96 protein-coding genes (1 of these 96 cut by a window edge) are annotated in these 96,924 nt (G+C 72.7%); 59 read left to right on the plus strand and 37 right to left on the minus strand.

What is annotated here, in order from left to right; translation table 11 throughout:
- From FJ658_RS11265 to FJ658_RS11290, 6 genes are all read left to right on the plus strand, one after another.
- On the plus strand, positions 1 to 1,153 hold the 3' end of the coding sequence (locus tag FJ658_RS11265; RefSeq protein WP_141145483.1) for an FtsK/SpoIIIE domain-containing protein. 1,565 nt of this gene lie to the left of the window's left edge; the window shows 1,153 of its 2,718 coding nt (coding positions 1,566–2,718); its start codon lies beyond the left edge, outside the window; the stop codon is at positions 1,151 to 1,153.
- A gap of 219 nt (positions 1,154 to 1,372) precedes the next feature.
- Positions 1,373 to 2,581 carry a PotD/PotF family extracellular solute-binding protein gene (locus tag FJ658_RS11270; RefSeq protein WP_141145484.1) on the plus strand — a complete coding sequence of 403 codons (1,209 nt, stop codon included), beginning with the start codon at positions 1,373 to 1,375 and terminating at the stop codon, positions 2,579 to 2,581.
- A 1-nt stretch (position 2,582) separates the two neighbouring features.
- The gene (locus tag FJ658_RS11275) at positions 2,583 to 3,764 is read left to right on the plus strand and encodes an ABC transporter ATP-binding protein (protein WP_141145485.1); all 1,182 of its coding nucleotides are present in this window, start codon (positions 2,583 to 2,585) and stop codon (positions 3,762 to 3,764) included.
- A 1-nt stretch (position 3,765) separates the two neighbouring features.
- The gene (locus FJ658_RS11280) at positions 3,766 to 4,686 is read left to right on the plus strand and encodes an ABC transporter permease (protein ID WP_255447689.1); all 921 of its coding nucleotides are present in this window, start codon (positions 3,766 to 3,768) and stop codon (positions 4,684 to 4,686) included.
- Positions 4,683 to 5,483 carry an ABC transporter permease gene (locus FJ658_RS11285; RefSeq protein WP_141145487.1) on the plus strand — a complete coding sequence of 267 codons (801 nt, stop codon included), beginning with the start codon at positions 4,683 to 4,685 and terminating at the stop codon, positions 5,481 to 5,483. Before FJ658_RS11280 ends, FJ658_RS11285 begins: the two co-directional genes overlap by 4 nt.
- A 67-nt stretch (positions 5,484 to 5,550) precedes the next feature.
- On the plus strand, positions 5,551 to 6,021 hold the full coding sequence (locus FJ658_RS11290; protein ID WP_141145488.1) for a DUF6194 family protein: 471 nt from the start codon (positions 5,551 to 5,553) through the stop codon (positions 6,019 to 6,021).
- Between the two features lie 34 nt (positions 6,022 to 6,055).
- Here FJ658_RS11290 and FJ658_RS11295 read toward each other — a convergent pair whose 3' ends face one another.
- The gene (locus FJ658_RS11295; protein ID WP_141145489.1) at positions 6,056 to 7,015 is read right to left on the minus strand and encodes an asparaginase; all 960 of its coding nucleotides are present in this window, start codon (positions 7,013 to 7,015) and stop codon (positions 6,056 to 6,058) included.
- 147 nt (positions 7,016 to 7,162) lie between these two features.
- Here FJ658_RS11295 and FJ658_RS11300 point away from each other — a divergent pair, with 147 nt between their 5' ends.
- Complete coding sequence (locus FJ658_RS11300) at positions 7,163 to 7,645, plus strand: OsmC family protein (protein ID WP_141145490.1); 483 nt, start codon at positions 7,163 to 7,165, stop codon at positions 7,643 to 7,645.
- A gap of 123 nt (positions 7,646 to 7,768) precedes the next feature.
- Positions 7,769 to 8,134 carry a helix-turn-helix domain-containing protein gene (locus tag FJ658_RS11305; RefSeq protein WP_141145491.1) on the plus strand — a complete coding sequence of 122 codons (366 nt, stop codon included), beginning with the start codon at positions 7,769 to 7,771 and terminating at the stop codon, positions 8,132 to 8,134.
- A 34-nt stretch (positions 8,135 to 8,168) separates the two neighbouring features.
- On the opposite strand, the gene FJ658_RS11310 is transcribed toward FJ658_RS11305, so the two are convergent.
- Positions 8,169 to 9,494: an aminotransferase class III-fold pyridoxal phosphate-dependent enzyme gene (locus FJ658_RS11310; protein WP_141145492.1), complete on the minus strand. Its 1,326-nt coding sequence runs from the start codon at positions 9,492 to 9,494 to the stop codon at positions 8,169 to 8,171.
- A gap of 148 nt (positions 9,495 to 9,642) precedes the next feature.
- Between FJ658_RS11310 and FJ658_RS11315 the strand changes: the two genes are divergently transcribed.
- The 11 genes from FJ658_RS11315 (at position 9,643) to FJ658_RS11365 (ending at position 22,220) form a co-directional block, all read left to right on the plus strand.
- Positions 9,643 to 10,635: an FKBP-type peptidyl-prolyl cis-trans isomerase gene (locus tag FJ658_RS11315; protein WP_141145493.1), complete on the plus strand. Its 993-nt coding sequence runs from the start codon at positions 9,643 to 9,645 to the stop codon at positions 10,633 to 10,635.
- Between the two features lie 4 nt (positions 10,636 to 10,639).
- Positions 10,640 to 11,722 carry a 1-deoxy-D-xylulose-5-phosphate reductoisomerase gene (gene dxr, locus FJ658_RS11320; RefSeq protein ID WP_141145494.1) on the plus strand — a complete coding sequence of 361 codons (1,083 nt, stop codon included), beginning with the start codon at positions 10,640 to 10,642 and terminating at the stop codon, positions 11,720 to 11,722.
- A gap of 57 nt (positions 11,723 to 11,779) precedes the next feature.
- Entirely contained in the window at positions 11,780 to 13,231 is a 1,452-nt protein-coding gene (locus tag FJ658_RS11325; protein ID WP_141145495.1) for an RIP metalloprotease, read from the plus strand.
- A 57-nt stretch (positions 13,232 to 13,288) separates the two neighbouring features.
- Positions 13,289 to 14,443, plus strand: coding sequence for a flavodoxin-dependent (E)-4-hydroxy-3-methylbut-2-enyl-diphosphate synthase (gene ispG / locus FJ658_RS11330; protein WP_181408431.1), 1,155 nt, complete (start codon positions 13,289 to 13,291; stop codon positions 14,441 to 14,443).
- A gap of 444 nt (positions 14,444 to 14,887) precedes the next feature.
- A complete protein-coding gene (locus tag FJ658_RS11335) occupies positions 14,888 to 15,853 on the plus strand; it encodes an AAA family ATPase (RefSeq protein WP_370454802.1) in 966 nt (321 codons plus the stop codon).
- Positions 15,854 to 15,860: 7 nt separating this feature from the next.
- Positions 15,861 to 16,748 (plus strand): DUF58 domain-containing protein, encoded by an 888-nt coding sequence (locus FJ658_RS11340; RefSeq protein ID WP_141145496.1) that lies wholly within the window; start codon positions 15,861 to 15,863, stop codon positions 16,746 to 16,748.
- A gap of 41 nt (positions 16,749 to 16,789) precedes the next feature.
- Positions 16,790 to 17,269, plus strand: coding sequence for a hypothetical protein (locus FJ658_RS11345; RefSeq protein ID WP_141145497.1), 480 nt, complete (start codon positions 16,790 to 16,792; stop codon positions 17,267 to 17,269).
- On the plus strand, positions 17,260 to 18,276 hold the full coding sequence (locus FJ658_RS11350; protein WP_141145498.1) for a VWA domain-containing protein: 1,017 nt from the start codon (positions 17,260 to 17,262) through the stop codon (positions 18,274 to 18,276). Before FJ658_RS11345 ends, FJ658_RS11350 begins: the two co-directional genes overlap by 10 nt.
- Entirely contained in the window at positions 18,273 to 19,349 is a 1,077-nt protein-coding gene (locus tag FJ658_RS11355; protein ID WP_141145499.1) for a VWA domain-containing protein, read from the plus strand. Before FJ658_RS11350 ends, FJ658_RS11355 begins: the two co-directional genes overlap by 4 nt.
- Positions 19,346 to 20,377: a PT domain-containing protein gene (locus FJ658_RS11360; protein WP_141145500.1), complete on the plus strand. Its 1,032-nt coding sequence runs from the start codon at positions 19,346 to 19,348 to the stop codon at positions 20,375 to 20,377. Before FJ658_RS11355 ends, FJ658_RS11360 begins: the two co-directional genes overlap by 4 nt.
- 79 nt (positions 20,378 to 20,456) lie before the next feature.
- A complete protein-coding gene (locus FJ658_RS11365) occupies positions 20,457 to 22,220 on the plus strand; it encodes a proline--tRNA ligase (protein WP_141145501.1) in 1,764 nt (587 codons plus the stop codon).
- Positions 22,221 to 22,306: 86 nt separating this feature from the next.
- On the opposite strand, the gene FJ658_RS11370 is transcribed toward FJ658_RS11365, so the two are convergent.
- Positions 22,307 to 24,862 (minus strand): metallophosphoesterase, encoded by a 2,556-nt coding sequence (locus FJ658_RS11370; protein WP_141145502.1) that lies wholly within the window; start codon positions 24,860 to 24,862, stop codon positions 22,307 to 22,309.
- A gap of 202 nt (positions 24,863 to 25,064) precedes the next feature.
- Here FJ658_RS11370 and nusA point away from each other — a divergent pair, with 202 nt between their 5' ends.
- The gene (gene nusA, locus FJ658_RS11375) at positions 25,065 to 26,045 is read left to right on the plus strand and encodes a transcription termination factor NusA (RefSeq protein WP_141145503.1); all 981 of its coding nucleotides are present in this window, start codon (positions 25,065 to 25,067) and stop codon (positions 26,043 to 26,045) included.
- 28 nt (positions 26,046 to 26,073) lie between these two features.
- Here the strand turns inward: nusA and FJ658_RS11380 are convergent, their stop codons facing one another.
- Together FJ658_RS11380 and pnuC are read right to left on the minus strand one after the other, a co-directional pair.
- Positions 26,074 to 27,219 carry an AAA family ATPase gene (locus FJ658_RS11380; protein WP_141145504.1) on the minus strand — a complete coding sequence of 382 codons (1,146 nt, stop codon included), beginning with the start codon at positions 27,217 to 27,219 and terminating at the stop codon, positions 26,074 to 26,076.
- Positions 27,216 to 27,893, minus strand: a complete 678-nt coding sequence (gene pnuC / locus FJ658_RS11385) for a nicotinamide riboside transporter PnuC (protein WP_141145505.1) — start codon at positions 27,891 to 27,893, stop codon at positions 27,216 to 27,218. Before pnuC ends, FJ658_RS11380 begins: the two co-directional genes overlap by 4 nt.
- 39 nt (positions 27,894 to 27,932) lie before the next feature.
- Here pnuC and FJ658_RS11390 point away from each other — a divergent pair, with 39 nt between their 5' ends.
- The 4 genes from FJ658_RS11390 to FJ658_RS11405 all read left to right on the plus strand — a co-directional run bounded on the left by FJ658_RS11390 (position 27,933) and on the right by FJ658_RS11405 (position 32,261).
- Positions 27,933 to 28,232 carry a YlxR family protein gene (locus FJ658_RS11390; protein ID WP_141145506.1) on the plus strand — a complete coding sequence of 100 codons (300 nt, stop codon included), beginning with the start codon at positions 27,933 to 27,935 and terminating at the stop codon, positions 28,230 to 28,232.
- A 90-nt stretch (positions 28,233 to 28,322) separates the two neighbouring features.
- A complete protein-coding gene (gene infB / locus FJ658_RS11395) occupies positions 28,323 to 31,073 on the plus strand; it encodes a translation initiation factor IF-2 (RefSeq protein WP_141145507.1) in 2,751 nt (916 codons plus the stop codon).
- A 115-nt stretch (positions 31,074 to 31,188) separates the two neighbouring features.
- Positions 31,189 to 31,629, plus strand: coding sequence for a 30S ribosome-binding factor RbfA (gene rbfA, locus FJ658_RS11400; RefSeq protein ID WP_141145508.1), 441 nt, complete (start codon positions 31,189 to 31,191; stop codon positions 31,627 to 31,629).
- 65 nt (positions 31,630 to 31,694) lie between these two features.
- A complete protein-coding gene (locus FJ658_RS11405; RefSeq protein ID WP_141145509.1) occupies positions 31,695 to 32,261 on the plus strand; it encodes a dihydrofolate reductase family protein in 567 nt (188 codons plus the stop codon).
- A gap of 10 nt (positions 32,262 to 32,271) precedes the next feature.
- Here FJ658_RS11405 and FJ658_RS11410 read toward each other — a convergent pair whose 3' ends face one another.
- Together FJ658_RS11410 and FJ658_RS11415 are read right to left on the minus strand one after the other, a co-directional pair.
- The gene (locus FJ658_RS11410; RefSeq protein ID WP_141145510.1) at positions 32,272 to 33,174 is read right to left on the minus strand and encodes an Fpg/Nei family DNA glycosylase; all 903 of its coding nucleotides are present in this window, start codon (positions 33,172 to 33,174) and stop codon (positions 32,272 to 32,274) included.
- A gap of 74 nt (positions 33,175 to 33,248) precedes the next feature.
- Positions 33,249 to 34,124: an A/G-specific adenine glycosylase gene (locus FJ658_RS11415; protein ID WP_141145511.1), complete on the minus strand. Its 876-nt coding sequence runs from the start codon at positions 34,122 to 34,124 to the stop codon at positions 33,249 to 33,251.
- A gap of 48 nt (positions 34,125 to 34,172) precedes the next feature.
- On the opposite strand from FJ658_RS11415, the gene FJ658_RS11420 reads away from it, so the two are divergent.
- The gene (locus FJ658_RS11420) at positions 34,173 to 34,859 is read left to right on the plus strand and encodes a uridine kinase (RefSeq protein WP_141145512.1); all 687 of its coding nucleotides are present in this window, start codon (positions 34,173 to 34,175) and stop codon (positions 34,857 to 34,859) included.
- Between the two features lie 43 nt (positions 34,860 to 34,902).
- Here FJ658_RS11420 and FJ658_RS11425 read toward each other — a convergent pair whose 3' ends face one another.
- On the minus strand, positions 34,903 to 35,901 hold the full coding sequence (locus FJ658_RS11425; RefSeq protein WP_141145513.1) for a ketopantoate reductase family protein: 999 nt from the start codon (positions 35,899 to 35,901) through the stop codon (positions 34,903 to 34,905).
- A gap of 55 nt (positions 35,902 to 35,956) precedes the next feature.
- Between FJ658_RS11425 and truB the strand changes: the two genes are divergently transcribed.
- From truB to FJ658_RS11450, 5 genes are read left to right on the plus strand one after another with little or no spacing between them, the layout of a single operon-like run.
- A complete protein-coding gene (gene truB / locus FJ658_RS11430; RefSeq protein ID WP_141145514.1) occupies positions 35,957 to 36,907 on the plus strand; it encodes a tRNA pseudouridine(55) synthase TruB in 951 nt (316 codons plus the stop codon).
- Positions 36,904 to 37,272 (plus strand): hypothetical protein, encoded by a 369-nt coding sequence (locus tag FJ658_RS11435; protein WP_141145515.1) that lies wholly within the window; start codon positions 36,904 to 36,906, stop codon positions 37,270 to 37,272. The genes truB and FJ658_RS11435 overlap by 4 nt, the downstream gene beginning before the upstream one ends.
- 39 nt (positions 37,273 to 37,311) lie before the next feature.
- On the plus strand, positions 37,312 to 37,767 hold the full coding sequence (locus FJ658_RS11440; protein ID WP_141145516.1) for a hypothetical protein: 456 nt from the start codon (positions 37,312 to 37,314) through the stop codon (positions 37,765 to 37,767).
- A complete protein-coding gene (locus FJ658_RS11445) occupies positions 37,764 to 38,717 on the plus strand; it encodes a bifunctional riboflavin kinase/FAD synthetase (RefSeq protein ID WP_141145517.1) in 954 nt (317 codons plus the stop codon). The genes FJ658_RS11440 and FJ658_RS11445 overlap by 4 nt, the downstream gene beginning before the upstream one ends.
- Entirely contained in the window at positions 38,714 to 39,946 is a 1,233-nt protein-coding gene (locus FJ658_RS11450; RefSeq protein WP_141145518.1) for an MFS transporter, read from the plus strand. The genes FJ658_RS11445 and FJ658_RS11450 overlap by 4 nt, the downstream gene beginning before the upstream one ends.
- A gap of 16 nt (positions 39,947 to 39,962) precedes the next feature.
- Here FJ658_RS11450 and FJ658_RS11455 read toward each other — a convergent pair whose 3' ends face one another.
- Both FJ658_RS11455 and FJ658_RS16870 read right to left on the minus strand, forming a co-directional pair.
- On the minus strand, positions 39,963 to 40,895 hold the full coding sequence (locus tag FJ658_RS11455) for an ROK family protein (protein WP_255447692.1): 933 nt from the start codon (positions 40,893 to 40,895) through the stop codon (positions 39,963 to 39,965).
- The gene (locus FJ658_RS16870; RefSeq protein WP_255447693.1) at positions 40,892 to 41,266 is read right to left on the minus strand and encodes a DUF4407 domain-containing protein; all 375 of its coding nucleotides are present in this window, start codon (positions 41,264 to 41,266) and stop codon (positions 40,892 to 40,894) included. Before FJ658_RS16870 ends, FJ658_RS11455 begins: the two co-directional genes overlap by 4 nt.
- 63 nt (positions 41,267 to 41,329) lie before the next feature.
- Between FJ658_RS16870 and FJ658_RS11460 the strand changes: the two genes are divergently transcribed.
- Entirely contained in the window at positions 41,330 to 41,767 is a 438-nt protein-coding gene (locus tag FJ658_RS11460; RefSeq protein WP_141145520.1) for a hypothetical protein, read from the plus strand.
- Positions 41,768 to 41,776: 9 nt separating this feature from the next.
- On the opposite strand, the gene FJ658_RS11465 is transcribed toward FJ658_RS11460, so the two are convergent.
- Positions 41,777 to 42,109, minus strand: a complete 333-nt coding sequence (locus tag FJ658_RS11465) for a TfoX/Sxy family protein (RefSeq protein ID WP_141145521.1) — start codon at positions 42,107 to 42,109, stop codon at positions 41,777 to 41,779.
- A 166-nt stretch (positions 42,110 to 42,275) separates the two neighbouring features.
- Here FJ658_RS11465 and FJ658_RS11470 point away from each other — a divergent pair, with 166 nt between their 5' ends.
- The gene (locus FJ658_RS11470; protein ID WP_141145522.1) at positions 42,276 to 43,799 is read left to right on the plus strand and encodes an SDR family oxidoreductase; all 1,524 of its coding nucleotides are present in this window, start codon (positions 42,276 to 42,278) and stop codon (positions 43,797 to 43,799) included.
- On the opposite strand, the gene FJ658_RS11475 is transcribed toward FJ658_RS11470, so the two are convergent.
- Positions 43,800 to 45,131, minus strand: coding sequence for a M20/M25/M40 family metallo-hydrolase (locus FJ658_RS11475; protein ID WP_141145523.1), 1,332 nt, complete (start codon positions 45,129 to 45,131; stop codon positions 43,800 to 43,802).
- Positions 45,132 to 45,180: 49 nt separating this feature from the next.
- Here FJ658_RS11475 and FJ658_RS11480 point away from each other — a divergent pair, with 49 nt between their 5' ends.
- Both FJ658_RS11480 and FJ658_RS11485 read left to right on the plus strand, forming a co-directional pair.
- Positions 45,181 to 45,570: a DUF6804 family protein gene (locus FJ658_RS11480; protein ID WP_141145524.1), complete on the plus strand. Its 390-nt coding sequence runs from the start codon at positions 45,181 to 45,183 to the stop codon at positions 45,568 to 45,570.
- A gap of 279 nt (positions 45,571 to 45,849) precedes the next feature.
- Positions 45,850 to 47,991 (plus strand): DEAD/DEAH box helicase, encoded by a 2,142-nt coding sequence (locus tag FJ658_RS11485; protein WP_141145525.1) that lies wholly within the window; start codon positions 45,850 to 45,852, stop codon positions 47,989 to 47,991.
- Between the two features lie 328 nt (positions 47,992 to 48,319).
- Here FJ658_RS11485 and FJ658_RS11490 read toward each other — a convergent pair whose 3' ends face one another.
- The 3 genes from FJ658_RS11490 to FJ658_RS11500 are packed head-to-tail and all read right to left on the minus strand — an operon-like array spanning position 48,320 to position 50,229.
- A complete protein-coding gene (locus FJ658_RS11490) occupies positions 48,320 to 49,198 on the minus strand; it encodes an aminodeoxychorismate lyase (protein ID WP_141145526.1) in 879 nt (292 codons plus the stop codon).
- Positions 49,199 to 49,233: 35 nt separating this feature from the next.
- Positions 49,234 to 49,557, minus strand: a complete 324-nt coding sequence (locus tag FJ658_RS11495; protein ID WP_141145527.1) for a tryptophan synthase subunit alpha — start codon at positions 49,555 to 49,557, stop codon at positions 49,234 to 49,236.
- Positions 49,558 to 49,566: 9 nt separating this feature from the next.
- Entirely contained in the window at positions 49,567 to 50,229 is a 663-nt protein-coding gene (locus FJ658_RS11500; RefSeq protein ID WP_255447695.1) for a LysR family transcriptional regulator substrate-binding protein, read from the minus strand.
- Between the two features lie 83 nt (positions 50,230 to 50,312).
- Between FJ658_RS11500 and FJ658_RS11505 the strand changes: the two genes are divergently transcribed.
- From FJ658_RS11505 to FJ658_RS11520, 4 genes are all read left to right on the plus strand, one after another.
- On the plus strand, positions 50,313 to 50,672 hold the full coding sequence (locus FJ658_RS11505; RefSeq protein WP_141145868.1) for a DUF5997 family protein: 360 nt from the start codon (positions 50,313 to 50,315) through the stop codon (positions 50,670 to 50,672).
- Between the two features lie 99 nt (positions 50,673 to 50,771).
- Entirely contained in the window at positions 50,772 to 51,176 is a 405-nt protein-coding gene (locus tag FJ658_RS11510; RefSeq protein ID WP_141145528.1) for a helix-turn-helix transcriptional regulator, read from the plus strand.
- Complete coding sequence (locus FJ658_RS11515) at positions 51,173 to 51,679, plus strand: SRPBCC family protein (protein WP_141145529.1); 507 nt, start codon at positions 51,173 to 51,175, stop codon at positions 51,677 to 51,679. The genes FJ658_RS11510 and FJ658_RS11515 overlap by 4 nt, the downstream gene beginning before the upstream one ends.
- On the plus strand, positions 51,676 to 52,164 hold the full coding sequence (locus FJ658_RS11520; RefSeq protein WP_141145530.1) for an SRPBCC family protein: 489 nt from the start codon (positions 51,676 to 51,678) through the stop codon (positions 52,162 to 52,164). Before FJ658_RS11515 ends, FJ658_RS11520 begins: the two co-directional genes overlap by 4 nt.
- 30 nt (positions 52,165 to 52,194) lie before the next feature.
- Here the strand turns inward: FJ658_RS11520 and FJ658_RS11525 are convergent, their stop codons facing one another.
- Positions 52,195 to 53,235 carry a DUF429 domain-containing protein gene (locus tag FJ658_RS11525; protein WP_141145531.1) on the minus strand — a complete coding sequence of 347 codons (1,041 nt, stop codon included), beginning with the start codon at positions 53,233 to 53,235 and terminating at the stop codon, positions 52,195 to 52,197.
- A gap of 69 nt (positions 53,236 to 53,304) precedes the next feature.
- On the opposite strand from FJ658_RS11525, the gene FJ658_RS11530 reads away from it, so the two are divergent.
- Positions 53,305 to 54,645, plus strand: a complete 1,341-nt coding sequence (locus tag FJ658_RS11530) for a GNAT family N-acetyltransferase (RefSeq protein WP_141145532.1) — start codon at positions 53,305 to 53,307, stop codon at positions 54,643 to 54,645.
- 48 nt (positions 54,646 to 54,693) lie between these two features.
- Here the strand turns inward: FJ658_RS11530 and FJ658_RS11535 are convergent, their stop codons facing one another.
- Positions 54,694 to 55,914 (minus strand): DUF2510 domain-containing protein, encoded by a 1,221-nt coding sequence (locus FJ658_RS11535; protein ID WP_141145533.1) that lies wholly within the window; start codon positions 55,912 to 55,914, stop codon positions 54,694 to 54,696.
- A gap of 171 nt (positions 55,915 to 56,085) precedes the next feature.
- Between FJ658_RS11535 and FJ658_RS11540 the strand changes: the two genes are divergently transcribed.
- A complete protein-coding gene (locus FJ658_RS11540; protein ID WP_141145534.1) occupies positions 56,086 to 56,874 on the plus strand; it encodes a DarT ssDNA thymidine ADP-ribosyltransferase family protein in 789 nt (262 codons plus the stop codon).
- Between the two features lie 20 nt (positions 56,875 to 56,894).
- Here the strand turns inward: FJ658_RS11540 and FJ658_RS11545 are convergent, their stop codons facing one another.
- Positions 56,895 to 57,638, minus strand: coding sequence for a DUF2510 domain-containing protein (locus FJ658_RS11545; protein WP_181408432.1), 744 nt, complete (start codon positions 57,636 to 57,638; stop codon positions 56,895 to 56,897).
- A gap of 179 nt (positions 57,639 to 57,817) precedes the next feature.
- Here FJ658_RS11545 and FJ658_RS11550 point away from each other — a divergent pair, with 179 nt between their 5' ends.
- Together FJ658_RS11550 and FJ658_RS11555 are read left to right on the plus strand one after the other, a co-directional pair.
- Positions 57,818 to 58,237 (plus strand): hypothetical protein, encoded by a 420-nt coding sequence (locus tag FJ658_RS11550; protein WP_141145536.1) that lies wholly within the window; start codon positions 57,818 to 57,820, stop codon positions 58,235 to 58,237.
- Positions 58,238 to 58,327: 90 nt separating this feature from the next.
- Entirely contained in the window at positions 58,328 to 59,230 is a 903-nt protein-coding gene (locus FJ658_RS11555) for a DnaJ domain-containing protein (protein ID WP_141145537.1), read from the plus strand.
- A gap of 34 nt (positions 59,231 to 59,264) precedes the next feature.
- Here the strand turns inward: FJ658_RS11555 and FJ658_RS11560 are convergent, their stop codons facing one another.
- Together FJ658_RS11560 and FJ658_RS11565 are read right to left on the minus strand one after the other, a co-directional pair.
- The gene (locus FJ658_RS11560; protein ID WP_141145538.1) at positions 59,265 to 59,639 is read right to left on the minus strand and encodes a YbjQ family protein; all 375 of its coding nucleotides are present in this window, start codon (positions 59,637 to 59,639) and stop codon (positions 59,265 to 59,267) included.
- 32 nt (positions 59,640 to 59,671) lie between these two features.
- Positions 59,672 to 61,798: a S9 family peptidase gene (locus FJ658_RS11565; protein WP_141145539.1), complete on the minus strand. Its 2,127-nt coding sequence runs from the start codon at positions 61,796 to 61,798 to the stop codon at positions 59,672 to 59,674.
- A 98-nt stretch (positions 61,799 to 61,896) separates the two neighbouring features.
- Here FJ658_RS11565 and FJ658_RS11570 point away from each other — a divergent pair, with 98 nt between their 5' ends.
- Entirely contained in the window at positions 61,897 to 63,195 is a 1,299-nt protein-coding gene (locus tag FJ658_RS11570; RefSeq protein ID WP_141145540.1) for a hypothetical protein, read from the plus strand.
- Here FJ658_RS11570 and FJ658_RS11575 read toward each other — a convergent pair.
- The 10 genes from FJ658_RS11575 to FJ658_RS16660 form a co-directional block, all read right to left on the minus strand.
- On the minus strand, positions 63,122 to 63,718 hold the full coding sequence (locus FJ658_RS11575) for a hypothetical protein (protein WP_141145541.1): 597 nt from the start codon (positions 63,716 to 63,718) through the stop codon (positions 63,122 to 63,124). The genes FJ658_RS11570 and FJ658_RS11575 overlap by 74 nt on opposite strands.
- A complete protein-coding gene (locus FJ658_RS11580) occupies positions 63,715 to 64,314 on the minus strand; it encodes a DUF4352 domain-containing protein (RefSeq protein WP_141145542.1) in 600 nt (199 codons plus the stop codon). Before FJ658_RS11580 ends, FJ658_RS11575 begins: the two co-directional genes overlap by 4 nt.
- Entirely contained in the window at positions 64,311 to 64,898 is a 588-nt protein-coding gene (locus FJ658_RS11585) for a hypothetical protein (protein ID WP_141145543.1), read from the minus strand. The genes FJ658_RS11580 and FJ658_RS11585 overlap by 4 nt, the downstream gene beginning before the upstream one ends.
- 96 nt (positions 64,899 to 64,994) lie before the next feature.
- Positions 64,995 to 66,281 carry a hypothetical protein gene (locus FJ658_RS11590; RefSeq protein ID WP_141145544.1) on the minus strand — a complete coding sequence of 429 codons (1,287 nt, stop codon included), beginning with the start codon at positions 66,279 to 66,281 and terminating at the stop codon, positions 64,995 to 64,997.
- 72 nt (positions 66,282 to 66,353) lie between these two features.
- Entirely contained in the window at positions 66,354 to 67,661 is a 1,308-nt protein-coding gene (locus FJ658_RS11595) for a phosphotransferase (protein WP_141145545.1), read from the minus strand.
- Between the two features lie 272 nt (positions 67,662 to 67,933).
- Entirely contained in the window at positions 67,934 to 68,608 is a 675-nt protein-coding gene (locus tag FJ658_RS11600; RefSeq protein ID WP_141145546.1) for a histidine phosphatase family protein, read from the minus strand.
- A 107-nt stretch (positions 68,609 to 68,715) separates the two neighbouring features.
- The gene (locus FJ658_RS11605) at positions 68,716 to 68,994 is read right to left on the minus strand and encodes an acylphosphatase (protein WP_141145547.1); all 279 of its coding nucleotides are present in this window, start codon (positions 68,992 to 68,994) and stop codon (positions 68,716 to 68,718) included.
- 28 nt (positions 68,995 to 69,022) lie between these two features.
- Complete coding sequence (locus tag FJ658_RS11610) at positions 69,023 to 70,576, minus strand: DUF2510 domain-containing protein (RefSeq protein ID WP_141145548.1); 1,554 nt, start codon at positions 70,574 to 70,576, stop codon at positions 69,023 to 69,025.
- A 226-nt stretch (positions 70,577 to 70,802) separates the two neighbouring features.
- Entirely contained in the window at positions 70,803 to 70,952 is a 150-nt protein-coding gene (locus FJ658_RS11615) for a DUF2510 domain-containing protein (protein ID WP_141145549.1), read from the minus strand.
- Positions 70,953 to 70,957: 5 nt separating this feature from the next.
- Complete coding sequence (locus tag FJ658_RS16660; protein ID WP_219995769.1) at positions 70,958 to 72,085, minus strand: DUF2510 domain-containing protein; 1,128 nt, start codon at positions 72,083 to 72,085, stop codon at positions 70,958 to 70,960.
- A 153-nt stretch (positions 72,086 to 72,238) separates the two neighbouring features.
- Here FJ658_RS16660 and FJ658_RS11625 point away from each other — a divergent pair, with 153 nt between their 5' ends.
- A complete protein-coding gene (locus FJ658_RS11625) occupies positions 72,239 to 74,878 on the plus strand; it encodes an RNA helicase (RefSeq protein WP_141145550.1) in 2,640 nt (879 codons plus the stop codon).
- A gap of 27 nt (positions 74,879 to 74,905) precedes the next feature.
- Here FJ658_RS11625 and FJ658_RS11630 read toward each other — a convergent pair whose 3' ends face one another.
- Positions 74,906 to 75,328: a hypothetical protein gene (locus FJ658_RS11630; protein ID WP_141145551.1), complete on the minus strand. Its 423-nt coding sequence runs from the start codon at positions 75,326 to 75,328 to the stop codon at positions 74,906 to 74,908.
- Positions 75,329 to 75,523: 195 nt separating this feature from the next.
- Here FJ658_RS11630 and FJ658_RS11635 point away from each other — a divergent pair, with 195 nt between their 5' ends.
- From FJ658_RS11635 to FJ658_RS11645, 3 genes are all read left to right on the plus strand, one after another.
- A complete protein-coding gene (locus FJ658_RS11635) occupies positions 75,524 to 76,672 on the plus strand; it encodes an inorganic phosphate transporter (protein WP_141145552.1) in 1,149 nt (382 codons plus the stop codon).
- Complete coding sequence (locus FJ658_RS11640; RefSeq protein WP_141145553.1) at positions 76,669 to 76,875, plus strand: hypothetical protein; 207 nt, start codon at positions 76,669 to 76,671, stop codon at positions 76,873 to 76,875. Before FJ658_RS11635 ends, FJ658_RS11640 begins: the two co-directional genes overlap by 4 nt.
- A 61-nt stretch (positions 76,876 to 76,936) precedes the next feature.
- Entirely contained in the window at positions 76,937 to 78,526 is a 1,590-nt protein-coding gene (locus tag FJ658_RS11645; protein WP_141145554.1) for an aspartate ammonia-lyase, read from the plus strand.
- Between the two features lie 41 nt (positions 78,527 to 78,567).
- On the opposite strand, the gene FJ658_RS11650 is transcribed toward FJ658_RS11645, so the two are convergent.
- Positions 78,568 to 81,036, minus strand: coding sequence for an ATP-dependent DNA ligase (locus tag FJ658_RS11650; RefSeq protein ID WP_141145555.1), 2,469 nt, complete (start codon positions 81,034 to 81,036; stop codon positions 78,568 to 78,570).
- Positions 81,037 to 81,094: 58 nt separating this feature from the next.
- Between FJ658_RS11650 and FJ658_RS11655 the strand changes: the two genes are divergently transcribed.
- A complete protein-coding gene (locus tag FJ658_RS11655) occupies positions 81,095 to 82,003 on the plus strand; it encodes a Ku protein (protein ID WP_141145556.1) in 909 nt (302 codons plus the stop codon).
- A 27-nt stretch (positions 82,004 to 82,030) separates the two neighbouring features.
- On the opposite strand, the gene FJ658_RS11660 is transcribed toward FJ658_RS11655, so the two are convergent.
- A complete protein-coding gene (locus FJ658_RS11660) occupies positions 82,031 to 82,297 on the minus strand; it encodes a Rho termination factor N-terminal domain-containing protein (RefSeq protein WP_141145557.1) in 267 nt (88 codons plus the stop codon).
- Positions 82,298 to 82,486: 189 nt separating this feature from the next.
- Here FJ658_RS11660 and FJ658_RS11665 point away from each other — a divergent pair, with 189 nt between their 5' ends.
- Complete coding sequence (locus tag FJ658_RS11665; protein WP_141145558.1) at positions 82,487 to 82,816, plus strand: ATP-dependent DNA ligase; 330 nt, start codon at positions 82,487 to 82,489, stop codon at positions 82,814 to 82,816.
- Here the strand turns inward: FJ658_RS11665 and FJ658_RS11670 are convergent.
- Entirely contained in the window at positions 82,782 to 83,795 is a 1,014-nt protein-coding gene (locus FJ658_RS11670; protein WP_141145559.1) for a YihY/virulence factor BrkB family protein, read from the minus strand. The genes FJ658_RS11665 and FJ658_RS11670 overlap by 35 nt on opposite strands.
- A gap of 103 nt (positions 83,796 to 83,898) precedes the next feature.
- On the opposite strand from FJ658_RS11670, the gene FJ658_RS11675 reads away from it, so the two are divergent.
- The 5 genes from FJ658_RS11675 to FJ658_RS11695 all read left to right on the plus strand — a co-directional run bounded on the left by FJ658_RS11675 (position 83,899) and on the right by FJ658_RS11695 (position 89,751).
- On the plus strand, positions 83,899 to 85,293 hold the full coding sequence (locus tag FJ658_RS11675; RefSeq protein ID WP_370454794.1) for an FAD-binding oxidoreductase: 1,395 nt from the start codon (positions 83,899 to 83,901) through the stop codon (positions 85,291 to 85,293).
- A 135-nt stretch (positions 85,294 to 85,428) separates the two neighbouring features.
- Positions 85,429 to 86,019: a hypothetical protein gene (locus FJ658_RS11680; RefSeq protein WP_141145560.1), complete on the plus strand. Its 591-nt coding sequence runs from the start codon at positions 85,429 to 85,431 to the stop codon at positions 86,017 to 86,019.
- Between the two features lie 50 nt (positions 86,020 to 86,069).
- Entirely contained in the window at positions 86,070 to 86,612 is a 543-nt protein-coding gene (locus FJ658_RS11685) for a hypothetical protein (protein WP_141145561.1), read from the plus strand.
- Positions 86,613 to 86,710: 98 nt separating this feature from the next.
- Positions 86,711 to 87,991 carry an MFS transporter gene (locus FJ658_RS11690; RefSeq protein WP_141145562.1) on the plus strand — a complete coding sequence of 427 codons (1,281 nt, stop codon included), beginning with the start codon at positions 86,711 to 86,713 and terminating at the stop codon, positions 87,989 to 87,991.
- Between the two features lie 77 nt (positions 87,992 to 88,068).
- Positions 88,069 to 89,751 carry a PrsW family intramembrane metalloprotease gene (locus FJ658_RS11695; RefSeq protein ID WP_181408433.1) on the plus strand — a complete coding sequence of 561 codons (1,683 nt, stop codon included), beginning with the start codon at positions 88,069 to 88,071 and terminating at the stop codon, positions 89,749 to 89,751.
- Positions 89,752 to 89,811: 60 nt separating this feature from the next.
- On the opposite strand, the gene FJ658_RS11700 is transcribed toward FJ658_RS11695, so the two are convergent.
- Entirely contained in the window at positions 89,812 to 90,855 is a 1,044-nt protein-coding gene (locus FJ658_RS11700) for a hypothetical protein (protein WP_141145563.1), read from the minus strand.
- Between the two features lie 148 nt (positions 90,856 to 91,003).
- Positions 91,004 to 92,188 (minus strand): MarP family serine protease, encoded by a 1,185-nt coding sequence (locus FJ658_RS11705; protein ID WP_181408434.1) that lies wholly within the window; start codon positions 92,186 to 92,188, stop codon positions 91,004 to 91,006.
- Positions 92,189 to 92,342: 154 nt separating this feature from the next.
- Here FJ658_RS11705 and FJ658_RS11710 point away from each other — a divergent pair, with 154 nt between their 5' ends.
- From FJ658_RS11710 to FJ658_RS11725, 4 genes are all read left to right on the plus strand, one after another.
- The gene (locus tag FJ658_RS11710) at positions 92,343 to 93,173 is read left to right on the plus strand and encodes a nuclease-related domain-containing protein (RefSeq protein ID WP_181408435.1); all 831 of its coding nucleotides are present in this window, start codon (positions 92,343 to 92,345) and stop codon (positions 93,171 to 93,173) included.
- A 133-nt stretch (positions 93,174 to 93,306) separates the two neighbouring features.
- The gene (gene rpsO, locus FJ658_RS11715; RefSeq protein ID WP_141145566.1) at positions 93,307 to 93,576 is read left to right on the plus strand and encodes a 30S ribosomal protein S15; all 270 of its coding nucleotides are present in this window, start codon (positions 93,307 to 93,309) and stop codon (positions 93,574 to 93,576) included.
- A 103-nt stretch (positions 93,577 to 93,679) separates the two neighbouring features.
- The gene (locus FJ658_RS11720; protein ID WP_141145567.1) at positions 93,680 to 94,630 is read left to right on the plus strand and encodes an NADP-dependent oxidoreductase; all 951 of its coding nucleotides are present in this window, start codon (positions 93,680 to 93,682) and stop codon (positions 94,628 to 94,630) included.
- A gap of 91 nt (positions 94,631 to 94,721) precedes the next feature.
- Positions 94,722 to 95,168, plus strand: a complete 447-nt coding sequence (locus FJ658_RS11725) for a hypothetical protein (protein WP_141145568.1) — start codon at positions 94,722 to 94,724, stop codon at positions 95,166 to 95,168.
- A gap of 25 nt (positions 95,169 to 95,193) precedes the next feature.
- Here FJ658_RS11725 and trxA read toward each other — a convergent pair whose 3' ends face one another.
- Positions 95,194 to 95,577: a thioredoxin gene (gene trxA, locus FJ658_RS11730; RefSeq protein WP_141145569.1), complete on the minus strand. Its 384-nt coding sequence runs from the start codon at positions 95,575 to 95,577 to the stop codon at positions 95,194 to 95,196.
- A gap of 135 nt (positions 95,578 to 95,712) precedes the next feature.
- Between trxA and FJ658_RS11735 the strand changes: the two genes are divergently transcribed.
- Positions 95,713 to 96,924: sensor histidine kinase (locus FJ658_RS11735; RefSeq protein ID WP_141145871.1), on the plus strand; the 1,212-nt coding region annotated here is incomplete at its 3' end.

Below are 96,924 nucleotides of genomic sequence, written 5' to 3' on the forward strand. Positions count from 1 at the left end.
GGCGGTCGTGGGCGACGACAGCGCCGCGACGCTGCCGGTCGATGCGCGCGGGCGTGCCGTGCTCGCCTGCGACGGGGCGACGCGACCGGTTCAGATCGCGCTCGCCGGGCCCGCCGACGTGCGACGCGTCGCCGAGCGGTGGCGGTCGGGTCGCCGGGCGGCGCCGTTCTGGACGCCGGGCCTGCCGGCGCGGGTCGGGTATGACGAGCTGCCACCGGCAGGGGCGCAGGAGCTGCGGTTCGGGCTCGTCGACCTCCCGCACGAGCAGCGGATCGGTGCGGCCGTCTACCGGCCTGCCGTCGACGGGCACCTGCTCGTGGTCGGCGGCCGCGGGGCGGGGACGAGCACCGCGCTCGCGGCGATCGCCGCCGATGCGCGCCAGGCCGTGCAGGTCCCCGACGACCCCGCCGGCGCGTGGTCGGTGCTCACCGCCGTGATCGCCGGGCTCGAGGATCGGCCGGTCGAGCAGCTGATCGTGCTCGTCGACGATGTCGATCGGCTGCTGGAGGCGGCCGGCGACGACCATCGCGCCGACCTGGTGGTGCTGCTCGCCCGCGTCGCCCGCGAGATCGCTCGGGACGGCGGAGCGCTCGTGCTCGGAGCAGCCCGCCCCCTCACCGGTGCGGCGACGCTGACCGCGCAGCTCGATGCCCGCCTGCTCCTGGCCATGCCGACGCGCGAAGACCATGTCATGGCGGGCGGGGAGAGCCGGGACTGGAGCCGCGACCGGCGGGCGGGCTCGGCGGTCTGGCACGGCCACGAGGTCCAGATCGCAGTCGCCGAGCCGACCGCGGCGCCGGCCGTCGTCTGCCCCTCCCTCGACCTCGGCGGCGACGTCGTGTCGATCGCCAGCGCCCGACCCGCGGCGATCGCCGCCGCGCTGCTGCGACGCGGCGTCGCCGTGCACGCCGTCGATCGAGCCGAGGAGGCGCGGCCGGGCTCGGTCGTGCTCGGCGATCCCGACGACTGGCTCGCGGAGTTCGGCGCGATCGAGCGCGCCCGTCGCGGCCGCCTGCTGGTGCACGCGCTCGCGGCCGCTGATCTGCGGGCGCTCACCCGGATCCGCCGAGCGCTCCCGCCCCTCGATCCGCGCGCGGAGGAGGCGTGGCTGGTGGAAGCCCGCGAGGTGAGCCGCGTGCGCGTGCCGTGGTGATCCGGCCGTCGCGGCACGGTGTCGGCGGAGCGAGCACCGCACGGCGCCGCCCACCGTGATCACGACGGAATGCACCCGCTTTTGGGGGTGACGGCGCGCGAACTCGTGAAATCTCTGTTACGAAACGGAGCGATCCGCGGTTTCGCTCTGGTCGACATCCGCCCGTTATGCCACTATCGACCAACGGCCGCCGGGCCGTGTCACGACGAGGAGATCTCCATGACCCGACCCCTTCCCGCCGACCCGGTCATCCGCGAGCTGGTGCAGCAGGCACGCCGCCACCAGCTCAGCCGTCGCCAGGTTCTCGCCGGGGCAGGGATCGGCGCGAGCGCCCTCGCGCTGGCCGCCTGCTCGGCGCCCGCCGCCGATCTCAAGCCCGCCACGGACGACTCGGCGAGCGACAAGTCGCTCGTCTGGGCGAACTGGCCCGACTACATCGACGTCGACGACGCGAAGAAGCACCCGACGCTCGAGAAGTTCACGCAGCAGACCGGCATCAAGGTCGACTACCGCGAAGACGTCGACGACAACAACACCTACTACGCCAAGGTGCGCGACCAGCTCATCAAGGGCGCCGACATCGGCGCCGACACGGTCTGCCTCACCGAGTGGATGGTCGCCCGCCTCGTCAAGGGCGGCTACGTCCAGGAGCTCGACAAGAAGAACATCCCGAACGCGAAGAACCTCGTCTCGACGCTCGCCGACCCCGACTTCGACCCCGGTCGCGCGCACTCGCTGCCGTGGCAGGGCGGCTTCGCCGGCATCGCGTGGAACACCGAGCAGGTCGGCGAGCTCAAGTCGGTCTCCGACCTCTGGAGCTCCGAGCTGGCCGGCCGCGTCGGCGTGCTCTCCGAGATGCGCGACACGATCGGCCTCATCCTGCTCGAGCAGGGCGTCGACATCAGCGGCGAGAAGTGGGGCGCCGACGAGTTCGGCAAGGCCATGGACGAGTTCAGCAAGCAGCTGAAGAACAAGCAGATCCGCAACGTCAAGGGCAACTCGTACACCGAGGACCTCGCGAACGGCGACACGCTCGCCGCGATCTGCTGGTCGGGCGACATCACGCTGCTCAACGGCGAGGTCGGCTACGAGAAGTTCAAGTTCGTGATCCCCGAGTCAGGCGGCACGATCTGGAACGACACCTTCGTGGTGCCGGTGGGGTCCACCAAGAAGACCAACGCCGAGACGCTCATGAACTACTACTACGAGCCCGAGGTCGCGGCCGAGGTCGCCGCCTACGTGAACTACGTCACGCCGGTCGCCGGCGCCGCCGAGGCGGCCGCCGCGATCGACCCGGCCCTCGCCGAGAACCAGCTCATCTTCCCGAACGACGAGACGCTCAAGACCGTGCACCCGTTCCGCACCCTGTCGGCCGAAGAGGACCAGGCCTTCACGCAGGAGTTCCAGCGGGCCCTGCTCGGCGCCTGAGATGTCGGCCTTCGACGACGCCGGCGCCGACCTCGAGCTGCGCCAGATCACCAAGACCTTCCCCGGCTTCACCGCGATCGAGCAGCTCGATCTGACGATCCCGGCCGGCTCGTTCTTCGCGCTGCTCGGTCCGTCCGGCTGCGGCAAGACCACGACGCTGCGCCTGGTCGCCGGGCTCGAGGAGCCGACGACCGGTCGGGTGCTGATCGGCGGCCGCGACGTGACGGCGACCAAACCGCACGAGCGTCCGGTCAACACCGTCTTCCAGAGCTACGCCCTGTTCCCGCACATGACCGTGCAGGGCAACGTCGAGTTCGGGCTGCGGCGCCGGGGCGTGAAGGATGCCGGGGCCCGCGCCCTCGAGGCGCTCAAGCTCGTGCAGCTCGATCACCTCGCCGCCCGTCGGCCGTCGCAGCTCTCGGGCGGTCAGCAGCAGCGTGTCGCGCTGGCGCGCGCCATCGTCAACCGTCCGGCGCTGCTGCTGCTCGACGAGCCGCTCGGCGCCCTCGACCTCAAGCTGCGTCGCGAGATGCAGCTCGAGCTCAAGGCGATCCAGGCGGAGGTCGGCCTCACCTTCCTGCACGTCACGCACGACCAGGAGGAGGCCATGACGATGGCCGACACGGTCGCCGTCATGAACCGCGGTCGCATCGAGCAGATGGGCTCGCCGCAGGAGCTGTACGAGCTGCCGCGCACGCTGTTCGTCGCGAACTTCCTCGGGCAGTCCAACCTCCTCACGGGCGACGTCGTCGCCACGTCGGGCGCGAACACCGTCGTGGAGGTGGGCGGCGTGCGGCTGAGCATCCCGACGGCGCGGATGCAGCGCACGAGCGGAGCCGTCACGGTCGGCGTGCGCCCCGAGAAGCTGCTGCTGCTCACCGAGGAACCCAAGGCGAAGCGCGGCGTGAACCTTCTCGGCCCGGCGCGGGTCACGGATGTGTCGTTCACCGGCGTGAGCACGCAGTATCAGGTCGAGTTCCCCGAGAACTCGGCGCTGCCGGGCATGTCGGTGTTCGCCCAGAACCTCGTGTTCGGAGCGGTCGTGAACCCCGGCGCCGAGGTGTGGCTGAGCTGGTCGGTCGACCACGGCTTCGGCCTGGCGGATGCCGCCGAGCCCGGGTCGAGCTTCGCCGCCGCCGAGGCGGACGACACGTCGGTCGCCGTCGCGGCGGGGGAGAGCTGAGGTGGCCTTCGGCGCCTTCGCCGGCGGACCGGCGGCGGATCCGGGGATCGGGGCGGCGCAGCGCAAGAGCCGCGTCGTGCTGCTGCTCCTGCTGCCCGGCGTCATCTACCTCGCGCTGACCTACGTCGCGCCGCTGATCTCGCTCGTGCTGACGAGCCTGCAGTCGCCGAGCCCGACCTTCGACATCGGCTCTTACGTCTACGCGTTCAACATCGGCAACTACGCGACCGCGATCTCGGAGTACGCGCCCGTGCTCGGCCGCTCGTTCCTGTTCGCGCTGACCGCGACCGTGCTCACGCTCGTCATCGGGTATCCGCTCGCGTACTTCATCGGCGTGACCCTGCGCCGGTTCCCGCTGCTGCAGAGCCTCGCGCTCGTGCTGGTGATCGCCCCGTTCTTCATCAGCTTCCTGCTGCGCACCCTCGCCTGGAAGCAGATCTTCTCCGACGAGGGGCCCGTCGTCTCGTTCCTGCAGGCGCTCGCGATCCTGCCCCACGACGCGCACGTCACCGGCACGCCGTTCATGGTGATCTTCGGCCTCACCTACAACTTCCTGCCGTTCACCGTGCTGCCGATGTACACCTCGCTCGAGCGCCTCGACCTGAGGTACCTCGAGGCGGCCGGCGATCTCTACGCGAGCCGCTGGTCGAGCTTCTGGCGGGTCACCTTCCCGCTCTCGCTGCCGGGCGTCGTCTCCGGAACGCTCCTGACCTTCATCCCGGCGACCGGCGACTACATCAACGCCAGTCCGAGCTTCCTCGGCGGTCTCGACACGGCGATGGTCGGCAACGTGATCGAGCAGAACTTCCTCGTGCTGCAGAACTATCCGGTGGCGGCGGCGATGTCGATCGTGCTGATGGTCGCGATCCTGATCCCGGTCGCCGTCTACGTCAGTCTCACCAAGACGGAGGAGCTGCTGTGACCGGGCGATTCCGCGGCTGGGGCGTCACGATCTACTCGATCGTGGTGTTCGCGATCCTGCTCGTGCCCATCGGCTACACGGTGCTGTTCTCGTTCAACGACGCGAAGCGCACCAACATCATCTGGCGCGGTTTCACGCTCGACAACTGGACGGGCATCTGCGACGACGCACGCGTCTGCGGCGCCTTCGGCGCGAGCATCCTGGTCGGCGTCGTGGCGACGGTCTTCGCCTGCGCGCTCGGCACGGCGATCGCGATCGCGCTCGTGCGGTTCCGCTTCCGGTTCCGCAACGCGCTCACGATCCTGCTGTTCCTGCCCATGGCGACCCCCGAGATCGTGCTCGGCGCCGGCCTGTCGTCGCAGCTGGTCAACCTCGGCATCGAGAAGAACCTCGTCACGGTCATCGCGGCGCACGTCATGTTCTGCATCAGCTTCGTGGTCGTGACGGTGCGCGCCCGTGCGGCATCGCTCGATCCCTCGCTCGAGGAGGCGGGGCGTGACCTCTACGGCTCGCCGGCCCAGGTGTTCTGGCGGGTGACGTTCCCGCTGCTGCTGCCCGGCATCGTGGCGGCGGCGCTGCTCAGCTTCGCGCTCAGCTTCGACGACTTCATCATCACGAACTTCGTCTCGGGCAGCGCCGAGACCCTGCCGAAGTACATCTACATCGCGGCCGCCCGCGGCATCCCGCCGCAGGCGAACGTGTTCGCCTCGCTGATCTTCTTCCTCGCGATCGCGGCCGTGATCGCGGTCGAGCTCGCCGGGGCGGCGCGCCGGAAGCGTCTGCTGCGCGCCGGCTGAGCCCTGCGGTGGCCGAGCGCCGCGGCGCGGCCTGGCGGTCGCCGGCACGGGATGCGAGGCTCGGGCCATGACCGAGACCGAGCTGCTCGTGCACCTGTCCGCGCTCGAGGATGCCGTGGTGCAGACCGCGGCGCCGGGCGACGGCTCGCCGGAGATCGCCTGGGGCGACAGCTTCGTCACGGTCGGCGTCGGTCTGCCGCCGGAGGAGCGGGGTCAGCCGTTCGCGACGATCGTGACGAAGGACTACCCCGGCTTCGACGCCGCGTCGCAGCTCGACCGACCGGGCGCCTTCCGCGTCAACGTGCAGCTGGGTCGCGAGGCCTTCACCGCGCGGTTCGGCTACCCGCCGCGCGAGGCCGCGGCGCACCGGGAGGCGATCGACTTCGCCGAGCCCGATCGCCTGCTGCCGCATCCGACCTACGCCGAGCAGGGCTGGGCGGCCGTGGTGCTGCCCGGTCCGCGCACGCAGGACGACCTGCTCGAGCTCATCGGTCGCGCGCACGTCGCGGCGCTCGAGCGTCGCGACCGCCGTCGCTGAGCTCGCGCAGTTCGCTGAGCGCGCTGTCGCGGGGTCAGACCGCCAGCCGCCAGCCGCCGACCGGCGCACCGCCGCCGAGCATCGGGGGAGCGGTGCGCTCGAGCGTCTCGGCCAGCGCACCGGGGTCGATCCGGCTGTGCCGGGCGAGCAGGCTCAGCGCGACGAGGCTTCCGACACGACCCGAGCCGTCGAGCACCTTGACGGTCGCCGCGGTGCCGTCCTGGGCGACCGCGAGGTAGTAGCCCTCGGCGCCGAACTTGGCGAAGACCCCGAGGTTCTCCACGGCGACGGTGTCGGCGAAGCCCGGACCCTGGATCGCCCAGGGGTGCTCGCGCACGGCGGTCGCGATCACGCTCGGTCCGTTCGCGACCCGCGCGGCGGCGCGCGCCATGCCGACGAGGCTCAGGGCGTGCACGGGCGCGCCGCATCCATCGATGCCGCTGTGGGCGATGCGCTCACTCGCGGCCTCCTCGATCTGCGCGATGACCGCCTGCTGCAGCGGATGCGCCGGGTCGAGATAGTCGGCGGTGGACCAGCCCGACTGCACGCACGCGGCCAGCAGGGCGGCGTGCTTGCCCGAGCAGACCATCGCCGTGCGGCGCTTCTCGGCGGCGCGGCCGGCGATCGGGTCGTCGGGCCACGAGGGCGGGCACTGCAGGTCGTCGGAGGTGAGTCCGAACTGGTGGAGGGTCCGCTCGACCACGTCCACGTGACGCGGCGTGCCGGCGTGGCTCGCGGTGGCGAGGGCGATCTGCTCCGCGTCGAGCTCGATCCCCGTCGCGAGGGCGGCGGTCGCCTGCAGCGGCTTGAGCGCCGAGCGCGGGTACACCGCCGCGCTCGTGTCGCCGTGCGCCTCGAGCACGGAGCCATCGGGCGCGACGACGACCGCGACGCCGAGGTGGCGCGACTCCTCGAGCCCCGACCGGTCGGCGACGGCGAGCTCGACCGCGCCGGCGGCCGTGAGCGGATGCGGGGCGAAGGGCGCGTCGGTCATGGTCCCCGAGTCTATTTCGCACCGCCGACGCGACGACCCCGACAGCGACCACCCGACGACCACCCGGCGACCGCCCCGGCGGCCGCGCCGGGCGCCGGAGCCACGACGGAACCGGCGGACCGCGCCGATCCGCGCCAGGATGGGGGCATGCGCTTCGAGCACGGATTCCAGGTCTCGCTGGAGTGGACGGGCGACCTCGGTCGCGGCACGGCCGACGCCCGCGCCTACAGCCGCGAGCACGTGCTGCGCGTCGACGGCCACCACGAGATCCACGGCTCCGCCGCCCGCGTGTTCCACGGCGACGCGGCGCTCTGGAACCCCGAGCAGATGCTGCTCGGCGCCCTCGTGCAGTGCCACCTGCTCAGCTACCTCTACACGGCCGCGTCGAACGGCATCGTGGTCGTCGGCTACACCGACGACGCGACGGCGACGCTGCGCACGCACGCCGACGGCTCGGGGGAGATGACGGAGGCCGTGCTGCGCCCGGTCGTCACGATCGCGGCGGGCGACCCCGCCCTCGCGCAGAGCCTGCACGACCTGGCCGCCGAGACCTGCTTCATCGCCCGCAGCGTCGCATTCCCCGTGCGGCATGAGCCGACGGTGCGGCTCGCGGACGACCCGCTCAGCTGAGGCGCCGAGGCCACGGGCGCGGGATTCCGCACGCCGTCCCGCGCGCCCGTGCCGACGTCCGCTGTGCGCGAACCGAGATGCGCGCCTCTCGCCGATGCGGAGGCACCCGGCTAGCGTCGCCTCATGCTGCTGAGGTACGCCGTCGGCGCCGCGCTGCGTCGCATCCGTCTCGACTCGGGCCGGACGCTGCGCGAGGTCGCCCTCGCCGCGGCCATCTCGATGCCGTACCTCTCCGAGATCGAGCGCGGTCGCAAGGAGGCGTCGAGCGAGGTGCTGGCGGGTCTGTGCCGCGCTCTCGGCCTGACGATCGTCGACCTGCTGCGCGAGGCGACGGCGGAGGCCGCGGTCGTCGATCTCAGCGAGCGTCGGGATGCACGACTCGTCGTGCTGCGCAGCACGACCACCGACGCAGCACCCGGACGCTCGACGATCTCGCCGAGCGCCGGGTCGGGCGACCGCGGAGCGGTGAGTCTGTCGCTGGCGGCCTGACCCTCATCAGCAACCGCCGTCGGCGGCGCCCGTCTCAGCCGAGCTTCGCGAGAGCCTCTTCGATCACCGTCATGGCGTCGTCGATCAGCTGCTCGCTGATCACGACGCTCGGCAGCAGGCGCAGCACGCTGTCCCAGCTACCCGCGTCGAGCGGGATCACGCCGTTCGAGGTCGCGTGGGCGAGCACGGCCTTGAGGGCCTCGGGGTTCGGGTCCTTCGTGCCGGGCTTGACGAGCTCGATGCCGAACATCGCGCCCTTGCCGCGCACCTCGCCGACCACGGCGAACTTCTCCGACCAGTCGCCGATGCGCGCCCACAGCGCGGCTTCGACGCGCTGTGCCTCGCCGATCAGGTTCTCGCGCTCGATGAGCTCGAACGTCGCCAGCGCGGCCGCGGTCGAGACCGGATTGCCGCCGAAGGTGCCGCCGACGCCGCCGGGCTGCACCGCATCCATGACCTCGGCGCGCCCGGTCACGGCCGCGAGCGGGAAGCCGCCGGCGATGCCCTTGGCGGTCGTCACGATGTCGGGCACGACGTCGTGGTGCTCGATCGAGTACCACGCGCCCGTGCGGGCGATGCCGGCCTGGATCTCGTCGGCGACGAAGAGGATGCCGTTCTCCTCGCAGAAGGTCTTGATCGCGCGGAAGTAGCCGTCGGCCGGGATGATGATGCCGCCGTCGCCCTGGATCGGCTCGACGAAGAAGGCCGCGACCTCCTCGGCGCCGATGTGGGTGCGGATGTAGTCGATCGTCTTGGCGGCCGCCTCCTCGCCCGACAGCCCGTCGCGGAAGGGGTAGCTGATCGGCACCGAGTAGAGGTCGCCGGGGAACGGACCCATGCCGGCGCGCTCGGGCCAGGGGCGGTAGGTCATCGCCATGGTCAGGTTCGTGCGGCCGTGGAAGGCGTGGTCGAGGCTCAGAATCACGCGGCGGCCGGTGAACTTGCGGGCGATCTTGACGGCGTTCTCGACGGCCTCCGCGCCCGAGTTGACGAGCACGCTGCGCTTCTCGAAGTCGCCGGGCGTGATCTCGGCGAGCTTCTCGGCGACGCGCACGTAGTTCTCATAGGGCGTGACCGTGAAGAGCGTGTGGGTCAGCTTGGTCGCCTGCTCGGCGGCTGCCGCGGCGACGTCGGCGTTCGCGTGGCCGATCGTGGTCACGCCGATGCCGCAGCCCAGGTCGATGAGCTGGTTGCCGTCGACGTCGACGAGGATCGCGCCGGAGCCGCGCTCCATGTAGATGTTGGCGAGCGTGCCCGCTCCGCGCGAGACGCTGGCCTCGCGGCGCGCCTGCAGCGCGACCGACTTCGGTCCGGGGAGTTCGGTGACGAGCTTGCGCTCCTGGGGCACGCTGAAGTCCATGCCGTCGAGCCTAGGCGCTCGACTGGGCGCGCTCGGCACGCCTCGCCCGCCCCGCGCCCAGGAGCCCGTGATGCCGGTGGGGCAGACTGGGCACGACCCCCGCTCCGAATCCGAAGGCATGACCATGCGCCCCGTCCTCCGACGCTCCGTGATCCGACGCACCGTGATCCCCGCCCTGGCCGCCGCCGGCCTCCTCGCCGTCAGCCTCACGGGCTGCAGCACCGCCGAGACAGGCGACCCCGGCGATTCGATCGCCTGCGCGCCCTCGGGCTCGGCCTCCGACGCGGTGAAGGTGAAGACGGGCGACTCCGCCGAGTCCGCCCCGACCGTGACGTTCGAGACGCCGCTGAAGACCGAGAAGACCGAGGCGACCCTCGTCAAGGCCGGCAAGGGCGACACGGTCGCCGACGGCGACACCGTCAAGGTGCGCTACGCCTTCTACAACGGCCGCGACGGCAAGGCGCTCGGCACGGCGGTCGGCTACGACGGCGCCGCCGCCGACTCGCTGCCGCTGACCGACCAGATCCCGGCCGGCATCCGCAAGGCGATGCTCTGCGCGAAGCCCGGCGCCCGCGTGGCCATGGTGATCCCGCCCGATGACGCGTTCGGCTCGGCCGGCGTCGGCGAGCTCAAGGGCACCGACTCGCTGGTCGTCGTGATGGATGCGGTGAGCGTCGTGCCGACGAAGGCCGACGGCAAGAAAGTCGACCCGGGCGACGGCTTCCCCGAGGTCACGCTCAAGAAGTCGGGCGAGCCGACCGTGAAGCTGCCGAAGGAGGTCGTCGCCCCGGCGACGACGCAGGTCGGCCAGCTCAAGAAGGGCGACGGCGCGACCGTGGCCGACGGTGACACCGTGACGGTGCAGTACTCGGGCATCGACTGGAACACGGGCGAGACCTTCGACAGCAGCTGGAGCCGCGGAACCCCGGCGAGCTTCGCCACGACCGGTGTCATCGCCGGCTTCTCGAAGGCGCTGGTCGGCCAGAAGGTCGGCTCGCAGGTGATCGCCATCATCCCGGCGGCCGAGGGCTACGGACCCTCGGGCGGCAACAGCCAGGCCGGCATCGGCGCCGAGGACACGCTGATCTTCGTGGTCGACATCCTCGACACGGCTCCGGCGTCTGCCTCGACCCAGGGCTGAGCGGATGCGCCGCGTCCTCATCCTCGGCAGCACCGGCTCGATCGGCGAGCAGGCGCTCGACGTGATCCGGCGCAATCCGGAGCGCTTCGAGGTGGTCGGGCTCGCGGCCGGCACGAATCGCGAGAAGCTCGACGCCCAGGCGGCCGAGCATCACGTCGACGCGACCGCGCTCGGGGTCGACGAGGCCGTGCAGCTCGTGCGCGACGTCGAGGCCGACGTGGTGCTCAACGGCATCACGGGATCGGTGGGCCTGGCGCCCACGCTCGCGGCGCTCGAGACCGGGGCCAGCCTCGCGCTGGCCAACAAGGAGAGCCTGATCGTGGGCGGGCCGCTCGTGAAGGCGGCGGCCGCCCCCGGTCAGATCGTGCCGGTCGACTCCGAGCACTCCGCGATCGCGCAGGCGCTGCGCGCGGGCGCGGCGACCGAGGTGCGTCGGCTCGTGCTGACCGCGTCGGGCGGGCCGTTCCGCGGCCGCTCGCGCGCCGAGCTCGCCGACGTCACTCCGGCGCAGGCGCTGGCGCATCCCACCTGGGACATGGGGCTCGTCGTCACGACCAACTCCTCGACGCTCGTCAACAAGGGCCTCGAGGTGATCGAGGCGCACCTGCTGTTCGACGTGCCGTATGACCGCATCGCGGTGACGGTGCACCCGCAGTCGATCGTGCACTCGATGGTCGAGTTCGTCGACGGATCGACGATCGCGCAGGCCTCGCCGCCTGACATGCGGCTGCCGATCTCGCTCGGCCTCGACTGGCCCGACCGCGTTCCCGGCGTGGGCGCGCCGCTCGACTGGACCACCGCATCCGCGTGGACCTTCGAGCCGCTCGACGACGAGGCCTTCCCGGCGGTCGCGCTCGCGAAGCGCGTCGGCACGGCCGGCAGCACCTACCCGGCCGTGTTCAACGCCGCGAACGAGCAGGCCGTGCACGCCTTCCACGCGGGACGCATCGGCTATCTCGACATCCTCGACATCGTGGATGCGGTGGTCGACCGGCACGAGCCGGCGGCCTCGCTCGACCTCGACGCCGTGCTCGACGCGGAGCGGTCCGCGCGCGAGCGGGCCGATGCGCTCATCGCCCGCGCATAGCGCGCACCCCAGGAGAAGGGGGCGCGCTCACAGCCGGGCGCGCGTAGCCTTCCCGTCGTGGAGTCGGTTCTGCTGTTCATCGTCGGCGTGCTCATCGTGCTCGTGGGCGTCGCCCTCTCGATCGGACTCCACGAGTTCGGCCACCTGATCCCCGCCAAGCTCTTCGGCGTCAAGGTCGGCCAGTGGATGATCGGCTTCGGCCCGACGCTCTTCTCGCGCAAGGTGGGCGAGACCGAGTACGGCGTGAAGGCGATCCCGCTCGGCGGCTACATCTCGATGGCGGGCATGTACCCGCCCGAGAAACCGAAGAAGCGCCGCTGGGGGCGCCGCGACAGCGAGTCGCACGCGCTCGACGCCGAGCTCGCGGCCGAGGCGCTGCTGGCGCCGGGTGCTGTCGAGGACGCGGAGGCGAACCCGCGTCAGGAGCGCATCCAGCCGACCAGTCGCAACGCGACCACCGGCTTCTTCAACACCCTCGTGCAGGAGGGCGAGCAGGCTCCCGAGACCATGAGCCCCGAGGACGCCGACCGCGTCTTCTACAAGCTGTCGCCCTGGAAGCGCATCATCGTGATGCTCGGCGGCCCGGTCATGAACCTGCTGATCGGCATCGCCTGCGCCGCGATCGTGCTCTGCGGCTTCGGCATCAGCGTGCCGAGCACGACGATCGCCGCGATCAGCGAGTGCGTCGTGCCGAGCACGGCCGACGACCAGACCAGCTGCGACGGCAAGGACCCGTCGCCGGCCGCCGCCGCGGGCGTGCAGCCCGGCGACACGCTCATCAGCATCGACGGTCAGGCGGTCTCGTCGTGGGACGCGTCGACCGCGATCATCCGCGACGCGACGGGCGAGACGCTCTCGGTCGTGGTCGAGCGCGACGGCGCCCGCAAGACCCTCGAGATCACCCCGATCGCGAACGAGGTCGGCGTCTACGACGCGAACGGCCAGGCCGTGAAGAACGCCGACGGCGAGTACGAGACCCAGACCGTCGGCTTCATCGGCATCACGCCGCAGTACACGACCCAGCAGCAGCCGGTCACGAGCGTCGTGCCCTACGTGTGGAGCAACGTGACGGCGGTCGGCAACGTCATCCTGCACTTCCCGCAGCGCATCGTCGACGTCGTGCACGCGGCGTTCGGCGGGGGAGAGCGCGACGCGAACGGCCCGATCAGCCTCGTCGGCGTGGGTCGCATCGCGGGCGAGGTGGCCGCGACCGACCGGGCGCCGGTCGCCGACCGGGCCGCGAGCCTGATCAGCATCGTCGGCGGCGTCAACATCGCCCTCTTCGTCTTCAACCTGATCCCGCTGCTGCCGCTCGACGGCGGCCACGTGCTCGGTGCGATCTGGGAGGCGATCCGCCGCGGCGTCGCGAAGCTGCTCAAGCGGCCCGACCCCGGTCCCTTCGACCTCTCGCGCATGGTGCCGCTGACGATGGCGATCGTGGTCGTGCTCGGCGCGACCAGCGCGCTGCTGATCTACGCCGACATCGTCAACCCGGTCAAGCTGTTCTGATGCTGGGTGAGGCCCGCCTTCCAGGCGGCTGCAACCTGCCGCGCGTACCCTGAGTCCATGCCCGCTCTGAACATCGGGATGCCGAAACCGGCTCCCGAGGTGCTCGCCCCCCGCCGCAAGTCCCGCCAGATCAAGGTCGGCAAGGTGCTGGTCGGCGGCGACGCCCCCGTCAGCGTCCAGTCGATGACCACGACGCCGACCACGAACATCAACGCGACGCTGCAGCAGATCGCCGAGCTCACCGCGTCCGGCTGCGACATCGTGCGCGTAGCCTGCCCCAGCCAGGACGACGCGGATGTGCTGCCCATCATCGCGAAGAAGAGCCAGATCCCGGTCATCGCCGACATCCACTTCCAGCCGAAGTACGTCTTCCAGGCGATCGACGCCGGCTGCGCCGCGGTGCGCGTGAACCCGGGCAACATCCGCAAGTTCGACGACCAGGTCGGTGCCATCGCCAAGGCCGCGAAGGATGCCGGCGTCAGCCTGCGCATCGGCGTCAACGCCGGCTCGCTCGACAAGCGCCTGCTCGAGAAGTACGGCAAGGCGACGCCCGAGGCGCTCGTCGAGAGCGCGGTCTGGGAGGCGAGCCTGTTCGAGGAGCACGACTTCCACGACTTCAAGATCTCGGTCAAGCACAACGACCCGATCGTCATGGTCAAGGCCTACCGCCAGCTCGCGGAGCGGGGCGACTGGCCGCTGCACCTCGGCGTGACGGAGGCCGGCCCCGCGTTCCAGGGCACGATCAAGAGCGCGACCGCCTTCGGCATCCTGCTCAGCGAGGGCATCGGCGACACGATCCGCGTCTCGCTCTCGGCGCCGCCCGCCGAGGAGGTCAAGGTCGGCCTGCAGATCCTGCAGTCGCTCAACCTGCGCGAGCGCAAGCTCGAGATCGTCTCCTGCCCCTCGTGTGGTCGCGCCCAGGTCGACGTCTACAGCCTCGCCGACAACGTGACCGAGGGGCTGAAGCACGTGACCGTGCCGCTGCGCGTCGCCGTCATGGGCTGCGTCGTGAACGGGCCCGGCGAGGCCCGCGAGGCCGACCTCGGCGTCGCGTCAGGCAACGGCAAGGGCCAGATCTTCGTCAAGGGCGAGGTGATCAAGACCGTGCCCGAGTCGGAGATCGTCGAGACGCTGATCTCCGAGGCGCAGCGCATCGCCGACGAGATGGGTCCGGATGCCGCGGTCGGCTCGCCCGAGGTCGTCACCGCCTGAGTCCGGTCGGCCGGCGCGCGATCGGCCGCCGGCCATGGGCAGGCGTCCCCATCGCATCCCCAGCACAGTCCCCGCAGAATTCGAGAGAACGTCTGGTCGCCTAGGGTTGGCTGGACACCCACCGACCCGCCCGGAGGAAGATCCGTGACCGATCCCGCACCGCAGAGCACCCCGCCGCAGCCGCAGCCCGGCTGGCAGGCGCCCGGACAGCCCTCCGGCCCGATCGGTCAGCCGGCGCAGCAGCCGAGCGCGCCGCCGCAGCCCGCTCCGCCGGCTCCGCAGCCGCAGCCGGGTTCCGGCGCTCACGTGCAGCAGCAGGTGCCGGTGCGGCACGACGGCACCGAGCCCGGCTTCGGGCCCACGCCGACGCCGACCGCCGCGAGCGAGGCGGCCGCGGTCGCCGCGGCCCCGCGCGTGTCGGAGGTGCAGCTCACCGACGCCGATCTGCAGCGCTCCGCGCGCATCGTGCAGCGCATGTCGGCCGCGTTCGCCCGCAAGGTCGTCGGCCAGCAGGCGCTGCGCACGAGCATCATGACCGCGCTCGTCGCGGGCGGCCACATCCTGCTCGAGAGCGTGCCCGGACTCGCCAAGTCGACGGCCGCCGGCACCCTGGCGACGGCGGTGCAGGCGGAGTTCCGCCGCATCCAGTGCACCCCCGACCTGCTGCCGAGCGACATCCTCGGCACCCAGATCTACGACGCGCCGAACTCGCGCTTCGTCACGCAGCTCGGCCCCGTGCACGCCAACATCGTGCTGCTCGACGAGATCAACCGCTCGAGCGCGAAGACGCAGAGCGCGATGCTCGAGGCGATGCAGGAGCGCCAGACCTCGATCGGCGGCACGATCTACCCGCTGCCCGAGCCCTTCCTGGTCATCGCGACGCAGAACCCGATCGAGCAGGAGGGCACCTACCTGCTGCCCGAGGCGCAGCTCGACCGCTTCCTGATCAAGGAGGTGCTCGACTACCCGAACCCCTCCGACGAGTTCGAGATCCTGCGCCGCATCGACACCGGCGTCTTCGACCGCGACGACCACGATCCCGACCCGCTGACGCTCGACGACGTGCGCTTCATCCAGGAGGCGTCGACCAAGGTGTTCGTCGCCGATCAGGTGCGGCAGTACCTGATCGCGATCGTGCAGGCCACGCGCGACCCCGCGACCGTGATCAACGCCGAGTGGGCGCGTCTGGTCGACTACGGCGCCAGCCCGCGCGCCTCGATCGCGTTCCTGCAGGCCGCGCGCGCGCTCGCGCTGCTCCAGGGGCGCGGCTACGTGATCCCCGAGGACATCAAGCAGCTCTCGCGTCGTGTGCTCGGTCACCGCGTCGTGCTGACCTTCGAGGCGGACGCCCTCGAGGTCACGTCGTGGCAGATCATCGACGCGATCGTGGCCGCGATCCCGACCCCGTAGCCCCCGCATGGCCTCCCTCCTCCCGCGCGTCAAGTCCCGGTTGTTCATCCACGCCAACCGGCGCTCGACCAACCTGCTCGACGGCGCCTACGCCTCGGTGCAGGTCGGCCGCAGCCTCGACTTCGACGACCTGCGCCACTACGTGCCGGGCGATCAGGTCGAGGACATCGACTGGAAGGCGACCGCCCGCACGGGTCAGCCGCTGGTCAAGCGCTATCTGCAGACCCGTCGGCAGGACGTGCTGTTCGTGGTCGACACGGGGCGCGGTATGGCGGCGACCGCGGAAGGCGGCGAGTCCAAGCGCGACCTCGCGATCGACGTCGTGGGCGTGCTCGGGTTCCTCTCGCTGCGTCACGGCGACTCGGTCGGCATGATCACGCACGCCGACGGTCGCGTGCGCATCCGCCCGCCGAAGTCGACCGAGGGCTACCTCGAGGCGATGCTGCGCGGCATCCGCGACGAGACGACGCTCGACGGTGAGCAGAGCGACATCACCGACCTGCTGGGGCATGTCTCGCGCGTGCTCCGCAACCGCGGCATCCTCGTCGTGGTCGCCGACGACCTCATGCCGCCCGACGACCTCGACGAGACGCTGAAGGCGCTCGGCGGCCGTCACGAGCTGCTCTGGGTCACGGTCGCCGACCTCGACCTGATCTCGGGCGACGGCTCGCGGCGTCAGATCGTGGGCGTCGAAGACGATCAGCTGATCCCGACGATCTTCCGCTCCGACCGCAAGCTGCGCCGGCTCTACGCCGAGGCGGCGACCTGGCGTGTCGAGTCGCAGGAGACCTTCTTCACCCGGCTGGCCGTCTCGCACGCCCGCGTCGGCAGCATCGAGTCGGTCGTGCCGACGCTGCTCAACATGCTGAGGAGGCGCGCCCGTGCCGGCATCTGAGCGACGCGCCTTCGCGTCTCCGCCCGCGGGGGTGAGGCGTCGTGGGTGACATCGACGACTACTTCCCGCCGCAGGTCTACGAGTGGGCCTGGTGGCTCGTGCTGCCGATCTTCCTGCTGCTGCTCGTGGCCTGGATCATCCTGTCGCGCATCATCGCCCGTCGCGCGGCGCGCCCCGTCGAGGCGCCGCCCGCACCGGTCGTGAAGCGCTACGTGCCCCCGCCGGACGCCGGCGCCAAGGCCTTCGCCCGCATCGACCGCGTGCGCCGTCGGTTCGCGGAGGGCGAGATCGACACCCGGGATGCGCACATCGAGCTCAGCGAGATCGTGCGCGAGTTCGGCTACCAGCGCACCGGCATCGACGCGCGCAGCATGACGCTCGAGGAGCTGCGCGAGAGCCGGCTGGTGCCGATCGCCGACGCCGTGTCGGGCTGGTACCCGATCGCCTTCGCCCCCGATCCCGACGAGGGCATCGACCGGGCCCTCGACACCGCGAGAGGAACGGTGCAGGCATGGAGCTAGTGTTCGGCTGGATGCCGTTCGCGCTGCTCGGCGCAGTGCTCGTCGGCTTCGCGATCTACCTGATCGTCTCGCGCGGTCGACGTCGCCGCGGCGACACGACGGTGCTGCCGGCGGCGCACGTGGAGCGGCTGTTCGCGCTGCCCGAGTACCGCCGGGCCTACCGGCGCGGCCGGGTGCTGTTCTCGGCCCTGCTTGCGGTCACGCTCTTCGCGCTCGGCGGTCTCGCGATCGTCGCGGGGCGTCCCGTGACGACATCGGTCGTGAAGACCGAGACCGCGAACCGCGACATCGTGCTCTGCCTCGACGTGTCGGGCTCGATGCTCGGCGACGACGCCGAGGTGCTCGAGCAGTTCCGCACGATCGCGAAGGGCTTCAACGGCGAGCGCATCTCGCTGGTGATCTGGAACGCCTCGGCCGTGCAGGTGTTCCCGCTGACCGACGACTACAGCTACGTCGACGAGCAGCTCGAGACGGTGGCGGATGCGGCGGCCGAGGCGGATCGCACCGGCCAGTACCCCGACACCAACCAGGGCTACTTCGACCTGCTGAGCGGCACGCTGCTCGGCAGCGGGTCGTCGCTCATCGGCGACGGACTGGCGAGCTGCGTGCTGCGCTTCGACAACGAGGACAAGCAGCGCTCGCGCACGGTGCTCCTGGCGACCGACAACGAGCTCTACGGCGAGCCGCTCGTCTCCCTCGACGAGGCGTCGAAGTTCGCGCAGGAGCGCAAGGTGCGCGTCTATGCCCTGACGCCGTCGTTCCTCGGCATCTCGACGCCCGAGAAGCAGGAGCTCGAGCAGGAGGCGGAGGCGACCGGCGGCAAGCTGTTCGGGCTCGACGACGCCACGGCCGCCGACGAGATCGTCAAGCGCGTGCTCGCCGACCAGGCGTCGAAGCTCGAGGGCACGCCGCGTCTCGTGATCAACGACGAGCCGGGCGTGGCGCTCGTGCTGGGCATCCTGGCGGTCTGGCTGATCGCCTTCATCGGCTGGAGGATGCGCACATGACCTTCGACCCGGTCCTCCCGGTCGGCTGGATCATCGTCCTGCTTCTCCCGCCGACGGCCTTCATCGTGTGGCAGATCGTGCGTGCCGGCGGGTCGCGCGCGCGCATCTCGCCGATCCGCCGTCTCGTCGCCGTCGCCCTGCTGGGGCTCTCGGCGGCCGGTCCGGCGATCCCCGGCGGCACGACCACCGAGATCCGGTCCGATGTCGACGTCTTCATCGTGATGGACACGACGACGAGCTCGAACGCCGAGGACTACGGCGACGGGCGCACGCGCCTCGACCTCATGAAGGACGACGTGCGGGCGATCACCGAGCAGTACGGCGGCGCCCGGTACAGCCTGATCACCTTCGACAGCGCCGCGCAGGTGCGGGTGCCGCTGATCGCGGATCCGGATGCGCTGCTCTCGCTCGTGCAGACGCTGCAGGTCGAGATCACCGACTACTCGAACGGCTCCACGCCGTACCAGGCGAACGACCTGCTCGCCGACCGCCTCGCGGCGTCGAAGAAGGACCACCCGTCCCGCGTGCGCGTCGTCTTCTACCTCGGCGACGGCGAGCAGACCGCGACGGTCGACGGCACCCAGACCTTCGAGGCCTCGAAGGGCCAGTTCGACGCCGGATCGGTGCTCGGCTACGGCACCGCGCAGGGCGGCCCGATGCGGGAGAACAGCCCGGAGGTCTTCGTCGACGACCAGTACGACGAGGTCTACGGCGACGGCGATCCCTCGGCGTCGCCGTCGGCTCCCTCGGCGAGCCCGACCGAGCCGCCCTACCTCGTCGACCCCGCGACCGGGCAGCCGGCGATCTCGACGATCGACGAGCGCAACCTGAAGCAGATCGCCTCCGATCTCGGCGTGGGCTATCAGCACCGCGTGCCCAACACGCAGCCCACGCTGCCCGACGTGGGCGATCGCATCGGCGAGAAGGTCGAGGTCAAGAAGCTGACCATCGTCGAGCGTCTCTACTGGATCCCCGCGATCGCCGCGTTCCTGCTGATCGCGTGGGAGCTGTTCATCGGCTGGCGTCAGCTGGCCGAGCTGCGCACCGCCAAGCCGAAGAAGGTGAGCTCATGAGCACCAGCGCGTCCGGGAGCACCCTCGAGAAGGACCCGAACGGCGAGCCCCCCGTCGCGGAGGTCGTCGACGAGAAGACCGAGACCGGCACGCCCTGGGCGCGCCTCGTCGCCCCCTCGGTGGAGGCGGGCCGGCTGCGGCGCCGCATGCTCGGCGTCTCGCTGCTCATCGTCATCCCGCTCGGCCTCTTCGCGATCGGCAGCTTCGTCAACGCCGTCATCGCGCAGGGCGCCAAGAACTCCTATGACCAGGGCGACTACCTGGGCTCGGTGGGCTGGGCGCGCTGGGGCGTGAGCCTCAACCCGATCGACCCCTACCTGCCGCACTACAACCTCGGCACGGCCTACGGCGCGGCGGATCTGCTGACCGAGTCGGAGAAGGAGCTGACGCTCGCCGTGCAGAACGCCGGCAGCATCCAGCAGCTCTGCCCGGCGCGCGCGAACCTGGCGCTCACCGAGGAGAAGATCGGCGACCGCGCGATGGCCGACGGCCGCCCGGCGGATGCCGCCACGGCCTATGCGACCGCACAGGAGCTGTGGGCGCAGTCGCAGGGCGACAAGTGCTTCGACGACCAGGAGTTCTCGGACAAGCAGGAGTCGTCGACCGACCGCCTCGACGAGAAGCAGCAGGAGGCCCAGCAGCAGTCGGGCCAGGATCCGCAGCAGGGCCAGGGCGGCCAGAGCGGCCAGCCCAGCGGCGGCGCGAGCGGACAGCCGTCGGGTCAGCCGAGCGGCGGCGCGAGCGGTCAGCCATCGGGTCAGCCCAGCGGCGGCGCGAGCGGTCAGCCGTCGGGTCAGCCCAGCGGGGGAGCGAGCAGACAGCCCTCGGGTCAGCCGAGCGACGGGACCAGCGGGCAGCCCTCCGACGGCTCCGGCTCGAACGACGGCACGGACGACGGCGACCAGAGCGAGACCCTCGGCGACAAGCTCGGGCAGCTCAAGGGACGCGACGAGCAGGCCGGGCGCAACCGCGACCAGCGCGGCGAGGAGAGCGGCTCGTCGAACCAGAGGCCCGCGAAGCCCTGGTGATCCGGCGCGCGAGCGCGGCGCATCCACCTCGCTCGCGGAGCGGGCGGCGGGTGCCGTCGCGCTCGGTACGCTGGAGCACGTGCCCACACGCCTGACACGTCTCTTCGTCCGCACGCTGCGCGACGACCCCGCCGACGCGGAGGTCGCCAGCCACCAGCTCCTGGTGCGCGCCGGCTACATCCGGCGCCAGGCGCCGGGCGTCTTCGCCTGGCTGCCGCTGGGCCTGCGGGTGAAGGCGCGCATCGAGCGCATCATCCGCGACGAGATGGAGGCCGCGGGCGCGCAGGAGGTGCACTTCCCGGCGCTGCTGCCGCGTGAGCCCTACGAGATCACCGGCCGCTGGGAGGAGTACGGCGACGGGATCTTCCGCCTGAAGGACCGCAAAGACGCCGACTACCTGCTCGCGCCCACGCACGAGGAGGTCTTCACCCTGCTGGTGAAGGACCTCTACTCCTCGTACAAGGACCTGCCGCTCACGATCTTCCAGATCCAGGACAAGTACCGCGACGAGGCCCGCCCCCGCGCCGGCTTGCTGCGCGGCCGCGAGTTCACGATGAAGGACGCCTACTCCTTCGACGCGAGCGACGCCGGGCTGGATGCGAGCTATCAGGCGCAGCGCGACGCCTACGAGCGCATCTTCGCCCGCCTCGGGCTCGAGTTCGTGATCGTGCAGGCCGACGCCGGCGCGATGGGGGGCTCGCGCTCCGAGGAGTTCCTGCACCCGACCCCGATCGGCGAGGACACCTTCGTGCGCTCGGCGGGCGGCTACGCCGCGAACGTCGAGGCCTACACGACGCCCGCGCCCCCGACGCGCGATTACGCCGGGCTGACGCCGGCCGAGGTGCTCGACACCCCGAACACGCCGACGATCCAGACCCTCGTCGACGTCGCGAACGAGAAGCACCCGCGACCCGACGGCCGCGCCTGGACCGCCGCCGACACGCTGAAGAACGTCGTGCTCGCCCTCACGCACCTCGACGGCAGCCGCGAGCTCGTCGTCGTCGGACTGCCGGGTGACCGCGAGGTCGACACCAAGCGTGCCGAGGTGGCGTTCGCGCCGGCCGAGATCGAGGCCGCGACCGAGGCCGACTTCCTGAAGCACCCGGGCCTGGTCAAGGGCTACATCGGCCCCTGGTCGCCCGAGGGCGCCGTGCTCGGCGAGGAGTCGGCGACCGGCATCCGCTTCGTCGTCGACCCGCGCGTCGTCGAGGGCACCGGCTGGATCACCGGAGCGAACAGCGACGGCAAGCACGTCTTCGGCCTGGTCGCCGGGCGCGACTTCGACGCGGACGGCGTCGTCGAGGTCGCCGAGGTCAAGGCCGGCGACCCCGCGCCCGACGGCTCGGGCCCGGTGGAGCTCGCCCGCGGCATGGAGATCGGCCACGTCTTCCAGCTGGGCCGCAAGTACGCCGAGGCCCTCGGACTCAAGGTGCTCGACGAGAACGGCAAGCTCGTCACGGTCACGATGGGCTCCTACGGGATCGGCGTGACGCGCATCCTGGCGGCGATCGCCGAGACCACCCACGACGACCGCGGTCTGCTCTGGCCGAAGGAGGTCGCCCCGTTCGACGTGCACGTCGTCGCGACGGGCAAGGATGCGACCGCCTTCGACCTCGCCGAGAAGCTGAGCGCCGAGTTCGAGGCGGCCGGGCACGAGGTGCTCTACGACGACCGGCCCAAGGTCTCGCCGGGCGTCAAGTTCGGCGACGCCGAGCTGCTGGGCGTGCCGATCATCGTCATCGCCGGCCGCAACGCCGGCGAGGGCGTGGTCGAGTTCTGGGATCGCCGCAGCGGCGAGCGTCGCGACGTGCCCGCGAGCGAGGTCGCCGCGCTGCTCGGCTGAGCGGTCGCGATCGGCCGGTGCGCCGACGACGATGACGAAGGGCCCCGGGATGTGCATCCCGGGGCCCTTCGCGTCGTGTCAGCGCGTCACTCGGCCGCGGCGCCCTGCCCGCGTCGGCGGCGGATGACGGTGATCGTCACGGCGCTCGCGCCCAGCAGCAGCAGGAGCGCCGCCGCGATCAGCCCGGGCTGCACCGTCACGCCGGTGTTCGCCAGGGCGGTGTCGCCCGTGCCGCCGGTCGCGCCGGTGCCCGCTCCGGAGTCGGCGTCGCCGCCGCCCGCACCGGGGTCGCCCGCCGCCGCGACGACGAAGCCGCCGCTGAGCGGGCTCGACTGACGCGTGCCGAAGCCCTGGGTGAGCGTGTAGCGGTAGCTGCCGGCCGTGAGGCCGGTCGGCCCGACCGCGGTCGAGGCGCGACCGGCGGCGGCGGAGCCGCCCGTTCCGGCGGTGATGAGCGGGATGCTCCAGCTGCCGTCCTCGCGCACGAGGGCGCTGCCCTGCACATCGCCCGCGAGCGTCACCGTGGCTCCGGCCGCGCCGGTGCCCGAGATCGCGGTGACCTGCTGGACCGTGCCGCTGGGGGCGTCGCTGGTGAACCCGGCGTCGAGGGCGGGGCGCGCGGTCAGCCACTGCGACGCGTCCGTCGGGTGGTCGATCACGCGGGTCTCGCCGATGCAGCCGGCCCACCCGTTGCGGGCGCCGTCGTCGACCCAGTCGGCTCCGAGGATCCAGGGCATCTGCTCCTGGATGCTCTGCCCGCCGGTGTCGCGTCCGTTGCGCAGCACGGGGGCGCCGTCGACGTACATCGTCGTCACGCCGGCTTCGGCGTCGTTGACGATCGCGACGTGCGACCAGCGGCCGGGCAGGATCTCGCCCGACCAGGCGGTGCGGTCGCCCTTGGTGGTCTCGGCGGGCACCTCGGTCCACTGGAACTCGCGGAGGTTCGACACGCCGAGAGCGGCGGGCGAGGCGGTGTAGTCCCACCGGCTCCACGGCATCCCATCGAGCTGCGAGCGGTTGCCCGAGCGCACGACGGCCTTCGACCAGCCGTTCTTCGAGGCGGTCCAGCCCTCGTCGAGCTTGACGAAGGTCTCGATCGTGTAGCCGCCGTCGAGAGTGGCCGCGTTCGCGGCGGCGCCCACCTCGGTGGAGAGGTAGCTGAAGCGGTTCACGCCGCCCGTCTGGTCGGAGTTCGCGAAGCAGACAGCACCGCTCGACGAGAACGGGTCCGCGTCGGCGATCAGGGTCACGTCGCCGACCTGAGCGGTGGACGATCCGGACTCGGCGATCGGCACGCGGTGCAGATCGGAGTCGCCCGCGACATCCTCGAACACCTGGCCCTCGGCTACGGGACCGGGCTGGCCGTCGAAGCGCCAGTGCGCGACCGTGCCGTCGACGCGCACGAAGTCGCCCTCGCCGCCGGCCTCGACCCGGCTGGACGCCGGGGGAGCGGTGAAGCCGTCGGTGAACAGCGCGGTCGCCGCGGCCGAGAGGTCGGGCTGGTCGGCCGGGCCGTCGGCGAAGTCGGGCGCGAAGCCGGCGAAGCGCTCGGCGAAGTCGAGCCCGAGCTCGAACTGGTTGCCGTCCTGCGTCAGCATCGGCTGGTCGTAGGAGGTCAGGGCGTCTCCCGGCTTGGCGATCACCCACGGCGAACCCGTGCGCGCCGAGATGCGGTCGCCGCTGAGGTCGAACTCGAGCAGGCCGAGATAGCCGTTGCCGCCCTCATAGGCCATCTGGTAGTCCCAGAGGATCTCGGTGACCGGGTTGCCGAAGTCGTTCGTCTTGGTCAGGCGGGTGGCGCCGTGGAAGTGGCCGTTCAGCGTCAGGAAGACCTGATCGTGGCTGCGGATGAAGTCGTTCCAGAGGCGCAGACCGTAGGTGGTCTCGGCCGGGCTGACGCCGTCGGCGGCGATGTTCAGCACCTCGTGGCTGGTGAGGATCACCGGGACCGACGGGTGCTCGGAGAGCACCGACGACGCCCAGTCGAGGGTCTCGTCGGAGGCGCGCCAGCTGAGCTGCAGCACCATGAACGTCTGGCCCTGGGCCTCGAACAGGCTGTAGCGGTTGAGACCCGTCGGGTCGGCGCCGCCGAACGAGTCCTGCTTCTCGGCCCGGGAGACCGGGAAGTGCTGCAGGTACGGCTCGCGGGCGAGCTCGTAGCTCGTGTCCATGCGGCTGTCGGTGCTGTCGAGCACGTCGTGGTTGCCGGGCTGGATCGAGTACGGCACCCCCGCATCCTCGAGCACGCTCATCGCGCGGTCGGCGGCGGCCCACTCGCCCGGCTGGTTCACCTGGTCGACGACGTCGCCGAGGTGGGCCACGAAGGGGATGTTGAGCTCGTCGGCGTGGTCGGCGATCCACTGCGTCTGGGTCTCGAAGGGATCCTTGCCGTAGCGCGGCACGAACTCGGCGGCGGAGTAGCGGGAGTAGAACTGCGTGTCGGGCAGCACGGCGAGCGAGAAGCGCGAGCCGAGGTCGGATTCGGCGGCCGCGGCGGACGCCGCGGTCGAGGGGGACACGGCGGGAACGGCCGCGAGCGAGCCGACGACGCCGATCGCCGCGAGGGCGGCGAGGGCGAGTCGGCCGGGTCGGCGGCGACGATGAGCAGAATGCCCCGGTGCGGGGATCGGTGAGCGGGTCACGAGGGTCCTCGGTGATGGTGACGAAGGCCGGGGCGGGTGGTCGCCGCGGCGTCACAACGCTGTCAGCGGGCTGTGAACGTCCTATGGCCGACAGGTGTCGGACCGCGTCCGCGGGCGTCACCGGGCGCCGGCGCCGATCGGCTAGGCTGGCTAGTCGCAACCCGGGCAGCGGGTGCGTCATCTGAATAGCGGGAGGCCCCTCGTGGACATCGACCTCGGAGTGCTGCGGCTCATGGAGCGCGAGCGCGAGATCCCCTTCGACGAACTGGTGGCGATCATCGAGCAGGCCATCCTGACGGCGTACCTCAAGCACGTCGACAAGGGCCCGGACTCCGGCGCTCGCGTCGAGCTCGACCGCAAGAGCGGTCACGTCACGGTCTACGTGCCCGAGCTCGACGACGAGGGCGAGCAGATCGGCGAGGCCGTCGACAGCCCCGACGACTTCGGCCGCATCGCCGCCTTCGCGGCCAAGCAGGTCATCAACCAGCGCCTGCGCGACATCGGCGACGACAAGGTGCTCGGCGAGTTCCGCGGACGCGAGGGCGACATCGTCGCCGGCGTGATCCAGCAGGGCCCGAACCCGCGCATGATCCACATCGACCTCGGCACGATCGAGGCGATCCTGCCGCCCGAGGAGCAGGTGCCGGGCGAGGAGTACCCGCATGGCCAGCGCATCCGCGTCTACGTGACGAGCGTCGCCAAGGGCCTCAAGGGCCCGTCGATCACCGTCAGCCGCACGCACCCCGGTCTGGTGAAGAAGCTCTTCGCGCTCGAGGTGCCCGAGATCGCCTCGGGCCTGGTCGAGATCGCCTCGCTCGCCCGCGAGGCCGGTCACCGCACCAAGCTCGCCGTGCGCGCGACCCAGCCCGGCATCAACGCCAAGGGCGCCTGCATCGGCGAGCTGGGCCAGCGCGTGCGCGCCGTGACCGCCGAGCTCGGCGCCGAGAAGATCGACATCGTGGACTGGTCGAACGACCTCGCCACCTTCGTCGCGAGCGCGCTGTCGCCCGCCAAGGTCACGAGCGCGTTCGTCGTCGACGAGTCGATGAAGGCCGTGCGCGCCCTCGTGCCCGACTACCAGCTCTCGCTCGCGATCGGCAAGGAGGGCCAGAACGCCCGACTCGCCGCGAAGCTCACGGGGGCGCGCATCGACATCCAGCCCGACTCGGTGATGGAGAGCTGAGCCGACCCGTTCACCGGCGTCGGACCGGTCAGACCAGCACGGTCGGCTGATCCCACGGCGGGCTCGTGAACCGACGACGGTGCTCGAGCAGCGCATCCACGGCTCGGATCGCGTAGGCGAACCGCTGCTCGTGGCTGCCGCGCAGCAGGATCCACGAGGCGCCGCGCCGCGTGAGCTCGTCGACGAACCAGCCGGTCATCGTCGGGCGGACGTGCTCGCCGTCGCGCCAGCCGTCGTCCTCGAACGGCACATCGACGTGGTCGGTCACGAGGTAGAGGTCGCGGCGGGGGAGCGTCGCCCCTCCGGCGGTCGTCGCCTGGATGCTGTGCTCGCCGACATACCGGCGCTCCCAGAGCGTCGTGGCGAAGGCGTCGGTGTCGCCGATCACGAGGGGCGACCGCAGGGCCGCCGCGTCCTCGCGCGCATTCTGCTCGCTCGCGATGTGCCCGAAGTGCTCGGGCAGCCAGACGAGATCATCCATGGACGGCGCGGGACGCCCCTCGGCCGCGGCGGCCTCCGCCGTGCGCGCGTGCAGCGCGTAGGTGAACTCGCGCCCGTACTCGGGCACCGAGGCGAGCCCGGGATGCGGCCAGCGCGGGTGCACGGCGTAGTGCGTCGCGAGCGCCTCGGCCATCGTGGTGGTGCCCGTCGACTCGGCGCCGACCACGATCACGCGCGTCGCGAGTCCGCGCCGGGTCGCTTCGGGCAGCAGCGGCCAGGTCTCGACGAGATCGGCGCGCACCGCGGTGCCGCTGACCCGCACGCGCGCCCGGGCGGTGTCGTGCGTGACGGCCCGGGCGCCGAGACGGCGCGCCAGCTCCTCGCCGTAGCCCTCCGAGGTGAACACGACATCGGGCTGCGGGATGCCGTGGGCGGCGACCGCGGCGGCCATGCGCGCCGACTCGGCCACCCAGGCCGCCTCGCTGTCGTAGTCGACCGCGCCGTCGTCGGGCAGTCCGATCACGCGCACGCCCGGCAGCGCCGAGGTGGCGTCGCGCAGCCAGGCGACGCGGTCGGCGAGGGGGATCGACTCGATCACGCTCGCGAGCACGAGCACCGCGAGCTCGTCGACCTCGCCCGCCGCGCGCTCGATCAGGTCGAGGTGGCCGAGGTGCGGGGGATAGAACTTGCCGATGACGAGACCGGTCGTGGATGCGGCGTCCGTCGCCGTCACGCGGTGGCCCCGGCCGTCGTGACCGCAGCGGTCGGCTCTGCGGCCCGCTGCTGGCGCCGCCAGTCGCGCCGCCAGCCGACGAGCCCGTAGACGCAGAGCGCGAGGAAGCCGGTGTAGAGGATCGCCGTCAGGTAGAGGTGCTTGACCACGTAGAGCGGCACCGAGACGAGATCGACCGCGATCCAGATCCACCAGTGCTCGAGCACCTTGCGCGCCTGCAGCCAGGTGGCGACGAGCGAGGCGCTGAGCACGAAGGCGTCGGGCCAGGGCACCGCCGAGTCGGTGTGCGCGGTGAGCAGCCACCAGGCCGCGACGGTGCCGGCGGCGGTCGCGACCAGCGCGATCCCGAGGTCGAACGAGCGGGCGCGGCGGATCGGCGCGACGAAGGCGGAGCCGAGGTGACGGCGCCGGCGCACCCAGACGATCCAGCCGTAGACGCCGAGCACGAAGAAGATCGCCTGCAGCGTCGCGTCGGCGTAGAGCCCCGCGCCCCAGAACAGCAGCAGGAACGCCACGTTGTTGATCAGGCCCACCGGCCAGTTCCAGATCCACTGCCGGCTCACCGCCCAGACGCAGAGGGCGCCGGTGACGAATCCGAACACCTCGAGCACCGTCACCCGCTCACCGAGGATCGAGAAGAGAGGCAGGTCGAGGAAGGTGAGCAGCGCATCCATACGCGGGTCATTCTGCCGCGCCGGTAGCGTGGAGCGCACATGGACACCGTGGAGCGCGATAGACTCATCCCCGTCAGAACCTGCCTGGGTTGCCGGCAGCGTGCTCCCCGAACCTCTCTTCTGAGGTTCGTCGCGCGCGACGGGCGTGTCGTGGCCGATGCCGCGAGACGACTTCCAGGTCGTGGTGCCTGGGTGCATCCGCAGATCGGATGCATCGAAACCGCCCTCCACCGCCGCGCTTTCGGGCGCGCGCTGCGAGAGCCGGGGATCGACACCTCTCTGGTGCTGACGACGGCAACGGATGCGCCCGATGCGCATCCAAGGACTGAAACGGTCTGAAGAGCATGGACAAGTGATGAGCGGCTCGAGATGAGTTCCGTCATTCGATGACGTCCACCCTGTCCGGGGTGGACCCCCGACAGGAGAATTGTGGCCAACCCACGCGTACACGAGATCGCGAATGAACTCGGGATCGACAGCAAGCTTGCGATGGACAAGCTGAAGGACATGGGCGAGTTCGTCAAGAGCCCGTCCAGCTCCATCGCCCCGCCGGTCGCGCGCCGCCTCAAGGCAGCGCTCGAGGCCGACGGCGTGAAGGTGGCGGACAAGCCCGCCGCCGCGGCGCCCAAGCCCGGCCCGCGCCCCGCGCCCGCCGCGCCGAAGGCCGCCGAGAAGCCGGCCCCGGCGCCGCAGGCCGAGGCGCCCGCCGCACCCCAGGCCGAGCGCGCCGCGCAGGCGCCGAGCGCCCCCGCGGCGTCGTCGGCCCCCGCGTCGACGGGTCCGAAGCCCGGCGGCTCGCGCCCCGCGCAGCCCCAGCAGGGCGGCTCCGACGCCGCCCGTCCCGGATCGGGTCCGCGCCCCGGCGCGCCCCGCCCCGGCAACAACCCCTACGCCTCGAGCCAGGGCATGCAGCGCCCCGGCGCCCCGCGTCCCGGCAACAACCCGTTCTCGTCGAGCCAGGGCATGCCCCGGCCCGGCGGCGGTGCGGGCATCCCGCGTCCGGCAGCTCCGCGCCCCGGCGCGCCCCGTCCCGGCGCCCCGCGCCCGGGTGCTCCGCGTCCCGGTGCTCCGCGCCCCGGCGGCCCCGGTCGTCCCGGTGCGCCGTTCCAGCAGCGTCAGGGCGGCCCCGGTCGTCCCGGCGGCGGCGGCTCCGGCGGTGTCGGCGGCGGTCCCCGTCCGGGCGGCGGCTTCGCCGGTCGCCCCGGCGGCGGCGGTCGCGGTGGCCGCGGCAACACCGCGGGTGCCTTCGGTCGTGGCGGCGGCAAGAGCCGCGCACGCAAGTCGAAGCGCACGAAGCGCGCAGAATTCGAGATGCGGGATGCCCCGCAGCTCGGCGGCGTCGCGATCCCTCGCGGCAACGGGGCGGTCATCCGCCTCCGCCGCGGCGCGTCGATCAGCGACCTCGCGGACAAGATCGAGAACCTGACCAAGATGACCGTGCAGCCGGGCGCGCTCGTCACGGCGCTGTTCCACCTCGGTGAGATGGCGACCGCGACCGAGTCGCTCGACGAGGCGACCTTCGGCATCCTCGGCGAGGAGCTGGGCTACAAGATCCAGGTCGTCTCGCCCGAGGACGAGGACAAGGAGCTCCTCGAGGGCTTCGACATCGACCTCGAGCAGGAGCTCGCGGACGAGGACGACGACCAGCTCGAGATCCGGCCCCCGGTCGTCACGGTCATGGGTCACGTCGACCACGGAAAGACCAAGCTGCTCGACGCGATCCGCCAGGCGAACGTCGTCGCGGGCGAGGCCGGCGGCATCACGCAGCACATCGGCGCCTACCAGGTGTGGACCGAGCACGAGGACATCGAGCGCGCGATCACCTTCATCGACACTCCGGGTCACGAGGCGTTCACCGCCATGCGCGCCCGTGGTGCGCAGGTGACCGACATCGCGATCCTCGTGGTCGCCGCCGACGACGGCATCATGCCCCAGACGGTGGAGGCCCTGAACCACGCCCAGGCGGCCAACGTGCCGATCGTGGTCGCGGTCAACAAGGTCGACAAGGAGGGGGCGAACCCCGCCAAGGTCCGCCAGCAGCTCACCGAGTTCGGCCTGGTCGCCGAGGAGTACGGCGGCGACGTCATGTTCGTCGACGTGTCGGCCACGCAGAAGAAGGGCATCCAGGAGCTCCTGGACGCCGTGCTGCTGACCGCCGACGCGGGTCTCGACCTGCGCGCGAACCCGAACAAGGACGCCCGCGGTGTCGCCATCGAGGCGAAGCTCGACAAGGGACGCGGCGCCGTGGCGACCGTGCTCATCCAGTCGGGAACGCTGCGCGTCGGCGACGCGATCGTCGCGGGAACGGCCTACGGCCGCGTCCGCGCGATGCACGACGAGAACGGCGACACGGTCGAGGAGGCCTGGCCTTCGCGTCCCGTGCAGGTGCAGGGTCTGTCGACCGTGCCCCGCGCCGGCGACACTTTCCTCGTCACCGAGGAGGACCGCACCGCCCGTCAGATCGCCGAGAAGCGCGAAGCCGTCGAGCGCAACGCCCAGCTGGCCAAGGCCCGCAAGCGCATCTCGCTCGAGGACTTCACCCGCGCACTCGAAGAGGGCAAGGTCGAGTCGCTCAACCTCATCATCAAGGGTGATGTCTCCGGTGCCGTCGAGGCGCTCGAGGAGGCCCTGCTCAAGATCGAGGTCGACGACAGCGTCCAGCTGCGCATCCTGCACCGCGGTGTGGGTGCCGTCACCGAGTCGGACATCGACCTGGCGACGATCGACAACGCGATCGTCATCGGCTTCAACGTCCGCCCCGACGTCAAGGCCCGCGAGCGCGCTGCGCGCGAGGGCATCGACGTGCGGTTCTACTCGGTCATCTACTCCGCGCTCGACGACATCGAGTCGTCGCTCAAGGGCATGCTCAAGCCGGAGTACGAAGAGGTCCAGTCGGGTGTCGCCGAGATCCGCGAGGTGTTCCGCTCCTCGAAGTTCGGCAACATCGCCGGTGTGCTCGTGCGCTCCGGCACCATCACCCGCAACGCCAAGGCGCGGGTCATCCGCGACGGCGTCGTGGTGGGCGACAACCTCGCCATCGAGTCGCTGCGTCGTTTCAAGGACGACGTCACCGAGGTCAAGACGGACTTCGAGGCCGGTATCGGTCTCGGCAAGTTCAACGACATCCAGATCGGCGACGAGATCGAGACGATCGAGATGAAGGAGAAGCCGCGGGTCTGATCCGTGGTTCGGGGCCCCGTCGTCTGCCTTCCGAGGCAAGAGCGGGGCCCCTTCCCCGATTGCCTCGGAAGGCAGACGACGGGGCCCCTCAACGCCCTGGAGAGAGAAGGTTCTGATGGGTGAGAACCCTCGCGCGGCGAAGCTCGCCGACCGCATCAAGGAGATCGTCGCCAAGCGCCTCGAGAAGGGGCTGCGCGACCCTCGCCTCGGCTTCGTGACCATCACGGATGTTCGCGTCACGGGCGACCTGCAGCACGCGTCGATCTTCTACACCGTCTACGGCACCGACGAGGAGCGCACCGACTCCGCCGCTGCGCTGAAGGCGGCGACGGGGATGCTGCGCACCGAGGTCGGCCGCAACATCACGGCTCGCCTGACCCCGAGCCTCGAGTTCATCGCCGACGCGATCCCCGAGAACGCCGACCGCATCTCGTCGCTGCTGCGCGAGGCCGCGACGCGCGACGCCGACTCGGCGACGCTCGCCGCCGGCGCCAGCTACGCCGGCGACGCCGACCCCTACGTCAAGCCGCGCGAGCTCGACGACGACGAGGACTGATCCCGCAGAGCCCCGCCGGCCGCGCCGCCCTCGACGAGCGTCTGCCGCACGCGTAGCGTGGCCGCATGAGCGGGCTCATCGTGGAGCAGATCGTCAGCGCCGACGGCAAGGCGGTGGATGACGACGGCGGCATGTCGTTCATCGGCGTCGCTGATCCCTCGGAGGTCGACACCGATCAGCTGACCATGCTGGAGCGGGTCGACGCGATCCTGTTGGGACGCCGCACCTACGAGATGTTCGCCGGCTTCTGGCCGACCGTGACGCCCGACGAGCAACCGGCCGCGGGACCGATGAACTCTCTGCCCAAGCACGTCGTCTCGTCGACGCTCGCGGCCGCGCCCTGGGGCGTGCACGCTCCGGCGCAGATCGAGCGGGGCGACGGTGTCGAGACCGCGCGTCGGCTGCTCGACCGGTACACCGGCGCCGTGATCGTGTGGGGGAGCCTGACGCTGACGGATGCGCTCTTCCGGGCGGGCCTCGTCGACACGGTGCGCTTCCGCACGCTGCCGGCGCTGCTGGGCGGCGGACGACCCGCGACCCCGCCGGAGCTCGGACTGCTGCCGCTGACACACGTGTCGACCCGGGCCTATCCCGCGGGGCAGATCACGACCGAGTACCGCGTGCGCCGCTGATCCCTGCGCACTACTTGAGCAGGCGCGACAGCACGCGATCGGCCAGGGGCTTGCCGCCCGTCTGGCAGGTGGGGCAGTACTGGAACGTCGAGTCGCTGTAGATCACCTGCCGCACGGTGTCGCCGCACACCGGGCAGGGCTCGCCGGTACGACCGTGCACGCGCATCCCGCTGCGCTTCTCGCCCTTGAGCTCGGACGCCGCGAGGCCGTCGGCACGCTCGAGGGCTTCGGCGAGCGTCGAGCGCAGCGCCGTGTAGAGCGTCGCGACCTTCTCGGGTGACATGTTCGCCGGGGTGAAGGGCGACATCCGCGCGACGTGCAGGATCTCGTCGGAGTACGCGTTGCCGATTCCCGCGATGACCGACTGGTTGCGCAGCACGCCCTTGATCTGCTCGCGCCCGCGACCGGCCAGGATGCGCGCGAACGTCTCCTCGTCGAACTCGTCGGTCATCGGATCGGGGCCGAGCCGCGCGATGCCGGGCACCTCGGCGGGGTCGCGCACGAGGTGGATGGCGAGGCTCTTCTTCGTGCCCGCCTCGGTCACGTCGATTCCGCTGCCGTCGTCGAGCACGATCCGCGCCGCGATCGGCGAGCGGCCGGGCTTCGTCACCGGCTTCGGCGCCTCGGCGCGCCAGCGCAGCCAGCCGGCGCGCGCGAGATGCATCACGAGATGGATCGGGAACGCCGCCGGTTCGTCGGCGCCGTCGCCGGATCCTGTGGGCTCGAGCGTCAGGTCGAGGAACTTGCCGTGCCGGGTGACGTCGGCGACCCGCATCCCGTGCACCGCCTCGACCGGCGGGTCGAAGGTCTTGAGCGCCGGGAAGGCCAGGATGCTCAGGCGGTCGACGACGCGCCCGCCCAGACGGCGGCCGAGATCGGTCGCCAGCGCGTGCACCTCGGGCAGCTCCGGCATGCGCCCATCCTGCCCGTCGCGACCGACATCGCGACAGGGCGGCATCTCCGGCGCCGCCGCCGGCCACCGTGCGATCAGTCGGGCAGCGTCCAGCCCTCGGCCGCCGAGCCCGCGATCAGCCGATCGGCCGCGAGTCCGCGCACGGCGCGCGCGAGCTGCTCGGCGTCGGGCCAGAGCGCGTGCAAGGCCGCATCCGGAACCGGGATGTCGGCGCCGCGCAGCTCACGCAGCACGAGCCCGCGCACCTGACGGTCGGACCCCTCGTACTTCGCCTGCCGCGGCGGCCGCGGCGCGTCGGGCTCCGGCTCGGGATAGCCGGCGGCTCGCCAGGCGCAGGCCGCCGCGATCGGGCACAGCTCGCAGCGCGGCGCGCGGGCCGTGCAGACGATCGCGCCGAGCTCCATGGCGCCGGCGTTGACGAGCACGCTCTGCTCCCGGTCGGCGGGCAGGAGCGCCTCCATCTCGGCGAGGTCGCGCGTCGTCGAGGGCGGTCCCGGCAGCGCGACGCCGCGCACGGCGCGGGCGAGAACCCGGCGCACGTTCGTGTCGACGACGGGATGCCGCCGGCCGTAGGCGAACACGGCCACGGCGCGCGCGGTGTAAGGGCCGATCCCCGGCAGCGCGAGCAGCGCATCCACGTCGGAGGGGACGACGCCGCCGTGGTGCTCGGTGATCGCGACGGCGGCGCCGTGCAGGGCGAGAGCGCGGCGCGGGTAGCCGAGCCGATCCCAGGCCCGGATCGCCTCGGACGCCGGCGCGGCGGCGAGGTCGGCCGGCGTCGGCCAGCGCGCGAGCCATTCCTCGAGTCGGGGGATGACGCGCACGACCGGGGTCTGCTGCAGCATGAACTCGCTGACGAGCGTGCCCCAGGCCGGGAATCCGGGCTGACGCCAGGGCAGGTCGCGCTTCTCGCGCGTGAACCAGTCGGCGATCGTCGGCGCGAGGTCCACGCCACCAGCGTAGGGCGCGCGGGGGGCGAGCCCGCCTACGCTGGCTCCATGCCCCGCTGGTCACCGAAACGCCGCGCCGTTCTCGATGCGCTGGCCGCCGAGATCGTGCACAACTACCCGCGCGGTCGCATCATGATCGCCGTCGACGGTCTCGACGGCGTCGGTCGCGCGGCCTTCGCCGGCGACCTCGTCGAGGCGCTGCGCCGCGATGACCGCGCCGCCTTCTCGGCCGACCTCGCCGACTTCGGCCGCTCCCGCGCCGAGCTGCTCGAGCGGGTCGGCGACGACGGCGAGGTCGGCGACGAGGGCTGGTACCGCGAGCACCTCGACGTCGGTCTGCTGCGGCGTGCTCTCGTCGAGCCGTTCCGGATGGGCGGCAGCGCCGGATTCCAGCTCGCCGCCTTCGACCCCGACCGGGATGCCCCGCGCGAGTCGGCCTGGACGACCGCGCCCGCCGACGCCGACCTGGTCGTGCACGGCGCCTTCGCGAACCGTCCGGAGTTGCGCGATCTGTGGAGCTTCTCGGTCTGGCTCGAGGCGCCGGAGGAGGTCGCGTACGCGCGCCTCGCCGCGGCGACCGGCACACGGCGGGATCCGGATGCCGACGAGCACCGCCGCCGTCGCTGGGCTCAGGCGCGCTACCGCGCCGAGGCGGACCCGACCGCCCGCGCCATCGCGCTGATCGACCTGAGCGACGAGGAGCATCCGCGCCGGATCTTCGCCGACAGCTGCTGACCCGCGCCGACGACCGACGGCGCAACCGCGTGCCCGACGGCGTTCAGCGCAGCGGGACGCGCCGCACGACCTCGTCGACCGGCAGGAATCCGCCCTGCTCGACCTCGTGCACGAGCGCCGTGAGCGCCGCGCTGATCGGCGCCGTCCGACCCGCGGCGGCGGCCTCGCGCACGACCGCGCCGTTGAGTGCGTCGATCTCGGTCGGCTGACCGCGGCGGATGCTCTGCAGCGTCGAGCCGGGGTTCGGCACGTCGCCCATCTGCCGCGCCATCGCCCGGGGGAGGAGGCCGCCCAGCGCGAGCGGCGCGGCGCCGAGCAGGCCGAGCCGCGCATCCGTCAGCCCGCGCAGCGGAGCGAAGCGGATGCCGAGCGCGCGGGCGAGACGCACGGTCTCGCGCATGCTGGCGGTCAGGATGCGCCGCAGGCGTGGATCGGCGACGACCTGCTGAACGCTGAGCCCGGTGATCGCGGGCAGGGCGTTGACGTGGTTGATGAGCAGCTTCGTCCACTGCGCACCGCGCAGGTCGTCGACGGTCTCGATCGGCATGACCTGCCCGAGCAGGTCGGCGGCGAAGCGCAGGGGAGCGGGATCGGCGCCGGGTTCGCGACCGAGCACGGTCGGCAGCGGCGCGGTCACCGTGACCTCGCCCGGCACCAGGAACGACGCCGCGATGAGCGAGAGCGCCCCGATCGCCTCGGCCCGCGGGGCCGCGCGGCGTGCGACGGCGATGCCATCGAGGCCGTTCTGCACGACGACGAGCGGCACGCCGTCACCGAGCGCGGCCGCGTTCATCCCGAGCGCCTTCTCGGCCGCGGCGGCCTTGGTCGTGGCCACGACGAGGTCGAAGCGGCCCGTGAGCACCTCGCCCGCGTCGAGAAGCGCGCGGTGCTCGCCCCAGCCGCCGGTCAGCAGCAGCCCGTCGCGGCGGATCGCCGCGAGGTGCTCGCCGCGGGCGGTGACGGCGACGTCGTGGCCGCCGCGATCGAGCAGCGCGGCGATCGTGCCGCCGATGGCTCCGGCCCCGATGATCCCGATCCGCACCCTGCGAGCCTAGGGCGACGCGGCGGCCGCGCGCCGCGCTGTTAGCGTGAACGCCGTGCCCGATGAGTCCCGTTCCGCCGCGCCGGAATCCGCTGCGCCCCGAAGCCCGGCGCCCAGCGGCATCCTGGTGGTCGACAAGCCCCTCGGCGTGACCAGCCACGACGTGGTCCGGGTCGTGCGACGCACGGCGGGCACCCGGAAGGTCGGGCACGCCGGCACGCTCGACCCCCTCGCGACCGGTCTCATGATGCTCGGCGTCGAGAGCTCGACCCGGCTGCTGACCTACCTCGTCGGCCTCGACAAGGAGTACCTGGCGACCATCCGCCTCGGCCACGGCACCACGACCGACGACGCCGAGGGCGAGTCGACCGGCGGCGCCGACGCCTCGGCGCTGACCGAGGCCGAGGTGGGAGCCGCGATCGCCCCGCTGACCGGCGACATCCGCCAGCGCCCCTCCGACTACAGCGCGATCAAGGTCGACGGGCGCCGGGCCTACGCCCTGGCGCGCCAGGGCGAGCAGGTCGAGCTGAAGGAGCGCGCCGTGACGGTCTCGACCTTCGAGGTGCTCGAGCGACGGGTCGAGGGCGCGCACCTCGACCTCGACGTGCGCGTCGAGGTCTCGTCGGGCACCTACGTGCGGGCGCTCGCCCGCGATCTCGGCTCCGCGCTGAGCGTGGGCGGGCACCTGACGGCGTTGCGCCGCACCCGGGTCGGCCCGTTCGGCCTGGCCGACGCCGCGCCGCCGGACGAGCGGGTGCTCGACGGGATGCGCACCCCCGCCTCCGTCGCGAGCGAGCTGTTCCCCGCGGTGACCCTCGACCCCGCGCAGCTCGCCGAGCTCGTGCACGGGCGTCGACCGGCGCTGGTCGGCCCCGACCACGAGCTGGCCGAGGCCGACACCGTCGCGGCCCTGACGCCCGATGGACGCCTCGCCGGGCTCGTCTCCCTGCGCCGGGGCGTCGCCCGCGTGCTCATCAACTTCCCGACCGCGGAGGTGCTCGCGTGATCCTCGCTCTCACGATCGTCGGCGTCGTCGTCGCGCTGGCCGCGGGCCTGCTCGACGTGGTGCTCGGACTGCTCGGCCGCAAGCCTGACGATTTCAGTCTCGGCGCGCTCGCCCTCGTCGAGCTCGTGCTCGTGGTGCAGGTCGTCACGGCGATGGTGGCGCCCTTCGTCGGCAATCCGCCGACCGGCAACCCGATCGAGTTCTGGGCCTATCTGATCGCGGCCGTCGCCATCCCGGTGCTGGCCGCGTTCTGGGCGCTGAGCGAGAAGACCCGGTGGAGCACGGTCGTGCTCGGCGTCGCGGCCTTGGCCGTCGGCGTGATGCTCTGGCGCATGCACGTGATCTGGACGGTGCAGGCGGCCTGAGCGAGCGAGCGCACCCCGGCGCTCGACTAATCTGGGTCGGTGCCAGAAGCTCGCTCCTCTCTCGCCACCGGGCTCGGCCGGGTCCTCGTCGTCGTGTACGCGATCCTCGCCCTCGCGGCGACCGGACGCAGCGTGACGCAGATCCTGTCCCGGTTCTCCGAGGCGCCGATCGCGTTCTCGCTCTCGGCGGCCGCCGCGGTCGTCTACATCGTCGCGACGATCGCGCTCGTCGCGAAGGGGCCCGTCTGGAACCGGGTGGCGTGGGCGGCCATCGGCTTCGAGCTGGCCGGCGTGCTGATCGTCGGAACGCTGAGCCTGGTCGCGCCCCAGGTGCTGGGTCTGAGCGACACCAACCCCTTCGGCCGGCAGTCGACCGTGTGGAGCCTCTACGGCGCCGGCTACCTGTGCGTGCCCCTCGTGCTGCCCGTGCTGGGTCTGCTCTGGCTGCGCTCGCGCCGCCGCGCCGCGCAGGCGTCAGCCGGGTTGACGGCATGAGCACCTTCCACGGCATCGCCGAGGTCCCCGCCGACTTCGGCCCCTCGGCCGTCACGATCGGCAAGTTCGACGGTGTGCACCTCGGCCATCAGGCGGTCATCGGCAGGCTGCGCGACGAGGCGCACGCTCGCGACCTCGTGCCGAGCGTGATCACCTTCGACCGCAACCCGCTCGCCCTGCTCGACCCGGCATCCTGCCCGCCCGAGATCGTCGGACGTCGTCAGGAGCTCGAGCTGCTGCACACCGCCGGCGCCGAGGCGGTGATCGAGCTCGCCTTCGACGAGGGCCTGCGCGACCTGAGCCCCGAGGCGTTCGTGCGCGACATCCTGGTGGGCGCCGCGAACGCCCGGCTCGTGCTGATCGGCCGCGACTTCCGCTTCGGCGCGCGCGGCGCGGGCGACGTGGATGCGCTGCGCACCTGGGGCGCCGAGCTCGGCTTCGACGTGATCGTCGTCGACGACGTGGCCGCCGACGGACGCCGCGTGTCGTCGACGGAGCTGCGCGCGCTGCTCGACGAGGGACGCGTCGCCGAGGCCGCCGGTCTGCTCGGTCGCCTGCACGCCATGCGCGGCGGCGTCGTGCACGGCGAGGCCCGCGGGCGCGAGCTCGGCTACCGCACCGCGAACCTGAGCCCCGACGCCGAGGGCATGATGCCCGCCGACGGCGTCTACGCGGCCTGGGCGTCCGTCGACGGGCGCCGGGTCGGCGCCGCCGTCTCGGTCGGCGTCAATCCGACCTTCGGCGACGTCACGGTGCGCCGACTCGAGGCCCACCTGCTCGACGAGACGCTCGACCTCTACGACCGCGAGCTCGAGATCGCCTTCGTCGAGTTCATCCGGCCGATGCGCAAGTTCGCCGACGCCGACGCGCTCGTGGCGCAGATGCACGCCGACGAGGTGCGCATCCGCGAGATCCTGGGTTACCCGGCGCCCGCGAGCTCCGCCGAGTGACGGCGCTGACCGGGCGGCGCTGGGCGCCGCATGCTCTCGTGGTCGTCGGCATCGTGCTGCTGGCCTTCTCGCTGCGCACGGCGGTCGCGGCCGTGTCGCCGATCGTCGACGCGATCGATCGCGGGATCGGCTTCCCGCACGCCGCGGTCTCGATCATGGGCGCCCTGCCGCCGCTGGCCTTCGCCGCCGGAGGTCTGCTGACGCCGCTCATCGTGCGCCGGCTCGGCCTCGAGGCGGCGACCGTGCTCGCGATCGCGTTCATGGTCGTCGGGCACGCGGCTCGCGCGCTCTCGCTGTCGTCGCCGATGCTGATCGTCTCCACGGCCGTCGCCCTGCTCGGCGCGGGATTCGGCAACGTGCTCATGCCGCCGCTGATCAAGCGCTGGTTCCCCGAGCGCATCGGACTGCTGACGGCGGTCTACTCGGCTGTCATCGCGGTGTCGACGGGCGTGTCGGCGGCGCTGGCTGTGCCGGTGTCCGACGGCCTCGGCTGGCGCGCATCGCTGGGGCAGTGGTCGATCGCGGCGGCGGTCGGCCTCATCCCGTGGGTCATGGTGCTCGCCGGGCGCCGACGCAGCGCGCAGCCCGATGAGCCGCACGACGCGGCCGAGGTCGAGGCCGAGCAGCCGATGGCGCCGTCGCGCGGGCTGTGGCGCTCGCCCACGGCGATCGCGGTGACGCTCGTCTTCGCGACGTCGAGCGTGACGGTCTACACGGCGTTCAGCTGGATGCCGGCCATCCTGGTCGAGCGCGCCGGCGTCGACCGTCTCGAGGCGGGCTCGATGCTCGCGGTGTTCAGCGCCGTCGTGGCGCCGCTGTCGATCCTCATGCCGCTGCTCGCGCCCCGGATGCGCAACGTCGCGCCGCTCGTCTTCGCCAACGCCGCGCTGCTGCTCATCGGGAGCTTCGGACTGCTGCTCTCACCGGCGAACGGCACCTGGGCGTGGATCGTGGTCTACGGTCTCGGACCGGCGCTGTTCCCGCTGGCGCTGTACCTGATCACGGCGCGCACGCGCACGCACCGCGGCGCGGTCGCGCTGAGCGGCTTCGTGCAGGGATGCGGCTACATCCTCGCCGCGCTCGGGCCGATCCTCGTCGGAGCACTGCACGACGCGACGGGCTCGTGGTTCGCGCCGAGCATCGCGATGGTCGTCATGGCGCTGCCGGCGATCCCGGCCGGAATCATCCTGCTGGGCTCGCGCTACGTCGAGGACGAGATCGCGCGCTGACCCGCCGGTCGCGGGATCAGTCGCCGAGGCGGTCGGCGCGGTGCACGAGCGCACCCGCGCCGATCAGCGGGCCATCGTGCGAGAGCCCCGACGGCACGATGCGCACCTTCGTGACGAAGCCGAACTCCGAGCGCTCGGCCACGGCCTCGCGGGCCGCCTCGAACAGGCGCGGCGAGGAGTGCGAGAAGCCGCCGCCGATCGCGACGACCTCGAGGTCGACGAGCGAGGTGGCCGAGGCGACGACCTGCCCGATGGCCCGGCCCGCGCGGTCGATCGCGGCGATCGCGACCGGGTCGCCGGCGCGGTGCGCCTCGGCGAGCTCCTCGCCGGTCGAGCCGGTGAAGCCCTGCGTGCGCGCCCAGGCGACCGTGCGCGGACCCGAGGCGACCGCCTCGAGGCATCCGCGGCCGCCGCAGGGGCAGGCGTCGTCGAAGCCGCCGGCCTCGATGTGGCCGATGTGGCCCGCGTTGCCGGTCGGGCCGGCGACCGTGCGGCCGCCGAGCACGAGACCGCCGCCGACGCCGGTCGAGACGATCATGCCCATGACGTTGTCGACGCCCTGCGCCGCCCCGACCCAGTGCTCGGCGAGGGTGATGCAGATGCCGTCCATCTGGAGCGTGACCGGCACGCCGGGCAGGGCGTCCTCGACGAGCTTCTTCAGCGGGAAGTCGCGCCAGGCCGGCACGTTCAGCGGCGAGACCAGGCCCTCGGCGACCGTGATGGGTCCTGCCGAGCCGACGCCGGCGCCGATCAGCTCCTGGTCGGCGGTGACGGCTGCGCGCGCCTGAGCGAGCACGTCGAGCACGGCGGCCTGCAGCGTGGCGCTGTCGCTCGTGCCGCCGCTCGGCCGGCGGAAGCGCGACCCGGGCACGACCGCGCCGTCGGCGTCGACGAGCGCCGCCTCGACCTTCGTGCCACCGAAATCGAGTGCCAGAGCGACTGCGCTCACGAAGAACCTCCTGAGGCGCCGAGCTGCTGCCCGGCGATGAACAGCGTCACGTAGAACGCGGCGATCATGACGACCAGGCCGATCACCGGGCCGAACCAGGCCCAGCGGTGCAGCAGGGCGCGCACCGCGAACACGGCGAGCCCGGCGGCGAAGCCGAAGATCACGACCCCGATGCCGACGTAGGCGGCCGTCGTGAGCGCGCCCCCATCGCATCCGGATGCGGCGGAGCAGGCGTCGACCAGACGGCGGTCGCCGAGGGTGCCGACCGCCACGAGGGCGAAGACGCCGCCGAAGAACAGCGTGCCGAATCCAACCAGCAGATCGACGACCACGAGGGCGCGGTTGCGCGGCGCTCGCGTCGTCGGTGGCATGGATGCCAGCGTAGTGGGAAGAGGCGCCCGGGCCGTGACGGCGGCCGGTTCTACACTGGCGCCATGTCGGCCCCCTCGTCGGTGCGCGTCGCGCGCACGATCGATCTCCCGCCCGGGATCGTGTGGGAGGCGCTCGTCGACCCGGTGCTGGTCGAAGGCTGGCTCCACCCCGAGCTCACGCTGCTCGACGACGCCGAGATCGTGAGCGAGGAGGAGCCCCGGCGGCTCGAGGTCGTGCATCCCGAACTCGGCCGGGTGCGCATCCTGCTCGATGCCGTCGCCGGCGGCACCCGCGGCGAGGCGACCGTGGTCACGGTCGAGCTGCCCGAACTGGGCGACCTGCGCTTCCGCCCACCGGTCTCGGCCGGCTGGAGCGTGCGACTCGATCAGCTCGCCGATCTGCTGCGCGGGCATCCCGTCGACTGGGACCACTGGGAGCGCGACCGCGGCGCCGACTACCGGGCTCACCTGCACGCGGCCGAGGAGCGGCTCGCGCACTGAGCCCGCGGATCAGGGCGTGATCTCGTCGAGGTAGCGGTGCGATTCGTCGAGCAGCGCGCTCCAGTCGCTGTCGGTCGCGTCGGCGCCGACGACGACCCATTCGCGCCGCGGCCGGCCCGCCATGACCATCCACTCGGCCTGACCCGCCGCCTCGAGCTCATCGGCGCGGGTCGCCGGCACCTTGGCCATGAGCCCGCCGGAGTCGACCGCCACGGCGAAGACCTTGCCGCGCAGCCGCAGGCCGATCGTGCCGAACATGCGGCCCCAGTCGACGCCGGGTCGGGCGAGCAGCGGCGCCGCCAGCCGTTCGAGCCGCTCGTGGTCGCGATCCGCTGCCGTCATGCCCGAAAGCTAGTCGCGATCCGCGGCGCGGTCGAGAGGCGGCTCGGTCGAGAGGGGGATGCGCGCCGCCTGGATGTCCGCGGCGCATCCGACTGCCAGCGCGAGGTCGAGAACTAGCGTGGCGGCCAGCGCCGGCCGGACGCCGGTGCGCGGAGAGGAGCCGAGCATGCGCATCCTGGTCACCGGAGCGACCGGATACATCGGCGGGCGGCTCGCGCCGCGACTCGCGGACGCGGGTCACGAGGTGCGGGTGATCGCGCGCGACGCCGAGCGCCTGGCGCACGTGCCGTGGGCCGATCGCGTCGAGGTCGTCGAGGGCGATCTGACCGATCCGGAGGCCGTAGCCCGCGCGGCCGAGGGATGCGACGTCGTCTACTACCTCGTGCACTCCCTCTCGGCCGACCCCCGCTTCGAGCAGCGCGAGTCGGAGATGGCGCAGACCGTCGCCACGGCCGCGAAGGAGGCGGGCGTGCGCCGCATCGTCTACCTCGGGGGCCTGCATCCCGACGGCGACCTGTCGCCGCACCTGCGCTCGCGCGCGGCCGTCGGCGAGATCCTGCTCGCGTCGGGCGTGCCGACCGCCGCGCTGCAGGCGGGGGTGGTGATCGGCTCGGGGTCGGCGTCGTTCGAGATGATCCGGCACCTCACCGATGTGCTGCCCTACATGCCGGCCCCGCGCTGGGTGCGCAACCGGGTGCAGCCGATCGCGGTGCGCGACGTGCTCTACTACCTCGTCGCGGCGGCCGACCTGCCCAGCGACGTCAGCCGCACTTTCGACATCGGCGGGCCGGATGCGTTCCGCTACGGCCAGCTCATGAACGGCTACGCGCTCGAGGCGGGGCTGCGACAGCGGCCGATCGCCACGCTGCCGGTGCTGACGCCGTGGCTCGCCTCGCAGTGGGTGAACCTGGTTACGCCGATCCCGCGCTCGCTCGCGGTGCCGATCATCTCCTCGCTGCAGCACGACGCGGTCGTGCGCGAGCGCGACATCCGCACCTGGATCCCGGATCCTCCCGGCGGCCTCACCGGCTACCGACGTGCTGTGCGTCTGGCGCTGCAGCGCATGCGCGACGGCCAGGTCGAGACGAGCTGGCAGGACGACCCGGTGCACGGGGCGCCCAGCGACCCGCTGCCGAGCGACCCCGACTGGGCCGGGCACACCGTTTTCACCGACCTGCGCGAGCGGCGCTCGACCGCGGCGCCGGAGCGCGTGTGGCGGGTCATCGAGGCGGTCGGCGGCGACAACGGCTGGTACTCCCTGCCGCTCGCCTGGTCGGTACGGGGCTGGATGGACAAGGCCGTCGGCGGCGTCGGTCTGCGCCGGGGGCGCCGCGACCCGCGACGCCTCGCGCCCGGCGACGCGCTCGACTGGTGGCGCGTCGAGCACCTGGAGCGTGGCCGCTTCCTGCGGCTGCGTGCCGAGATGAAGGTGCCCGGCGGCGCCTGGCTCGAGCTGTCGGTCACCCCCGACGGCGAGGGCTCGCTCTACCGGCAGCGGGCCGTGTTCTTCCCGAAAGGTCTCGCAGGACGCGCCTACTGGCTGGCGATCCTGCCGTTCCACGGCGTCATCTTCGCGAGCATGGCGCGACGGATCACGGCCGAGGCCGAGCAGGACGATGTGGCGCCCCCACGCCCCGACTCGGTCGGTCGCGCCGAACCCGCGTCGCCGGATGCCCGCGTCGCGTCCTGATCAGAGCTCGTCGATCAGCCGTCGGAAGACGCGGATGCCGTCGAGCCAGGTGTCGACGGCGATGTTCTCGTCGATCGCGTGCAGCGCGTCGCGCTGCGCCTTCGAGATCGCGAACGGGGAGAAGCGGTAGACCGCCGGCGACAGGTGCGTGTAGTGCCGGCTGTCGCTCGCGCCGAGCATGATGTACGGCGTCGGCACGACCTCGGGATGCACGGCCGTGATCGCCTGGCCGAGACGCTCCCAGACGGGGCCGGTCGAGGGCGAGATCGGAGAGGGCTCGGAGCCGTGGAGGATCTCGACCGCGACCTTCGGGTCATCGATAGCGCGGGCGATCCGCGCCCGCTCGGCCTCGAGCGTCGAGCCCGGGGCGACGCGCACGTTCACGATCGCCGAGGCCTGCTCGGCCAGCACGTTGTCGGCGGCGCTGCCCGAGAGCCGGGTCACGGCGCGCGTCGTGCGCACGAGGGCGGCCGTCTCGGGGCCCAGCCGCACGAAGACCGCCGCGAGCACGCGACGCAGGCGCCGCGCATCCCGGAACAGCCGCGCCTGCGGACCCCGGGCGTGCGGCGCGACGACCTCGAGCATGCGCAGCACCGGCTCGGGCACCGCCGCCGGGGCGGGGCGCCGTCGCAGTCGCGCGATCGCGGCCGCGAGCCGGTCGACGGCCGTCGTCGCCGGGGGAGTCGAGGCGTGACCGCCCTGCTGCTCGACGCGCAGGCGCATCGACGCGATGCCCTTCTCGGTCACGCCGATCATCGCGAGCGGTGCGGCGACGCCGGGCAGGACGCCCTCGACGATCGCGCCGCCCTCGTCGAGCACGAAGGCGGGGCGCACGCCGCGCCGCTCGAGCTCGGCCGCGACGGCCTGAGCGCCGTAGCCCATGCGCTCCTCGTCGTGACCGAACGAAAGCCACACGTCATGCGCGGGCACGACGCCGTCGGCGAGGGCCGTCTCGACGGCCTCGAGGATCGCGACGAGCATCCCCTTGTCGTCGATCGTGCCGCGGCCCCACAGCCGGGCCTCTCCGTCGACCTCGACGAGCTCGGCGGCGAAGGGCGGGTGGGTCCAGCCGCGGTCGTCGGCCGGCACGACGTCCTGATGGGCGAGCAGCAGCGTCGGGTCGGCGGCCTCGCGCCCCGGCCAGCGGAACAGCAGGGAGTGCCCGGCGATCAGCTCGCGCTCGAGGGTCGCGTGCACCCGCGGATAGAGCCGTTCGAGTGCGGCGCGGAACCGTGCGAACTCCGCGCCGCGGGGGTCGTCGGGGGAGTCGAGGGAGATGGTGGGGATGCGCAGCAGCTCGCGGAACCGCTCGATGCGCTCGGCGTCGTGCACGGTCCGAGCGTAGACCGGCGCTCAGCCGTGCGCGCCTAGGCTGTGGACGATGCCCACGCGAACCGCCCCCGACCGCCGCGACGCCCGCTATCCCGACGCGCCCTGGCGCCGCTTCGCCCTGGCGCCCGGCATCATCGCGGCGCTCGTGCTCGCGGCCGGGTCGGTGCTGGTCGGCACCGACGGCTTCGAGTGGATCCGGTATGCCGCCGCGATCCTCGCGCTCATCGTCGGCTGGTTCGCCTTCCAGGCCCGTCACTGGTGGTGGATGCCGGTCATGCTCGCGATCGCCGTGATCTGGAACCCCGTGTTCCCCTTCGGCTTCGACGGTCAGTTCTGGATGGGCGCCCAGTGGGTCGCCGCTCTCGTCTTCGTCGCGGCGGGCCTCACGATCCGCGTGCGCAACACCGAGGACCGCAACGCGCAGCGCCGCCCGCGCTGACCGTCGTCGTCGCGCCATCGCGGCCTCCGTCGATGGTGAAGCGCGCGGACCGACACTCGGGGACAGCCCTTTCGCGCCGCATCGGGGGCCTGGGGTAGACTGTCCGTGACCCGCCCCACCGGCCTTCGACGCCGGGTCTGGGATCAGCGGGACCGATCGTGGATCACCCGGTCCGCCGCCCTCGCCTCGCGAGGAGCAGCACCCGCACACCGGACGGTCTCGATCGGACAGCGATTCTGAGCCGACGCGAAGTCGCGCTCGTGACGTTCGAGGAGAACGATGGCCCAGTCCGGGCAGAAGCAGTCGCCGCGCACCTCCGGTCGCCGCGGTCAGCAGCAGCAGCGTCGCCGCGCACACGCCGACGAAGCCGGTCTCATCCCGGTGCTCGCCCGCACCGTGCGCGCGATCGAGAACGCCGCCGAGCGCGGCAAGGTCAACGCCGGCGGGCGCGTGCGCTACCGCGTCGTGGCCATGCTGGTGCGCGAGGAGCGCGCCCGCATCAAGGCGGATGCGACCTTGAGCGAGGGCGAGCGCGTCAAGGAGCTGACGCGCCTCGACGGCATCGCCACGATCATGGCGAAGACCGCCTCGCGCGACACCTCGCTCATCCCGCTGCTCACCGACACCGCGCCGCTCAACGCCGCACAGCAGGAGCTGCGCCGCTCGCTGCTCATCGACGCCGGCACCGAACTCAGCCCCGACGACCTCATCGTGGTCACCGAGGTGCCCGCGAGCAAGGTCCAGCAGGAGAAGCAGGTCGTGCCGACCTCGGTGCGGCAGTACCAGATGTCGAACCCCTTCCTGGCGCCCGACTTCAGCCTGGCGACGCCGAAGCCGCAGGTCACCGGCCGCCTGTCGAACTGGGAGCTCATCGAGCCGCTGTTCCGGTCGTTCGAGGTGGGCGGCGGCGGCGCCGCGAGCATGGACCTGCCCGAGGCGCACAGCCTGAGCACGCCGGGCGGCACCGAGCTCATGCGCCACCAGGCGCGCTTCATCGAGAGCGCGCGGGCGGGCCACCGCACCTACCTGCTCGCCGACGAGCCGGGCCTCGGCAAGACGGCGCAGGCGCTCGTCGCCGCATCCGTCACGGCCTCGTACCCGCTGCTCGTGGTCGTGCCGAACGTCGTCAAGATGAACTGGGCGCGCGAGGTCGAGAAGTGGACTCCGCAGCGCAAGGTCACGGTCGTGCAGGGCGACGGCGAGAACATCGACGCCTTCGCCGACATCGTCGTCGTCAACTACGAGGTGCTCGACCGGCACGTCGCCTGGCTGTCGCGCCGCGGCTTCAAGGGCATGATCGTCGACGAGGCGCACTTCATCAAGAACCGCGACTCGCAGCGCTCGCGCAACGTGCAGGCGCTCTCGTCGAGCATCCGCGCCGCGCAGCCGAACGCGCTGCTGATCGCGCTCACCGGAACCCCGCTGATCAATCAGATCGAGGACTTCCGCATGATCTGGCAGTACCTGGGCTGGATCGATGAGAAGAAGCCCACGCCGACCCTGATGCGCAAGCTCGAGGAGACCGAGCTCTCGCCCGGCGACCAGGGATTCTTCGCGGCCGCCCGCGGCTCGGTCGTCGACATGGGCATCGTGCGCCGCAAGAAGGAGGATGTCGCCGCCGACATCCCCGCGCGTCGCGTGGCCGACATCCCGGTCGAGCTCGACGGCGAGGAGGGTCGCTCGATCCGGGCCGCCGAGAAGGCGCTCGTGACGCGGCTGCTGTCGCGCTTCGACCGCCTGCGTGCCGCCAAGCCCGACTCGCCCGAGGCCGACCTCATCCGACTCGTCGCGCACGCCGAGCTCGAGGAGTCGCGGGGCGCCTCGTCGGGCGAGGGCACGGGCGACAACGTCTTCACCATGGTGCGTCGCATCGGCCAGGCGAAGGCCACGCCGGCGGCCGACTACACCGTCAACCTGGCCCGCAACGTGGGCAAGGTCGTCTTCTTCGCCAAGCACATCGACGTGATGGATGCGGCGGAGAAGCACTTCGCCGCGGCGGGCCTGCGCACGATCTCGATCCGCGGCGACCAGACCGCGACCTCGCGGCAGGCGCAGATCGACGCGTTCACGAACGACCCCGACGTCGCGATCGCCGTCTGCTCGCTGACGGCGGCGGGCGTCGGCGTGAACCTGCAGGTCGCCTCCAACGTCGTGCTGGCCGAGCTCAGCTGGACGAGCGCCGAGCAGACGCAGGCGATCGACCGCGTGCACCGCATCGGCCAGTCGCTGCCGGTCACCGCGTGGCGTATCATCGCCGCGCAGACGCTCGACGGCCGCATCGCCGAGCTCATCGACTCGAAGGCCGGGCTCGCGGCGCGCGCGCTCGACGGCGCCGAGGTCGACGAGCAGGGCACCGGCTCGGTGCAGCTGGACGCGCTCGTGGCGCTGCTCTCCGACGCCGTCGCGTCGCGGTCGGTCTGACCCGAGCACGTCGCGTCGACGCCGCTGTCCCATACCTGTCGGCCCCCGCGCGGGGGTGACCCCATGTGGGGGGAGCGGAGGAGTTCTCGACGCTCGTATCGTGGTGCTCGCACCAGTCGGGGGACTGGAAGGCGGCGGTGATCTCGTCGAGAACCGGTGATACGGGGGTTGACCCGGGTATCCGGATCACCGCCGCCAGTGCATCCTTCAAGTCTCATTGGGGGGAATGTCGCGGAGGGGGATTCCGCCGACATGAGAAGGGCCGCTCGGGGGAGCGGCCCTTCTGCTTTCCCGGGATGCTGTCGCTGGCGAGCGGTGCGCTCGGCGGCTACTCGGTGCGGGCGGCCAGGGCGTCGTTCATGGCGGCCGAGAGCTCCGCATCCACCGGCACGGCGCGGTCGTCGATCGCGCGGATCGGCGCCGCGTGCCGCACCGACGACACGAGCCAGGCCGCGTCGGCGCGCAGCAGGTCGTGCGGCGTCAGGGTGTCGATGCGCGTTGGGATGCCGTGGCCGGCGGCCCAGCGGAACACATCGGCCTGCGTCGTCCCCGGCAGGATGCCGAGGTCGGTGCGCGGCGTCACCAGCACGTCGTCGATCCGCACGACGAGGTTCGCGGTCGCGCCCTCGAGCACGATGCCGTCGCTCGAGACGAAGACGGCGTCGTCGGCGCCGCGCCGCGCGGCCTCGCGCTTGACGGCGGTGTTGACGGCGTAGCTCAGCGTCTTCGCGCCGGCCAGCAGCCACGGCGAGGTCGTCGCGACGTCGGAGGAGTAGCCCCGATCGAGCAGGATGACGCGGATGCCGTCCGTCCGCGCCGCGGAGAAGTCGGCGGAGGGCTCGCCCCAGGCCCAGCCCGTCGGCCGGTCGCCGCCGTCGACCCCGCGGCTCAGCACGATCTTGACCCACGACTCGGGATGCTCGGCCAGCCGCTCCGCGACCCGGAGCACCGCCTCCCGCCAGCCGTCGAGGTCGGGCGAGGGCAGGTCGAGCATCGCGGCCGAGGCGGCGAGTCGCGTGAGGTGCGGGCGCAGCGCCTGCGGTCTGCCCGCGCCGATGCTGATGGTCTCGAAGACGCCGTCGCCGCGGGTGGCGGCGAGGTCGAGCGCGTGCAGCGCGGGGGAGTCCGGCTCGACCAGTCGCACCGCATCCACCCGACCGGAGAGAGCGAGGTCGAGCAGGGCGAGCACGGCGGAGCGGTGGTTCATGCCGCCATACTCGTCCCCCGCGGGGCGTCGGCGGTTCAGGCGCTGCGGCGCGCCTCGAGGCGGCCGATGAGCGACCAGACGGTCGTCGTCAGCCCCGGATAGGCGAGCGCGATCTGGCGCAGCATGCGGTAGTCCCGTTCGGCGGTCGGCGCGCGTCCGCCGTCGGCGCGGATCATCTCGGCCCGCAGCGTCCACACCACGAGCTCGTCGACCGAGGGGATCTCCTCCATGAAGGCCCAGGGATCCTCGCCGGCGTGCAGCCGCTCGAGCACGACGGTGCCGAGCTCGTCGTTCGCCTCGGCGCGCAGCACCTCGAGGCTGGCGCGGCGGGCGTGGCCGCCATCCGGATCGAACGACATGCTCCGACCCTAACCGCGTCGCGGTGTGCGCCGCCCGCTGCGGCGCGCCGAGCCGCCGGTGGCGCGGGGCTTCTTCGCCGCGGGCTTCGATCGCTCGCTCTCCGCCGCGCCGGCACGGCGGTCGGTCGGGGCCGGCGGCGTCGGGGCCTCGCGCGAGCTGTTCGCGGTGCGCCCGCGCACGATGCCGACGAAGGTCTCGACGAGCTCGTCACCCGCGTCGGAGACCCGCCAGGCGAGGCCGATGCCGGTGTCGGGCACCCCGTCGAGCGGCCGGGCGACGACGTCGCGCCGCGAATGCGCGCGCGCGACCGACTGCGGCATGATCGCGAGTCCCACGTTGGCCGCGACGAGCTCGACGGTCGCGGCGTCCTGGCCCTCGAGCAGCGTCTCGCCGTCGAGGTCGGCGCGCGCCAGCCGGTCGAAGTCCGCGACCGCGTGGTCCTTCGGCGCCACCACGACCGGCTGCTCGCGGTAAAGCGGGATGACGTGCAGCGCGTCGTCGGCCACGACATCGCGCACGAGCGCCATCGCGGCCGTGCCGTCGCGCAGGGCGGCGAGCGCGGCATCCTGCTCGAGGGGGCGCAGCTCGAGCGTCTCGCGCATCCGGTCGCTCCAGATGCGGCCCCACTTGCCGGGCACGACACCCGGCACGAAGGCGACGACGAAGCTCACGGGTCCAGGCTACGGGCACGGCGGCGGCGTGGATGCGCTCCCGACCCGCGTAGCCTGGTGCGGTGAGCGCGCAGCAGCAGACCATGAAGCCGGCCACGGCGGCCAAGAAGCTCGGCATCCACCTGCCGTCGGCCCCGGCGGAGTTCCAGGAGACCGCGCTGACGCGCGAGCAGTTCCAGGCGCTGCAGAGCGACCCGCCGGAGTGGCTCGCCGAGCTGCGCCGCACGGGCCCGCACCCCAAGCAGGAGGTGGCGCGCAAGCTCGGCGTCTCGACCTCCGGGCTCCTGCGCGCAGGCATCACCGAGCCGTTGACGACGGCCGAGATCCGCGAGCTGCTGGAGGACCAGCCGGAGTGGCTGCGCCAGGAGCGCGCCACGCACGCGCAGGTCGTCGCCGACACCGTGGCGCGCAAGGCCGCCGCCGCGGACGCCGCGCGGCGCTGACGCGGCGCCGTCTCGACTCGACCCCCGGGGTGTTGACGCGCCGGTCCTGTCCGCGTACCGTCGTGATCAACAGAAGTGTTGATAAAGGGACGTGTTGAGATGGCCGCGGCGCCGAGCGAGGACGAGCGGCTCGACCGCGCCTTCCTCGCCCTGGCCGACCCCGTGCGCCGCGCGATCGTCGCTCGGCTGAGCCGCGGACCGGCGACCGTGAACGAGCTCGCGGAGCCGCATCCCATCTCGACTCAGGCGGTCTCGCGGCACATCCACGTGCTCGAGCAGGCCGGCCTCGTCTCCCGCAGCCGCGACGCCCAGCGGCGTCCCGTGCACCTCGAGCCCGCGCGGCTCGAGGACCTCACCGCGTGGATCGACCGGTACCGGCTGGTCCACGAGCAGCGGTTCCGCGCCCTCGACGACGTGCTGGCCAGTGTGGCCGACGACACGCGGCACGACGCGGCACCAGGTCGGCGGCGCGCCGCCGGCAGCGACTCTCAGGAGGAGTCATGAGCAATCCCGTCACCATCAGCGCCCCGGAGGGCCTGCCGTTCATCGAGATCAGCCGCGAGGTCGACCATCCGGTCGAGCTCGTGTTCCGCGCCTACCGCGAGCCGGAGCTGTTCGTCCGCTGGCTCGGGCCGCGCGGCTACACGATGGACCTCATCGAGCACGACTTCCGCACCGGCGGCGCCTGGCGCTACGTGCACGAGCTCGACGGCGAGCGCTGGGGCTTCCGCGGCGTCTTCCACACCGTGCGCGAGAACGAGTTCGCCCTGCAGACCTTCGAGTTCGAGGGGTACCCGGATGTCGTGGCCCTGGAGTCGCTCACCTTCGTGCCGCTCGAGGGCGGCCGCACCCGCCTCGACATCCACTCGGTGTACCCCGACGTCGCCTCGCGCGACGGGATGGTGGCCTCGGGCATGGAGACCGGCGTGACCGAGGGCTACGAGCAGCTGGATGAGGTGCTCGCCGAGCTGAGCGGCGCGCCGGCGCCCGAGGCGGTCGCGCGATGACCGCGCTGCGCGTCACGGCTGCCCCTGACTCGCCGATCGACGAGGCCGAGCGCGAGTTCGACGCGCCGGTCGAGGCGCTGTTCCGCGCCCACGTCGATCCCGAGGTGTTCGCGCGCTGGGTGGGCCCGGCCGGGTACGTCACGACGACGCCGGTGTGGGAGCCCCGCTCCGGCGGCAGCTGGCGATTCGTCCAGTCGCCCGGCGACGGCGATGAGGAGTACGCCTTCCGCGGCATGTTCCACACGGTGCGCGAGAACGAGCTGATCCTGCAGACCTTCGAGTTCGAGGGCGCGCCGGATCAGGTCGCGATCGAGACGTACCGCTTCTCGGCGCTCGAGGGCGGTCGATCGGTGCTGCGCACGCACAGCGTGTTCGCCTCGGTCGAGGCCCGCGACGGCTTCGTCGAGGAGGGCATGGAGCAGGGGATGCGCGAGGGCTACGAGAAGCTCGACGCTGTGCTGGCCGAGGTCGACTCCGGGAGCTGAACTCGTCGTGGCGCGCTGACCGCGGCGCCGTCAGTCGTCGTCGTGCGCCAGACGGTGCACGATGCGCGCCGCCAGCTCGGCCAGGCTGGTGCGCATCGCCGGATCGAGTCGGATGTCGTCGCTGTCGCGCACCTCGACGGTCAGCGCCACGACCCGGCCGAGCAGACCCGGATCGGCGCCGGTCGGCGGAGCATCGAGCGCCCCGAAGCCGGACGCGTCGGACGCGTCGGGGACGTCGGGGTCGACGATCGCGGCGCCCACGCGCTGCATCGGGCGCGCCGGGGCGACGATCGTCGGGCGGCGACCCTGCTCGTCGGGCTCCGCGTCAGCGCCCAGCACCTGCACGCGGGCGGTGCCGTGCCGGTGCCAGATGGCTGCGGTCCAGGCGCACAGGAGGGCATCGAGGGCGTCCTCGCGGTGCTTGTAGGGCGCATCCACCAGGGGAGAGGGCTCGTCGAGCAGCGCTGTCGCGACGGGGTGCGTGCGCATGCGCAGCGGCGGGTCCGCGGAGGCGAGGCCGTCCATCCGCTCGAGCAGCTGATCGGCGGCCGAGGCGCGCACGACGCGGGCCTCGGTCGCGGAGAGCGAGCGGTCGAGCCGCTTGTAGCGCGGGCGCTGCTCGTCGTAGCCGAGCTCCTCCATGCCGACGATGGTCGTGTACGGGTAGCACTCGAACATGACGGCGCGATCGGGCGGCGGCGGCGCGCTCCCGTCGACGTAGACCACGCCGGCGGCCTCGAGGAGCCGGCGCAGCGCGACCCCGCCCTGCAGCGGCGAGGCCAGGTTCATGGCGTTCGCGGCGACCTGCCAGCGGCCGTAGCCGGACGCCACCTGCCGCTCGGCCTGCCGCATCCCGAGCGCGTTCGTGACCACGAGGGGCGCGTCGATCGCGATCACGTCGCCGGGGCCGACCGAGGCGATCAGCCAGCGGGCGACGGCGTCGACGCCGCGCTCCCATCCGGCCTGCAGCACGGCGCCGGTCTCGTCGATGACGGCGAGTCCCGTCTCGTTGGCGGGGCGATCGGGGGTGCTGTCGCGCCAGGCGAGATCCACCCCGAAGAAGCGCGGCATGGCGCGAGGCTATCGGGCGCGCCGGGGGAGGGCACGACCCGTGACAGGGGGTGTTCCTAGGCTGGAGGCATGAGCACCGCCCGCGATTTCCTCGCCCTGCCCGCCGATGCCGTCTCGCGCGAGAAGCTCGCGGCGCAGGGGCTCGACTACCGCGTGCTCGACACGCGCGACGAGGTTGCCTTCGCGGCCTGGGTGCGGGCCGACGAGCGCGGCTTCCACGGGCCCCTCGGCACGCCCGAGCAGAACGCCTTCGCGCGATCGGCGATGGGGTCGCGCCGCACGGTCGGCGTGTGGGATGCCGGCATCGTGCGCCCCGACGAGCCGGTCGCGACGGTGAACGCCTGGCCGGCCGAGCTCACGGTGCCGGGGCGGCGCACGGTCGACGGCTGGGCGATCAGCTCGGTCACCGTCTCGCCCACGCACCGCCGACGCGGCATCGCGCGGGCGCTGCTCGAGGGCGAGCTGCGGTCGGCGGTGGCGCTGGGACTGCCCCTGGCGATGCTGACGGTCTCCGAGGCGTCGATCTACGGGCGCTACGGCTTCGGTCCGGCCGCCGGCGCGGCGGACGTGAGCATCGACACGAGCCGGGCCGGCTGGCTCGGCGACGAGCCGACCGGGCGGGTCGACTTCATCGACCCGGAGGAGTACCCGGCGATCGCGGCCGCGCTGCACGAGGCGGGCCGGCTCGACCATCCGGGCGAGGTGCCCGGGTGGATCCAGCGCTGGCATCAGGCGGCCGCGCTCGCGCCGGGCGACAGCAAGCGCGCCGCGACCCGCGCCGTGCAGTACCGCGAAGACGGCGAGGTGCGAGCGGCGGCCGTGTTCCGGGTCATCGAGAATCCGAGCGACTTCGGGCGCCACCGCGTCGAGGTGGCGCGCCTCGACAGCACGACCGCGTCCGCTCGCCTCGGCCTGTTCCGCTTCCTGCTCAGCCTCGATCTGGTCGAGCGGGTGGATGCGGACCTCCTGTCGGTCGACGAGCCGCTGCTGTGGCGCCTCGCCGACCAGCGTGCGGCGACCGTGCGGGTGCACGATCACCAGTGGCTGCGCATCCTGGACGTGCCGGCCGCCCTCGAAGGGCGCGCCCTCGCCGGCGCCGGGCGCTGGCGCCTCGAGGTGACCGACCCGCTGGGTCATGCGAGCGGGTCGTGGCTCGTGGAGTCGGATGCCGAGGGCGTCGCGCACGTGACAGCCGACTCGGGCGTCGACGAGGTCGACACGGGCGCGGGAGCCGAGGCGCCGACGCTGCGGACCGACGTGGCAGCGCTGTCGTCGGCCTACCTCGGCGGGGTCGCTGTGGGCACCCTCGCCGCGGCGGGGCGGATGGCCGGCTCGGATGCCGAGGCCGTCGCGATCGCCGATCGCGTGCTGCGCAGCCCGGTGACGCCCTACCTCAGCATCTGGTACTGACCGGCGGACTGCCGACGTGGCGATGCGCGATCGGCGGAGCCGCGCAGGTCAGAGACCGAGCAGGGCGCGTGCCTGGTCGGCGGCCAGCTGGAGCAGCGTCGGCAGCTGAGCGCCGAACAGCACGTAAGCGGCCGCGCCGGCGCCCAGCAGGAGCACCAGCACGACGAGCGGGGCGACCCCGCCGAGCCGCTTCTGCCGTGCGAGCGACACGGCGCGCAGGGCCAGGTACGGCAGCGGGGTGAGCAGGCCCACGATCGGCGTGACCCGCTTCTCGACGCCGCGCTTCGCGAGCGATGACGCGTCGGCGGCGGCGAACAGCAGTCCGAGGATGATCGTGAGTCCGCCGGCCGCGAGCGGCAGGTAGTCGGCGACGTCGGGAAGCGCGATCGTGCCGACGAGCGCACCCGCGGCGGGGATCAGCGCGAGCACCGGGAGCAGCGCGAGAAGCCAGGCTCCAGCGGTCTGCACCGAGCGACGCCGGTCAGGAACGGCATCGGCCGCGGCCTCGCCGGCGCCGGTGGCGAACGGGAGCTGCTTCATGAGCTCGTCGAAGCTGACACCGGAGGCCGCGAGGGCGACCGCGGTTCCCGGCGCGTCGCCGCTCGGGGCGACGGGCGGGGGCGCCGCGGCGAGCTGCTCGAGCAGCGGGGAGTTCGCCGAGGTCGCCATGACCTCGGGCACGAGCGAGACCGCACGCGGCGGGGCCGGGGTCTCAGCGGCGCTCGTGTCGGAGGCGATCGAGTCGGCGACGGGAGCCTCGGCGGCCGGTGTCACGAACACAGGAGCGTCGTCGCGGTCGACCGGGAGCTCGGCGTCGGCGACGGGAGCGGCGATCTCCTCGGCGAGCACGGGCTCAGGGTCGATCTGATCGGCCGGGAGCTCGACGTCCTCGGCCTCGACGTCCTCGGTCTCGTCGGCCGGCTCAGCGGCCGGCTCGAGCACGACGGCGTCGTCGGCCTCGTGATCGGCGACGGTGGTCAGGTCGGTCTGGCCGGTCTCGGCGGCGATGAAGGCGGCGATCTCGCCGGTCGTGACGGGCTCGGTCAGCGACGCCTCACGGGCGGCGACGGCCACATCCGGCTCGCCCTCGGCACGGTGAGCGGCCCGGCGTCGACGACGTTCCTCGTCGGCGTCGGTCTCCTGCTGCGGCGTCGGACGCTCGATCGTGTGCTGGCTCCAGGTCTCCCCGGTCCACCACCGCAGGCGCTCGGCACTCGCCGGGTCCTTGTACCAGCCCGCGACGGGCAGGCGCACGGCCAGATCAGTCACGCTTCCCCCCTCAAGTCGGCATGCCCTCTCACCCTAGGCATCGCGGCGCGCCAGCACAGTCCCCAGGATGCGGGGCACGGCGGCCGCGCATCCTCTCACGTCGGCGGCGTCGCCCGACCCCGCGTACCCTGGTCGAGGCGCCCGCCGAGGGCGGCGCCAGGAAGGGAGATCGTGGCGGCTGAGGAGTGCATCCACGGACTCGAACCGGGACTCTGCGACATCTGCACGCCGCGGGTCGCACCGGAGCCGGCGCGGCGGCCCACAGCGCCGCGCGCCCCGCGCACCACGCTGCGCACCCCGCCGGCCTCGCGTGCATCCTCGAGCCGCCCCGCACCGAGCGCGTCGGCGTCGGCCGTCCGCGTCGATCGCCCGTCCCAGCGGCTCTTCCACGTCACCCACCTCGACAACCTGCCCGGCATCGTCGCCGAGGGATTGGTGCCCGCGGCGCAGCCCGCCGTCGACCTCAGCTCGCCGGTGACCCGCGAGCTGCGACGGTCGACCGAGATCGCGGGGCTCGCGGTGGCCGACGCGGTCTCGTTCCACCTCGCGCCCGACGCGACGCGCTGGGTCGAGCTGCGTTCCGGCGCCGCCGGCGCGACCTGGTCCGACGCCGCCCGGCAGATCTCGCCGACCGATCTGGTCGTGCTGGTCACCACGATCGGCCAGGCCTCGGCCGCGTCCGAGGCCACGATCCTGACCGACGGAGACGCCGCGGCGACGCTCACCCGATTCGCGGCGACCGACGACGCCCAGACCACGATGCTGCGCCGGATGCGATCGGAGGACGAGGGTCTGGTCGATGCCGAGTTCCTCGTGCCCGCGGTCGTGCCGTTCTCGGCGATCGCGGTGATCGGCCTGGCCAACGAGCCCGCGAAGGAGCGGCTGCGCGCCGCGCTGCCGGCGGGGGCCCGTACGCCGAAGGTCAGCGTGTACCCGCCCTGGTTCCAGCCGGCCGACTGAGCGTCGCCCTGACTCGCCGGTCAGAGCACGGCGAGGGCCGTCGCGATCCCGGCGCCGAGGAGGAGCGCGAGCACCGTCGCGAGCGCCGGAGCGCCGCCGCGTCCGCCCTGGCGGCGGATGAGCATCCAGCGGGCGATCGCCGCGCCGGGGATCGTGGCGAGAGCCCAGAGCGGCGACAGCGGCTCCCAGTCGCGGGATCTCAGGATGCGGGCGTCGAGGGCGATCAGCACCGCGGCGAGCACGTGGATCAGCACGACCACGGCGATCGTGCCGGAGACGGGCGAGAAGCCGAGCGTCGGCAGGCCGCGCCAGGCGCCGGGCAAAAGCACGCCGGCGAGCACCGGAAGCGCGGCCAGCGCCCAGGCGGCGCGCGTGCGTGACGAGCCGGGGCCTTCGTCGGGCCCGTCGCCGTCGGCGGCGGCCCAGGTCGAGCGCCGGGGACCGAGGACGGTCTCGGGACGACGGCGCGGGGCACGGGGCAGATCGTCGCCCAGCTCGTGCAGACGGGCGTCGCGCTCCTGCTGCTCGCGCAGGAGCTCGGCGATGGTCGGCTGCGCGACAGCGCTGGTCGCTACGGCAGCGGACTCGGCGGCGGCCGGACTCGTGACCCCGCTCGCCGGCGGGCTCGACGCGGGCGCCGACGGCGACGGGATGTCGCGGGTCGCCGCCGTCCAGTGCGCGCCGTCCCACCAGCGCAGTGCGGCGTGCCCGTGAGGATCCTCGTACCAGCCGGCGTCGGGGGCCGTGCGGGTCGTGCTGCTCACGCTCTCGCTCCTCTCGCGCTCCCAGGCTAGGAATCGCGGGCGCGCGAGGCATGTCCCCGTTCTGGCTACAGCCGAGCACTCCTCGTCGGGTCTCCTCCCCAGGCGAGGTGCGGCGCGGGGTTCGCGCGATCCGCCGGCGGCGGCGGTCGCGGATCGCCGCCGCATCCCAGGCTGGTCCCATGACGATCCCCGACCACGATCAGACCGTGATGACCCCGCTCGACTCCGATGCGCTCGTGCTGCGCCGCGCCGAGGAGCTGATCGGCGCGCCCGTGCGCGACCAGCTCTGGCTGCTGCTGCTCGATCGCGCCGACGTGCAGCTGCCGGTGCTGCTGCCGATCGACGATCTGCCCGAGCGTCCGGATGCTCTGGCGCGAGAGGGGATCGGCGACGTGCTGCGTCTGCTGCGCGCCGAGACCGATGCCCGCGCCGTGGTCGCCGTCTTCGAGCGCCCGGGCGCGCACGCGCTGCCGCCGCGGGACCGCGATTGGGTGCGACTGCTGTCCGAGGTCGCCCCGCTGTCGGACGTGCGGCTGCGCGCCTGCCTGCTGGCCGGTGAGCGGGGTGTGCGATGGATCGCGCCGGATGACTGGGCCTGATCCGTCGGTCCGCGGTCGCCCCGCGCTGTCCACCCGATCCTCGGCGGTGTCCGAGGCGACTCCCGGCCGGGAATCGGTAGGGTTCCAGCCATGCCCGACAGCCCGCTCTCCGCGAGCCCCTACGAGATCCTCGGGGTGTCGCCGGCGGCGAGCGACGACGAGCTGCGGCGCGCGTTCCGGCGGCGGATGCGCGCGACGCATCCCGATGCGGGTGGCAGCACGGCCGCCTTCGACGACGTGCAGCGCGCGTGGGCACTCGTCGGCACCCCGGAGAGCCGCGCCCGCTATGACGGTCGGAGCCAGACCAGCGGCGACCCCGTCGCCTGGGCTCCCTCCGCTCCCCGCGCTCGGCAGGACACGCGGGCGAGCGCCCGCTCCTCGGGGCACCCGGGCGGCTGGTATCGCCAGCGCTACCTCGACGAGGTGCGCGCCTGGGTCGGCCTCGGGGACCCGATCCCCGATCCCTACGATCCCGCGCTGGTGCGCCGTGCGCCGTGGGAGGTGCGATCGCTCCTCGCCGCGGCGGTCGCCGAGGAGGAGACCGCGCGACGGCTCGGCACGCTGGGCATCGGCTTCACCCTCTGGCACGATGTCGCGGCCGGCGACGGCAAGCTCGATCACATCGCGCTGGGCCCCACCGGCCTCTGGGCGCTGCAGTCCGCCGACTGGGGCGCGGCCGTCGCGCCACGGCGCGGCGACCTCGTCGGCGACGGGCTGGAGCCGGGTGGGCGCCCCGTGCGCGAGACCGTGCTCGACGCACGGAAGCTCGGGCGCGCCGCCCACGTGCGGTTCACCGCGGCGGTCATCGTCGTGCCTGACGGCCACGCCGACGGCGTCGAGGACATCGGGGAGATGCGCGGTGTGGTCACGCTGCTCAGCGAGCGCTCGAGGGTCGTCGACCTGCTGCGCCGCGGAGTGCCCGGGGTGGCGATCGGCGGAACCGAGCTGTTCGAGGTGCGCAGCCGGCTGCAGGCGGCGGTGCGCTACATCTGAGCGCCCGTCGGTCGGGCGGCGAGGCCGTCGGTCCTCAGCCCTGCGCGGCGATCGAGGCGGACTGCGGCGTCGAGCCCGGCTGACCGGCCGGGATCGGGAACGCGACGACCGCGGTGCCGTAGACGCACACCTCGGTCCACTGCTGGCCGATCTCCGAGGCGTCGAAGCGCATCGCCACGATCGCGTTGGCTCCGCGCTGCTGCGCCTCGACGACCATCCGGTTCATGACCTCGTGCCGGCTCTCGTAGAGCGCCTGGGTGAGCTCGGGCAGCTCGCCGCCGCCGATCGCGCGGAAGCCCGCGAGCAGGTTCGATCCGAAATCGCGGGAGCGCACCGTCAGGCCCATCACCTCGCCGAAGACCGCGTCGATGCGATAGCCCGGGATGTCGTTGCTCGTCACGATGATCATGGCGCGAGCATCCCACGAACGACGACGTCGCGTCAGCGTGCGTGCACTCCCGCGGCGTCGAGGATCCAGGCCAGCTCGAAGGCGCGGCGGCGCCACGACGCGTAACGGCCCGAGACCCCGCCGTGGCCCGCGCTCATCTCGCAGCGCAGCAGCACCGGGGCGCCGACCTCGCGCAGGCGCGCCACCCACTTCGCCGGCTCGACGTAGAGCACGCGCGTGTCGTTGAGGCTTGTGACGGCGAGGATGCGCGGGTAGGCGATCTCGCGCACGTTCTCATAGGGCGAGTAGCTCTTCATGAGCGCATAGACCTCGGCGTCGTGCAGCGGATCGCCCCACTCGTCCCACTCCACGACCGTGAGCGGCAGCTCGGGATCCAGGATGCTCGTCAGCGGGTCGACGAAGGGCACCGCGGCGAGCACCCCCGAGAAGAGCTCGGGCGCGAGGTTCGCGACGGCGCCCATGAGCAGTCCGCCGGCGGAGCCGCCTTCGGCCACCAGTCGATCCGGCGCGGTCCAGCCCTGGTCGACGAGCTGCGCGGCGGCGGCGACGAAGTCGGTGAAGCTGTTGCGCTTGTGCTCGAGGCGCCCCTGCTCGTACCAGCGTCGACCGCGCTCTCCGCCGCCCCGCACGTGCGCCACCGCGAACACCACACCCCGCTCGAGCAGGCTCAGCCGGGGGATCGAGAACCCCGGGTCGATGGAGTGCTCGTACGACCCGTAGCCGTAGAGCAGCATCGGCGCGGGCGACCGCGGCACGCCGTCGTCGTCGAGGTCGACGAGGTCGGGCCGGAACACGAGCGAGACGGGAACCTGCTCGCCGTCGGCGGCGGTCGCCCACACGCGACGCTGACGGTAGAGCGCCGCGTCGTAGCCGCCGAGCACAGGCTGGCGCTTCAGCTCGACGGTCTCGCCGGTGCGCAGGTCGAGCTCGGTCACGATCGTCGGGGTGATGAAGCTCGTGCGCGTGACGCGCACGGTGGGCTGCGTCCACTCCGGCCCGCCGCCCGCGCTGATCGTGAAGAGCTCCTCGTCGACCTCGAGCTCGCGGAAGTCGAGGCCGGCGTCGTCGTCGTCGAGTCCGGCGATCGCGACGCGGCGCAGCGTGTCGCGGCGGTAGTGCAGCACCAGGTGGTCGGCGTAGGCCGAGATCCCGCTGACCCGGGTTCCGGCCCGGTGCGGCACGATCGTCTCGCGCGGACCCTGCGGGTCGTCGGGGTCGATGGCGTCGATCGCGAAGTCGGGCGCGCCGTCGTTGTGCGTCACGAGCAGTCGCGAGCGCCCGCCGATCACCGCGTGCACGACGTCGTACTCGACGCCCTCGCGGCGGGGCCAGACGACGCGCGGATCGCCGGTCGGATCGTCGCCGTCGAGCAGCAGGACCTCGCTCGTGATCTTCGACCCGAGCTCGATCACCAGGTAGCGCCGGCTGCGCGAGAGGCCGACGCCGACCCAGAAGCGTTCGTCCGGCTCGTGCAGCACGACCGCGTCGGCGGCCGGATCATCGCCGAGGCGGTGTCGCAGCACGCGATCGGGCCGCCACGCCGCATCCACGGTGGTGTAGACGATCCAGCGTCCGCTCGCATCCCAGAGCGCGTCGCCCGAGGTGCCGGCGATGCGCTCGTCGCGATCGACGCCGGTGGCGAGGTCGCGGATGCGCAGCTCGTAGCGCTCGTCGCCGACCGCGTCGACGCTCCAGAGCAGCAGCGTTCCGTCGGGGGAGACGTCGAGGGTGCCGATCGAGAAGAAGTCGCCGTCGGCCTCGGCGTTGCCGTCGAGGATCACCTGCTCACCGGCGGGAGCCGAGCCGTCCTCGGGGAGGCGCGGCGGCATCCAGTCGTCGGCGTCGGCGACCGGGATGCGGCAGTGCAGCGAGTACTGCGACCCGGCGACCGTGCGCGCGTAGTACCACCAGCCGCCCTCGCGCACCGGCACGCTGAGGTCGTCCTCCTTCGTGCGGTCGCGGATCTCCTCGAAGACGAGCTCCTCCAGCACCGCGAGGTCGGCGGTGCTCGCATCGGTGAAGGCGTTCTCGGCGTGCAGGTGCGCGAGCACCTCGGGGTCGTCCTTGGCGCGCAGCCACTCGTAGTCGTCGAGAACGATGTCGCCGTGGTGACGGCGTTCGACGGGACGACGGGCGGCGACGGGCGGTTCGAGGGACATGGTTCCACCGTAGGGCGCGGGCGCTCCGCACTGCCCGCATGCGGGCGCCGACCCGTGCGCGGCGAGGCCGAGAGCTGAGCGCCCGTTAGCATCGGAGGATGCGCCGCACGCTCGCCGATCTGCTCCGGATCCTCGCGCGCTCGCTGCCGGCGCTCATGGCCTGGTATCTGGCCGGCGAGCTGGTGCGCTACCTCGTGATCTCGCTGGCGGCGCCGCTCTCCTTCGACAGCGGCCTGCTCCCGCTGCTGTTCCTGCCGATCGCGGTGCTCGCCCGCCTGGTCGCCTTCGTCGGCATGTTCCTGGTGGCGCGCGGCGCCATGCGCGAGTACCTCGCCGTGCCGGGCGGAGGCATCCCGCCGACGCTCCGCGAGCGGGCCCGGGAGTTCGGCGACGTGCTGTTCTCGTCGATCGTGCCGTTCTTCGTGCTCTACGCGCTGATCGGCGGCGTCGCCGAGGACCTCGCCGACTACGCCGTGACCGCCTTCTACTACAGCTTCGGATCGGGCCGCTACGTGCTCGATCCCGGCAGCGGGCCGGTCGTCGCGGCGGTCGTCGTCGTCGCGTTCGTGCTGCGCATCCTGGTCGACCGCTTCAGCGAGCGGCTGCCCGCGTTCTTCTCGGTCATCGAGATCTACCTCGAGGCGACCTGGATCTTCGTCGCCGTCGGCGGCCTCACGGCCGTGCTCGGCGACGTGGGCGGCTGGTTCGGATCGCGGCGCATCGTCGTGGCCGTGCAGGAGGCGCGGGCCGGGCTCGAAGATGTCTGGTCGGGTCTCGAGGTCGTGTTCCGCGGCATCGACGGCGCCGTGCCGCTCGTGCTGCAGGTGATCGTGCTGCCGCTCGCGTGGCTGCTGATCGCGGGCGTGATCTACACGCGGGCGATCGCCGAGTCACGCCACGAGCGGCTCATGCCGGTGCGGGTCGAAGCGCGGCTGCGCGTCCGACTGGCCGCGCTGCCGCGCTTCGTGCAGCGGTCGATCCGCAGCTCGGTGCGGCTCTGGTACGAGACGGCCGAGCCGGTGCTGATCAGCGGCCGGATGATCCTCGGCACCCGCGCGCGCATCCTCGTCGTGCTGATGGCGCTGTCAGGACTGCTCTACGCGGCGCACCAGTGGCTGTTCCGCGGCACGCTCGTGCTGATCGGCCCGCATGAGCTCCCCTATGCGCGCGACGCGTACCACAACGTGTCCGTCGCCCTCGGCCTGGTGACCGAGCCGATCCGCGTCGCGCTGCTCGCGGCGGTCTTCGATCAGGTGATCGGGCGCTGGTGGCGACGGCGCACGGGCGACCTGTCGCCGCAGCGGCTGCCGCGCATCCCGCCCCTCAGCCGAGCGGGTCGGACGGCAGCTCGAACAGGTAGATCGACTGACGGAAGTCCTCGGCCTTCGGCGCCGTGAACGTCACCTGCACGCGCGCCTCGTCGTAGACGTCGTCGGGTACGAGGAAGACACCTTCGAAGACGGCCTTGTCGCCGTCGTCGCTGAAGGTGCAGTAGGTGGTCGTGCCGGTCGAGAGGCCGTAGTCGTACTGCGCCGGATTGACGACGGTGGTCCAGGTGCGGTCGCCGCGTCCGCCGTCGACGCGCGGCGCCACGAGACGGATGTCGCAGGTGCCGGGTTCGGCCGCGGCGTCAGCGCCGGGCGTGATCGGCAGGAGCACGCCGAGCAGCGCGTAGCCCGCGGGCACGTCGACGGCGTTGTCGCTGTCGCGCGTGAAGAAGCCGGCCTTCGTGACCTCGAAGGTCGAGCCCTGCTGCTCGATGCTGTCGCCGGTCGCGACCCGCTGAGTGCGCTGGGCGGGGGAGTCGGAGGGGAGCAGCGGCTCGAAGCCGACGAGCCAGACCATCGCGCCCGCGGTGACGACGAGCACGCCGAGCGCGAGGCCGTTGCGTCGGGCCCACGCCGTGATCGCGGCCCTCACGGCGCCAGCGCCTTCACCAGCTCGGGCTCGGGGAGCTCGAGATCGTCCACCCGGGAGGCGCTGGCCAGGTCGACGGTGAACACGGGCACGTCATCGAGCTTGGGGGCGACCTGCGTCTGCAGACGCACCTCGGCGTGCTCGGCGCCGGAGGTCTCGAGGGCGGCCGCGGGCACCTCGAACGCGATCGCGCCGCGCTGGGCGACGCCGGGACCCTCGCCGTACTTCGAGAGGTCGCCGTCGAAGCCGGTGTAGCTGGAGTACTCGACGCCGTCGATCACGAGCAGCGACGACGAGATCCCCTCGCTCGAGTCGCGGGTCTGCAGCGTGAGCGTCACGACCACCCAGCGACCGGTCGTGCGCACCTGCTCGGCGCGCCATCCCGTCGTGGTGACCGACCGGGCGATCTGCGCGCCGTCCAGCCGGCTGTGCAGCAGCCGAGTCGTCACGACCTCGCCGGGCTCGGCGCGCACCAGGAACTCGGCCGGCACGCCGTCGTCGCCGCTCGGCGCGGTCGCGGCGGCGAACATTCCGACGGCGAGCAGCGCCAGGGCCACGAGGATGCGCAGCGGACGGTTCGCGAGCACCGGCCGGCTCATGCGCGCCGCTCGATCTCGTCGACGGCGATGCGGCCGACCGGATACGGCGAGCCGTAGGACGTGTCGCCGAACACGGGATCGCCGTAGACCCGATCGGTGCGGTACACCCCGACCACCGCATCCCTCGCGTCGATGTCGTCGGGGATCTCGAAGACGTAGAGCAGGCGGGTCGCGACCCCCGGCTGCAGGGGAGCCGCGGCGGCGCCGCCGAGCGCGCGGTCGACGGTGGTGGTCTCGGTCGCCTGCGTGAGGGCGCTGCCGTAGTTCACGCCGATCCGGACCCGGCCGAGGAACATCGGAGCCTCGGTGAGGTTGGTCTGGGTGGCGGTCACGGTGAGCCAGAGGCGTCCGTCGCTCGCCTCGCTCTCGGTCCCGAGGCGGTAGCGCGACACCGTGACGGCGTCGACGACCGTGACGAAGTCGCCGACCTCGATGCGATCGCCGAGTGAGTAGCTCTCGACGGCGCGGCCCTCGTCCTCGTCGAGACCGCCGAGGGCGATCACGAGCACGACGCCGAGAGCGAGCGCTCCGGCGACGGCGGCGATGACGGCGCGTCTCCTGAGTCTCGCTCGATCCCGCGCCATGACCCCAGCGTACCCAGGCGCACGGTCGGCGCCGTGACCGCTCCCGGCCACGTGCGAACAGGGCCTGCCGGAGGGGGAGTGCTCCGGACGGGCGACTCAGGCCGCGGTCAGCTCGTCGCCCACCGTGACGGCGCCCACCGCGACTGCGATCGTGCCGAGCGGGATGTGCAGGTGCTCGGGGCGCATGCGCTGCTCGGAGACCGCGTCGAAGAGCCCCAGGTCGAGCTGCATCGCCCGCACGAGCGCGTCGTCCTCCGCGACGCCGGCGCCCTCGAGGAACGACTGCCGCACCTCGGCCGCCCAGCCGTCGCCGGCCTGCGCGAGCCCGGCCGCGTAGTCGATCGACCGCAGCACGGCCGCGATGTCGCGGCCGGGGAGATCGGCGCGGTCGTCAGCGGGCACCGGCGCGGCGCCGCCATGGTCGGCGATGCGCCACTCGCCGTCGGGGGTACGGCGCAGGGCGGTGAGCTCGAGGCTGCCGTGCACGCTCTGCAGAGCGGGCCAGGCGGCGTCCTCGGCGTCGTCGAGCAGACGCTGCGCGGCGGGGGCGAGCATCGCCACATCGGGGATGCGGTGGCTCGCGGCGAGCAGGCGGGTGCGCCAGGCGGCGAGCGTGCGCTCGCGTTCGGCCGCGACGAGCGGCCGAGCGGTGTCGCGCAGTCCGGCGTGCATGCGGGCGACGGCGGCGCCCATCGCGCGCACGTCGTCGCGCACGTCGCGACCGGCCCGCGCGGCGCCGATCAGATGCGTCCAGCCGTCGATGCTCCCGGTCTCGGTCTGCTCGGCGAGGGCCAGGTGGGCGGTCTCGACCCAGTCGTCGTCCTCGGTCCAGGTCGCGCGCAGGGTGCCGACCAGGCGGGGGCGCACCGCGGCATCCGTCAGCTGCTCGGCGGCGGCGGCATCCGGATGCGGTCCCGGCAGCAGCTGGCGGTACACGGTCACGTCGATCTCGGGGCGGCCGTAGACCTGCACCGAGAGCCGGGCTCGGGGACCCGCATCCTGAACCGCCTCGCACCGCACGACGAAGCGATCGTCGTCGGGGTCGATGAGGGTCCCGGCCTCGTGCATGCCGGCCAGCAGGGCCGCCGCATAGGCGGTGTCGCCGACGCCGTCGAAGAGCGCGGCGCCGCCGTAGCCGCGGCCGATCCAGCGCGGGTCGGAGGGGTCGGGCGCGACATCGCGCTCGACGACGGGCACCTGGTAGAGCATCCCGTCGTCACGGGCGTCGTCGGCGACGACGAGCACGCGCACGCGGGCGGTCGGATCGGCCGAGGGCAGGAAGATCTCCGCCAGCTCGCGCAGGCGCGGGCGGGCGTCGCCGTTCGGCAGATACCAGGACTGTCGGGACATCCACTCCGAGATGCGGTCCAGAGTGCTCTGCATGTCCCCCTTTATATCCCCCCTTCGGGGGACAGCGCCTCCGGGATGGCTGGGAGAGCCGGCGCGTCGCCGCGATCAGGCCTCGCCGACGGCCGCGATCCGCGCGACCGCGGCGAGCGGGATGCCGATCCAGTCGGGGCGGTTGCCGGCCTCGTAGCTCACCTCGTAGACCGCCTTGTCGAGCTCGAGGGCGGCCAGCAGCTCGGTCGGCGCGGGGGCCGTGCCGACCTCGTCGGCGTACCCGGCGAGGAACGCCGCGCGCGCCGACTCGGCCCAGGCTCGGCCCGCGCCGCCGTGCGCGGCGGCGGCGTAGTCGAAGCTGCGCAGCATCCCGGCGACATCGCGCAGGGCCGGCTCGGGTCGGGTGCGCTCGGCCAACGTGCGCAGGGGCTCGCCCTCGAAGTCGATCAGCAGCCAGCGGCCATCGGGAGCGAGCAGCGCCTGTCCGAGGTGCAGGTCGCCGTGGATGCGCTGCAGCGGCCCCCAGGGAACGGAGGCCGCCGCGGCGTAGCGGCCGCGGATCGCGGCCAGATGCGGCGCGAGCTGCGGCGCGACGCGGGCCGCCGCCTCGAGTCGCGCGTCCCAGACCGCCATGAGCGCGGAGACGTCGTCGTCGCCCGCCTCGGTGACGCCCAGCTCGCGCGCGAGCACCGCGTGGGCTTCCGCGGTGACGCGGCCCAGGGCGCGAGCGGCCTCGGAGAAGTCGCTGCCGGAGGCCGCGGCGCGCGTCGCGTGCGCCCAGCCGTCGATCGCCCCGCTGACGAACTCCTGGGCGACCACCAGGTCGCCGCGGCCGAGGGCGCCGGCGGCGTCGGTCCACTCCGCCGCGAGCGCCCCGAAGAACCGCGGCACCACGGCCGACCCGGCGTCGCTGAGCGCCCGCTGCAGCTCGATCTCGGGGTTCTCGCCGTGGTGCACCACGCGGAACAGCTTGAGCACGAGGTCGACGTCGCCGGCGCGCGGGATCACGAGCGAGGTGTTCGACTGCTCGCCGGCGAACACGACGGCGGGGGAGCGCGGAACGTCGCCGAGCGCGGCGCCGCCCGCGGAGAGCTGCGCCACGAGGGCCTCGGCGAAGGCCGGGTCGCGCGCGCCGTCGGCGAGGGCGACCCCGGGGGCGCGGGCCACGACGTGCTCGGTCGCGGTGGACGGCCGGGCGACGAGGCCGACCTGGTAGACGGGATGCCGTGGGTCCGCGTCGTCGGCGAGCAGCAGGGTCAGGGCGGCGGCGCCGTCCGGGTCGCTCGGGTGATCGATGCGGCTCACCTGGCGCAGCCGGGGCGTGGAGCCCTTCGCGGCGAACCAGCGCTGGGTGCGCATCCACTCGCCGAGCGCCGCCCAGGCGTGCGCGTCGAGCTCGGGTGCTGGCGTCGTGTCGCTCACGTTCTCCTCCCGGCGTCGGCCCGGCGGCTGACGCGGCGACCTCCCCGGTTCGGGTGCCCCTCGTCGCGGGCGCCACCCGAAGACGGACGCGCGGGGCCCTGCCGGGCCCGCCTACCGTCATCGGCGGAGACCATCATGACGACGATCGCACACATCGCCCTCGGCGACGACACCGCACCGGCACCGCTCAGCGGGCTCTGCGGTGAGCAGAGCGACCTGGGCGCGATGCTCGGGCTCGGCGACGACGAGCGCTGACCCGCGCGCCCGCGATCTCAGTCGAGATCGGCGAGCGGCTCGCCCATCGGATCGGCTCCGCGTGACGGGGGCGCGGCGACCGGCGACCCCGCCCAGTCGGTGATGATCCAGCCGTCGTCGGCGGAGCCCTCGACCGCGACCACGGCCGTGTTCGCGAGGGGCTGCCGCGCCGAGAAGTCCGCGGGCAGGTTGCGCGCACGCCGGGCGCACCAGACCCGGATCGCCGCGCTGTGCGTGACCACGGCGACGGCGCCATGGAGTCCCGCCGTCCGGCGTTCGGCGTCGAGACGAGCCAGCGCCGCATCGAATCGGGCGAGGAACTCCCGCCCGTCCGGTCCGCCCGGGATGCGCGGCGCGAGAGAGCCGTCGCTCCAGGCGTGCACGGTCGTCAGATAGCGCCCGATCGCGGCGCGGTCGTCGCGCCCCTGCAGAGCGCCGGCCTCGATCTCCTGCACGCCGTCGAGCAGGACGGGCCGGAGTCCGCGATCCCGCGCGAGCGGCTCGGCGGTCTCGCAGGTGCGGACCATCGACGAGCAGCGCACCTCATCCACCGGCTCCCCGGCGAGTGCGCGAGGCAGTGCGGCCGCCTGCTGTCGCCCGAGGTCCGTCAGCCCCGGCCCCGGCACGACCGCGTCGAGCACCCCGGCGACGTTGAGGGGGGTCTCGCCGTGACGGATCAGGAGCACGCGCATGGTCTGACGAGCTTAGGCGGGCGGGCGGTGAGGGTACCGGGGCTGTCTGCTCGCCGTCGGCGCAGGCGTCGGTGTCGGTGTGGTGTCGGAGTCGCCACGAAGGCGGGTCAGCGCACGGTGAAGCCCGCGTCGCCCTCGCGCACCGCTCGCTCCTCGACCGCGACGCCGTCGACGCGCGCCCAGGAGGGCCCCTCGGCGAGGAAGGCGCGCAGCTGGTCCAGCGCGGCCGGCGAGCCCTGCGCCTCCAGCTCGACGCTGCCGTCGGCGCGGTTGCGCACCCAGCCGGCGAGGCCGAGGCGCTCGGCCGTCTCGAGGGTCGCCCAGCGGAAGCCGACGCCCTGCACCCGCCCGGTCACGACCGCGTGGATGCGCGTGAGCCCGGTCATGCCGACGACGGTAGCCCGCGCATCCGGCTCAGGCCAGGCGCACCTGGAGCGTGAGCGCCCAGACCAGGATGTCGTGCTGGAAGAACCAGAGCAGCGCTGCGGTCGTGCCGACCGACACGAGCGGCATGAGCAGCGTGGTGACCGTGAACGGCAGCGTGCGGGCGCCCTGCTTGCGCAGCGTGTGCTGACGCGCGATCAGGTACCAGAACGGACCGAGCACGGCCCAGGCGGCACTCGCCTGCTCGGCCCAGCCCATCCCGCGCAGACGGCTGCGGTCGACGGCGGCGAACACGATCGGCGCGACGACGAGCAGCACGGGCAGGGCCAGGAGCGCGACGGCCAGATCGGGCAGCTCGACCGCGAAGCCGAGGGCGCCGATCGGCACGACCGTCGCGGCGACCGGCGCGAGCGCCAGCAGCACGGCCGAGGTCGTCACCGAGCCCGTCGGCATGAGCCCGCGCCACCAGTCGTTTGCCGGGCGCGAGGGGCCGACCGAGGGGGCGCTCGGGAGAGGGACGGGCATCGGCAGCGGCGGGAGCGCACTCGCCGGGGCCGGGAGCGGACTGCCGTCGGGCGCGAAGTCGGGATTGAATGCGGGCGCGGCCGGAGCAGCAGGTGCGGCGTCCGGAGCCGGGGCGGCAGCCGGAGCCGCGGGGGCGACCGCGACCGCGGCGGGCTGACGCGGCGCGATCGCGGCGACCTCGCGTCGGGCCGGCGGAGCGACAGCGGGCTCGCTGACGGTGATCGGGGATGCGGTGCTCGGCACGACGGGAGCCGTCTCCGGTGAGACGACGGGCGCGGCGGCCGGAGCCGGGGCCGCTTCCACCACCGGTGCCGGCGCCGTCATCGGGGCCGCGACGGCCCCCACGGCCCGTTTCGGCACCGCCGCGCGCGCCTCGGCGACCGGTGCGGCGCCGCCGGAAGGACCAGTCGTGGTCGCCGCCGGATCGAGCACGGCGGTGCCCGGCGTCGGGTCGGCGACGAGCTCGCCCGGCTGCGGGATGCGCGAGTAGTCGGGAGCGGCGCGCTCGGCCGCGGCCTCGGCGGAGGCGAGGAAGTCGGCGAAGCTGGGCAGGGCCGGGGGCGCGACGGCGACGTCGACGGGCCCGGGAGCGAAGACGGCGTCGGGCACGGGGCCGAGCTGGGCGCGCGAGGTCGGCGGCGCGGCGACGGGAGCCGCCGACGGCGGGACGACCGCCTGCGGTTCACCGTGCCCCGCGCCGGCGTCGCCGGGAGCAGGATCGGGAGTGGATGCGACCGTCGGCGCCGCATCGGCGGGCGCCGGGTGCAGCGGCGTCACGCGCGCCAGCGGCTCGGCGGGTGCTTCGACGCCCGAGGGGTCGGCGGTGCGCGCGGCCTCGCGAGCGGCCTGTCGGGCCGCACGCCGCGACGACGCGGCCGGGCGGCCGTCGTCGACGGAGTAGGCGCTGCCGAGCGGCGGCGCCACCGCGACGGGCGCGCCCGAGGGCTTGGGCATGGCGTTGTCGGTCCAGATGACGCCGTCCCACCACCGCAGGCCCGTGGCGTCGGTCGGATCGTCGTACCACCCGGCTCGCGGCCGTGCGCTCGCGATGTCGGTCATGCCTGTTCCCCCAGCTCGTCCCCTGCGTCCCCCCTGGCCGCACGAGTACCCCTGAAGTCTAGGAATCCGGGGCCTCCCACCGCCTCACCCCGAGAGGGGGACAGTGACGGGTGCTCACGGTCGGCGTGCGCGGAGAGGATGCCGACGCGCCCGCGCCGGGGGAGACGACGATGGGCACCCGCGGAACGCATCCGGGGTGCCCATCGGGGTCAGAGCTGCTGGTGCCTCAGGCGCCGGCGGCGTCGCTGACGACGCGGTCCGGCTTGGGGGCGGTGTGCGACGTCCAGTCGAGGCCGTTCCACCAGCGCACGAGGCTGCTGTCGTCGCGGTCCTCGTACCAGCCGGCCGGCACGACGCGGATCTCCTGGTCGCTCATGGCGCTCAGCCCTGCGCGTCCTGGTCGAAGCTGTAGATGCCCCAGTTGTCGACCTGCCAGGTGAACCAGCCGTTCGCCCGCTGCAGGCTGACGTTGATGCCCCAGCCGATCGGGTCGGAGGCCTTGTTCTTGGCCTTGCAGATCATCCCGTCGCCGACGATCGTCGGAACCTCCTCGGGGCAGCTGACGATGATGTCGGCGCCGAAGGCCTTGGCGCTGGCCGTGATCGACTGCTCGGCCTGGTCGGCGAAGGCGCCGGGGGCGAGGGAGATGATCAGGCCGGGAACCGCCACGACCGCGACCAGGTTGGCTGCGGCGAAGGCGAGGAGCCCGAGGATCGGGCCGAAGCCGCGACCCGTGCGACGCACGAGGGCGACGAAGCGGGCGATCAGGTAGACCGGGCCGCTGAGAACCGAGAAGGCCCAGTGCGCCGGGCGGTGGCCGCGGTCGCGCAGGATCTTCCAGTCGAAGAAGGCGAGCACGATCGAGCCGAGGTACGGCACGACCAGGCTGATGATCAGCTGCAGCGTGCCGCCGCTGTTCGAGACGAGGAAGAACATCGTCACGAGCAGCACGTAGAGCGGCGTCATGGCGATGACCCAGGCCGGTCCGGTCGAGGTCGAGCCCTTGGCGGTCGTCGCGGCGAGCGGCACGTCGGCATCGTCGGCGGCGGCCGGCACGAAGCTCTGCGACGCCTCGCTCACATGCGAGAAGGCGCTGCGGGATGCCGAGAGCGCGTCGCCGAGCAGGTCGTCGAAGCGGGTGTCGAGGTCGAAGGCCGGCGTGGTCGGCGCGTTCGACGGCACGAACTCGGCGAACTTCGCGGCGGGCGACAGCTCCTCCTCGACCATGGCCTCCTTGACCGGGGCCTCGAGCGAGAGCAGCGCCTCCTGGGTCGGCTTGGCCGGCTCCTCGGCGATCAGCGTCGCGCCGGCGTCGGTGGCCGGGGCCACGTCGTCGACGTCGGCGTACGTCAGGCGCGCCTGCTGCGTGACGGTCTCCTGCGCGACCATGGGCTGACGCGCGTCGGAGGTGTACTCCGTCCACGCGTGGTTGTCCCACCAGCGCAGCTGCGGCAGTCCGAGCGGGTCGGGATACCACCCCGCCGGAACGCGAACATCTCCCTCAGCCACAGATACGCTCCCCTTCGCGTCATCGTCCTGCACGGACCGCGCCCGTCAGGTGTGTCGACGGGCGGCGCCCGTCGCGGACTGAACCCGATCAGTCCTTATGGATGTGGAGTCTAGGGGCGGGCTGTGCGCTCGGGAACGGGGGATGCACGCCCCATGCGGGGGACAGCGTGCCCCCATTTCGCGGGCGTCGGGGGACAGCCTGACGCCGCCGGCGACGAGCCGGGAACCCCGTCCGATGAGCGCGGACGACCGAGCGTCGCCGGGGTGCGGCAGACTCGACACGTGCTCTCGGACCTGCTGACCGGCCCCTGGGATCCCGACGACTTCGCCGAGGGATTCGCCTCGTGGGCCGCCGGTCGCGGTCTCGCGCTCTATCCCGCGCAGGAGGACGCGCTGCTCGAGCTCCTGCTCGATCGGCACCTGGTCCTCAGCACGCCGACCGGCACGGGCAAGTCGCTCGTCGCGATCGCGGCCCACGCGATCGATCTCGCCCAGGAACGTCGCTCGGTCTACACCGCGCCGATCAAGGCGCTCGTGAGCGAGAAGTTCTTCGCGCTCGTCGAGCTGTTCGGCGCCGAGCGGGTCGGGATGATCACGGGCGACACGCGGGTCAACCCGGATGCGCCCATCCTGTGCTGCACGGCCGAGATCGTCGCGAACGCGGCACTGCGGCAGGGGGCCGACGCGCCCTTCGACACGATCGTGATGGACGAGTTCCACTTCTACGCCGACCCCGAGCGCGGCTGGGCCTGGCAGGTGCCGCTCATCACGCTGACGCGGGCGCGCTTCGTGCTCATGTCGGCGACGCTCGGCGACGTCGGCGCGATCGCGGGCGACCTCGAGCGGCGCAGCGGCCGCGAGGTCGGCCTGGTGACCGGCGTCGAGCGCCCCGTGCCGCTCGACTTCCGCTACGAGCTGACGCCCGTGCAGGAGGAGGTCGAGTCGCTGCTCGCCGACGGCCTGGCGCCGGCGTATCTGGTGCACTTCTCGCAGGCGGCGGCCGTCGAGCGCGCTCAGGCACTGGCGAGCGTGCGCGTCGCCGATCGAGCGCATCGGGATCGCATCGGCGAGGCCATCGCCGGGTTCCGCTTCGCCCCGGGCTTCGGCGCCAGCCTCAATCGGCTGATCCGCGCGGGCATCGGCGTGCACCACGCGGGCATGCTGCCGAAGTACCGCCGCCTCGTCGAGACGCTCGCGCAGGAGGGCCTGCTGAAGGTGATCTGCGGCACCGACACGCTCGGTGTGGGGATCAACGTGCCTATCCGCACGGTACTGCTGACGGCGCTGACCAAGTTCGACGGCACCCGGATGCGGCAGCTGAGCGCGCGCGAGTTCCATCAGATCGCGGGGCGGGCGGGCCGGGCCGGCTACGACACGGCCGGCGAGGTGGTCGTGCTCGCCCCGGAGCACGAGATCGAGAACGCCAAGGCCGCGGCGAAGGCGGCGGCGAATCCCGCCAAGGCGAAGAAGATCGTGCGCAAGAAGGCTCCCGACGGCTTCGTCAGCTGGGGTCCGGGCAGCCTCGATCGCCTGCGCGCGGCGGAGCCGGAGGCGCTGCAGAGCTCGATGGCGATCACCGCCGCGATGCTCATCAACGTGATCGCCCGGGGGAGCGACGACGGTCGCGGCGTGTTCGACGACGTGCGCGCGCTCGTGCTCGACAATCACGAGCCTCCCGAGCGGCAGCGGGCGCTCGCGCGCCGTGCTCTCGGCATCTACCGCACGCTGCGCGCCTCGGAGGTCGTCGCGCAGGAGGGCGGCGGCTTCGACGGCACCGCGCGCATCCGGCTCACGGTCGACCTGCAGCCCGACTTCACGCTGAACCAGCCGCTGTCGCCGTTCGCCCTCGCGGTGCTCGAGCTGCTCGAGATGGACGCGCCCGGCTACGCGCTCGACGTGGTCAGCGTGATCGAGGCGACCCTCGACGACCCCCGCGCGATCCTCTCGCAGCAGCAGTTCCGGGCGCGCGGCGAGGCGGTCGCGGCCATGAAGGCCGAGGGCATCGAGTACGAGGAGCGCATGGAGCTGCTCGAGCAGATCACCTGGCCGATGCCGCTCGAGCAGCTGCTCGGCGAGGCGTTCGAGGTGTTCTCGTCGTCGCAGCCCTGGGTACGCGACTTCGCCGTGTCACCCAAGTCGGTCGTGCGCGACCTCTGGGAACGGGGCATGTCCTTCCCGGAGTACGTCGCATTCCACCAGCTCGGCCGCAGCGAGGGACTCGTGCTGCGCTACCTCTCGGATGCCTACCGGGCGCTGCGCCAGACGGTGCCCGAGGAGGCGAAGACGGACGAGGTTCACGAGCTCATCGACTGGCTCGGTGAGCTCGTGCGGCAGGTCGACTCCTCGCTCGTCGACGAATGGCGGGAGCTGATGGAACCCGGCGTCGCCGTGGCGACGACCGCGACGGCCGAGCCCGTCCGTCCGCCGGCGCCGGCGAGCGTCGTGCAGAACCGCCGCGCGTTCACGGCCATGGTGCGCAACGCGCTGTGGCGCCGCATCCAGCTCGCGGCGCGTCAGGCCGACGACGAGCTCGTCGCGCTCGGCGATGCGGTGGACTGGCCGGCGGGTCTCGACGCCTACTTCGACGAGCACGACGCGATCGGGATCGACGCCGACGCGCGATCGTCGGCGATGATCCACATCGACGAGGAGGCCGACGTCTGGCGGGTGCGGCAGACCCTCGCCGATCCGGTGGGCGACCACGATTGGATCCTGCGGGCCGAGGTCGACCTCGGCGAGTCGGCGGCCGCAGGACTGGCGGTCGTGCGCGTCACGGCGTTCGAGCGGCTCTGAGGGCGGCGCCGAGATCGTCAGCGCGGCTCACCAGCGGTCGCCCCCGAAGAGGAACGAGCGCAGCCCTCCCCGTCCGGGTCGCGAGCCGTCGTCGTCGAAGGACTCGCCCGTGAGGTCGAGATCGTCGGTGAGGACCGGGTCGTCGGGGTCGCGCAGTGCGCGGCGGTGCTCGTCGGCCACCGCGTCGTCGTCTTCGGGCTGCTCGTGCGCGGCGCGGATCGAATGCGCTACCCAGAGCACGGCCGGCACGATCCCGATCGCGACGCAGACGAAGCCGATCACCGTGAACACGATCGCCGCGACCGGCACGGCCTCGTGCCGGCAGGCCTCCGTCACGGCATACGCGCACCCCCGTCGGATCGACGTCGTCACGTCGACGACGGCGAACGAGACGGCGGCGGTGCCGAGCGAGCTCAGCGCCACCGTGCCGAGTGTTCTGCGTGTGGGCACGGGCATGCTTTCCGGACGCTGCGGAGGGAGGGTGCGTCCGCGTTCAGGCTAGGGATCCCGGATGCCCGGGGGACACGCCCAGAACGGGGCACCCGCGCCCGGGGTACAGAACGGTCGTCCGCGAGAGAGCCTCACGACACGCGATGTTCACCCCCGAGTTGTGCTCCGTTCACCTTGGTGGAAAGGTCGTCTCCGGTGGACGTCACACTCATGGTCGCGCTGGTCATCGCACTGGCTCTCATCTTCGACTTCACGAACGGCTTCCACGACACCGCGAACGCGATGGCGACCCCCATCGCGACGGGCGCTCTCAAACCCAAGGTCGCGGTCGCTCTGGCCGCCGTGCTCAACCTCGTCGGCGCCTTCCTCTCGACCGAGGTCGCCAAGACGATCTCCGGCGGCCTGATCCGCGAGGGCGAGGGCGGCATCCAGATCGGGCCCGAGATGGTCTTCGCCGGTCTGATCGGCGCGATCGTCTGGAACCTCGTCACCTGGCTGCTGGGGCTCCCGTCGTCGTCGAGCCACGCGCTGTTCGGCGGGCTGATCGGCGCCGCGATCGTCGGCGCCGGCATCCAGTCGATCGACGGAGCCGTGCTGCTCTCGAAGATCGTGATCCCGGCGGTCCTCGCGCCCCTGCTGGCGGGCTTCGTCGCGTTCCTGGCGACGAAGATCGCTTACGCCATCACCCGCAAGCGCGAGCGCGACGGGTTCAAGCGCGGCCAGGTCTTCACCTCGAGCCTCGTCTCGCTCGCGCACGGCACGAACGACGCGCAGAAGACGATGGGCGTCATCACGCTCGCGCTGATCGCGGCCGGTCTGCAGCCCGTCGGCAGCGGCCCCGAGCTGTGGGTCGTGATCATCTGCGCGCTGGCGATCGCCCTCGGCACCTACACGGGCGGCTGGCGCATCATCCGCACCCTCGGCAAGGGCATCACCGAGGTCGAGCCCGCGCAGGGCTTCGCCGCCGAGTCGGCGACGACCGCCACGATCCTGGCGTCGAGCCACCTCGGCTTCGCTCTCTCCACCACCCAGGTCGCCTCGGGCGGCGTGATCGGCGTCGGCATCGGCCGCAAGGGCGCCTCGGTGCGCTGGCGCACGGCGGGGCGCATCGCGCTCGGCTGGCTCGTGACGATCCCGGCGGCCGGTGCCGTGGGCGCGCTCATGGCCGCGATCGCGCACCTCGGCGTCGGCGGGGTCATCCTGGACGCCGCTCTCGCCGCCGCCGCGATCCTCGGCATCTTCCTCTACTCGCGCCGCGACTCGGTCGACCACAAGAACCTCGACACGGTCGAGCCGGGCGTCTTCGTGCGACCGAAGCGCCGCAAGCGGAAGGGCACGGCATGATCGACTGGGCTGCCTTCTTCGTGGTCGCGGTGTCGGCCCTGATCGCGGCGTGCATCATCGTCACGCTGTTCTCGCTCGCGCTCCGGCTCGGCGACGGCGCCGCTCCGTGGCGCCGCCCGGTGTCGATCGCGATGTACGTGCTGTGCGGCCTCGCGGTGCTGTTCGGCATCTACCTGATCGTCCCCGCCCTGCACGGCGGCTGATCCCCAGCCGGGGCGACGGCGCCCTGTGACAGGCTGAACCCGTGTTCCGAGGAGTGATCCGATGACCTATCCGCCTACCTCCGACGAGCAGCGTCTCAGCGGCGACGAGAACTTCGAGACCACGGGTCCCGAGCGCGCCGCCGACGAGCTCGCCGCCGCGGCCGAGACCCGCACCGAGTCGGACTCGCTGGGATCGCTGCAGATCCCCGCTGACAGCTACTGGGGCATCCACACGGCGCGGGCGCTCGTCAACTTCCCGATCACCCGCCGCGCGATCAGCAACTACCCCGATCTGGTGCGGGCGCTCGCGCGGGTCAAGCAGGCGGCGGCGCGCGCGAACCGCGAGCTCGGCACCCTCGACCCGGCCAAGGCCGACGCGATCGAGTGGGCCTGCGAGCGCGTGCTCGCCGGCGAGCACCACGACCAGTTCGTCGTCGGCGCGATCCAGGGCGGCGCGGGCACGAGCACGAACATGAACTGCAACGAGGTGCTGACGAACATCGCCCTCGAGCACCTCGGGCGTCCGCGCGGCGACTACGCGAGCCTGCACCCGATCGACGACGTCAACCGCAGCCAGTCGACCAACGACGTCTACCCGACTGCGATCAAGCTCGCGATGATCTTCGGCCTGCAGCGCCTGCTCGCCGAGCACCGCCTGCTGGCGCAGTCCTTCGCGGCGAAGGGCCGCGAGTTCGAGCACATCCTCAAGGTCGGCCGCACCCAGCTGCAGGATGCGGTGCCGATGACGCTCGGCCAGGAGTTCACGGGCTTCGCGCACACCCTGGTCGAAGACCACGAGCGCCTCGGCGAGGTCATCCCGTGGCTGGCGGAGATGAATCTCGGCGCGACGGCGATCGGCACCGGCATCACCGCCGACCCGCGCTACTCGGATGCGGTGCGCCGTCACCTGGTCGAGCTGACCGAGCTCCCGTTCCAGACCGCCGCCGACCTGATCGAGGCGACGAGCGACGCGGGCGTGTTCATGACGCTCTCGGGCGTGCTCAAGCGCGCCGCGGTCAAGCTCTCGAAGATCTGCAACGACCTGCGTCTGATCTCCTCGGGACCGCAGGCGGGCCTCGGCGAGATCAACCTGCCGCCGCGCCAGGCGGGATCGTCGATCATGCCGGGCAAGGTGAACCCGGTCATCCCCGAGGTCGTCAACCAGGTCGCGTTCTCGGTGATCGGCGCGGACGCGACGGTCACGGCGGCGGCCGAGGGCGGCCAGCTGCAGCTCAACGCCTTCGAGCCGGTGATCGCCCACAGCATCCTGCAGTCGCTCGCGTGGATGACGAACGCCTGCCGCACGCTGCGGGTCAACTGCATCGACGGCATCACGGCGAACACCGACCGCCTGACCCGTCAGGTCGAGACCAACGTCGGCGTCGTCACGGCGCTCACGCCGTACATCGGCTACGCCGCCGCGGCCGCTCTGGCGCACACCGCGCTGACGACGCAGTCGTCGATCGCCGATCTGGTGGTGGATGCGCAGCTCATGTCGCGCGACGAGGTGCAGCGCGTGCTGTCGCCCGAGCGCCTGTCGGGCATCCAGCCGGTCACCGGCGTCGTCGACCTCGCGGCGATCCAGCACGCGCAGCGCGCGGCCGACGAGCGGGCCTGGGGAGCGCCGCGATCGGAGTCGGATCTGACCTGAGCTGACGCGGGGGATCAGCGGGCGCGCGGTCCGGCCGCGCCTCACTCGATGACCGGGTCGCCCGTCTCGTCGATCACGTCGCCCACGGCCTTGTCACGCCGCCAGCCCCGCCAGGCGGCTTGGCGCAGACGTCCCTCGCCGGTCAGCTCGGCGTACTCGACCTCGCCGACGAGGTCCGGCGTGATCCACTGCGCGTCGCGCGCGTCCTCGTCCGGCACCCCGTGGAGCGGGCTGGTCTTCCGGGCCTTGCTCTCGAAGCGGTCGCGCATCCGCTCGAGGTCGCGCTCGCGGAACCCGGTGCCGACCCGGCCGACATAGCGCAGCCCGTCGCCGTCGGGCACGCCCAGGAGGAGCGACCCGATCGTGGCCGCGCGGGCTCCCGTGCCGGGACGCCAGCCGGCGATCACGACCTCCTGGGTGCGCCGGTGCTTGAGCTTCAGCCAGTCGGCGCTGCGCTTGCCGGAGCGGTATGCGCTGTCGCGTCGCTTCGCCATGACGCCTTCGAGACCGAGGCGGCGGCTCACGTCGAGCGCGTGCTCGAGGTCGTCGCCGGCGAGCGGCGGCACCTGGATCGTGTCGTCGCCCGCGACGAGCTCCTCCAGTCGCCGGCGGCGGTCGGCCCAGGGGAGCGTCGTCAGGTCGTCGCCGTCGATCTCGAGCACGTCGAAGAGGAAGCCGGCGACGGCGACGCGTTTCTGCGCCGCGGCGACGTCGCGCTCGCGGGTCAGGCCGAGCCGCTGCTGCAGTCGGGAGAAGCTCGGGCGCCCGCGCGCGTCGAGGGCGACGATCTCGCCATCGAGCACGGCATCCCCGTCGACCAGCGCCGCGAGCGACTGCAGCTCGGGGAAGGTCGGCGTCAGGTCCAGCCCGTTGCGCGAGCGCAGCGTCACGCGCCCGCCGCGCACCTCGGCGAGAGCGCGCACGCCGTCCCACTTCATCTCGAAGGCCCAGCGGTCGGCGCGGCGGTCGCGCACGTCATCGGGGGTGCCGGCGGTCGCGAGCATGGGGCTCACGCCGCCGACGCGACGTCCCCCGTCGCCACGGCCGCCGCTGCCACCGCCGGCCGTGCCGTGCCGTCCGGCGCTGGCGGTGCGCGCTCGAGGCGACGCCGGCGCCGCATCCCGCGCGCCCTCCTCGGCAGCCTGCTCCTTCATCCGGTGCAGCAGCCACTGATCGGCATCGGTGTGGATGAGGGCATAGCGCCCGCTGACCCGGTCGCCGCTCAGCGTGACGATGACCTCCTCGCCCTCGCGCCACTTCTCCAGCTCGTAGGTGCCCTGGTCCCAGATCTGCACGGAGCCCGCGCCGTACTCGCCCTTCGGGATCTCGCCGGCGAAGTCGGCGTAGTCGAGCGGGTGGTCCTCGGTCTGCACCGCGAGGCGGTTGTGCCCGGGGTCGTCGGGGATGCCCTTGGGCACCGCCCAGCTGACGAGCACGCCGCCGTGCTCGAGCCGGAAGTCCCAGTGCAGCCGGGTGGCGTGGTGCTCCTGCACGACGAAGATCGGCGCGCCCTCGTCGCCGGCCGCGTCGCGTCGGGCGCGGTGCGCCTCGTCGCCGAACGGCTCCGGCGTGCCGCCGGCGCGCCGCTTCGCCCGGTACTCGCCGAGGCGCCGCTCGACGTGCCCGGCCTGCAGCGACTCCATCGGATCCGCGCGCTTCGCGACGCGCTCCCGCGCCTCGTCGATCTCGAGCTGCCGCAGCGACGCCATCCCGAGCTCGCGCCAGGTGCGCGGCACGGCCACGGTCGGCCGATGCCTTCCGCGCAGCGACCACGGCACGATCGTCGTCTTGCTGCCGTTGTTCTGGCTCCAGTCGACGAAGACGCGGCCGGTGCGCTTCGCCTTGCGCATCTCGCTGACGACGAGGTCGGGATGGTCGGCCTCGAGCGCCCGCGCGAGCTCGTGCGCGAAGGCGCTCATGTCGTCGCTCGAGCGGGTGCCGTCGAGACCGGCATAGAGGTGGATGCCCTTGCTGCCGCTCGTGACCGGCATCGGGTCGAGCCCCACATCCCGCAGGATCGCCCGCGCGAGCTTCGCCACCTCGACGCACTCGGGCAGACCGGCGCCCTCGCCGGGATCGAGGTCGAGCACGAGCCGATCGGGATCCTGGCGGCCGCCGCGGTAGCCGAAGCGCCACTGCGGCACGTGCAGCTCGAGGGTCGCCAGCTGGGCGAGCCAGACGAGGGTCGCGCGGTCGTCGACGAGGGGATAGCGGTTGTCGTGGTCCTTGTGCTCGATCACCCGCGTGCGCACCCAGTAGGGCGTTCCGGCGCCGAGGTCCTTCTGGAAGAACATCGAGCCCGGGTCGCGCTCGGTGCCGACGCCGTGCACCCAGCGCTTGCGCGTGGCGGGGCGCCCCTCGGCGAGCGGGACGAGCCGGTCGGCGACGGTCGCGTAGTAGTCGATCACGTCGCCCTTGGTCGTGCCGGTCTCCGGGTACATGACCTTGTCGAGATTGGTCAGCGTGAGGCGGTGTCCGTCGACGGAGACCGTGGTGCCGGGATCGGCCATGCTCCGAAGGCTATGCCGACCCCTGGGCTGATCGGCCGTTCTGGGGAACAATGCAGGAATGAGGGCGATCTGGAAGGGCTCGCTGAGCTTCGGACTGGTCAACGTGCCGGTCAAGCTCTACTCGGCCACCGAAGACCACGACCTGCCGATGCACCAGGTGCACGACGAGGACGGCGGGCGCATCCGCTATCAGCGCAAGTGCGAGATCTGCGCCGAGGTCGTGCCCTTCGAGCACATCGACAAGGCCTACGACGACGGCGAGCAGACCGTCGTGCTGACGAAAGACGACCTGGCGTCGTTGCCGGCCGAGCGCAGCCGCGACATCGACGTCGTCGAGTTCGTGCCCTCGCAGCAGGTCGACGACATCCGCCTCGAGCGCAGCTACTACCTCGCGCCCGACTCGAGCTCGATGAAGGCCTACACGCTGCTGCGCCGCACGCTGCAGGAGACCGAGCGCACCGCGATCGTGCGCTTCTCGCTGCGGCAGCGCACCCGCCTCGCCGCGCTGCGCGTGCACGACGACGTGCTCCTGCTGCAGACCCTGCTCTGGGACGACGAGGTGCGCGAGGCGGCGTTCCCGGGGCTGGATGAGCATCCCCGCGTCTCGGCCGACGAGCTGAAGATGGCGCAGCAGCTGGTCGACAGCTTCTCGAAGGACTTCGAGCCGGCGCGTTTCGAGGACGAGTACCAGGTGCAGCTCAAGCAGCTGGTGGAGGCGAAGCTCGAGCAGGGCGACGCGCTCGACACCGAGGAGACCTTCGGCCGCGAGAGCGGTTCGGGCGGCGGCGAGGTGCTCGACCTGATGGAGGCGCTGCGGCAGAGCGTGGAGCGGCGGCGCGGCGGCGGCTCGAGCGCGAAGGGCGGCGCGAAGAAGACCAGCGCGGGCACGAAGAAGGCACCCGCGAAGAAGCAGACCGCGGCGAAGGCTGACGCGAAGCCGGCGGCGAAGAAGAGCAAGGCCTCCTGAGGCGCGGCCGTCGGTCCGCCGGCAGCCCTAGGAGCCGCGGAGCGCCGCGATCAGCTCGCTCTTGCGCTGGCGCGAGTAGCCGGTGAGCCCGAGCTCCCTCGCTCGCGCGCGCAGCTCCGGCACCGTCCAGTCGTCGTAACTGCCGGCCTCGCCGCCCTTGCGGCCGATCGCGCTCTTCCCCTGCGCGGCGGCGGCGTTCGAGATGCGGGCGGCCTTCTGCTTGCTGGCGCCGTCGTCGCGCAGCTCCTCGTACATCTTCGGGTTCTTCAGGCTGCGGTTGCGTGATCCGGGCATGCGGTGACGCTACGACGCGGGCGGAAGCCGCGCGCGATCTCCCAGGCGCCCCGGATGCGGGCGGCGCCGACGACGCCGCATCATTACCAGGACGGCCCGGTCGGCGTCGACCCCCCTGGCCCGATTGCGCGGAATGCGAGAATGCCAGTCGACCGGTGCTCCGCCGGGGCGAGAAGGACGAGGAGATCGATGGGCAAGCTTCTGTACGGCGCGGTGAAGACCGAGATCGCGTTCGACGACCGCGTGCTCGCTCATCTGCAGGCTGTGATCTCGAGCAAGCTGCGTCGCGGCGAGAGCTTCTTCCTCAACTGGAAGGACGACCCGTCGGTCGGCGACGGCCACTCGGCGATCTGGATCGGGCCGGGCATCCCGCTGTTCTTCAAGTACTACGGCGGTCGCCCGATCGAGCTGAACCGTCAGTGGCTCGAGCAGCTGACCCTGTCGGCGGGCAGCAACGGCGGCCTGCAGCTCGGCGACGAGCCGGTCAGTCTGACGACGACGACGCCGAAGAACGACTGAGCTCCTCGCGGATCTCGCGGCCCGCCGCGAGGTCCTGGTCGCGCTGCCGGGCGAGCAGCAGCATCCGGTAGGTGCTCTTGACCGGCAGCCGCACGTGGTCCTCGGCCTCGAGCCCCCCGCCGAGCTGCACGAGGCGGATCAGCTCCACGTCGAGCTGGGCGCCGAGCACGAGAGCCGTGCTGCTGAGGTAGGCCCAGACGAGCCCGGCGAGCAGGATGCCGAGGCGGCCGTAGAGCTGGCCGTAGGAGTCGATCAGGTGAAGGTAGAGCGCGAACGCGCCCGTCACCAGGGTCCAGGCGGCGAGGGTCAGCAGCGAGCCGAGACTGAGGCGTCGCAGCCCGCTGACCCGCACGTTCGGCGCGTGCCGCTGCAGCAGCGCGAGCAGCACGACGAGCAGGACGAGCAGCAGGGGCCAGCGCAGCACGCCCCAGACGATCGACGTGACGGGGGCGAGCGGCCCGCCGGTCAGCTCGCCAGCCGTCTCGGGGCCGACCAGCAGCACGCCGATCGCGGCGCCGGCCAGCACGACCGTGGCGGCGGCGATCACGAGCATCCACCCGCGGAACAGCCAGAACGGCCGGCCCTCCTGCACGCCGCAGATCGTGTTGACGGCGCGGCCGTAGGCCGTGCACCAGCCGGAGACGGTCCACAGCGTCAGCGCGAGGCCGACCATCAGGGCGATGCCGGGGGAGCGGATGCTCAGCAGTTCGCCGACCGCATCGCTCACGGCGGCCTCCTGGCCGCTCGGGATGAACGGCCCCAGCAGCGCGACGAGCTCGCTGTCGGCGCCCTTCTCCGAGCCGCGCACGGCGAAGGCGGCCACGGCGAGCAGGGTCGCGGGGAAGGCGCTGAGCACGGCGAAGAACGTCAGTGCCGCGGCCGCGTCGTAGCCGCGACCACGCAGATAGCCGCGCCAGGTGCGCCGCAGGGCATAGAGGGCGCGTCCGCGCCGGGAGGCGGGCGCGGGGGCGGACGGCATGCTCGGATGCTAGCGAGAGCGGCCGTCGCCGGATCCCTAGACTCGGGTGACGACCAGGCGTCGCGCACCGGCGCGCGCCGCTGACGAAGGGCGGGATGTGCGCGTGACGCTGCTCTCGATCGACACGATCCGCGACGAGCTGGCCGAGCTGGGCGACGCGCTCGTGCTCGAACCCGCGGCGCTGGATGCGGTGCGCGCCGACAAGTCGGGCCACGCCTCCGCCGCGCGTCCGCTCGCGCTCGTCGAGGCGCGCAGCGTCGAGCACGTGCAGGCGACCATGCGCTTCGCGACGAAGCACGGCATCCCAGTCGTGCCGCGCGGCGCCGGCACGGGACTCGCGGGCGGCGCGATCGGCGGCGCGGGCGAGATCGTCGTGTCGGTGCGCCACATGGATCGCATCCTCGAGGTCTCGGTCGACGACGAGCTGGCTGTCGTCGAGCCGGGCATCGTCAACACCGACCTCAACGCCCGACTCGCCGACCAGGGGCTCTGGTGGGCCCCCGACCCGGCCAGCAAGGCCATCTCGACGGTGGGCGGCAACATCGCGACGAACGCCGGCGGTCTGCTCTGCGTCAAGTACGGCGTCACCCGCGAGGCGGTGCTCGCGCTCAAGGTCGTGCTCGCCGACGGACGGCTCATCTCGACCGGCCACCGCACCGTCAAGGGCGTGACGGGTCTGGACCTCACGGCGCTGTTGATCGGCTCGGAGGGCCTGCTCGGCATCGTCGTCGAGGCCACGCTCAAGCTGCGCCGGCTGCCCGAGGGCGAGCCGGTCACGATCGGCGCGACCTTCGCCGATGTCACGGCGGCCGCGCGGGCGGCGGCCGTGATCGCGACCTCGGCCGTGCGGCCGGCCGTGCTCGAGCTGATCGACGAGCGGGCGGTCGGGATGCTGGCCGCCTGGTTCGCCGGGCGCGGCGAGCAGGTCGACCTCGGCACGGGCGCCTACCTGCTGGTGCAGACCGACGGCGCCGACGCGCAGCGCGAGGCGCAGGACCTGCTGCCGATCATCGCCTCGCTCGGCGGACGCGCGACTCTGGCGGCCGACGCGGCGGAGGGCGAGCGTCTGCTGCGCATCCGCCGCTCCTTCCACCCGACGCTCGAGTCGCACGGCACCGTGCTGATCGAGGACGTGGCGGTGCCGCGCAGCGCCCTGCCGGCGATGTTCGCCGAGATCCAGCGCATCGAGCGGGAGCACGGCATCCCGATCCCGACCATCGCGCACGCCGGCGACGGCAACCTGCACCCGAACTTCGTCGTGCCGCGCGGCGCCGACGGGGTCGATGTCGAGGTGCCCGAAGAGGTGTGGGACGCGGCGGGCGCCCTGTTCCAGGCCGCCCTGCGGCTCGGCGGAACGCTGACCGGCGAGCACGGTGTCGGCATCCTCAAGAAGCGCTGGCTCGGCGATGAGATCGGCGACACGCAGCTCGAGCTGCAGCGCGGCATCAAGGCCGTGTTCGACCCGCAGGGGCTGCTGAATCCGGGCAAGGTGCTCTGACTTGAGGTCGGCGCCGTCGGCCCGGGTGAGACCGGCCGATCGCGCTCAGGAAACACCCGGGAAGCACCTCGCGAGCGCTCGGAATACGAGGCCAGGGTCGGCGGTTGCAGGCCTTGGAAGGGAGCGACCCGCTACATGATCACCTCGGATTCCCTGCGTCAGACCCCGCGCGACCTGCGCCCGCTGACCGTTCCTCGCCCCGCGATGGGCGAGCTGAGACTGCGCCCGACGATGCGCGGCAACGGCTTCGTCGTCGGCTCGGTGGATGCGAACGGTCCGGACACCGTGGGCTTCGCGAACCGCGACCGCGTCGCGTGGCGCGACACGTCGATCGAGCTGCCGGAGCTCATCCTGCTCAGCCAGGACGACGTTCTCGGTGTCCCCTCCTGGGTCACCGACCAGCAGGTCGTCGACTTCCTCGGCCCGGGCCTCGTGGCGCGCGCTCTCATGCGCTCGAACCACCCGGTGGGCCGCGGCGACGACGTGCGGGTGATCTCGACCGACCCGCTCGTGTCGGAGATGGCGACCGCCTGGGCGCGCCACCTCGGCGCCCACATCGTGGCCGAGGGCCCCGCGCTCGTGCTCGAGCACAGCGACCGCGGTCGCGTGCTGCCGCAGGCGCACGGTCGACTCGCGCAGGCTGCGGTCGACGTCTTCCAGGCCATCCGCGCCGGGATGTTCGCCGACATCGACGCCGCGCAGCCACGCACGATCACCGCGGCCTGAGGTCGGTGTCCCGCCGCCTGTGGGCACGGCGCCGGCCGTAGGCTGAGCGCATGACGTTCCTGCCGATCCCGTCCGACGACGAGCTCTCGGCGACGGCGCGGATCGCGGTGCTGCGTCGTCTGCCCGACGGCGCCGTGCCGAGCCCCTCGGAGCGCGCCCTGCTCGGGCACCTGCCGAGCTTCGACGCCTACACCCACTGGCACACGCTGCGCGACGAGCTGGTGCCCTACATCGGCCAGCGCGCGGTCACGCTGTTCGGCTACGCGATCTGCGACGCGTTCGACAGCGTGCACGGCACGGCCTTCTTCCGCCGCCTGCTCGCGCAGGACGGCGGCGACCCCGACGCGACGCAGGTGACCGAGACCGAGCAGCTGCTGCTCGACTGGGGGCGCCGCATCGGCGACGATCCGACCGCGATCCCCGAGGACTTCGCGGCGCGGGTGCAGGCGAAGTTCTCGCCGGGGCTGCGCCTCATGCTCGTCGCCTTCGCCGGGCAGACGACCGCCGCCTGCACCTTCGCGAGCGCCGGACGCGTGCCGCTCGATCCGGAGCTGCTCGCGTTCCGCCGGCCCGGCGACGACCGCATCCAGTAGTCGCCTGATCGCTGCCGGTCGGACAGGTCGGCAGGATCTCGACGAGGCACGTCCGTCATAGAGCGCTCGAGCGCCGCGGCGACCGAGATACTCGACGGGTGACCGCTCCCTCCCCGTCGCGTCGGCGCCGCATCCACCCCGCCTGGATCGTCGCCGCCGTCGCGTTCCTGGCGCTTCTCGGCGCCGCCGGATTCCGCTCGGCGCCGAGCGCGCTCATGGTGCCCATCGAGCAGGAGCTGGGCTGGTCGCGGGCCGAGCTGTCGATCGCCGTCGGGGTGAACATCCTGCTGTTCGGCCTCACCGCGCCGTTCGCCGCCGCGCTCATGGAGCGGTTCGGGCTGCGCCGGGTCGTGTCGATCGCCCTCGTGCTGATCGCCGGGGGAGCCGCGCTCAGCACGCTCTCGACGGCGCCGTGGATGCTCGTCGCCACCTGGGGCGTGCTGATCGGCCTCGGAACGGGGTCGATGGCACTCGTCTTCGCCGCCCTCGTCGCCGACCGCTGGTTCGTGCGGCGCCGCGGTCTGATCACCGGCGTGCTGACCGCGGGCTCGGCGACCGGCCAGCTCATCTTCCTGCCGATCGTGGCACGCGTCGCGACGGACGCCGACTGGCGCATCGCCTCGCTCATCATCGCCGGCATCGCCCTCGCGGTCGTGCCGATCGTCGCGATCGGCCTGCGCGACTCGCCCGCCCAGCTCGGCATGACCCCCTACGGCTCGCCCGCCGACGCGCTGCCCGTGTTCCCGCCGCGCAGTCCCGTCGATCCCGCCCGCCGCGCCGTGCAGGTGCTGGGTCGCGCGGCGCGCGTGCGCACCTTCTGGGCGCTGTTCGCCGGCTTCGCCATCTGCGGAGCCACGACGAACGGGCTCATCGGCACCCATTTCATCCCGGGCGCGCACGACGTGGGCATGCCCGAGACGACGGCGGCCGCCCTGCTCGCGGTCGTGGGCATCTTCGACGTGGCCGGCACGATCGCGTCGGGCTGGCTGACCGACCGAGTGAACCCGCGCATCCTGCTCGCCGTCTACTACGCCGGGCGCGGCCTCGCTCTGCTCCTGCTGCCGTATCTGCTGGCGTCGACGGTGCAGCCGCCCGTGCTCATCTTCGTCGTGGTCTACGGGCTCGACTGGGTCGCGACCGTGCCGCCCACCGCGGCGCTCTGCCGCGAGCTCTTCGGCGTCGACGGGCCGGTCGTCTACGGCTGGGTCTTCGCGGCGCACCAGCTCGGCGCCGCGGCGGCCGCCGTCGTGGCGGGCGTCATCCGCGAGCAGAGCGGCACGTACACGAGCGCGTGGTTCGGAGCGGCCGCGCTGTGCGTCGTCGCCGCGGTGGTCAGCGCGGGCATCTCGCGGCGGCGCATGCCGCTGCCGACGACCTGAACTCGGGATGCGGGGCGCGGCCCGATGGGGACTGCTCACCACGGTGACGCGTCGCCCTCGCGCATTAGGGTGAGGCCATGACGGATCCCCGGTGGCCGCAGCCCGACGACGCCGATCGCCCGCGCGACCCGGGAGCCCCCGAGGGGGGCGCACCGCAGGGGCAGCAGCCGCCGCACGGGCAGCCGCAGCAGCCGTGGGGCCAGCCTCACTACGGGCAGCCGCTGCAGCCTCCCTACGGCCAGCCGCCGTACGGGCAGCCCCAGCAGCCGCCTTACGGCCAGGGTCAGCACGGCCAGCCGCAGCAGCCTCCCTACGTCCAGCCCCAGTACGGTCAGCCGCAGCAGCCGCCCTACGGGCAGCCTCAGTACGGCCAGCCGCAACAGCCCGCGCCGGGCCCGACCGACTACCGCCAGCAGCCCGGGCTGAGCGACGCGGAGCTCCCGGTCGCCCACTACGGGCGTCAGCAGCCCTACTCTGCGCCCGCCTTCGGCCCCGGCTACGACGCCGCCCCGGACGCGGCGCCGACGGCATCCGCGAGCGGCGCGTCCGCGCTCGTCGGCGTGCTCGCGCCGGCCAGCGCCCCGGCCGACGTGCGAGCCGAGACTCAGCACCACGCAGCCCCCGTCTTCGCGGTGCCGCCGCCCCCGCGCCACACCGGGCGCACGGTCGCCCTCGTCATCGGCCTCGTGCTCGCCGGCCTCGCGCTCGTGCTGGCGCTCCTCTACGTGCTCGGCAACCTCGGGGCGGCGGGCATCATCGGCGCCGTGCTCGCGCTCATCCCGCTCACGGTCGTGCTGCTCGGCATCCGCTGGGTCGACCGCTGGGAGCCCGAGCCCCTCGGCATCAAGATCTTCGCCTTCCTGTGGGGCGCCGGCGTCTCGGTCGTCACCGCGCTCGTCGTCGGCTTCGGGGTGGATGTCGCGCTGGCCGCCGCCGGAACCGATTCGCAGTCGGCCGGGGCTCAGTTCTTCGGCGCGGCCATCCAGGCGCCCATCGTCGAGGAGGGCGCGAAGGGCCTCGGCGTGCTGCTGATCTTCCTGATCGGACGCAAGTACTTCGACGGCCCGGTCGACGGCCTCGTCTACGGCGCGACCATCGCCGCCGGGTTCGCCTTCACCGAGAACATCCTCTACTTCGGCGTGCAGATCGCGCAGTCGGGAGCGCTCTCGGGCGACGTGCTGCTGATCTTCTTCATGCGCGGGGTCATGTCGCCCTTCGCCCATGTGATGTTCACATCGATGAGCGGCCTGGCGATCGGCCTCGCGGCCAACCGCTTCAACCACTGGCTTCCGCCCGTCGGCTTCTACTTCGTGGGGCTGCTCGGCGCGATGCTGCTGCACGGCCTGTGGAACGGCGCGACGTTCTTCGTGCAGGGCGGCCTGATCGGCTACCTGATCTACTACGTGCTCGTGCAGGTGCCGCTGTTCGCGGGGCTCATCGTCGTCGTGTTCTGGCTGCGCCGACGCGAGGCGAGACAGACGCAGGCCCGACTCTCCGAATACGCGGCCGCCGGCTGGATCAACCCCGACGAGGTCGTCGCACTGGGCACGCCCGCCGGGCGACGGCAGGCGAAGGCGTGGGCGTCGAGCCGTGGGCAGGGCGCGATCATGACGCGCTACATCAAGGACGCGACGCAGCTCGCCGCGGCTCGTCAGCGCGTCGTGCGCGGCACCGGCCGCGCCGAGGCGCAGTCCGACGAGCTCGTGCTGCTGGGCCGCGTCACGGCCTCCCGTCGGGCCCTGCTGGGTCTGGCGGCCTGAGCCGCGCCGCCCGCGATCGAGCTCCGGATCCGCGGCCCGGGATCCGTGGCCCGGTGATGCTCAGCGCAGCAGGCCGCTGCTGAGCGCGATCCAGCCGACGACGACGATCACGACGATCACGACCGCGGCGACGGGGAAGCCGCGCCGCAGTCGTCGTCCCTGCGGCGCGACGACGTCCGGCAGCGCTCCGGCCAGGGCCGATGCGGCCGTCGTCGGCGCGACCCGCTCATCGCGGTAGCGCTCCGTGCGCTGCACCATCTTCACGCCGACGAGATCGACGATCCGCAGCAGCCGATCCCAGACGGCGGGCTGGGTGAGCACGAACGGATTCGTCGAGTAGACGAACATCCAGTCGTCGACGATCTCGACGTCGAAGGGCGACGCCTCGTCGATCAGCAGCGCCATCAGGTCGGGGGTGAACACGTACAGCGCGTCGGTCTCGTACTCGCGCGGGCAGTACAGCGTGAAGTGCCGATCGAAGTCGCCTTCGAGTGAGAGCACCTGGTCGCGGTCGAAGGCGACCGGGAGGTTCGTGCCGAGGAAGCTGTTGTTGGCGCGCGAGTCGAGCACCATGTGCGGCAGCCGGCGGTCGAGGCGCACGACGGCGAAGCCCCAGCGGTGGGTGCGGCGGTTCTTGCCCGACCCGGTCGTGTACTCGTAGTTGCCGATCTCGGTGAAGCGCCCGGATGCGGCCATCAGGTGCGGCGAGACGGTGCGGCTGCCGCCGCGGCCGAAGATCGCCCCGGAGTATGCCGGAGCCGGGTCGGATGCCCGGAACACCAGCCCGTTCGCGCGGGCGAAGCGGTCGAGACGCACGAAGTCGCGCCAGCGGCCCTGCGAGCCGAGCACGCCGCCGGCGGCGATTCCCGCGCCGATCAGCACCACGATACCGACGGGCAGGAGTCGCGACGGTGACGACTGGCCGGCGAGCACTCCGACTCCGCCGGCGGCCACGAAGGCGATCACCGCGATGATGCCGCCGACGACGGCCAGCAGCACGGCCGGCGCGACGCCGGATCCCGAGCCCTGCGCCTGCTTCAGCGCGCGCACGTCCGCGCGGGTCACGTCCGAGGTCAGAGGGGCGTAGTCGACGGCGCGGCTCATGACCCCATCTCAGCATCCCGACGCCCGGATTAAAGACTCATCGCCCAGTGGCGGGTCAGTGACTCCGGCTCTTCTGGGCGATGAGTTGATCTGAGACCAGGGTGCACCCGGGCAGGCGGCAGGTCAAGACCCCCATCCCGCACCGAGCTCAGCCGCGCGTGCAGTGCCCCGCAGCCACGGGGTCGGTCAGGCCGGCGGCGGCGGACACGACGGGGGCGAGCGAGGCGTCGGTCGTGGCGTAACCGAGCTGGTCATCGGTGGCGCTCTCGGCGAAGACGACGCCCGCCACCGTGCCGTCGGCGGCCAGCAGGGGGCCGCCGCTGTTGCCGGGTTCGACGACCGCGGCGATCGTGTAGATCTCGCGCGGGGTGCGCGCGGTGCCGTAGATGTCGGCGACCAGCTCGGTCGACTTCGCGAGCACCTCGGCGCCGCCGGAGGTGTACGGGCCGCCGTACGGGTACCCGTCGACGGCGCCGCGGTCGCCCACCTCGAGCGCGGGCGAGAGCTTCAGCGGGGCGGGGTCGAGTCCCGTCGTCGCGAGGATCGCGAGGTCCGCATCCGGGTCGAAGTAGACGACCTTCGCCGTCAGCGCCTGCCCTCCGCGCGTGTCGACGACCGGCTCGCTCACGCCCGCCACGACGTGCGCGTTGGTGACGATGCGATCGGGCGCGACGACGAAGCCCGAGCCCGACTGGTTCTGGCCGCAGGCGTAGGCCGTGCCGTTGATGCGCACGACCGAGGCGCTCGCGCTGGTGAGGCCGTCGGTGCCCTCGAGCTCGGGGGCTCCCGGCGACGACTCGACCCCGCCGAGCGCTTCGTTGATGCGGGGGAGCCCGGTGTCGAGCACCGCGGCGCGGATGCGCGACAGCTGCTGCTGCACGGGCTCCGGCGTCAGCTGGTCGATCGTGCGCAGCACGACCGACCCCGCGGCCGCCTGCGACAGGGCGGGATAGCCGAGCGAGCCGAGGCTGCCGATCACGAGCGAACTGGAGAGCGCGGCGACGACGACGCCCAGGGCCGCGCCGAGCAGGCGGCTCGGAACGGCGACGCGGTGCTCTTCGCGGCGTCCGCGCAGCATCCGCGCGACGGCCACGCCGGCGGCCTGACCGCCCAGGATGAGCAGCAGCCCGAGCCCGACCGCGGCGACCATCCGCCAACCGGGCGCCGGGATGAGCGGCACGATGAGCGGGATCGACAGGAAGGCCCCGACGGCGCCCGCGATGACGCCGATGAGTCCGCCGAGGGTGCGCAGGATGCCGGTGCGCCAGCCCACGACGAGGTAGACGAGCAGCACGAGCACCAGCAGCACGTCGAGCAGGTGGGCGATGAGCATGGGGCTCCGGGCGTCGGCGGATCGGGACTGTCGATTCTCTCCTGTCGCCGCGACGCCGTGGTGCGTCGCGCGCCGGATGCCGAGCACCCGTTCGGGGGATTCTGCGGAACGGACGGCCGGGTTAGCGTCGAAGGGACATGTTCCGGGGGGAATCATGACGGTCACCTGGGCGCCGGTCGGGCGCACGCTGCGGGGCAGGACCCCGTCGTTCGGCGTTCTGCGCGCCTGCCTCGAGCACCAGTCGGTCGCGCGGGTGCGCGGCCCGCTCGACCGTGCTCTCGGGGCCGATCCTCTCGACGCGGACACGCGGCGCTGGTTCCGCGCGGCGCTCGGCGAGCGCGAACTCGGGGCCGTGCTCGGTGGACTCGGCTCGGAGTGGAGTGTGCTCCACAGCATCCCCGTCGGGCGCGGCGGGATGCTCGACCACCTGCTGATCGGACCCGCCGGCGTGTTCACGGTCGTGGCGCAGGCTGCGGCTCGCCGGCCGATGAGCGCCGAGGGCTTCGCCTTCGCCGCCGCCGAGATCACGGTCGTGCGCGCCGCGATCGCCGAGCGGCTGGATGCGGCGAGCCGCCTCTCGGTCGCGCTGGGCACCGAGGTCGACGTGCAGTCGCTCGTCGTCGCCGTGGGGGCGCGCCGCGTGAGCTCGCACGCCGAGGGCGTCAAGTTCGTCACCCCCTCGGAGCTGGGCCGCGTGCTCGCTCGCGCCCCGCGCCGTCTGGATGCGCAGACCCTGCGCCTGCTGACGGCGGTCGCCGAGCAGCCGCGCACCTGGCAGGAGCACCCGGATGACGCGCCGGCGCCCGAGGACGTCGACGTGGAGGAGCGGTTCCGCAGCCTCGAGCTTGACGTGCGGGTCGCCCGACGCCTGCGGGCCGTCTGGTCGACGGTCGGCATCGCCGCGGCGGCGGCCGCTCTGACGTCGGCGCTCGCGATCGCGGCGCCCGACACGCTCGCCCGCATCGCGGCCGCGCTGGGTCTCTGACGTGGCCCTCGCGCGGTCGCCGCGCCTCCCGCTCGCCTGCTAGCATTGCCAGGTTGCCGTCACGACGGCCGCGGATCGAGAGAGCGCACGCACCCGGCGTCGCGCACCGCGCAACGAGAGAAGGGATCCCTCTATGGCACTGGATGCAGACACCAAGAAGGCGATCATCGACGAGTACGCCACCCAGCCCGGTGACACCGGATCCCCGGAGGTGCAGATCGCGCTGCTGAGCAAGCGCATCAAGGACCTCACGGAGCACCTCAAGGAGCACAAGCACGACCACCACTCGCGTCGTGGCCTGCTCCTTCTGGTCGGACAGCGTCGCCGCCTGCTCGGCTACCTGCAGGAGGTCGACATCGAGCGCTACCGCTCGCTGATCGAGCGCCTCGGGCTTCGTCGCTGAGATCGCGATACGTACTCAAGCGGGTCGTCACCTCCGGGTGGCGGCCCGCTTCTGTCGTTCCCGGCACCCGGTCTGCAACGTCCGGCACGCCTAGGGTCGGAGCATGAGCAGCTCCACCGACCGCGCCGTCCGCTTCCATCGCCTCGGCGACGTGGATGCGCTGCAGCTCGACACGGTCGAGACACCGCGGCCCGGCCCCGGCGAGGTGCGCGTGCGCGTCATCACGGCGGGCATCAACCCGGTGGACTGGAAGATCGTCGTCGGCTCCAGCTCGCGCTACACGCCGTCGCTGCCCTCGATCAACGGCAACGACTTCGCCGGGGTGATCGACGATCTCGGCGACGGCGTCACCTCCTGGTCGATCGGCGACCGCGTCTTCGGCGGCGCGCGCTTCCACGCCCAGGCCGACCACCTGGTCGTCGCGGCGGACGCCCTGGTGGCGGTGCCCGCGGGTGTCTCGCTCGCCGAGGCCGGAGTGCTCGACATCGCGGGACGAACCGCGTGGGCGAGCGTCGCCTCGCTCGCCCTGACACCCGACGACACGGTGTTCATCAGCGCCGCGGCGGGCGGCGTGGGCGTGTTCAGCTCGCAGCTCGCCCGGCGCACCGGCGCGCGGGTGATCGGCAGCTGCGGCGCGGGCAACGAGGCGCTGCTGCGCTCCTTCGGCGTCGAGCCGGTGCGGTACGGCGACGGGCTGGCGGACCGACTGCGCGCCCTGGCGCCGGAGGGGATCACGGCAGTGCTCGACCAGGCCGGGCGCGGCACGATCGAGGCGGCGCTCGAGCTCGGCGTGCCGGCCGGCCGGATCAACACGATCGCGGAGCCGACGAAGGTCGCGACGCACGGGGTGACCAATATCGGCGGTCACTCGCTGACGCCGGGGCTGGCCGAGCTCGGCGAGCTCGCCGCCCTGATCGCGGCCGGCGAGGTGCGGGTGCCGATCGACGGCGAGTTCCCCCTCGAGCGCTTCGCCGACGCCTACGAGCACCTGCGCGCAGGCCACCTCTCGGGCAAGGTGCTGCTGCGGCTCGCCGAGGACCCGGCCGCCGGCTGATCCGCCGGCGGTGCTACCGCGACCGTCCGCCGACCGACCAGCGGGTGCCGCCGCGCTCCGGGGTCGACCGCCCAGCGGATACGATCGCGGGATGGCGATCTGGCCCTGGACGAAGAGCGACATCGGCGACCCGGCGCTGCCGCCGAAGGACCGCGGAGCCGGCTCGTTCGACGATTACGACTACGACCTCGTGCCCAAGAACGCGCGGGTGCGCATCCGTCTCGCCGACGCCGCCTCGGTGCAGGACGAGCTCGCCTCCGTCGCCGCCAGCTCCCGTGACGAGGGCATCGAGCTCGAGACCATCGTCGCCGCCCGCTCGATCGAGCAGGAACGGGTCGACGCGCCCATCGAGGTGCGGCTCTTCGTCGGCCGCCGCGTGAGCGGCCCGGTCGGCCTCGTGCCGCGCGGGCTCGAGAGCGTCGTCGATCAGACGCTGCGCCGCCTCGAGGATCGCGGCGACAAGGCGCGCATCCCGGTCGAGATCGTGTCGACCCGGCAGGGTCTGCGAGCCGAGCTGCTCATGGGGCTCACCCGCTGATGCGAGTCGGCGTGGCCGGCAGCGGTCAGGCGCCCGTCGGTGCCGTGCCCGACTCCTGCTCCGCGATGCTGGCTCGGATCGCATCCATGTCGAGCGCGCGGATCTGATCGATCAGCTCGTTCAGCGCGGGCCGGGGGAGCGCACCGGCCTGCTTGAACACGCCGATGCCGTCGCGGAATGCCATGAGGGTCGGGATCGCCTGGATCTCGGCCGCGCCGGCGAGCCCGCGCTGCGCCTCGGTGTCGACCTTGCCGAAGACGATGTCGGCGTTGTCCTCGCTCGCCGCGTCGTAGATCGGGGCGAAGGCCTTGCACGGGCCGCACCAGTCGGCCCAGAAGTCGACGAGGACGATGCCGCCCTCGAGAACCGTCGATTCGAAGTCCTGCTCGGTCAGCTCGGTGGTGGCCATGCCTCCACAGTAAGCGTGGACGGGCCTCGCCTGCCGGATGCGCGGTGTCCGTCCAGCGGATGATCTTCGTCGTCGCCGGGCTGATCTGAGCCGTGCGACGGCACGCGAGTCCGGGGGCTGCCCTACCGTGAAAGGGTGTTCCGACGTCTGACCCGCACGCAGCTGACGGTCGACATCGTCGTGCCCGCGGCCCTCGCGCTCGTGTTCATCTGGCCGTCGATCGCGCTCCTCGGACTCACCCCGGCCGAGCCGCTCGCCTTCCTGGGCTTCTGCGTCGCCCTCGTGTTCCGGCGGCTGTCGCCGGGGCTCTCGCTCGCGATCGCCTGGGCCGTCGCCCTGCTCGAGATGCTCGCCCGCATCGACGCCCCGGGTCCGTCGAACCTGCTCATCCTGGGGGTGCTGTTCGCGACCGGCGCTCACGGCGGCCCCGTCGTGCGCTGGCTCGGATTCGCCTCGTCGTTCGTCGGCGCCGCCTGCGTCGCGGTCTACATCCAGATCATCCCGATGCTGTCGAACGGCCTCCCGGGGGTGGGGGATGCGGCGCGCTACCTGCTCGTCGCGGGGTTCTTGTTCGGGGCCGCCCTCGCCGGATTCCTGCTGTCGTGGACGGCCGGCCTGCTCATGACGATCGGCCTGCGCGGCCGCGCCAGCCGCGCCGCCGCGGCCGCAGCGTCGTACGAGGTCATCGCCGAGCAGGAGCGCACCCGCATCGCGCGCGACATGCACGACGTCGTCGCGCACTCGCTCGCCGTCGTGATCGCCCAGGCCGACGGAGCCCGCTACCTGCGCAAGTCCGATCCCGAGGCCGTCGACGAGGCGCTCGTCACGATCGCCTCGACCTCGCGCGAGGCCCTGGCCGACGTGCGCGTGCTGCTCGCCCAGCTGCGTCACAAGCAGGGGGATGCGCCGCAGCCGGCGATCGCCGACCTGGACCGGCTCTACGAGCAGCTGCGCGCATCCGGCCTCACGATCGAGATCGACGGCTCGGGTGAGGCGCTGGCGGTGCCCACGCCCACCCAGCTCGCGATCTACCGCATCGTGCAGGAATCGCTCACCAACGCACTGCGCCACGGCGACCCCGGTGAGCCGGTGCTGCTGCGATTCGACTGGGCGCCGGGCGGGCTCCACCTCTCGATCGCGAGCGCGCTGAAGCCGAACGGCTCGCCGAGCGGCACGCCGGGGCACGGCCTCGCCGGCATGGCCGAGCGCGCCAGCCTGGTCGGCGGCACGCTCGGAGCGGGCGCGGAGGGAACCCGGTTCGTCGTGCGCGCCTGGCTGCCGGCCCTCGCGACCACCGGGCCGGTGGCCGCCGTGCTCCCGATGGCCTCGTCGCCCGCCGCTCACCCC

Source organism: Schumannella sp. 10F1B-5-1 (genome assembly GCF_006517535.1).
In the GTDB taxonomy this organism is placed as follows: Bacteria; Actinomycetota; Actinomycetes; order Actinomycetales; family Microbacteriaceae; genus Schumannella.

What these genes read in the sequence shown, in the direction of transcription:
- rbfA (WP_141145508.1), top strand. Translation starts at nt 31,189, where the DNA reads ATGGGTGAGAACCCTCGCGCGGCGAAGCTCGCCGACCGCATCAAGGAG.
- FJ658_RS11410 (WP_141145510.1), bottom strand. Translation starts at nt 33,174, where the DNA reads ATGCCGGAGCTGCCCGAGGTGCACGCGCTGGCGACCGATCTCGGCCGC.
- dxr (WP_141145494.1), top strand. Translation starts at nt 10,640, where the DNA reads ATGCGCCGCGTCCTCATCCTCGGCAGCACCGGCTCGATCGGCGAGCAG.
- FJ658_RS11585 (WP_141145543.1), bottom strand. Translation starts at nt 64,898, where the DNA reads ATGGCGCGGGATCGAGCGAGACTCAGGAGACGCGCCGTCATCGCCGCC.
- FJ658_RS11390 (WP_141145506.1), top strand. Translation starts at nt 27,933, where the DNA reads ATGGACACCGTGGAGCGCGATAGACTCATCCCCGTCAGAACCTGCCTG.
- FJ658_RS11555 (WP_141145537.1), top strand. Translation starts at nt 58,328, where the DNA reads ATGCCCGACAGCCCGCTCTCCGCGAGCCCCTACGAGATCCTCGGGGTG.
- FJ658_RS11290 (WP_141145488.1), top strand. Translation starts at nt 5,551, where the DNA reads ATGACCGAGACCGAGCTGCTCGTGCACCTGTCCGCGCTCGAGGATGCC.
- FJ658_RS11665 (WP_141145558.1), top strand. Translation starts at nt 82,487, where the DNA reads ATGGGCAAGCTTCTGTACGGCGCGGTGAAGACCGAGATCGCGTTCGAC.
- FJ658_RS11720 (WP_141145567.1), top strand. Translation starts at nt 93,680, where the DNA reads ATGAGCAGCTCCACCGACCGCGCCGTCCGCTTCCATCGCCTCGGCGAC.
- FJ658_RS11655 (WP_141145556.1), top strand. Translation starts at nt 81,095, where the DNA reads ATGAGGGCGATCTGGAAGGGCTCGCTGAGCTTCGGACTGGTCAACGTG.
- FJ658_RS11485 (WP_141145525.1), top strand. Translation starts at nt 45,850, where the DNA reads ATGGCCCAGTCCGGGCAGAAGCAGTCGCCGCGCACCTCCGGTCGCCGC.
- FJ658_RS11700 (WP_141145563.1), bottom strand. Translation starts at nt 90,855, where the DNA reads ATGAGCCGCGCCGTCGACTACGCCCCTCTGACCTCGGACGTGACCCGC.
- FJ658_RS11565 (WP_141145539.1), bottom strand. Translation starts at nt 61,798, where the DNA reads ATGTCCCTCGAACCGCCCGTCGCCGCCCGTCGTCCCGTCGAACGCCGT.
- FJ658_RS11550 (WP_141145536.1), top strand. Translation starts at nt 57,818, where the DNA reads ATGACGATCCCCGACCACGATCAGACCGTGATGACCCCGCTCGACTCC.
- FJ658_RS11270 (WP_141145484.1), top strand. Translation starts at nt 1,373, where the DNA reads ATGACCCGACCCCTTCCCGCCGACCCGGTCATCCGCGAGCTGGTGCAG.
- FJ658_RS11685 (WP_141145561.1), top strand. Translation starts at nt 86,070, where the DNA reads ATGACGTTCCTGCCGATCCCGTCCGACGACGAGCTCTCGGCGACGGCG.
- FJ658_RS11570 (WP_141145540.1), top strand. Translation starts at nt 61,897, where the DNA reads ATGCGCCGCACGCTCGCCGATCTGCTCCGGATCCTCGCGCGCTCGCTG.
- FJ658_RS11350 (WP_141145498.1), top strand. Translation starts at nt 17,260, where the DNA reads ATGGAGCTAGTGTTCGGCTGGATGCCGTTCGCGCTGCTCGGCGCAGTG.
- FJ658_RS16870 (WP_255447693.1), bottom strand. Translation starts at nt 41,266, where the DNA reads ATGCCACCGACGACGCGAGCGCCGCGCAACCGCGCCCTCGTGGTCGTC.
- FJ658_RS11560 (WP_141145538.1), bottom strand. Translation starts at nt 59,639, where the DNA reads ATGATCATCGTGACGAGCAACGACATCCCGGGCTATCGCATCGACGCG.
- FJ658_RS11515 (WP_141145529.1), top strand. Translation starts at nt 51,173, where the DNA reads ATGAGCAATCCCGTCACCATCAGCGCCCCGGAGGGCCTGCCGTTCATC.
- FJ658_RS11360 (WP_141145500.1), top strand. Translation starts at nt 19,346, where the DNA reads ATGAGCACCAGCGCGTCCGGGAGCACCCTCGAGAAGGACCCGAACGGC.
- rpsO (WP_141145566.1), top strand. Translation starts at nt 93,307, where the DNA reads ATGGCACTGGATGCAGACACCAAGAAGGCGATCATCGACGAGTACGCC.
- FJ658_RS11660 (WP_141145557.1), bottom strand. Translation starts at nt 82,297, where the DNA reads ATGCCCGGATCACGCAACCGCAGCCTGAAGAACCCGAAGATGTACGAG.
- FJ658_RS11695 (WP_181408433.1), top strand. Translation starts at nt 88,069, where the DNA reads ATGACGGATCCCCGGTGGCCGCAGCCCGACGACGCCGATCGCCCGCGC.
- FJ658_RS11505 (WP_141145868.1), top strand. Translation starts at nt 50,313, where the DNA reads ATGAAGCCGGCCACGGCGGCCAAGAAGCTCGGCATCCACCTGCCGTCG.
- FJ658_RS11495 (WP_141145527.1), bottom strand. Translation starts at nt 49,557, where the DNA reads ATGTCGTTCGATCCGGATGGCGGCCACGCCCGCCGCGCCAGCCTCGAG.
- FJ658_RS11605 (WP_141145547.1), bottom strand. Translation starts at nt 68,994, where the DNA reads ATGACCGGGCTCACGCGCATCCACGCGGTCGTGACCGGGCGGGTGCAG.
- FJ658_RS11340 (WP_141145496.1), top strand. Translation starts at nt 15,861, where the DNA reads ATGGCCTCCCTCCTCCCGCGCGTCAAGTCCCGGTTGTTCATCCACGCC.
- FJ658_RS11600 (WP_141145546.1), bottom strand. Translation starts at nt 68,608, where the DNA reads ATGCGCGTGCTCCTGATCCGTCACGGCGAGACCCCCCTCAACGTCGCC.
- FJ658_RS11525 (WP_141145531.1), bottom strand. Translation starts at nt 53,235, where the DNA reads ATGCCGCGCTTCTTCGGGGTGGATCTCGCCTGGCGCGACAGCACCCCC.
- FJ658_RS11275 (WP_141145485.1), top strand. Translation starts at nt 2,583, where the DNA reads ATGTCGGCCTTCGACGACGCCGGCGCCGACCTCGAGCTGCGCCAGATC.
- FJ658_RS11510 (WP_141145528.1), top strand. Translation starts at nt 50,772, where the DNA reads ATGGCCGCGGCGCCGAGCGAGGACGAGCGGCTCGACCGCGCCTTCCTC.
- FJ658_RS11405 (WP_141145509.1), top strand. Translation starts at nt 31,695, where the DNA reads ATGAGCGGGCTCATCGTGGAGCAGATCGTCAGCGCCGACGGCAAGGCG.
- pnuC (WP_141145505.1), bottom strand. Translation starts at nt 27,893, where the DNA reads ATGGATGCGCTGCTCACCTTCCTCGACCTGCCTCTCTTCTCGATCCTC.
- FJ658_RS11530 (WP_141145532.1), top strand. Translation starts at nt 53,305, where the DNA reads ATGAGCACCGCCCGCGATTTCCTCGCCCTGCCCGCCGATGCCGTCTCG.
- FJ658_RS11300 (WP_141145490.1), top strand. Translation starts at nt 7,163, where the DNA reads ATGCGCTTCGAGCACGGATTCCAGGTCTCGCTGGAGTGGACGGGCGAC.
- FJ658_RS11310 (WP_141145492.1), bottom strand. Translation starts at nt 9,494, where the DNA reads ATGGACTTCAGCGTGCCCCAGGAGCGCAAGCTCGTCACCGAACTCCCC.
- FJ658_RS11705 (WP_181408434.1), bottom strand. Translation starts at nt 92,188, where the DNA reads ATGCTCATCGCCCACCTGCTCGACGTGCTGCTGGTGCTCGTGCTGCTC.
- FJ658_RS11445 (WP_141145517.1), top strand. Translation starts at nt 37,764, where the DNA reads ATGAGCACCTTCCACGGCATCGCCGAGGTCCCCGCCGACTTCGGCCCC.
- ispG (WP_181408431.1), top strand. Translation starts at nt 13,289, where the DNA reads ATGCCCGCTCTGAACATCGGGATGCCGAAACCGGCTCCCGAGGTGCTC.
- FJ658_RS11710 (WP_181408435.1), top strand. Translation starts at nt 92,343, where the DNA reads ATGACGGTCACCTGGGCGCCGGTCGGGCGCACGCTGCGGGGCAGGACC.
- FJ658_RS11305 (WP_141145491.1), top strand. Translation starts at nt 7,769, where the DNA reads ATGCTGCTGAGGTACGCCGTCGGCGCCGCGCTGCGTCGCATCCGTCTC.
- FJ658_RS11725 (WP_141145568.1), top strand. Translation starts at nt 94,722, where the DNA reads ATGGCGATCTGGCCCTGGACGAAGAGCGACATCGGCGACCCGGCGCTG.
- FJ658_RS11295 (WP_141145489.1), bottom strand. Translation starts at nt 7,015, where the DNA reads ATGACCGACGCGCCCTTCGCCCCGCATCCGCTCACGGCCGCCGGCGCG.
- FJ658_RS11625 (WP_141145550.1), top strand. Translation starts at nt 72,239, where the DNA reads ATGCGGGGGACAGCGTGCCCCCATTTCGCGGGCGTCGGGGGACAGCCT.
- FJ658_RS11470 (WP_141145522.1), top strand. Translation starts at nt 42,276, where the DNA reads ATGCGCATCCTGGTCACCGGAGCGACCGGATACATCGGCGGGCGGCTC.
- FJ658_RS11650 (WP_141145555.1), bottom strand. Translation starts at nt 81,036, where the DNA reads ATGGCCGATCCCGGCACCACGGTCTCCGTCGACGGACACCGCCTCACG.
- FJ658_RS11355 (WP_141145499.1), top strand. Translation starts at nt 18,273, where the DNA reads ATGACCTTCGACCCGGTCCTCCCGGTCGGCTGGATCATCGTCCTGCTT.
- FJ658_RS11615 (WP_141145549.1), bottom strand. Translation starts at nt 70,952, where the DNA reads ATGAGCGACCAGGAGATCCGCGTCGTGCCGGCCGGCTGGTACGAGGAC.
- FJ658_RS11670 (WP_141145559.1), bottom strand. Translation starts at nt 83,795, where the DNA reads ATGCCGTCCGCCCCCGCGCCCGCCTCCCGGCGCGGACGCGCCCTCTAT.
- FJ658_RS11680 (WP_141145560.1), top strand. Translation starts at nt 85,429, where the DNA reads ATGATCACCTCGGATTCCCTGCGTCAGACCCCGCGCGACCTGCGCCCG.
- FJ658_RS11610 (WP_141145548.1), bottom strand. Translation starts at nt 70,576, where the DNA reads ATGACCGACATCGCGAGCGCACGGCCGCGAGCCGGGTGGTACGACGAT.
- FJ658_RS11640 (WP_141145553.1), top strand. Translation starts at nt 76,669, where the DNA reads ATGATCGACTGGGCTGCCTTCTTCGTGGTCGCGGTGTCGGCCCTGATC.
- FJ658_RS11465 (WP_141145521.1), bottom strand. Translation starts at nt 42,109, where the DNA reads ATGACGGCAGCGGATCGCGACCACGAGCGGCTCGAACGGCTGGCGGCG.
- trxA (WP_141145569.1), bottom strand. Translation starts at nt 95,577, where the DNA reads ATGGCCACCACCGAGCTGACCGAGCAGGACTTCGAATCGACGGTTCTC.
- FJ658_RS11590 (WP_141145544.1), bottom strand. Translation starts at nt 66,281, where the DNA reads ATGCAGAGCACTCTGGACCGCATCTCGGAGTGGATGTCCCGACAGTCC.
- FJ658_RS11460 (WP_141145520.1), top strand. Translation starts at nt 41,330, where the DNA reads ATGTCGGCCCCCTCGTCGGTGCGCGTCGCGCGCACGATCGATCTCCCG.
- FJ658_RS11480 (WP_141145524.1), top strand. Translation starts at nt 45,181, where the DNA reads ATGCCCACGCGAACCGCCCCCGACCGCCGCGACGCCCGCTATCCCGAC.
- FJ658_RS11490 (WP_141145526.1), bottom strand. Translation starts at nt 49,198, where the DNA reads ATGAACCACCGCTCCGCCGTGCTCGCCCTGCTCGACCTCGCTCTCTCC.
- FJ658_RS11580 (WP_141145542.1), bottom strand. Translation starts at nt 64,314, where the DNA reads ATGAGCCGGCCGGTGCTCGCGAACCGTCCGCTGCGCATCCTCGTGGCC.
- FJ658_RS11645 (WP_141145554.1), top strand. Translation starts at nt 76,937, where the DNA reads ATGACCTATCCGCCTACCTCCGACGAGCAGCGTCTCAGCGGCGACGAG.
- FJ658_RS11420 (WP_141145512.1), top strand. Translation starts at nt 34,173, where the DNA reads ATGCCCCGCTGGTCACCGAAACGCCGCGCCGTTCTCGATGCGCTGGCC.
- FJ658_RS11520 (WP_141145530.1), top strand. Translation starts at nt 51,676, where the DNA reads ATGACCGCGCTGCGCGTCACGGCTGCCCCTGACTCGCCGATCGACGAG.